General features: G+C 42.7%; 79 protein-coding genes, 4 pseudogenes and 1 riboswitch (2 of these 84 running past the window's edge). Of the genes and pseudogenes, 42 read left to right on the top strand and 41 right to left on the bottom strand.

The window, feature by feature from the left end; all coding sequences use genetic code 11:
• Nucleotides 1-1,491, top strand: the 3' portion of a protein-coding gene (locus P3L47_RS08740) for a RagB/SusD family nutrient uptake outer membrane protein (protein ID WP_277783355.1). Its footprint begins 162 nt before the window's first position; 1,491 of the gene's 1,653 nt are visible here — the last part of the coding sequence; its start codon lies beyond the left edge, outside the window; the stop codon is at nucleotides 1,489-1,491.
• 58 nt (nucleotides 1,492-1,549) lie between these two features.
• Here P3L47_RS08740 and P3L47_RS08735 read toward each other — a convergent pair whose 3' ends face one another.
• The 3 genes from P3L47_RS08735 to P3L47_RS08725 are packed head-to-tail and all read right to left on the bottom strand — an operon-like array spanning nucleotide 1,550 to nucleotide 4,661.
• Nucleotides 1,550-2,815 (bottom strand): LVIVD repeat-containing protein, encoded by a 1,266-nt coding sequence (locus P3L47_RS08735; protein ID WP_277783354.1) that lies wholly within the window; start codon nucleotides 2,813-2,815, stop codon nucleotides 1,550-1,552.
• A 39-nt stretch (nucleotides 2,816-2,854) separates the two neighbouring features.
• The gene (locus P3L47_RS08730) at nucleotides 2,855-4,129 is read right to left on the bottom strand and encodes an outer membrane beta-barrel protein (protein WP_277783353.1); all 1,275 of its coding nucleotides are present in this window, start codon (nucleotides 4,127-4,129) and stop codon (nucleotides 2,855-2,857) included.
• Nucleotides 4,113-4,661, bottom strand: a complete 549-nt coding sequence (locus P3L47_RS08725) for an RNA polymerase sigma factor (protein ID WP_122363191.1) — start codon at nucleotides 4,659-4,661, stop codon at nucleotides 4,113-4,115. Before P3L47_RS08725 ends, P3L47_RS08730 begins: the two co-directional genes overlap by 17 nt.
• A 192-nt stretch (nucleotides 4,662-4,853) precedes the next feature.
• Here P3L47_RS08725 and P3L47_RS08720 point away from each other — a divergent pair, with 192 nt between their 5' ends.
• Entirely contained in the window at nucleotides 4,854-5,678 is an 825-nt protein-coding gene (locus tag P3L47_RS08720) for a hypothetical protein (RefSeq protein ID WP_277783352.1), read from the top strand.
• A gap of 1 nt (nucleotide 5,679) precedes the next feature.
• Here P3L47_RS08720 and P3L47_RS08715 read toward each other — a convergent pair whose 3' ends face one another.
• Nucleotides 5,680-6,423, bottom strand: a complete 744-nt coding sequence (locus tag P3L47_RS08715) for an SDR family NAD(P)-dependent oxidoreductase (protein WP_122363189.1) — start codon at nucleotides 6,421-6,423, stop codon at nucleotides 5,680-5,682.
• A gap of 115 nt (nucleotides 6,424-6,538) precedes the next feature.
• Between P3L47_RS08715 and P3L47_RS08710 the strand changes: the two genes are divergently transcribed.
• From P3L47_RS08710 to P3L47_RS08680, 7 genes are all read left to right on the top strand, one after another.
• Nucleotides 6,539-7,426: an AraC family transcriptional regulator gene (locus P3L47_RS08710; protein ID WP_122363188.1), complete on the top strand. Its 888-nt coding sequence runs from the start codon at nucleotides 6,539-6,541 to the stop codon at nucleotides 7,424-7,426.
• 63 nt (nucleotides 7,427-7,489) lie between these two features.
• Nucleotides 7,490-8,524, top strand: coding sequence for an endonuclease/exonuclease/phosphatase family protein (locus P3L47_RS08705; RefSeq protein WP_122363187.1), 1,035 nt, complete (start codon nucleotides 7,490-7,492; stop codon nucleotides 8,522-8,524).
• Nucleotides 8,525-9,051: 527 nt separating this feature from the next.
• The gene (locus tag P3L47_RS08700; protein WP_122363186.1) at nucleotides 9,052-12,117 is read left to right on the top strand and encodes a SusC/RagA family TonB-linked outer membrane protein; all 3,066 of its coding nucleotides are present in this window, start codon (nucleotides 9,052-9,054) and stop codon (nucleotides 12,115-12,117) included.
• A gap of 22 nt (nucleotides 12,118-12,139) precedes the next feature.
• Nucleotides 12,140-13,795, top strand: a complete 1,656-nt coding sequence (locus tag P3L47_RS08695; RefSeq protein ID WP_158585913.1) for a RagB/SusD family nutrient uptake outer membrane protein — start codon at nucleotides 12,140-12,142, stop codon at nucleotides 13,793-13,795.
• A 65-nt stretch (nucleotides 13,796-13,860) separates the two neighbouring features.
• Nucleotides 13,861-15,651, top strand: a complete 1,791-nt coding sequence (locus tag P3L47_RS08690) for an aryl-sulfate sulfotransferase (RefSeq protein ID WP_277783351.1) — start codon at nucleotides 13,861-13,863, stop codon at nucleotides 15,649-15,651.
• 24 nt (nucleotides 15,652-15,675) lie between these two features.
• Complete coding sequence (locus tag P3L47_RS08685; protein ID WP_122363183.1) at nucleotides 15,676-16,854, top strand: glycoside hydrolase family 130 protein; 1,179 nt, start codon at nucleotides 15,676-15,678, stop codon at nucleotides 16,852-16,854.
• A gap of 42 nt (nucleotides 16,855-16,896) precedes the next feature.
• Nucleotides 16,897-17,796 carry an endonuclease/exonuclease/phosphatase family protein gene (locus P3L47_RS08680; RefSeq protein ID WP_277783350.1) on the top strand — a complete coding sequence of 300 codons (900 nt, stop codon included), beginning with the start codon at nucleotides 16,897-16,899 and terminating at the stop codon, nucleotides 17,794-17,796.
• On the opposite strand, the gene P3L47_RS08675 is transcribed toward P3L47_RS08680, so the two are convergent.
• Together P3L47_RS08675 and P3L47_RS08670 are read right to left on the bottom strand one after the other, a co-directional pair.
• Nucleotides 17,768-18,787 carry a DUF4249 domain-containing protein gene (locus P3L47_RS08675; RefSeq protein WP_277783349.1) on the bottom strand — a complete coding sequence of 340 codons (1,020 nt, stop codon included), beginning with the start codon at nucleotides 18,785-18,787 and terminating at the stop codon, nucleotides 17,768-17,770. The two genes, P3L47_RS08680 and P3L47_RS08675, sit on opposite strands and share 29 nt — an antisense overlap.
• Before the next feature lie 4 nt (nucleotides 18,788-18,791).
• On the bottom strand, nucleotides 18,792-21,539 hold the full coding sequence (locus P3L47_RS08670; RefSeq protein WP_427910551.1) for a TonB-dependent receptor domain-containing protein: 2,748 nt from the start codon (nucleotides 21,537-21,539) through the stop codon (nucleotides 18,792-18,794).
• Nucleotides 21,540-21,737: 198 nt separating this feature from the next.
• On the opposite strand from P3L47_RS08670, the gene P3L47_RS08665 reads away from it, so the two are divergent.
• Complete coding sequence (locus tag P3L47_RS08665; protein WP_122363179.1) at nucleotides 21,738-22,181, top strand: cold-shock protein; 444 nt, start codon at nucleotides 21,738-21,740, stop codon at nucleotides 22,179-22,181.
• Between the two features lie 8 nt (nucleotides 22,182-22,189).
• Here the strand turns inward: P3L47_RS08665 and P3L47_RS08660 are convergent, their stop codons facing one another.
• The 6 genes from P3L47_RS08660 to P3L47_RS08635 all read right to left on the bottom strand — a co-directional run bounded on the left by P3L47_RS08660 (nucleotide 22,190) and on the right by P3L47_RS08635 (nucleotide 29,000).
• Nucleotides 22,190-23,236 (bottom strand): DUF4249 domain-containing protein, encoded by a 1,047-nt coding sequence (locus tag P3L47_RS08660; RefSeq protein ID WP_277783348.1) that lies wholly within the window; start codon nucleotides 23,234-23,236, stop codon nucleotides 22,190-22,192.
• A 5-nt stretch (nucleotides 23,237-23,241) separates the two neighbouring features.
• Nucleotides 23,242-25,938 carry a TonB-dependent receptor gene (locus tag P3L47_RS08655; protein WP_277783347.1) on the bottom strand — a complete coding sequence of 899 codons (2,697 nt, stop codon included), beginning with the start codon at nucleotides 25,936-25,938 and terminating at the stop codon, nucleotides 23,242-23,244.
• 7 nt (nucleotides 25,939-25,945) lie between these two features.
• Entirely contained in the window at nucleotides 25,946-26,791 is an 846-nt protein-coding gene (locus tag P3L47_RS08650; protein ID WP_277783346.1) for a FecR family protein, read from the bottom strand.
• A gap of 5 nt (nucleotides 26,792-26,796) precedes the next feature.
• Complete coding sequence (locus tag P3L47_RS08645) at nucleotides 26,797-27,525, bottom strand: porin family protein (protein ID WP_277783345.1); 729 nt, start codon at nucleotides 27,523-27,525, stop codon at nucleotides 26,797-26,799.
• A 68-nt stretch (nucleotides 27,526-27,593) separates the two neighbouring features.
• Entirely contained in the window at nucleotides 27,594-28,376 is a 783-nt protein-coding gene (locus P3L47_RS08640; RefSeq protein WP_277783344.1) for a porin family protein, read from the bottom strand.
• Nucleotides 28,377-28,481: 105 nt separating this feature from the next.
• Complete coding sequence (locus P3L47_RS08635; protein ID WP_277783686.1) at nucleotides 28,482-29,000, bottom strand: RNA polymerase sigma-70 factor; 519 nt, start codon at nucleotides 28,998-29,000, stop codon at nucleotides 28,482-28,484.
• A 186-nt stretch (nucleotides 29,001-29,186) separates the two neighbouring features.
• On the opposite strand from P3L47_RS08635, the gene P3L47_RS08630 reads away from it, so the two are divergent.
• Both P3L47_RS08630 and P3L47_RS08625 read left to right on the top strand, forming a co-directional pair.
• Entirely contained in the window at nucleotides 29,187-29,495 is a 309-nt protein-coding gene (locus tag P3L47_RS08630; RefSeq protein WP_277783343.1) for a nucleotidyltransferase family protein, read from the top strand.
• A complete protein-coding gene (locus P3L47_RS08625) occupies nucleotides 29,485-29,832 on the top strand; it encodes a HepT-like ribonuclease domain-containing protein (protein WP_277783342.1) in 348 nt (115 codons plus the stop codon). Before P3L47_RS08630 ends, P3L47_RS08625 begins: the two co-directional genes overlap by 11 nt.
• A gap of 61 nt (nucleotides 29,833-29,893) precedes the next feature.
• On the opposite strand, the gene trpS is transcribed toward P3L47_RS08625, so the two are convergent.
• The 14 genes from trpS to P3L47_RS08555 form a co-directional block, all read right to left on the bottom strand.
• Entirely contained in the window at nucleotides 29,894-30,949 is a 1,056-nt protein-coding gene (trpS, locus tag P3L47_RS08620; RefSeq protein WP_122363172.1) for a tryptophan--tRNA ligase, read from the bottom strand.
• A gap of 45 nt (nucleotides 30,950-30,994) precedes the next feature.
• Nucleotides 30,995-32,440, bottom strand: a complete 1,446-nt coding sequence (locus P3L47_RS08615) for a sulfatase family protein (RefSeq protein WP_277783341.1) — start codon at nucleotides 32,438-32,440, stop codon at nucleotides 30,995-30,997.
• 235 nt (nucleotides 32,441-32,675) lie between these two features.
• Nucleotides 32,676-35,225 carry a glycoside hydrolase family 95 protein gene (locus P3L47_RS08610; RefSeq protein WP_427910550.1) on the bottom strand — a complete coding sequence of 850 codons (2,550 nt, stop codon included), beginning with the start codon at nucleotides 35,223-35,225 and terminating at the stop codon, nucleotides 32,676-32,678.
• 92 nt (nucleotides 35,226-35,317) lie between these two features.
• A complete protein-coding gene (locus P3L47_RS08605; RefSeq protein ID WP_277783339.1) occupies nucleotides 35,318-37,546 on the bottom strand; it encodes an alpha-L-fucosidase in 2,229 nt (742 codons plus the stop codon).
• 198 nt (nucleotides 37,547-37,744) lie between these two features.
• Complete coding sequence (locus P3L47_RS08600) at nucleotides 37,745-39,280, bottom strand: sulfatase family protein (protein WP_277783338.1); 1,536 nt, start codon at nucleotides 39,278-39,280, stop codon at nucleotides 37,745-37,747.
• Between the two features lie 15 nt (nucleotides 39,281-39,295).
• Nucleotides 39,296-40,999 carry a RagB/SusD family nutrient uptake outer membrane protein gene (locus tag P3L47_RS08595; RefSeq protein WP_122363272.1) on the bottom strand — a complete coding sequence of 568 codons (1,704 nt, stop codon included), beginning with the start codon at nucleotides 40,997-40,999 and terminating at the stop codon, nucleotides 39,296-39,298.
• A 10-nt stretch (nucleotides 41,000-41,009) separates the two neighbouring features.
• Nucleotides 41,010-44,264, bottom strand: a complete 3,255-nt coding sequence (locus P3L47_RS08590; protein ID WP_233577243.1) for a SusC/RagA family TonB-linked outer membrane protein — start codon at nucleotides 44,262-44,264, stop codon at nucleotides 41,010-41,012.
• Nucleotides 44,265-44,534: 270 nt separating this feature from the next.
• Complete coding sequence (locus P3L47_RS08585) at nucleotides 44,535-45,521, bottom strand: FecR family protein (RefSeq protein WP_122363168.1); 987 nt, start codon at nucleotides 45,519-45,521, stop codon at nucleotides 44,535-44,537.
• Nucleotides 45,522-45,586: 65 nt separating this feature from the next.
• Nucleotides 45,587-46,156 (bottom strand): RNA polymerase sigma-70 factor, encoded by a 570-nt coding sequence (locus P3L47_RS08580; protein WP_122363167.1) that lies wholly within the window; start codon nucleotides 46,154-46,156, stop codon nucleotides 45,587-45,589.
• A 79-nt stretch (nucleotides 46,157-46,235) separates the two neighbouring features.
• A complete protein-coding gene (locus P3L47_RS08575) occupies nucleotides 46,236-47,774 on the bottom strand; it encodes a sulfatase family protein (RefSeq protein ID WP_277783337.1) in 1,539 nt (512 codons plus the stop codon).
• A 9-nt stretch (nucleotides 47,775-47,783) separates the two neighbouring features.
• The gene (locus P3L47_RS08570; RefSeq protein ID WP_277783336.1) at nucleotides 47,784-49,325 is read right to left on the bottom strand and encodes a RagB/SusD family nutrient uptake outer membrane protein; all 1,542 of its coding nucleotides are present in this window, start codon (nucleotides 49,323-49,325) and stop codon (nucleotides 47,784-47,786) included.
• A gap of 12 nt (nucleotides 49,326-49,337) precedes the next feature.
• On the bottom strand, nucleotides 49,338-52,691 hold the full coding sequence (locus tag P3L47_RS08565) for a TonB-dependent receptor (RefSeq protein ID WP_277783335.1): 3,354 nt from the start codon (nucleotides 52,689-52,691) through the stop codon (nucleotides 49,338-49,340).
• A 156-nt stretch (nucleotides 52,692-52,847) separates the two neighbouring features.
• Nucleotides 52,848-53,840 carry a FecR family protein gene (locus P3L47_RS08560; protein ID WP_277783334.1) on the bottom strand — a complete coding sequence of 331 codons (993 nt, stop codon included), beginning with the start codon at nucleotides 53,838-53,840 and terminating at the stop codon, nucleotides 52,848-52,850.
• Between the two features lie 66 nt (nucleotides 53,841-53,906).
• On the bottom strand, nucleotides 53,907-54,464 hold the full coding sequence (locus P3L47_RS08555; RefSeq protein ID WP_277783333.1) for an RNA polymerase sigma-70 factor: 558 nt from the start codon (nucleotides 54,462-54,464) through the stop codon (nucleotides 53,907-53,909).
• A 171-nt stretch (nucleotides 54,465-54,635) separates the two neighbouring features.
• On the opposite strand from P3L47_RS08555, the gene P3L47_RS08550 reads away from it, so the two are divergent.
• Nucleotides 54,636-54,764, top strand: coding sequence for a hypothetical protein (locus P3L47_RS08550; protein ID WP_255419295.1), 129 nt, complete (start codon nucleotides 54,636-54,638; stop codon nucleotides 54,762-54,764).
• Nucleotides 54,765-54,770: 6 nt separating this feature from the next.
• On the opposite strand, the gene P3L47_RS08545 is transcribed toward P3L47_RS08550, so the two are convergent.
• The 4 genes from P3L47_RS08545 to P3L47_RS08530 all read right to left on the bottom strand — a co-directional run bounded on the left by P3L47_RS08545 (nucleotide 54,771) and on the right by P3L47_RS08530 (nucleotide 61,202).
• Complete coding sequence (locus P3L47_RS08545; protein ID WP_277783332.1) at nucleotides 54,771-54,977, bottom strand: hypothetical protein; 207 nt, start codon at nucleotides 54,975-54,977, stop codon at nucleotides 54,771-54,773.
• Between the two features lie 98 nt (nucleotides 54,978-55,075).
• Nucleotides 55,076-57,448: a GH92 family glycosyl hydrolase gene (locus tag P3L47_RS08540; protein WP_427910548.1), complete on the bottom strand. Its 2,373-nt coding sequence runs from the start codon at nucleotides 57,446-57,448 to the stop codon at nucleotides 55,076-55,078.
• A 13-nt stretch (nucleotides 57,449-57,461) separates the two neighbouring features.
• Nucleotides 57,462-60,140, bottom strand: coding sequence for a glycoside hydrolase family 38 N-terminal domain-containing protein (locus tag P3L47_RS08535; protein WP_277783331.1), 2,679 nt, complete (start codon nucleotides 60,138-60,140; stop codon nucleotides 57,462-57,464).
• Between the two features lie 189 nt (nucleotides 60,141-60,329).
• Nucleotides 60,330-61,202: an ion transporter gene (locus P3L47_RS08530; RefSeq protein ID WP_277783330.1), complete on the bottom strand. Its 873-nt coding sequence runs from the start codon at nucleotides 61,200-61,202 to the stop codon at nucleotides 60,330-60,332.
• 152 nt (nucleotides 61,203-61,354) lie between these two features.
• Between P3L47_RS08530 and P3L47_RS08525 the strand changes: the two genes are divergently transcribed.
• The 3 genes and pseudogenes from P3L47_RS08525 to P3L47_RS08515 all read left to right on the top strand — a co-directional run.
• Nucleotides 61,355-62,356, top strand: coding sequence for a 6-bladed beta-propeller (locus tag P3L47_RS08525; RefSeq protein ID WP_277783329.1), 1,002 nt, complete (start codon nucleotides 61,355-61,357; stop codon nucleotides 62,354-62,356).
• Between the two features lie 100 nt (nucleotides 62,357-62,456).
• Nucleotides 62,457-62,606: a MerR family transcriptional regulator gene (locus tag P3L47_RS08520; protein WP_277783738.1), complete on the top strand. Its 150-nt coding sequence runs from the start codon at nucleotides 62,457-62,459 to the stop codon at nucleotides 62,604-62,606.
• Nucleotides 62,585-62,803 (top strand): annotated as a pseudogene (locus P3L47_RS08515) (cell filamentation protein Fic); the annotation flags it as partial. The gene P3L47_RS08520 and the pseudogene P3L47_RS08515, both read left to right, overlap by 22 nt.
• Nucleotides 62,804-62,882: 79 nt before the next feature.
• Here the strand turns inward: P3L47_RS08515 and P3L47_RS08510 are convergent.
• The 5 genes from P3L47_RS08510 to P3L47_RS08490 all read right to left on the bottom strand — a co-directional run bounded on the left by P3L47_RS08510 (nucleotide 62,883) and on the right by P3L47_RS08490 (nucleotide 70,997).
• Nucleotides 62,883-64,373, bottom strand: a complete 1,491-nt coding sequence (locus P3L47_RS08510) for an alpha-L-fucosidase (protein ID WP_122363156.1) — start codon at nucleotides 64,371-64,373, stop codon at nucleotides 62,883-62,885.
• Nucleotides 64,374-64,392: 19 nt separating this feature from the next.
• Nucleotides 64,393-65,922 (bottom strand): RagB/SusD family nutrient uptake outer membrane protein, encoded by a 1,530-nt coding sequence (locus P3L47_RS08505; protein ID WP_277783328.1) that lies wholly within the window; start codon nucleotides 65,920-65,922, stop codon nucleotides 64,393-64,395.
• Between the two features lie 17 nt (nucleotides 65,923-65,939).
• On the bottom strand, nucleotides 65,940-68,921 hold the full coding sequence (locus P3L47_RS08500) for a SusC/RagA family TonB-linked outer membrane protein (RefSeq protein WP_277783684.1): 2,982 nt from the start codon (nucleotides 68,919-68,921) through the stop codon (nucleotides 65,940-65,942).
• Between the two features lie 323 nt (nucleotides 68,922-69,244).
• Nucleotides 69,245-70,249: a FecR family protein gene (locus tag P3L47_RS08495; RefSeq protein ID WP_277783327.1), complete on the bottom strand. Its 1,005-nt coding sequence runs from the start codon at nucleotides 70,247-70,249 to the stop codon at nucleotides 69,245-69,247.
• 136 nt (nucleotides 70,250-70,385) lie between these two features.
• Nucleotides 70,386-70,997, bottom strand: a complete 612-nt coding sequence (locus P3L47_RS08490) for an RNA polymerase sigma-70 factor (RefSeq protein WP_122363153.1) — start codon at nucleotides 70,995-70,997, stop codon at nucleotides 70,386-70,388.
• A gap of 250 nt (nucleotides 70,998-71,247) precedes the next feature.
• On the opposite strand from P3L47_RS08490, the pseudogene P3L47_RS08485 reads away from it, so the two are divergent.
• From P3L47_RS08485 to P3L47_RS08440, 9 genes and pseudogenes are all read left to right on the top strand, one after another.
• Nucleotides 71,248-71,862 (top strand): annotated as a pseudogene (locus P3L47_RS08485) (DUF4143 domain-containing protein); the annotation flags it as partial.
• 849 nt (nucleotides 71,863-72,711) lie between these two features.
• Nucleotides 72,712-73,740, top strand: a complete 1,029-nt coding sequence (locus P3L47_RS08475) for a BF3164 family lipoprotein (RefSeq protein ID WP_277783326.1) — start codon at nucleotides 72,712-72,714, stop codon at nucleotides 73,738-73,740.
• Nucleotides 73,741-73,885: 145 nt separating this feature from the next.
• Nucleotides 73,886-74,131, top strand: coding sequence for an NVEALA domain-containing protein (locus P3L47_RS08470; protein WP_277783325.1), 246 nt, complete (start codon nucleotides 73,886-73,888; stop codon nucleotides 74,129-74,131).
• Nucleotides 74,132-74,213: 82 nt separating this feature from the next.
• Nucleotides 74,214-74,855, top strand: a complete 642-nt coding sequence (locus P3L47_RS08465) for a hypothetical protein (protein WP_277783324.1) — start codon at nucleotides 74,214-74,216, stop codon at nucleotides 74,853-74,855.
• A gap of 6 nt (nucleotides 74,856-74,861) precedes the next feature.
• Nucleotides 74,862-75,923 (top strand): BF3164 family lipoprotein, encoded by a 1,062-nt coding sequence (locus P3L47_RS08460; protein WP_277783323.1) that lies wholly within the window; start codon nucleotides 74,862-74,864, stop codon nucleotides 75,921-75,923.
• A 26-nt stretch (nucleotides 75,924-75,949) separates the two neighbouring features.
• Nucleotides 75,950-76,282, top strand: a pseudogene (locus P3L47_RS08455) (DUF1573 domain-containing protein); the annotation flags it as partial.
• A 191-nt stretch (nucleotides 76,283-76,473) separates the two neighbouring features.
• Nucleotides 76,474-76,743 (top strand): NVEALA domain-containing protein, encoded by a 270-nt coding sequence (locus P3L47_RS08450; RefSeq protein WP_277783322.1) that lies wholly within the window; start codon nucleotides 76,474-76,476, stop codon nucleotides 76,741-76,743.
• A 74-nt stretch (nucleotides 76,744-76,817) separates the two neighbouring features.
• On the top strand, nucleotides 76,818-77,990 hold the full coding sequence (locus P3L47_RS08445) for a 6-bladed beta-propeller (RefSeq protein ID WP_277783321.1): 1,173 nt from the start codon (nucleotides 76,818-76,820) through the stop codon (nucleotides 77,988-77,990).
• Nucleotides 77,991-78,076: 86 nt separating this feature from the next.
• Nucleotides 78,077-79,156, top strand: a complete 1,080-nt coding sequence (locus tag P3L47_RS08440) for a hypothetical protein (RefSeq protein ID WP_277783320.1) — start codon at nucleotides 78,077-78,079, stop codon at nucleotides 79,154-79,156.
• Nucleotides 79,157-79,266: 110 nt separating this feature from the next.
• Here the strand turns inward: P3L47_RS08440 and P3L47_RS08435 are convergent, their stop codons facing one another.
• On the bottom strand, nucleotides 79,267-80,313 hold the full coding sequence (locus P3L47_RS08435) for a winged helix-turn-helix domain-containing protein (RefSeq protein WP_277783319.1): 1,047 nt from the start codon (nucleotides 80,311-80,313) through the stop codon (nucleotides 79,267-79,269).
• Between the two features lie 130 nt (nucleotides 80,314-80,443).
• On the opposite strand from P3L47_RS08435, the gene P3L47_RS08430 reads away from it, so the two are divergent.
• The 16 genes from P3L47_RS08430 (at nucleotide 80,444) to P3L47_RS08350 (ending at nucleotide 107,844) form a co-directional block, all read left to right on the top strand.
• The gene (locus tag P3L47_RS08430; RefSeq protein WP_277783318.1) at nucleotides 80,444-80,665 is read left to right on the top strand and encodes an NVEALA domain-containing protein; all 222 of its coding nucleotides are present in this window, start codon (nucleotides 80,444-80,446) and stop codon (nucleotides 80,663-80,665) included.
• Nucleotides 80,666-80,668: 3 nt separating this feature from the next.
• On the top strand, nucleotides 80,669-81,724 hold the full coding sequence (locus P3L47_RS08425; RefSeq protein WP_277783317.1) for a BF3164 family lipoprotein: 1,056 nt from the start codon (nucleotides 80,669-80,671) through the stop codon (nucleotides 81,722-81,724).
• A 4-nt stretch (nucleotides 81,725-81,728) separates the two neighbouring features.
• Nucleotides 81,729-82,607, top strand: a complete 879-nt coding sequence (locus P3L47_RS08420) for a DUF1573 domain-containing protein (protein ID WP_277783316.1) — start codon at nucleotides 81,729-81,731, stop codon at nucleotides 82,605-82,607.
• A gap of 194 nt (nucleotides 82,608-82,801) precedes the next feature.
• Nucleotides 82,802-83,062 carry an NVEALA domain-containing protein gene (locus tag P3L47_RS08415; RefSeq protein ID WP_277783315.1) on the top strand — a complete coding sequence of 87 codons (261 nt, stop codon included), beginning with the start codon at nucleotides 82,802-82,804 and terminating at the stop codon, nucleotides 83,060-83,062.
• 314 nt (nucleotides 83,063-83,376) lie between these two features.
• Nucleotides 83,377-84,396 carry a hypothetical protein gene (locus P3L47_RS08410; protein WP_277783314.1) on the top strand — a complete coding sequence of 340 codons (1,020 nt, stop codon included), beginning with the start codon at nucleotides 83,377-83,379 and terminating at the stop codon, nucleotides 84,394-84,396.
• Between the two features lie 353 nt (nucleotides 84,397-84,749).
• Nucleotides 84,750-86,765, top strand: a complete 2,016-nt coding sequence (locus tag P3L47_RS08400) for a hypothetical protein (RefSeq protein ID WP_277783313.1) — start codon at nucleotides 84,750-84,752, stop codon at nucleotides 86,763-86,765.
• 47 nt (nucleotides 86,766-86,812) lie between these two features.
• Nucleotides 86,813-87,658, top strand: a complete 846-nt coding sequence (gene lepB, locus P3L47_RS08395; protein ID WP_277783312.1) for a signal peptidase I — start codon at nucleotides 86,813-86,815, stop codon at nucleotides 87,656-87,658.
• Between the two features lie 14 nt (nucleotides 87,659-87,672).
• The gene (locus P3L47_RS08390; protein WP_277783311.1) at nucleotides 87,673-89,520 is read left to right on the top strand and encodes an O-antigen ligase family protein; all 1,848 of its coding nucleotides are present in this window, start codon (nucleotides 87,673-87,675) and stop codon (nucleotides 89,518-89,520) included.
• 85 nt (nucleotides 89,521-89,605) lie between these two features.
• Nucleotides 89,606-90,679, top strand: coding sequence for an efflux RND transporter periplasmic adaptor subunit (locus P3L47_RS08385; RefSeq protein ID WP_277783310.1), 1,074 nt, complete (start codon nucleotides 89,606-89,608; stop codon nucleotides 90,677-90,679).
• 27 nt (nucleotides 90,680-90,706) lie between these two features.
• A complete protein-coding gene (locus tag P3L47_RS08380; protein WP_277783309.1) occupies nucleotides 90,707-93,862 on the top strand; it encodes an efflux RND transporter permease subunit in 3,156 nt (1,051 codons plus the stop codon).
• Between the two features lie 21 nt (nucleotides 93,863-93,883).
• The gene (locus P3L47_RS08375; RefSeq protein ID WP_277783308.1) at nucleotides 93,884-95,362 is read left to right on the top strand and encodes a TolC family protein; all 1,479 of its coding nucleotides are present in this window, start codon (nucleotides 93,884-93,886) and stop codon (nucleotides 95,360-95,362) included.
• A 12-nt stretch (nucleotides 95,363-95,374) separates the two neighbouring features.
• Nucleotides 95,375-98,608, top strand: coding sequence for an efflux RND transporter permease subunit (locus tag P3L47_RS08370; RefSeq protein ID WP_277783307.1), 3,234 nt, complete (start codon nucleotides 95,375-95,377; stop codon nucleotides 98,606-98,608).
• A gap of 167 nt (nucleotides 98,609-98,775) precedes the next feature.
• The gene (locus P3L47_RS08365) at nucleotides 98,776-100,596 is read left to right on the top strand and encodes an O-antigen ligase family protein (protein ID WP_277783306.1); all 1,821 of its coding nucleotides are present in this window, start codon (nucleotides 98,776-98,778) and stop codon (nucleotides 100,594-100,596) included.
• A gap of 292 nt (nucleotides 100,597-100,888) precedes the next feature.
• Nucleotides 100,889-104,107 carry a carbamoyl-phosphate synthase (glutamine-hydrolyzing) large subunit gene (carB, locus tag P3L47_RS08360; protein WP_122363113.1) on the top strand — a complete coding sequence of 1,073 codons (3,219 nt, stop codon included), beginning with the start codon at nucleotides 100,889-100,891 and terminating at the stop codon, nucleotides 104,105-104,107.
• Nucleotides 104,108-104,194: 87 nt separating this feature from the next.
• Nucleotides 104,195-106,264 (top strand): ligand-binding sensor domain-containing protein, encoded by a 2,070-nt coding sequence (locus P3L47_RS08355; RefSeq protein WP_277783305.1) that lies wholly within the window; start codon nucleotides 104,195-104,197, stop codon nucleotides 106,262-106,264.
• Nucleotides 106,265-106,467: 203 nt separating this feature from the next.
• The gene (locus P3L47_RS08350; protein WP_122363111.1) at nucleotides 106,468-107,844 is read left to right on the top strand and encodes an NAD(P)/FAD-dependent oxidoreductase; all 1,377 of its coding nucleotides are present in this window, start codon (nucleotides 106,468-106,470) and stop codon (nucleotides 107,842-107,844) included.
• A 123-nt stretch (nucleotides 107,845-107,967) separates the two neighbouring features.
• Here the strand turns inward: P3L47_RS08350 and P3L47_RS08345 are convergent, their stop codons facing one another.
• The 4 genes from P3L47_RS08345 to P3L47_RS08330 all read right to left on the bottom strand — a co-directional run bounded on the left by P3L47_RS08345 (nucleotide 107,968) and on the right by P3L47_RS08330 (nucleotide 113,861).
• Complete coding sequence (locus tag P3L47_RS08345; protein ID WP_277783304.1) at nucleotides 107,968-108,882, bottom strand: Rpn family recombination-promoting nuclease/putative transposase; 915 nt, start codon at nucleotides 108,880-108,882, stop codon at nucleotides 107,968-107,970.
• Between the two features lie 717 nt (nucleotides 108,883-109,599).
• Nucleotides 109,600-110,724 (bottom strand): ABC transporter substrate-binding protein, encoded by a 1,125-nt coding sequence (locus tag P3L47_RS08340; protein WP_277783303.1) that lies wholly within the window; start codon nucleotides 110,722-110,724, stop codon nucleotides 109,600-109,602.
• Between the two features lie 14 nt (nucleotides 110,725-110,738).
• Nucleotides 110,739-111,824, bottom strand: a complete 1,086-nt coding sequence (locus P3L47_RS08335; protein ID WP_122363697.1) for a DUF5074 domain-containing protein — start codon at nucleotides 111,822-111,824, stop codon at nucleotides 110,739-110,741.
• Between the two features lie 39 nt (nucleotides 111,825-111,863).
• Nucleotides 111,864-113,861 carry a TonB-dependent receptor plug domain-containing protein gene (locus P3L47_RS08330; protein ID WP_277783302.1) on the bottom strand — a complete coding sequence of 666 codons (1,998 nt, stop codon included), beginning with the start codon at nucleotides 113,859-113,861 and terminating at the stop codon, nucleotides 111,864-111,866.
• 34 nt (nucleotides 113,862-113,895) lie between these two features.
• Nucleotides 113,896-114,095, bottom strand: a riboswitch (cobalamin riboswitch).
• 153 nt (nucleotides 114,096-114,248) lie between these two features.
• Between P3L47_RS08330 and rhuM the strand changes: the two are divergent.
• Nucleotides 114,249-114,380 (top strand): annotated as a pseudogene (gene rhuM, locus P3L47_RS08325) (RhuM family protein); the annotation flags it as partial.
• A gap of 191 nt (nucleotides 114,381-114,571) precedes the next feature.
• Here the strand turns inward: rhuM and P3L47_RS08320 are convergent.
• Nucleotides 114,572-115,343 carry the 3' end of an alpha-N-acetylglucosaminidase gene (locus P3L47_RS08320; protein ID WP_277783301.1) on the bottom strand. It continues 1,574 nt past the right edge of the window, so the window shows 772 of its 2,346 coding nt (coding positions 1,575-2,346); its start codon lies beyond the right edge, outside the window; the stop codon is at nucleotides 114,572-114,574.

Genomic DNA, 115,343 nt, shown 5'->3' with positions numbered 1-115,343 from the left:
GCATGGCCGAACGGATCTTACTTTACGAGTAATACTGTCACCAATGTCGCATGGATTCATATGGAAGGTATGACGGATAATCAATATTTCCGGTCTAATTTTCAAACGGAAGTAGTCAATCTCGCCAATGGTTCCGCAACCCCAACAACCGGAGGATATATAAGTAAACTATGGGACAAATATTACGAATATATTCGTCGCTGCAACCGTTTTCTTGAGCATGTCGGTGATGCTTATTTCACACTGGAATATGAACGTGAAAGAATGATTGCGGATGTTCGTGTATGGCGTGCCTGGTATCATATGCAATTACTTTTATGGTACGGTCGCCATGACGGTATACCTATCCTTGAGAAGTCGTTAACTCCAAACGAAAATTTTATAGCCCGTAATAGTGTACAGGAATGTCTCGACTTTTTGAACAAAGAATTCGACGCAGTGATTAGTATTACCGATGACAATGTATGCCCTTTTATTTGGGATGAAGGACGCCGCGCCCGCATGTCCCGATCATCGGCTCTTGCTTTGAAAATGGATCTGAATTTACAATTCAAACAATACGATATTGCAAAGGCTGCCGCTAAACAACTGATCGACTCAGGTGTATTTGAATTATATTATACAGAATCTACAGATAATGCTCCGGAGAAAAACTATCGTGATTTATTCAACTATGTAGGAAAACAGAATAAAGAGCGTATCATTTTCACCTCAAACGGTCTGAATCAATATTGGTTCCGTTGTATCAGCATGTCTTTAGGGGGGCAGGGAACCTGCGGTGTTTTAAAATCATTCGTTGACGAATTTGAGACAATAGACGGAAAAACAATCCAGTCATTGCCGGCCAACGAACGTACTGAATACGAAAAAAATCCGCTCTTCAAGCAACGTGATCCCCGCTTACATGCTACAGTGATGATGCCCGGAGATAGCACATCTTTTGCCAATTACACCTACACTCCGTTCGATGTGAACAGTAGTGATTACTACACAAAAACAGGAGCCCCGGCTTCCGGTTATATGTTGAAAAAGTTTGCCAGCGAACAAGACCGTGCCAGTGGACGCGGTAGTCTGGACTTCATGTTATACCGTTATGCAGAAGTATTATTGACGTATGTCGAATGTCTGGTTGAAAGTGGAGATTGGCAAAATCCGGAGGTAGAAAAATACATCAATATGATCCGTAACCGTGCCGGAATGCCCAACATGGACAAAACGATTTATAATACGCAAGAAAAAGTTCGTGAGTTATATCGCCGTGAACGTCGTATAGAGTTAGGTTTCGAAGGCAAACGTTACGATGACATCCGCCGTTGGGATATCGGAGCTAAAACAATGTCCGGCCCTATCCAAGGTGCATGGAATCCAAATAGTAATGCATTCGTTACTATCGAGGAACGCAACTGTACATTCCCCAAAAATGATTCCTGGCCTCTCCCTCAGGCAGAAGTTACTTCCAATCCGAACATCAGCCAACCGACAGGCTGGTAAAAATAAAAGCGGAAATCCTGTTAGGGGTTTCCGCTTTCTTTTTTCATTTCTACTCTTTTCACTTCTTCACCGCCAGCTTACTCAGCAACCTGATCTCTTTCAAATTGGAATAATCATACTGGTAAATACCGTCTTCAGCCATCATCATCAAGACATTGTCGTGTGGGATCACATCGTAGCCCTCCATGCCCGAGTAATGGGCCAGGCGGTTAGCCATCAGGGTTTGCGGATCGGCTGCATCATAAATCTTCAGACCATCGTCACACAGGAAAAGTGTACCGTTGTCGATCCCCAACCCTTTGGGTTTTGTCATTGTATACGCAACGATCGGCTGCGGACTTTTTACATTGCTGACATCCAAAATAATCAGTTCATTGGAGTTTTGTCCGCAATTATTGCCGGAATGAACCGTCACATAAGCAATGTCATCTTCCACTACTACCGGATCACAACCATATATATGAGCCATAGCAGACTGGTATTCAGGCTTTACCGGATCTTCAACAGAATAGATCAGCATTCCGGTAGGCGTTCCCATGAACATATAGTCCTTATAACTGAAAATAGTCTCGACATTCCAGCCGACCGGAACAGTTTCTGCAGCAACCACCGGTTCCGCGCCGGAAAGATCGAAGATATCCATCTGATTATTCAATACGACATACAGATAATCCTTATAAAGTCCGAAACGGGACATCGAACCGTTCACACCTGTAGAAGAACTGCCACTACTATTTCCGGGGCTTGTCGCCATATCATTACAATAGAGTTCATCTTTATAATATTCATAGGTTTTCGTCACCTCTTCCTGCGTCCAGCCAACAACAATCCCCTTAGCCCTTCCGGCCTCAGAAAAAACTTCAGAATCGATTATGCCTTCTTCAATCGGCGGATAACTCTGAGGAAACACATTTTCCAGCCGGCTCTTCAACGCCGGTACTGCCGGATTACTGATATCAAACCATACCAGGTCGACATACGAATCGGCATACAACAAATCATTACGGATAGCCAGGTCGGCATTTCCCAACAATTCAATAAAACCGACCACAGCCGGTGACGAAGGATTCCGGTTATCGATAATATGGATTCCCTTTCCAGGCTCCGACATATACAGATAACCGTCATAGAAACAGATCTTTCCCTGCTGCGTAATTTCTTCCGGTTGCGTAGTTACTTTCACAGAGGAACGAAAGATATCGGACGACATGTATACAGGCTTATTCACGGTATAAGTAACTGTCTCCCTTACTTTCATATCATCGTTACATCCGCAAAGCAGACAGATCAACAACACACAAAACCAACTCACTCGTTTTTTCATATTCAATAAATTTAGAGGATTAATATGCTAATTTTTTATTTAAAAATCAAAACGGACACCGGCACCGAGTCCGACAATCACAGAATGTTCCGTGCGGATACTCACCGGCTGATCATTATCAAAGTAATGGGAAATACGTGGTTCGAAATAAAAATTCCAATCCTTGTAAAAACGATAGGAAACACCGGCAGAAACATTCAACGACCACTGCAAACCGCTTATGCCTCTTTTGTCTACCAGGTTATTCATCTCCATCTGCCAAAAACGTGACTCCGTCTGTTTCGCCCTCAACCCTTTTTCCATCATGACACCACCTGTCAGATAGATTTTCCAGCGTGAATTTTGCCAAAGAGATACCACCAGATTGACCGGGATACCCAGATAATGAAGTTCCAGATGCGACTTATACTGAACCTCATCCCATTTGGACAGATTAGAAGCCAGATAAGTATATACCAGTCCGGTTTCCAAACCAATATACCGGTTAAAATCCCGGCGAATCGTCAGTCCGAAAGATAAAGGAAGCGCCACATCCACATTACTATATTCTGAAGGAGATAATACCCCTGAAGCATTAAGTGCAGCAGGCCGGGCTGGTGAAGAGTAAATTATACCTCCGTCAGAGACATTATTACTAGGATCCTGCACCATATCATAATCAGTCCCCAAGCCTAACGAGACATGCCCTCCGGTTCCGAATCCGGCATTTACAGACCATTTTCCTGCCACTTTCTTATTCTTACCGGCAGAAGAATATGCGTGTTTTTCCGACTTATAGCTGTACAAATCCGGGGAAGCCGCTTTCTTTCTGTCTTCAGCCGGCTGAACTGTTTTTTCCGGTTCTTCTATATTCACAACATCTGTTGCATTCACCATATCCTCAGTACCTTCAGATACTTCCGGTATCTCTTTTTCCTGCATCTGAGGGGACTTCTCCGGAATAACGGCAGCAATCAATTTCTTTGCCGGAACAGGTCGCTCCACTGGTAAAACTGTTTTTTCCGTATCATCTTGCGGAGTTGCCGGATGTACCTCCTCTTCATCATAAGTGACAGCCACCGGTAATTCCGGACCTCCATCGGGAGCTTCTCCTGCCCGAAAAGGCGAAAACAAAAACAAGATTGCAATAACAGCGGCAGCCACAGAACTTCCCGCCCACCACAGCCATGTCTGTCTGCGGGGCTTCATACGAGGCTCGATTTCTTCCCAGCAAAAGTCATCCACAGGTAACCGGTGGTCTTCCAGTTTCCGCTTCATGAATTCGCTGAAATCATCCAATTGTTCCCTATGATCCGTATCACTGCGCATTTTCATGCTTGATTAATGATTGAACACTTTTCTGTAACACTTTCCGCGCCCGAATAAACTGCGTCCGCGAGGTTACTTCACTTATATGCAGCATTTCTGCTATTTCACTATGAGAATATCCTTCTATAGCATAGAGGTTGAATACCGTCCGATAACCATTTGGCAAACGGGCAATACAAGCGTGCAGGTCATCGGCTGACAAACGTTCTAACGCCGACACATCCACCTCATCCGCCAGCTCCCCGCAGTCATCGAAATTAACACTTAACCGGATCGCATCATTTTTTCTCAGATATTCAAGAGCTGTCGTGACGAACACCCTGCGAACCCAACCGGGAAACGCACCGCTTCCCGCATAGCTCCCTATTTTTGTGAATATCTTGATAAAACCATCCTGCAACAAGTCGCGGGCTGTTTCCCTGTTATTGACATATCGCATGCACACACTCATCATGGCAGGAGCATACAGCTCGTATAACTCCTTACGAGCCCATGACTCCCCGCGTTTGCATCCGGCAATTAACAGTTGTTCGTCCATAGGTAATATTACTCTCTATCTCTATGATGAAAATGGTCCTTCCAATGTTGCAAGCAGACAGAGAATTTTGAAAATATTTTTTACAAGACTTAAATATAAGCCATTTTCCACTATTTTAAGTAAAATCAAGAAGAATAAATAGCTTATTTTAAGCAAATAATCTATCTTAGCGACAATAAAATGATGTTGTGTATGAAGCGGGGATATTTTATAATAATAGCACTATTGGCGTGTGTATCGTACGGGCATGCGCAGTCAGTATTTGACTTTGTTTTGAATCGTGAAGGGAAAATTACAGCCGTCCCTAAGTTTAGAACGCTCGATTTCAATATTCCGGAGTATTCCTACAAAACTTATACTCCTTCCAGACTCACCGAGTTGGAAAAGAAGCTCAGGGAATTTACCCCCGACTTTCCTCCCCAGGTAGACGAGCGTCCGATGGATATGCAAGTGTTGTCTCTTGCTTACCGTCCTTTCTTTAATGTATTTGCTCCGATGATACGGCGTGTATCGCCGATGGCATTCGATTTCCAGGAGTTTTCATTCACTCCAATCAGCGAGACCACCGGTGTGCTGACAGTCGGTGAACAATATACCTGGCCCGGTGCAGGAGGTCTGACCCAGATCAGTTCATCGTTGGTATGGCAGCAGGATCGCTGGACATTGACGGGAGGAGCCTTTGCCGGACGCTATTTCACACCATTCAATCCCAGCCCCGACTTTATGGGGGGATTCAATGCGACTGCCAGTTATGAGGCAACCGATTGGCTGACTCTCAGAAGTTGGGCACAATATACCTTTTACGAGAAAAAAGAACGGAGCAATCCGCAAATGCTGTTGAATCCGTTTTATAATCATACGAGCGTAGGTGGTGCTTTCGAATTCAAAGTGAAAGAGGATATCGGCATCGGTATAGGTGTAAACTTCGAATACAATCCGTGGAACAAACGGATGGATCCCCAGTTCCTCATCTACCCTGCATTAAAAAACAAAAATATAAGAATCGGGTTCAATTGATTTATTCTTCGTAGATCATCTTTTTTGTCATTCCCCCGTCGATAACGATGTTCTGCCCGTTGATGAAATCATTTTCAGGGGCAGCCAGGAAAAGACAGGCGCTTGCAATGTCGGAAGGACGGCCTACACGGCCGGAAGGATGTTGTTTGTGGTCGGTCGGTTTCAACAAACGGTAGTCTTCGTTTTGTATCCAACCGGGACTGATACAGTTTACTGTAATATTATAATCACTGAACGAAAGCGCCAAGGCATGCGTCAGGGAAACAATTCCACCTTTGGAAGCGGCATATCCCTCCGAGCCCGGTTCACTCTGCAGATAACGGGAAGAAGCAATATTGATGATCCGTCCGTAACGTTTCTTTCCTTCCTCATTGTTCCGGTGAATAGCCAGTGCACGTGAAGTTATAAACACCGGCCGCAGGTTTGTTGATAGTATCCTGTCGAACTGTTCAATACTTGTATCGACCAATGGGGAAAACTCACTGATCCCCACATTGTTAACAATCACATCCACATCTCCCCACATGTTGATAAGTCTGTTGATAACTTCTTGAAGAGCTACCGAATCACTGGCATCGGTTTGAAAATACTGAACAAAAGTAGGCAATAAATCACAAAGACGCAAGGCTGCCTTCTCATCCGTATCACAAAAAGCGACCCGCGCTCCCACATTACAAAATGCAGTAACAATAGCAGCACCAATACCCTTAGCACCACCCGTGACAAATACTCTCTTACCGTCCATACTCTGTTTTGTGTCTGATTATCTGCCGCAAAGATAACAAAAGACTCTTGTAAAACTGTTGTAACAGGAATAAATAAAAACTTTGATTATATTTGCAAACAGAAATATAAAAAGTATGATTGGAACCGAATTATTTAAAGAAGTATCTCCGTTATCTTCGAAAGACTGTTTCATCGTAATAGAGCGCCTTAAATCAACATTCAATTTTCCCATTCATGTACATCCTGAATATGAATTGAATTTTATTGAACATGCGAAAGGAGCCCAACGTATTGTAGGAGACTCCGTTGAAACGATCAGTGACGACGAACTAGTATTAGTAACTAACCCGACATTGGAACATGCCTGGGTCAATCACGAATGCAAATCACAAGCTATCCATGAAATAACCATCCAGTTCCACCGCTCGTCCCTTCCGGAAGAGCTGTTGGAAAGGAACCAGTTTCAAAGTATAAAAACCCTCTTCGAACGTGCTCAGAAAGGGGTTGCTTTCGGCACACAGGCTATAGACAAAGTACGTCCGTTACTGAAAACCATCACCTGCGAGACAGATGGTTTCTACTCAGTCATGAAACTGCTTATGATTTTGCATGAATTGTCTTTATCGGAAGATATCCGGGAACTGGCCAGTCATTCTTTCATTCGTCAGGAAAGAGCTCATGATGAAGATTTACGTATTCGAAAAGTAATCGACTACCTGAATAAAAACTATGACAAACAAGTACGCCTGTCTGATGTAGCTGAACTGATCAATATGAGTGAACCTTCTTTCTGCCGGTATATCAAACAACGTACTTCCAAAAGCTTTGTCGATTTCCTGACAGATATACGCCTGGGATTTGCCATCCGGGCTCTTATCGATTCACCGCAATCGGTCGCAGAGATCGGATACGCATGCGGCTTCAATAACCTGTCAAATTTTAATCGTATATTCAAAAAGAAAAAAGGAATGCCGCCGACAGAGTTCAGAGAGAACTATAGAAAAAAGAAGGTGATTGTTTAGTTCCGCTTAAAAAATTGGCTAATTTCGCAGGACTAAAAAAATCTCATAAAAAACACAGCTATCATGAAAAATGGGTTATTTACAACACTATTGTTGTTAATTATCATCAGTTGTTCTGCTTGTCAGAAAACTGAAACATTCAAAGTCCTCCAATTTAATATCTGGCAGGAAGGGACCGTAGTAGAAAATGGGTTTGATGCAGTAGCCGATGAAATTGTCCGCAGCGACGCAGACTTTGTGACGTTGAGCGAAGTCAGAAACTATCACAATACCCGCTTTTGTGACAGAATCGTTGAAGCCCTGAAGAAACGCGGACAAACTTATTATTCTTTCTATACGGAAGATTCCGGTTTATTAAGCCGCTATCCGATTAGCGACAGTAGTACGGTTTACCCTTTAAATGATGACAGAGGCAGCATCTACCGTTTAGTCACAAAGAAAGGTAATCAGGAATTTGCCGTTTACACAGCACACCTTGATTATCGTAACTGTGCTTATTATGATGCCCGCGGATACGACGGTAATAACTGGGATAAAATAGAACCGGTCAGCAACCTGGATTCTTTATTGATCCTGAATCGTGCATCCGTCAGAGATGACGCTATTGCCCGCTTTGTAAATGAAGCAGAAAAAGACAAAGCTGCCGGACGTATTGTTATTCTTGGAGGCGATTTTAATGAGCCTTCACACCTGGACTGGACAGAAGCGACCAAAGATATGCGTGACCATTACGGTCTTGTCGTTCCCTGGGATGTATCCGTTATGCTCGAAAAAGCCGGCTTCAAAGATTCTTATCGCGAAAAATATCCCGATCCGGTTACCCATCCGGGATTTACCTGTCCGGCAGACTGTCCGGATATCGCATTGAAAAAACTGGTCTGGTCACCTGAAGCGGACGATCGGGATCGTATCGACTTCATTATGTATACACCTCACAACGGGTTGAGTCTGACAGATGTAACGATTATCGGACCTAAGGGGGATATCCTTCGCGGAGAACGTGTTACAGAAGAAACAGCCGATCCGATCATTCTTCCGGCAGGAATCTGGCCAACCGACCATAAAGCAGTTTTAGCAACATTCCAATTAGTCAAATAACAGAATTATTAATCTGTTAACAGAATTCAGCCTCCTCATCTGATATGCATATATCAAATGGGGAGATTTCATTTTTGACAAAGTTTCATCAGTCAAACAATATTTCTATCCATTTGATACGTTAAAAAACATTACCCGCAGAGGTAATTCTATTTACACGGTATACTAATTCCAATTTCATGCTACACTAATATCATTTTGACAATTCTATTTTTGTAAATGGGAATGATAATCAATGAGAAAGTCTTCCATCACAAAGTGCCCAAAATTAACACATGTTATAAAACACAATACAAATTTATCACAAACTAATAAGATTTTGACATTCCACTCACTTCAATCGCCCCCTCTGATGAAATATTATCATACTATTTTCGACGAAAAAGACTCTCTATAGAGCTTGTATACCTCTCAATAATTGATCAAGATTCATTATATGTCGCAAAAATTCTACTTGATTTCCCCTCCTCCGACACCTTACCTTTGCATCAGATGAAAATACACAAATTAATCTTTAAACAAACATTATGAACAGAAAACTAGCTTTCTCATTATTGCTAGGTGCTTTCACACTCTCAAGTTGGGCACAACAAGCAATGACCGTAAAAGGTACGGTAAAAGACTCGGAGAACAATCCGGTCATCGGAGCAACAGTTGTTATTAAAGGAACCACACAAGGTACAACAACCGATATTGATGGTAACTACTCTATCAGTGTGTCCCCTGGGCAAGTTCTTGAATTCTCTTTTGTCGGTATGCAAGCTTCTACTGTAGCTGTTAACAACCAGAATGTCATTAATGTTACAATGGCAGAAGGCGAACAACTGGATGAAGTTGTAGTTATCGGTTACGGTACAGTAAAGAAAAAAGATTTAACAGGTGCTGTAGCCTCTGTTTCAGGAAAAGAGTTACAGGCAGGTTTGGCACGTAATGCCTCTTCCGCATTACAGGGACGTATTGCAGGTGTAACAGTTTCCGCCGCGAATGGTCAACCGGGTGAAGGAATGAACATCAATATCCGCGGTGTCAATTCTTTGAGCAAATCTTCTCCATTATATGTAATTGACGGTGTATATGGTGATATCAATATGGTAGAACCATCCGACATCCAGTCAATCGATGTATTGAAAGACGCATCTGCAGCTGCTATTTACGGTTCACGTGCTGCAAACGGTGTTGTATTGATCACGACAAAAGGCGGACACAAGGAAATGCCGACCCGCGTAGATGTAAATGCTTATACCGGTGTACAGAAAATGATGCGCAAAATAGATGTACTCGACGGAAATCAATTCCGCGATTACTGCAAATTGAATAACATAGCACAAGACCAGCCGTTACTTACCGGTTGGAACGGAAAAGGAACTGACTGGCAGGATGAATTATATCGCACGGCTGCTGTAAACAAAGTATCAATGAATATCTCAGGCGGTAACAAAACATCTACGTTCAATGTTTCTGCCAGTTACTTGAATCAGGAAGGTATCGTAAAGACTACCGGTTATGAAGCCTGGAACTTACGTGCTAAAAATGACTTCTCATTCTTCAACAACCACCTTCGTGTAGGTAGCACGATCATGATGAAAATATGGGATCAGGATTATGACGATATCAGCTTTAACTCTGCATTACGTGCGGTTCCGGTTATGTCGGTATATGATGACGGCACCAACGAAAGCAATCAGGATTATAGAGGGCATTGGGGTACTGTTCCAGCTTGGGCACGCCAGATTGACAACCCAGTCGGTTATGTAGAAGCTTACGATCGTCAAAAACATGGTATAGACCTGTTGGTCAATGCTTTCGCTGAAGTCGACTTAGGATTGAAAGGCCTGAAATATAAATTTAATGTCGGTATAGACAAAACAACACGAAGAAGCTATGACTTCATTGAACCATATTATTTCAGTTCTTCCAGCAAAAACATGGATAACAGTTTAGCAGAAGGTACTACATGGGGTGACAGATGGCTACTTGAAAATACATTGCATTACGATAATACATTCGGAAAACATACTGTCTCCGGATTGTTAGGTTACTCTGCTCAAAAAGATAACTCCCGTGGTTTCAATGCAAAACGTACCGGTATGCCTGACGGAATCAGAGTGATTGGAGCCGGTTTGGCAAGTTCCAGTACAGCCGGTGGTAGTCAAACAACCAGTACATTGGTTTCTTTATTCGCCCGTGCAATGTATAGCTACGATTCACGTTACATAATTTCAGCCTCTATTCGCCGGGATGGTTCTTCCCGTTTTGTCGACGGTCACCGTTACGGTACTTTCCCATCGGCATCAGTAGGCTGGAATATCATGAACGAACCGTTCTTCGAGTCAGCAAAGAATACTGTAAACGAATTAAAGCTACGTGCCAGCTACGGTGTTTTAGGTAACATAAACGGTATCGACGAATATCAGACACAAAGTACTATTAAAGACGGCTTCAACTATGTACAAGGAGGAAACTGGTGGGTAGGCCAAATCACTAATTCAGAATGGGTAACTCCGCCGGAAACAACCTGGGAAAAAACAAAGACAACCAATATCGGTGTGGATGCATCATTCCTGAACAGCCGTTTTAGTGTAACTGCCGATTACTTTATTCAGAAAACAGATGGCCTGTTGATGAGTGTTAATCAAGCACCCAGCGGTGGTATGAGCAGCGCACCCGTTATGAACGCAGCTTTACTTGAAAATAAAGGTTTTGAACTTTCATTAAACCACCGTAACACAGTAGGCGAATTCTATTATTCAGTAGGTCTGAACCTTTCTCACATCAAAAATAACCTGAAAGAGATCCAAACTGTTACAAAACAGGAAATTTCAGGTTTCAACCCAAATGGCGGAGGTACAATTACCTGGGCTAAGGAAGGTAAGCCTATCGGGTCATTCTACCTGATCAAAACAGACGGAATTTTCCAGAGTGAAGAAGAAATCCGCAACTATACCAATGCGGAAGGTACAATTATCCAGCCGAAGGCTAAACCGGGCGATATTAAATTTATCGATTATAACGGTGACGGACAGATCAACGCCAGCGACCAGCAGTATTGTGGAAATCCGTTCCCAAAATTGAATATGGGTTTAAGCCTTACCGGAGCTTATAAAGGCATTGACCTTAGCTTGTTCTTTGATGGAACTTTTGGTAACAAAGTATTTAACTCCATGCGTTACGGAACTTCTTATATGCAAAACGGTACAACCAACGTTTCTACAGATGTATTAAACGAGTGGCGTGAAGATAACCGTAATACTGATATGCCACGTTACACTGCAGACGATGAAAACAAGAACAACCAGGCTATCTCCGATCGTTGGTTGGAAAACGGCTCTTTCTTCCGTCTGAAAACATTGGAACTGGGCTATACACTGCCGAAAATGTGGACAGAAAAGATCAAATTGCAGAATGTACGTATTTACACAGCAATGGAAAACCTCTTTATGGCAACGAAGTACAAAGGCTATAATCCTGACCTGGGCTCAAATGGCGGAGCAGGTACAGACAGTGAAGATACCAGTGTTATGAGCCGTGGTTGTGACCATGGTCGTTATCCGACCCCCCGTACGTTCACTTTTGGTTTGCAAGTTAATTTCTAACGATTAAAAAGAGATGTATTTTATGAAAACAACTAAGATAAAAAATTATTTATTGGCATTGGCTGCAAGTTCTGTTCTATGCTCATGCAACGAATCCAACTTTTTGAATGAAGTCAATCCTAACCGTCCCACAGACGCTACATACTGGCAGAGTGCTGATGACCTGGATGCCGCTATAGCAACTGTTTATAACCGAGTTCGCGCCAGTGTCTATGGCTATTACGGAGCATACAACTGTTTTCAGGCCCCTAACAATAGTTTAGCTGACGATATCTATACAACTGTCGGTGAAGAAAAGTTCACATGGGATTATGTTATATTCAATAACTCACCGGAAACAGACGGTAACCCTTGGGATTATTTATACACTGCAATACAACGCTCCAATGTACTCTTGAAAAATACAGGAGAAGACTGCCCCGTAAAAGATGAAATAAAGAATCCTATCCGTGGTGAAGCTTACTTCTTCAGAGGATTTAATTACTATCTGTTAGCGATTAACTATGGCAAGGCTATCATCCGTACGGAACCGGTCATTTCCACATTGGATATAGCAAAAGAAATGTCTTCTGCAGAAGAAGTTTGGGCACAGGCTGAAAACGATCTGAAAAAAGCGATCGAATTATTACCCGAAAGCCGTCCCGCTACTGAAAACGGACGTGTAACCAAAGGGGCTGCTATTGCTTTCCTTGGAAAGAGTTATCTGTTCCAGAAGAAATATGCAGATGCAAAAACAGAATTAGGAAAACTGATGCAGGCTCCTTATTCATACGATTTGATGGAAGATTATGCTGACAACTTCCGCGATGATACTGAATTTAATAAAGAATCTATCTTTGAATTGAACTACGACCAGTTCGGTGACGAATCCGGACGTTGGAACAGCGGTGAAGGTACAGATGCCAACATGGGTAATGTATTGGCCAACTTCTTTGGTCCGGACCTGCCTGCCAGTGGTGGTTGGTACAAAATGCAGCCTTCTGCAGCATTAGTAGATGAGTTCATAGCAGAAGAACGTCCTGCAGGATCTGATTCACGTTGGGACAAACGTATGTATACTACAATGTATTTCAAATATTCTGATTATAATGATACAAAAGCTGATGAAACATGGTACAATGATGTTGATTTCGACCCTATGTGGCAAGTTGCTTTAGGTAAAAAATTACTTGGAGGCAAACCTGATTATCCTACTATCGACGGAAAAGAAGGCCGTTTCCTTTTGAAAAAATACAGTGCATGGTGGAGTAAAAGTGGTTGCAGTTTCTATGGAGGTGAAACCACCTGGAGTTCCCGTAAAATGAACTATCGTGTTATGCGTTTTGCTGAAGTATTGCTAATGTATGCAGAAGCATGTGCTCAAACAAATGATATCGCAGGTGCTAATGCTGCACTGAAGCGGGTTCGTGACCGTGCCGGTCTAGCAGAAAAGACATTTGGAAGCCAGGCTGACTTGATGAAAGAAATTCAGCACCAGAATATGCTAGAATTAGTAGAAGAAAGTACACGTTGGTATTATCTGAAACATTGGTTCAATAACGATGAACTGAAAGCGTTCCTGGTTGACCAAAAAACACAGGGAGGCGCCAGCTTCACTGCTAAATACCGTTGGCTGCCTGTTCCTTTCCAGGAAATGAACAACAACAGTCTTTGTACTCAGACTGAAGGTTGGGAATAAATAATTAATAATACAAAAAAGGGAGAGAGTAAACCCTCTCCCTTTTTTCTTAAATCACCACTCCTATGAAACTCACTAAATACTTATTTACAGCTATAGTAATGCTCACTTGTCTTTCAGGATGTGACGAGGAAGAAACGATTATCAATACTAGTGGAGAGACTTCAAAAATACAAACATTTATTGAAGAGGGCAGTTTGTTAAAAGACATTGCCCACAATGATAACAATTACACGCTTACTTTTGAAACCGGGAGTATAGATATCCCAACCGACATCGTAGAGTCGGTCAACGAAAACTACGAGAAATGGAACACCGTTCTGACATTTAACAACAAGCAAGAAATTTCGATTCCTACTTTAGGGAAAAATATAAATAATGCGATTCAGACAGTCAAACTGAACCCATCCGGATATAATCCTTTGGCGGCTAATATATTTGCTGCCTTTCCGGTAAAAGGCCGTGCCAAAATTATCGTTCACGGTAAAGAAGGCAGCCACGGTACCATTGAATATCTTTTCAGTAATTATGGAGAAAACCAGAATCTGACCATTTTGGGATTATATCCGGATTATGAAAATACGATTAGCATTGTTATGACAGATAAAAACGGGAATGAACGCGCCCGCACACAGACGACAATAAAAACAAGCCCGTTGAATATCACAGCACTTCCAAGTTATATTAAAGTTAAGAAGGCTTTAATCGATAAAATGGAGCCGGGAATGGTCTTACTGAATGACCCGGGAGCAAGTGAAGCCGATACTTCATGCCCTTACATGCTGGATGCTGACGGAGAGATTCGTTGGGTATTGGACTGGCGCACCTCTCCGGATCTGTTACACATCGGAGCCCAATGCGGATTACACCGGTTGGAGAATGGTAATTATCTAGTTGGAGATGCAAACAATTACCAGGTAGCCGAAGTCAATATTCTGGGTGAAGTGGTCAGAAAATGGGATTTAAAAGCATTAGGATATAACTTTCATCATGAAGCGGTCATAGGAGAAAACGGCAAATTGTTAGTAGCCGTTACAAAAATGGATGCCACCTTAAATACAGGCCAGTCACGTATCTATGACCACGTTATTGAGATAAGCCCGAATGAAGGTACAATTACTCAGGCATGGGATCTGGCACAAATACTGGATTCAGCTCGTTATGCAGCAACAGATCCATCTTTGCCGGGAGCATCTTTCGGACAGACACAAGGTAACTGGGCGCATCACAATGCTGTACAATATTGGGGCGATGATATATTCGCATCTGCCCGCTTTCAGGGTGTTTTTAAATACCATAGAAATGGTGAATTAGCATGGATCATCAGTCCGCATAAAAACTGGCGTCCAGAATATAACAAGTATTTATTAAAGCCTTTAGATAAAAACGGTAATGAAATAACAGATCCACAAGTCATAAGCGGAGAAAAAAGCAGTCCGGATTTTGACTGGCCCTGGGGACAACATACACCTGTCATTATGCCGAATGGCCATATACTTGTTTTCGACAATGGTTACGCCCGCAATTATATATCAAAAGTATTCACCGAGCCTGGCCAATACAGTCGTATTGTCGAATATGAAGTTGACGAAACGAACAAGACAGTCAGACAGGTTTGGTCGTACGGAAGTGAACGGGAGGATTGTTATGCCGCTGCCATGTCGTCCGTACAATATTTACCGGAAACAAAACATGTTCTTTTCTGCCCGGGTATGGGAAACAAATTAAGCAATGGTACATATGGAGGACATATTATAGAAATTGATCCGCAAACAAATGAAATAGTTTTCGAGATGGAAATATGTACTAATTTCCATCGGGGTACTCGCCTTAGCCTTTACCCGGAAGGTATGTAACAGTCGAATGAAATTATATAAGCCATGAAAATTAGTTTTCAAAATAGAATTGAAGTTCTGCGTAATAAGCAGAAAGCTCTGTTGGAAAGGGAAAATCTGCTCGTAGTTGAAGATAATGGAATAATAACCCGCTATGCTTACCCAGTTGTAACAGCGAATCATATCCCATTAGAATGGAGATATGACCTAAATCCGGATACCAACCTATACTGTCTAGAGCGTATCGGGGTAAATGCCTGTATGAACTCCGGGGCGATAAAGTGGAAGGATAAGTATCTATTGATGGTCCGTGTAGAGGGTTGGGACCGTAAATCATTCTTTGCCATTGCCGAGAGTCCGAATGGGGTGGACAACTTCCGGTTCTGGGAACGGCCGGTCAACCTGCCGGACATAGACCCGGAGGAGACAAACGTATATGACATGCGCCTGACCGCCCACGAAGACGGTTGGATATACGGTATCTTTTGCAGCGAGCGCCATGATCCGGCTGCCGCTCCGGGTGACTTGTCATCGGCCGTAGCAAAAGCCGGAATTGTCCGCACAAAAGACTTGATCGACTGGGAAAGGCTACCGGACCTGAAATCAAAAAGCCAGCAGCGCAATGTAGTCCTTCATCCGGAATTTGTCGACGGGAAATATGCCCTCTACACTCGCCCGCAAGACGGCTTTATCGATGCCGGAAGCGGAGGTGGCATAGGCTGGAGCCTGATCGATGATATAACGAATGCATCTATTCTCTCTGAACAAATTATAGATAAACGCCACTATCATACTATCAAAGAGGTCAAGAATGGGGAAGGACCGCATCCTATCAAGACTCCGGCGGGCTGGTTGCATCTGGCCCACGGAGTCAGGGGATGTGCTGCCGGCTTGCGTTATGTGCTTTATCTGTACATGACGTCACTGGAAGATCCGACCAAAGTTATTGCACAGCCCGGAGGCTATTTCATGGCACCTGTCGGCGAAGAACGTACGGGGGATGTCTCCAACGTATTATTCTCCAACGGCTGGATTGCCGATGAAGACGGCAAGGTATTCATCTATTATGCATCTAGTGACACGCGGATGCATGTGGCAGTTTCAAATATACAGGTATTAGTCGATTATTGTTTGAATACCCCGCCCGACGGCCTCCGGTCTGCTGCTTCTGTAGCGCGGATCAATGAGTTGATTGACAAAAACAAACAATATAAGAGGGAATAAAACGTTCATACTTTATAAAGAAAGAATAAAACATACATTACCATGAAAATTTTCAAAGCGTTCAGCCTGTTTTTCTTACTATTCACATTCTCTTTCAAGGGAATCGCCCAGGATACGAATCAGCAAACACTCAAAGTCATTTCTTACAATATCTGGAATGGATTTGAAAAGGATGCTGCTCGGAGAGCGCGTTTCGTCGATTGGATGAATGAGCAGAAACCGCAGATTGTCGCTTTGGAAGAACTCGTGGGATTTACAGAAAAAGACTTGTCGGAACTGGCAGCCTCTTACGGCCATCCGTATGTAGCCATCATAAAGGAGGAAGGATATCCGGTAGGACTTACTTCCCTTCAACCGATCCGGGTGATCAAAAAGCAGGTCGAAGGCTTCTGGCATGGTATGTTGCATGCACAGACCTACGGGCTGGATATCATCGTCACCCACCTCAGCCCGTTCGAATGGAGCTACCGGCTGAAAGAAGCGACTGCCATCACACAATATATTCGGGAAAACGAACTCAACGAGTGCCTGGTGATGGGTGATTTTAATGCTTATTCTCCTTTCGATGCCGACGAGGTTGAAACGCATACCGAGCTCAGAAAGAATATGCTGGGATGGGATAAGAAACACCCGGAATATGGAAATATGCGTGGTGAACAGTTCGATTACTCCGTCTTATCCCAATTCCTCTCCATCGGTTTTGCCGATCCTGTCAAGATGTTCGCCCCTGCCAACAAACGAATGTCATATCCCGCTGCCACTCTCTACGAATGGCAATGGGGCGATCCGCGTCTGAAAATGCTCGGTGAGCGCCTGGATTATATTCTGGTTTCTCCTTCCCTGGCTCCTCGATGCGTCCATGCATCCGTCCATAATGGAAAAGACCTGGAAGGGATTTCGGATCATTATCCGGTCAGTTTAATTTTTGAATGGCAACCGTAAGACTGTCCACACACACAGCTCCCAATATCCCGATGCCACCCTTGATATTATTGAACGCCCGGACCGGTTCAGCCAGTCCGACATCAGCCAGGTCATTATTCAAGGAACCATCATACAAAGATATCAAAGCGGATAAATATCGATAATAAGGTTCAGATATGGCATACAGATACACTCTTGCGGAATCCGGCAGATCACTAGAGTCCCCATAATAATATCCATATGAACTTTCCTCCAAAGTCATTGTGTATTCTTTTCCATTTATCTGCTCATCCGAGAAAGGACGACCATTAGAACCCGATAACCAATCATTCCCCATCACCTTATCCAAAATAGAGATTTTATTTCCGAATAATGGCTCGGAAGCATAATCGATATAAGCACGATCCCACCTGTATTCTCCACTATAAACAGGAGGCTTAGTCCAATCTTCGTCATCATATTCCGGTATAGGTCTGGCTACCTGAAAATTGATCATATAACAATTGACAGCATCAGGATCATCCTTGAATGTCACCTTAAAACGATTTTTTATATCTCTGGAAGCATAGGGGTCATGCGACTTAATTTTTTCTGCGGCAAAACTGATCAGTGGCGGCCGGTCCGGAACGATCTCCTCGGCGGCGACATCTTTAAAACCGTCTTTCGATGCTTCGATTCGGATCTTATCGCCTGAAACCGGATGATAAGAAGAAACATAATTACCTATAGAATAATATTCCGTTTCTTCTACATCCCAACTCATTGTTTCTACCAGTCGGTCATTTACATATAAATCCACCCGGGCATCTTTAATAACGACATTCGGATTTTCATCCGTATAGAACCAGGTACGCGACAAAGAGGCTTTCAACTGTTCTCCCTGAGAGGCCACACTATTCAATACCAGTTTTGAATCCGGACGCAAATACTCCAAATCAACCTCTTTTGTGCAGGAAGATACCAACAGAACAAAATTCAATAAGAAAATACACTTTATACTCATTTTCATAACATCAGAATTTATATGTATAAGAAATAGATGGTATAATAGGCATTATACCAACAGTTTTAAATACCGGGACATATTTATATCCGTATGCGCTATTCGAATCTTTTACTTCTTTATCGCTCTTATAGATCATGAACGGATTCATCCGTGAGTAGACATTGTAAATACTGATTGTCCAAATTCCCATACGCCCTTTCTTCTTCGGGCGATAGATTTTCAATCCCAGGTCGAGACGGTGATAAGCCGGCAGCTGGTAATTATTGCGCCCTTCATAATAATCTATAGAATTGTACAATGGATCATTTCCATATCCTCCCGTATAATCAAAGCGCCCTCCTGTTTCCTGTTCCTCATAATTCTCAAGCGATAATGTGACATGATTTCCCGAAGCATACGACCAGGCAGCAGATATTTCCACTTTCGGAGATATTTTATGCATGACTACAATATTCAGTTTATGCCGGTTGTCGAAACGTGCCGGATAACGTTCTCCCAAATTCAATTCATCAAACTTACGGTCGGCCCAGGAAAGACCATAACCGATCCATCCTGTCGTGCGCCCGGTTTCCTTACGCACCATAAATTCAGCACCATAAGCACGTCCGTCACCAGCTGTCAACTTATCTTCCCAATTCAGATAAGAAGGGGTAAAAGTATGTCCGTCACGATATTCCAGCAAATTTTCCATTGTCTTATAATATCCTTCAACAGAAAAGCTGTAGGTTTTATTGAGATCATAATAAAAACCGGCAGAGACCTGATCGCTAAGCAAGGGTTTCAGTTTCCGTGTTACCGGCATCCATGCATCGGTAGGCAGACTGATGAAACTGTTGCTGATCAGGTGCACATACTGGTTCATACGTGAATAGGAAGCCTTGAAACTTAAATTATCAGCCAGTAGCCAACGAAGAGACACACGCGGCTCAACTCCGGTATATGTTTTTCCCTGCACATTAAACAGACTGAAACGTACCCCGGCATTTATACGGACAGACGGTAACAAAGTCCAGTCATCTTCAGCAAACACACCGGCCTCATGTCCCCATAACAGGTCATTGGCGTACTCTTTATTAATATTGGAAATGAAATCCTGGCTTTTGTCAAAGGAAGACGAACGATTGTATTCCGGGCGAAAACGATGTACCAGATAATCTCCTCCAAAACGGATATGATGTGAATGAACCGGCAAATAATCAAAAGAAGTACGTACTCCCAAATCCATAATGCCGGTATTGGTAGTGTTTTCACTAAACCTTTCATAATAGTCGCTATCACCTTCTTTTCCTTCAATATCATGATCGGTACTTCTCAATTTGGAATGATAGCGGGTAAAAACACCGGAAAGCTTTCCAAATAAACGATTATTGAACACATAGGTCCAACCGGTTGTTGCCATTATATTTCCCCAGCGTAAGGAAACATCCGTATCATAATTATAACTGTCTTCCGTATTAGAACTTGAAGGAAAATCAGAGCTTCCCCCCTTCAGCACGTCATTCCCGTTATACAAGCTGAAGTACATACGGCTACGATCGTTAAATATATGATTCACTTTCAGGTTCAGATCATGAAAGGCATAACGTGCACGGGTACGGATGCCATTTTTCTTCGTAATCTTGTTAGCTATGGCAAGAGCCGGAGCCGACAATACATCGAGCCAGGTACGGCGCAGAGATATATTAAAAGAGGTACGGTCTTTCACGATAGGTCCCTCGAAATTCAAATTGCCGGAGATCAGACCCAACGTGGCGCTCCCATGATATTCCTTCATATTCCCCTCTTTCATATGCACGTCGACCACTGAAGAAAGCCTTCCGCCATAACGCGAAGGAAATCCCGATTTGAAGAAGTCCATGCCGCTGATCGCTTCCGGATTGAAAGCCGAGAAAATACCACCGATATGATTGATCTGATACACCGGATTACCGTCGATCAGAAACAGGTTCTCATCCACATTTCCGCCACGTACATACATACCGGCTGTTCCCTCCGTCCCTGACGATACACCGGGAGTCAACTGCAATGTCTTGATAATATCCGCCTCACCGAACATCACAGGTGTAGAGCGGATCGTCTGCTGGTTAATTTCCAACGCTCCCATCTGGGTACTTAATACAGACTGTTTACTGGTACTTTGTCCGGTCACAACCACCTCCTGCAAAGATGCTGAAGGTTCCAGTTCAATAGTCAGCACAGTGTCGCGTTCGAGATCAGTCAGATTATACAACCGACCGGTATAACCGATATAAGAGGCACGGATCGTAATATCCCCACCCGGCAGGGTCAGGCTAAAAAAACCGAAATTATTGGATGCCGTTCCTACACGGCTTCCGGATTCATAAACCGAGGCCCCGATCAGAGATTCGGCGGACCGTTTGTCTCGCACAAAACCACTGACCGTTACCTGCTTGGGTTTACGCTTCAGAACAACTATCCTTCCTGTCATCTTATACACCACCGGTAAATTGGCAAACAAACGTGTCAGACAATTCTCCAGTGCCTCATCATCCGCACGGAACGTAGTTTTCGGAAGCCCACTCAACAAAGACGATTCATAGGAAAAAGTTACTCCAGCCTGCTTCTGGATCTCATCCAGGATCTCCCGGACAGAAGCCTTCTGCATGTTCAACGTAACCTTCCGTGTTTCATCCACACCGTTTGTCTGGGCCTGAAGACCTGACAGAACGAAAATCATCATCATTACTACCAAGGTAACACGGGCAAACTGTTTTGCAGGGTATACTCTATTCATCTTGTTATTTGTTGATATCTACTAAATAGACAGTTTTTTTGTAAATACCCCTACTCATCCCCTCTTTTTTTCGTATCTTTGTGGAAGAGTTAGAGATAAATCATTATAGCACAGTTCTCCTTATTTATTTTAAGCAGGTCTCTCCTTTAATTATACTCCCGCTCCATTTTAGTATTCATCTTATAAAACAAAAGTTATATGGCTAGATCAATGACAGTTGATAAACGTGAAAATGAAAAAAAAAGACTCGCTAAACGAGCAGAAAAACAGAAAAAGAAAGAAGAAAAGAAATTAGCTCCCAAGGCTACCAGCTTTGAAGACATGATCGCCTATGTCGATGAAAACGGTGTGATCACCTCGACACCACCGGAAGAAAACACAAAAAAAGAGGAAATTAACCAGGAAGAGATTATGATATCGGTACCTAAAAAGGAAAAAGAAGAACCTGTCGTTCTCAAAGGGAAAGTAGACTTTTTCAATACTTCGAAAGGTTTTGGCTTTATCAAAGAACAGATAAGAGGTGACAGATACTTCTTCCATGTGAACAGCTTGCTTTCAAAAGTAGAGGAAGGCGATACCGTTACCTTCGACCTGGAACGTGGCCTGAAAGGCATGAATGCCATCAACATCACTTTGGAATAACTCTACTGCTACCACCACTCGTACGAAAGATCACCGAAAGGCATCGTTATGCGGCGAGTGGCAATCCGGTAGCCCGTTACAATACCAAATCCGCCGGCTACGTTCGAATACGTTTCAGTCGGTTCCAGCAAACCGTCCACATACGCATCTCCCAGTGAAATAGAGAAGTTACGGATCACTTTCAAATAATTGTGATAGGATTCCGAAACAGACATCAGATGGATATCATAATGTACTATCGCAGTTACCGTGTCCGTTTGCAGCGAACTCACAGGATAAAACGAGCTTGTCACCGTATATTCTTCTCCATCAAACATATCATCAGAGAATACACCCCGGCAATAAATGCCGTCGTTGATCTCTAAAGATGGGATTCCCGGCTGAAAGACAGGGTCGTCATATATCAGTGTGAAAGGGAAAGGAGACGGAGCATCGAATTGATCACCGGAATCCTGCAGCGGTCTTCCGAAATTGTCGCAAAACGAACTTTTCCACATAATCTGATCTCCTTTATGATATTCGATCAGACGTTCTACTATCAACCGGTAATAATTTCGTTCGGAAGGCTTATCTTTAAATGTCACGTATAAGCGGAAATCGTATGATCCGGACGTTATAAAACGCCCTGTATCGATGGAAGCTATTTCCGTCTCCGCAGGAATAAGCGTTTCTCCCCTCACCGGATCGAATCCCGGTGCCTCCGCTTCAAGTCTCACCTTATCACCGGTCTGCACATAACATCCCGGCAATTTGAACTGTCCCTTATATTCAAGGCTATCAGCCGGATTATCCGAGCGCGACATGGCTCCGCGAAACTGATCGTTCACGTATACATTGATCTTTACTCCTGTTTCCGGCAAATCATATTCGGGGACACTATCCATCAGAAACCAACTCTTCGACAGAAAAGCTGCAACTTCCTGATCAGGTGTTATGGAAGCGTTGAGCACCAGCACCGGAGAGACCGTATCGATCTTCAGTTCCACATCACGCGTACAAGCCATGCAGAACAGGAGCGACAACAGCGGCAGCAGGGTAAACAATTCCTTTTTCATAACACTTAGAATTTATATGTATAGGAAACAGACGGTAAAAATAAGAAAAGAATGGATTGTTCCAAAAAGACTTCCTTCTTTCCTGTGTCATAATCCGTACGGTATTTTGTCCGGACTGAAAAGGGATTCGGATGACCATACGCATTACAAAGGCTCAAGTTCCAGACCCCCAATCGTCCTTTCTTTTTGTAACGATAGAAATTCAGTCCCAGATCAAGACGATGATAAGGGGATAGCTGGTAGTTATTACGTGAACTGGCGGCATAACCGATGTTATCATCCCCGATGATGAGAGACCCATTCTGCATATATCCATTATTCGTCTGTCCCCCACCTCCGTGGTAGAGTTGATCCTGGATCGTGATATGATTGCCGGAAGCAAACATCCAGGCAGCGGTCAACTCCACTTTACGCGACAGTTTATAAGTTGCCACCAGATCGATCTTATGACGGTTGTCGTACTTGGATGGGAAACGGCGCCCTTTATTCACACTCTCGTCCGGAAAACGGCGATCGGACCACGACAGCGTATAACCGATCCAACCGGAAAGGCGGCCGGCTTTCTTCTGCGCCATAAACTCCACACCATACGCACGGCCATATCCAACGCCTACCCGCTCTTCCCAACGGGAATAATCCGTACCGACAGGAATGCGGCCTTTATAGTCGATCAGATGATTCATCCGCTTATAATATCCTTCTATGGAAAAATTATATTGCCTGTTCAATGTATAATAAAGGCCGGCTGTATATTGATGGGCATTCATCGGACGGATACTACGGGTAACAGGCACCCAGATATCCGTTGGCTGGCTGATATACGAGTTGGAAAGCAAATGGATATACTGGTTCATCTTGGTATAGGATAATTTGGCAGACAAACGACGGGCCAGCAGATAACGGGCAGACAAGCGGGGCTGCATGGAAAAATAGGTCTCCCCCTGCACATGGAAAACGGTTGCCCGCAGGCCGACACTGGCTGTCAAACGTTCCATCACATGCATTTCCTCTTCTGCAAACAAAGACACTTCATGCCCGTGGATCAGCGAATTGGCATAGACAGTATTGGTTTCCTGCGATTTGACGGAATCTTTATACCAGCTCTTCATCGTATTCTGTTCCGGACGAAAGTTATGGAACAAATAATCTCCTCCGAACTTCAGACGGTGTTTTTCATGCAACCGGTAATCGAAAGAGGCACGCAGGCTGAGATCTTCCATCGCCGAACGGTAATGGCTTTCCTGACGAAATAACTCCCGGTTCGTTCGGTTGGCAGAAAGCGTATAGCCTTCCTTATCCTGCCGTATGTGCGAACGATAACGCGTATAGCCTGCCGTAAACGTAGCAAAGAGCTTGTTACTGAAGACATGGCTGATCCCTGCCGAACCGATCAGATTGCCCCAACGCCACTGGAAGTCTTGCCCCACACGTTCTTCTACATCTTTTTCCTCCCCGTTCAGGTAGCTGTCGCTCCCCATATAGAAACTCATATAACCGCGCGTCCGGTCACTAAAGGAATGGTTCACTTTCGCATTCATATCAAAGAAATGGTAGCCGCCCTTGATCTTTTTCTCCTCCCCGTCATTGACCGCTTTCAACAACGGCCAGGTAATCAGTTCCATCCAGGTACGCCTCACAGACACATTGAAAGAGGATTTCCCTTTTATAATAGGGCCTTCCAAATTGCCACGCAACGCCAGCAGACCGACCGACAAATTACCATGATATTCATACCGGTCTCCGTCATTGGTCCGTACGTCTACTACAGACGAAAGCCTTCCCCCATATTCGGCAGGAAAGCTTCCTTTATAAAATGTGGCATTTTTAACGGCATCGGGATTGAAGGCGGAGAAGAAACCGAGCAGGTGGTTGGTGTGATACACCGGATTGCCATCCAGTAAAAAGAGGTTTCCGTCTGCATCACCTCCCCGGACATAGAGTCCGGTCATCCCTTCGGTCCCTACTGCAACGCCGGGAAGTCGTTGCAAGGTTTTCACCACATCTGTTTCTCCCAGCAGGGCAGGCATCGATTTGATGCGTTGCGCCGGGACATCCACGACCCCGGTCCGCGTGCTCAATACTTCCGATCGGGGATTCAGCCCCTCCACGACCACCTCGCCCAATGCCTTTGTCGAGTGTAAAGGTATATCGATCAACGTATCACAAGTCAGATCGAAGATTATCTCCTTCACTTCGAATCCGACAAAAGAGGCGCGCAGGATAACTTTTCCGGGAGGGAGCGTGATACTGTAAAAACCGTAATTATTGGTGGTCGTCCCACTCTTGGTCACACGCTCAATAACCGTGGCATTGATCAGACTCTCATACGAAACCGAATCGCGGACAAAGCCGCTGATCGTATACAACCGGGGCTTCCGCTTCAGGATCACGATCTGCCCTGTCAACCGGTAGGTAACGGGCAAGGCGAAGAACAAGCGTTTCAGACAATAAGAAAGCGATTCGTCATGCGCCTTAAAAGACATTTTGGGAAATTCGTCCAGCAAAGAAGATTCGTAAGAGAAAAAAACACCGGTCTGCTTTTCCAACTCCTGCAGGATCTCCAGTAAAGGGACCTGGCGCTTATCCATCGTAACCGCGGGTGTCGGTTCAACCGGCAGATTAACGACAGAAGTCCTTTCTCCGGCTTTTACCTGAGAAAAAAGCATAAGAATCCCTGTCAGCAATATCCATATACGTCCCATAGGTTACTTATTTTTGGGATTCAGGGGCCAGGCGGGTATCGAGCGTCTGGTTGATAACCAATAAAACATCTTCCAGCGGAAGATCATTGAAAGTGGCCGTCAGCTTCAGATTCGGGTTTTCTGCTTTATTAATTACTTTCACCTGATAATATTCATTCAGATCGCCGATCACCTTTTCCAACGGGGTGTCATTGAATCGTAACTGTCGGGTTTTCCACGACAGGGTGTTGAGATCTTCTTCCTCAACTACCGTGATACCTTTACTTTCCATGGAGTATGATGCCGACATACCGGCGGTTAATATCACTTTATCCGTTTCATTGCCGGTAGTACCGAAACTTACTTTACCGGTCATCACATTCACGTCAGTCCCTTCCGGTTGCTCATTTATCTGAAAACTGGTGCCCAGTACGGTGACTTCCGTCCGTTCAGTATAGACAGAAAAGGGGCGTGCTTCATTCCTCGTCACCTGGAAAAAGGCTTTTCCTTTCATCTCCACCACACGCCGCTCCTTTCCGTAAGATCTCGCATCATATCGAATGGAGGAATTTCCAGCCATCGAAATCAGAGTACTGTCAGGTAGGTAAACATCTTTTAGCTGTCCCGAGGTAGTCGTTACCGCTACCCATTCGGGGGAATTACGATCTGTTATATAATAAGTACTGAAACCAATGAGCAGTAATAAGACTGAAGCTGCAGCCATCCAGTAGCGGCGGAAAGAGACCGTACGGCGTACCTGATACCTGGAGGCAAATTGCAGCCAGGCCTTATCCGTATCCAAATGTCCTTCCTCGTAGTGTTTCGCTACGAAACGGATGCGTTCTTCCAGTTTATGTTCCTGCTCGTTGTTCATATATATTATTTTCCTAATTTAAATTTATAACCGACTGAGAGCGACAGGGTGTTGTAGTTGGAACCTATGCTTCGAACGGTATAGGAACTACCTAAAGAGCCATAGCTTTGTTTATAATTAGGACCTTCATCTCCTAATGAAAGTTCATATCCAACATTGACTACCCAATTCTGCACTTCGATACCAAACGAAGTTGTCAATCCCCAATCAAACGAATTCATATCTCTAAAAGGGTTGTTATCATGATTATACCCATGTTCTATATCACCATAACTATTTGCCCCTGCATAACTCATTTTTGTTTCCGGAGTTGGAATTGTGTATCCCCATGCTCCCCAACTCCAACTTTGAGAAATGGCAAGACCCGCATACATACCAACCCCCAAGTGCATGCGAACATTCTTCACTTTCCACGAAAAATCGGCCATTACCGGTAATTGCAAAAAATGTTGCTTGAGACTTCCATTTTCAACCCTCAACTCAACCGCCTCCTCCGACGACCATTGGTTATACAAGCCATCTATATCATATCCTCGATTAGTATAAAACAAACCCGTTTTCAACCCAATCCATTCCGGTTTAAATTGATAGCCTATGCTCGCTCCTACTTTCAGACCCGGTTTCCACGTTCCGTAGCCAACACGTTGAACGGCCGTCATACCTGCTTCCGGTGTCAAACTCCAACGGGATTGTGCACTCGCCATTCCGCCAATCATCCACACACTCAACATCATCAAAATAAGCTTTCTCATCTTCTTTATTCTTTAAATATAAACTTTAGCTATCTGCTTGCTTTTATTCTCTAGAATCTATACCCTACTGTAAAACTTACGGTATGATATTTTAAAGCGACATTTTCATATTCGTACTGCTTGCCCAATCCCATGTCGTAAGCGACATTAAAGGAAAAGCGTTTCACATCAACTCCGGCATTCAGCGCCAAGCCCCAATCAAAACGTCGGAGACTGCTATTCTTGAACGGACTACAAGAGTCATCGACATGCCATGTACCTTTTTCGGATACTTCCAAAAACTTTGACTTGTTCTTTCCTCCAATGCCATAAGCCAGGTAAGGGCCAGCTGCTATATGCATTTTTACATCATCTCCAACCTTCCAGTTAAAACGAACAAGTACCGGCAATTGCATATAATCTCGACGAGAACGTCCTTCATTCACATAAATACGCTCTATTCGCATATCAGCCGGAAGGCTTAAACTTCCTCCTTGCCCATAAAAACCGTAGTAGCCATCCATTTGCCATACAATATCCGAATTCCTTGAGGCGAAGCTTAAATAACACTCCTCCCAATTTCCATCTTTATCCATTACTTTGCCTACGGCTCCTCCGTATGAAACTGTCCCCGCTCCACGTTGTACGTAATACAGGCCGGATTGAAGTGAAAACAATCCCGAACCAAAAGTATAACTAACGGCTGCACCGGCTTTAAAACCAATAGCGGCAGGCGAATTTTTATACTTCGTCACATTCATTCCGGCCTCAGGAGTTACAGACCATTGTGCACTAACATTCGTCACACACATCAACATCATCATCAACAACACACAAGAAATAATCTTCTTCATCATCATTACTCTCTTTCTTAGTGAAACAAAATATGTAATACCTTTTGTCTCTAAGACAGAGCTGCCGGGAAAAACCCCTACTCCAGTTCAATATTTTTTATTCGGTCACGCCAGACCGAACAGAAAGTTATAGATACGTACAGCCGTTTCACGCAAAGCTTTCAGAGCTTTACCCATCTGATTCTCAACTGTTTTTATTGAAATATTCAGTTCTTCGGCGATCTCCTGGTATTTCAGTCCGTCGCGTTTGGAAAGTAAAAAGATTTTTTTGCGTTCGGGTGGTAAGCCGTCGATAGCCGTCCACAAGCGGGCATCTCTTTCGGCATTGTACATCTGCTCTTCTTCGGAAGAGTCTTCCAAATCCGGGAACTCATCGGTTGTCTGCTGATCGACCGGCTGTGTCACCAGCGACAGCGAACGATTGCGCACCGCCTGATACATATAGGATTTTAGATTTTCAATCAATGCACCATTGATATTCTTATCCCATACATCGGCAAAGGCTTGCTGTACAATATCCTCCGCATCATCTACCCGTTCTGTAAAACGGAGCGCAAACAGACACAGGGGCTTATACAACTCCCTGAAATATGTCTCAAACTCTCCGCTGGAAATGGCTGCCATACGTTTGTTATCTGTAACTATTCCCCGCAAAGTAAAGCAGTTTTCCCGACAATCAGATAAAAATTCAACTTCTTTATCACATATTTAAGAAATAATGAGCTAAAGGATAGTTAATATACTATCAAACTTGACTGGATTGTACAAGATTACTATCTTTGTTGTAAGAACTAAAAGAGAGGAGGCAATATGAACCACATTTTACATAATAAACTGGAAGCATTAAAGGAGCTTTGCCGACGTTATAAGGTAAAAAGCCTCTACGCTTTTGGCTCAGTAAATACTCCGAGGTTCACAGAAAACAGCGATATAGATCTTCTGATCGAGTTCGAACCTGATATTTCCATTGAAGAATATACAGATAATTATTTCCTTCTACATAATAAACTGACAGAGTTATTCCGAAGAAAAATTGATTTAGTCACTCACCGCTCACTTTCAAACCCATTCTTTATTGCTGATGTAGAACAGACTAAACAGCTTCTTTATGGCGCGTAGTATTCAGAAATATTTATACGATATTCAACTATCAATCTCATCCATTGAAGAATATTTGGGAGAGAAAAGAGATTTCTTTGCCTATGAACAGAATAAGTTATTGCGCCGGGCAGTAGAACGAGAACTGGAGATTATAGGCGAAGCTGCAAAGCACATATTAGACCTGGAACCTGATATCCAAATTGATGATGCCAGAAAGATTGTTGACCTACGTAACTTTGTTATTCATGGTTATGACAAAGTCGATAATGTTATTATTTGGGGCGTAGTCAACAAACATCTGCCAAAACTGAAAGAACAAGTCGAAGATTTGTTAGGAGGATTTACCATATTATAAATATAAAAGGCACGCAAAACCTACTATCTTGCGTGCCTTCTTTTTTTATTCATATACAATATCAATACGGACGGAAACCGATAATCTCACGCACTTCTGCCAAAGTTTTGGCTGCGCTGGCGCTGGCTTTTTCAGCTCCCATACGGGCTACCTTCTCCATGTACTCTTCGTTGGCACGAATATCCAGGATACGTTCACGGATCGGGGCGCAGAAATTGTTGATGTCTTCGGCTAACTGCTTTTTCATATCGCCGTAACGGATTTCACAAGTATTGTACTTTTCGTTGAAGTAATCGTATGTATCTTTTGTCGATACGATATCCATCATGGCGAACAGGTTGGCGATCGGTTCCGGCTTCACGCTGTTCGGTTCCGTAGGACCGGCATCGGTTACCGCTTTCATTACCTTTTTCTTGATCGCTTTCTCATCGTCGATCAGGTAGATCGCATTCCCTTCACTCTTACCCATCTTACCGGAACCATCCAGACCCGGCACTTTTACAGCCTTCTCTGTCAGGTGGAAAGAAGCAGGTTCCGGAAAGAAATCCACTTCATAGGTCGAATTGAAGCGACGGGCGAAACGACGCGCCATCTCCATATTCTGTTCCTGGTCTTTTCCTACCGGCACTTTCAGAGCCTTGTGGATAATGATATCGGCAGCCATCAACGTCGGATAGGTCAGCAAACCGGCGTTCACGCTATGTTTGTTTCCTTCGTTAAAAATTTCCCGTTCGACGTCACCTTCTTCGGTATTCACACGGTCGATATGCAGTTGCTGACGCGCTTTATCCTTGAATGAAGTCGTACGCATCAATTCACCGATACCGGCATTCATATTGAGGTAGAGATACAGTTCGGCCACTTCGCGAACGTCACTCTGTATATAGATGGTAGCCTTCTCCGGATCGATACCGCAAGCCAGATACTCAGCCAGAATCGTCTTTGCACTTTCGCGGATGTTTGCCGGACGCGGATGCGTAGTCAAGGAGTGCCAGTCTGCAATAAAGAAAAAGCAATTATACTCATTCTGCATTTGCAGAAAACTCTTTACTGCTCCGAAGTAATTCCCCAGATGCAAATTACCTGTTGGCCTGATGCCACTTACTACTGTTTCCATTTCTAAATTCTTTATTTTATTCAAACAGCCGCAAAGATAGTAATTTTAGAATACAAATCCGTTCCAGAAAGCCGAATTGTCTTTCGTTTCTACTTGCTCCAAAGACATTTGCTTACGCAGTTTTTGGATGATCTTGCCGTATTTTTTCTCTCCTGCCAGATTATTCATCTCCCAGGGATCGTTCTTCAGGTTGAACAACTGGGTCGTACGTACACCTTTTACATTATATTCGCACAACTTCCATTCATCGTCGGATACGGCACGCTGGTTGTCCATATAACTGTAATACAGGTAATCCCGCACCGGCTTATCCTCATTTATCGCAGGAACAAGGCTCACACCGTCCACCGAAGAAGGAATATCCGTACCGACCATCTCGCACACGGTCGGGAAAACATCGATCAGATAACAAAGCTTATCGCTGATCTTTCCCTGGGTATTACTTCCCGCACTCTTGATCATCAAAGGGATACGCACGCTATGTTCGTACACGTTTTGTTTTCCCATCAGACCGTGTTGTCCGACAGCCAACCCGTTATCGCCGGCAAAGACAATGATCGTATTTTCGTATTCGCCGGTTTCTTTCAAAGCCTTGATGATATCGCCTACACGACGGTCTACATGCGTAATCATCGCATAGTATTCCGTGATATGCTTTTTAATTTCGTCCGGCACACGCGGAATGGCAGCCAACACCTCGTCGCGGATCACCAGCTCGCCGTTGTCGAACGGATGCTTATCCATATAGTTCGGAGGCAACTGGATATTATCCCGGTCGTACTGACGCATATATTCGTCGGGCATCGTACGCGGATCGTGCGGTGACATATAGGCTACGGAAAGGAAGAACGGCTTGCCGGCATCTTTTTGCTTTTCAATATATTCGACGGCATCTTCCGTAAAAATATCCACCGAATGCTTACCGGAATACATATATTCTCCTACTTCATAAGTAACCTCATTGCTCTTTCCCCAATTCTTAACGACCGGACGTTTCTTGCCATAATTACCATCCGCATTGTAATCGTAGAGAGGGACATTCCAGTGGTCATACATTCCACCGAAATAAATGCCTTTTGCATCGTTGAAACAACGATTCATCGCCGCATATCCGTTATGCCATTTACCGGTATGGAAAGCGTTATATCCCGCCTGTTGCAAAGCCTCGCCAATCAATGTATGATCATCGGGCACAGTCGCACCCTGCTTTTCCAGCGTATAGAGATATTTACCCGTCATCAGCATGGCACGGCTCGGCATACTGACAGCGCCGGAAGTTCCGCCCATAATATGAGCATTGGAAAAGACGGTACTTTCAGCAGCCAGCTTATCCAGATTCGGTGTATGTACCTCTTCCACACCCAGGAAATTCATGGCAGAACCACGCATATCGTCAGCCAATATAAGGATAACGTTCGGATTTTTGTCTGCAGCCAGCAAACTCGTTACCGACAGCATGGCAGTACTTAATAAGGTTAATTTCTTATTCATAAAAGCTTTGTTTATTATTATGTCCTTTGTAACTCTTATTTACCCGGAGGTAAGTCCTTGTCAAACAGGAGATAGCCTCAATTGCCTGCCGATGTAAACTGTTGCCGAGGGCGTCGGCAATATAAACGACGCCCTCGGCAATATTGCTGACATCCTCGACAATATAACCGACGTCCTCGGCAACAAGTTATGCAGGCAGGCAAATAGAAGTATCTTCCTGGTTTTACAGACTGTCTCAGGGAGTAACCGGATTCACCCGGTAACTATTTCCGGCAACCGTAGCAAAGGTTGTTTCGAAGTATTCTTTCCCGTTGGAAGTAACCGGAGAAGAAGTTGCAACCTCTTTACCGCCCTCTTTGACCGTGACAGGAACCGAAGTTCTCAACCGGCACTCGTTACCGCTTCCGGAAAGGATCGTCGCTTCCGACAAACGACCTTGTTTCCAGTTCATGGCTACTTCAAAATTACCACGTGCTTTCAGACCTGATACGGTCCCTTCGCTCCATACATCCGGGAGGGCAGGCAATAGCTGTACGAAACCGGCATGGCTTTGCAGCAGCATTTCGACAACACCTGCCGCATAGCCGAAGTTTCCGTCAATCTGGAAAGGAGGACAGGCATCCAGCATATTGCTATATAAACCACCGCCATTTCTTTTCTTCGGTCCGAACTGAACCGGATTAAATAAATTCTTAATAATCGTATACGCATGATTACCGTCCAGCAAACGTGCCCAGCAATTGATCTTCCATCCCATCGACCAGCCGGTAGCAGCATCACCTCGCAAATTCAAGGTCTGTTCTACTGCTTTAAACAACTCTGGAGTTCCGTCGGGAGTGATTTGATCGCCGGGATAGAATCCGTACAAATGAGACAGATGACGGTGTTGCGGATCTTGTTCCTTAAAATCATACATCCATTCCTGCAATTGTCCCCGGCTACCGATCTGATAAGGAAGCAATCGGGCTAATTTACCTTCAAGTTCAGCCCTCAATTCCGTATCCACCCCAAACATTTCAGACATTTTGATCGTACGCTCAAATGTTTCACGTATGATCGCCATATCCATCGTCGGCCCCATGCTCAAAGCGGTTGTTTCTCCTCCGGGCGTTACAAACCAATTCTCCGGAGAAACACCGACAGGAGTAACCAGATGCCCTTCACCATCGTCAATCAGCCAGTCGGCATAAAATTCGGCAGCCCCTTTAGTAAGAGGATAAGCCGTATTCTTCAAAAACTCTTTGTCACCCGAATAAAGGTAATGCTCCCATAAATGACTGCAAAGCCATCCCTGTACCATCGGCCAAAAAGAAGCGGAAGGGACATTATCGTTCGGAACTGATTCACGCCAGAGAGAAGTGTTATGATGAGCTACCCAGCCCCGTCTACCGTACATATTACGAGCAGTTTCAGCGCCGGTTTCAGATAATTCCTTTATCATTTTGAAAAGAGGCTCCTGGCATTCCGGTAAGTTTGCGGTCTCTGCCATCCAGTAGTTCATTTCGAGATTGATATTCTGCGTATAGCCACAGTTCCAAGGTGGAACGATCTCTTTATTCCAGATTCCCTGTAAATTTAACGGCTGACCGCCCGGACGTGAGCCGCTGATCATCAGATAACGTCCGTACTGGAACAATAGGGCAGCCAAAGCCGGATCCGCTTTCTCATCAAAACGGATTATCCGTTCGTCGGTAGGCAAAGCCAGTTGCTCCGGATCTGATTTCAGATCGAGTTTTACACGATCGAACAGATTACGGTAATCAGTAAGATGTCTCTTCTTTAGTTCTTTATAAGTATATGCAGTTGCCTTATCGAGGATAGCAGCGGCTTTTGCAGCCGGATCTACACCTTCCAGGCTGGGACTTTTATCATATCCGTTATAGCTCGTAGCCAGACTCATGACAAAATACACTTCGTCTGTTTGACTGATATGTATGCCTGAATCGGTGATTTCGCAGGTTCCCCCTGAAGGCAATATTGGTTTGAGCTGTGCTTCAAACAACATTCCTTTATTATCTATCTCATCTCCGTATAATACACGTTTATCGAATTTCCGGTTACCTTTTTCATCATACAATTCAGGATGCTTGTGCTGGTCGCCCCAATTTTCCATCTGTTCAAAAGTACGGCGTTCCACATAGCCGGGAGCTTTTCCCTGCACAATCAGACGATCGTCTTTACTTTTCTGCACGGCAGTAGGATGCTCCGATGTAAAATCAAGCGTAATATCGATTCCTTCCGGATTATCGCTTTTCAGGCAAACGACAATCACATTTTCCGGGTTCGAAGCAAAAACCTCACGTTCATAACGAATGCCGTTCTGAACATATTTCGTGCTTGCTATTGCATCCGATATATTCAAATCACGTTTGTATTCACTGACTTCCCCGGTTTTGTTATTCTGAATATGAAGATCAGCAAATGGTTGATAATACTGATGCAAACGTCCCAACCAGTTTTTACATACCAGATCGGTTGCTTCTTTGTATCTTTCTTTCCGCATCAGTCCGACCACTTTGTCAAACATCTCCGGAGTAACTTTTATATCTTTGAAAATCACTGAAGGTTCACCGCTATAAAGGGTATTTTCATTCAATTGCAATTGTTCCGAATCGACTCCTCCAAACACCATTGCACCCGCATGGCCGTTACCGATAGGGAGCGCTTCGTTCCAGTTTCCTGCCGGTTTGTCATACCATAAAGTTAATGGTTTCTCCTTTGGTGTTTTCGCACACGCAAGGAGTAGAAACAAACACATAAAATAAGATAATACTCGCATAATCATGGATTTAGAATTAGATTATAAAAAAACAATGTCTCCGAAAGACAAAAGTAATTGTTTTCCGGAGACATCAAAAGTTTTTTTATCTTTTTCAATCAGAGCAGGTCAAATTCTGCAATGGCTACCACCTTACCGCCTGCTGCTATTTCCGTTGCTTCCACACGGACATAACGGGCAGATACCGGTTTCTTGAAATAATGATAGCGTTTGCTCGGGTCATTGATCAGGTTGCCGAACTCGAAGCGTTCCACCTCTTTCCAGGTTTTTCCGTCGTCGCTGACCTTAATAACGCCTTTCGCCATCATACCATCCGAGTTTCGGGTTTGAGGTGTGTAGGCAAAGCCATTCAGTGTCTGTGGGGAACCGAGATCAATAGCGAGATAAAGGGGCAATGCTCCTTCTTCCGATTGCCAGTACGTTTCCGCTTTAGCATCGAAAGCAGCTGTTGCCGGGCGACGTTTAGTTTCACTGCTTGCTCCGACCAGCTTCCAGTCTTTCTTGGCAAGTCCGAGACGTTCACTGTGTACAGCTCCTTTTTCACCTTTCAGGATAGCGACCGCTTTCAACTCACCACGATTCACTTGGATCGGTTCTTTATATTCAGTGGAAGTTGCACCCGGCTCCGTACCGTCAGTCGTATAATAAATAGTATATCCGACATTCAGGTTTCCTGCCGCATTCTGTCCATGAGGATTCCAGCCAAAGTCCTGTAATTTAGGTTCTATCGTTACCAGTCCGTTCACATCCTGTTTAAAACTCAACTGAGGTGGACGGGATGTATAATAATGGGCGGAAACATGGCTGAGGGCTGGTGTCAGACGAGATTCCAACAAACGGAAACGAAGTTTACCGGTCGTCACTTCCGGAAAGCGGAGGATACGTTTGTAACCGATATTGGTAGAAACCGTTATTTCTTTCCATGCTCCGTCGATCCAGGCATCTACAGCAAATTTCTCTACCCGCTCACTATAGGTCGCAACTGCTTCCTGCAACATGATACGGTTTATTGTAACGGGTGAAGGGGTTGTAATAACAAACTCCTTGTTTGCATCGTCCAGTAATAAATAAGTATCTTCCTTGCCGTCGAGCAGTTGTTTCGGTCCCTGTGCGCCGTTCAGCAGATCAGTTCCGTAAGTTTCCCGAATACGTTTCCCTGTCTCTACCAACGCTTTGACATCCGCCGGCGAGAATTTACCGTCGCGGTTGGGAGGAATATTCAACAGGAAAGTGGAGTTGCCTCCGACGGCACGTTCATAAATATCGAATACGTCATCGGCACTTCTGACTTTCTGGTGCGTATCATCGCGGTAGAACCAGCCTTCACGGATGGACGTATTGGTTTCTGCCTGCTGGTAATGCAGGAATTTTCCCTCATATAACTTTTCACGGGCACCGAGCACCGGATCTGTCATATCGGCAAAATGACTCATCGTATCCGGATTTGCCTGATAAGGAATGACATTCCATTCTGTCGGGCGGGTTCCTCCGGCTTCGTTTCCACACCAGCGAACGCCTTCGCGACCAAAAATAACGGCTTTCGGAGCGAGTGTATGGATCAGTTCTTTCCAGGCATGGTAATTGTAGGTCTGACCGCCTTTCCGTTTCGGGTGGGCACCGTCAAACCAAACTTCGTGTATGGGTCCGTATTCGGTCAGCACTTCAAACAGTTGGTTCAGGAAATACTCGTTGTAGTCGTCCACCACAAATTCAAACTTTGTCTTATTGGCAAATGGTCTGCCGGGCACTTCCCGAGGGATTGTCCGCTTGGTGTATTTACTCAGATTTCCGTATAATCCGTCCGGACTTTCAATCTGGAACAGGTCGGCGGGAGAGAGATAAACTCCCAGTTTCAGCCCATATTTCTGACAGGAAGCAGACAGTTCTTTTAGGATATCTCCCTTGCCTCCTTCAAAGCCGGACGACATAATACCGTGTTTCGTATAACGGCTCTGCCATAAGACAAACCCGTCATGGTGCTTCACTGTTATGATCACCATCTTCATCCCGGCAGCTTTCATTGCTTCACACCACTGATCGGTATCCAACTCCTTCAAATCGAACACCTTCGGATCTTCCATGCCGTTCCCCCACTCCATCCGGGTAAACGTATTCGGCCCAAAATGGATAAAAGCAATAAATTCATTCCGCAAAGCATCCAACTGATTCGGAGTCGGCACGACATGCGCTGCCTTCTCAATAATCACTTCATGGCTATCGCCGGGTTCGATCTTGATCGTGTTTTGGAAAGCTATTCCTTTATCCTGCCCGTGTATCGAAACGGAAAGGAGCGCTGCCCCCAATAAAATAAAAACAGACTTTTTCATGGCTTATTATGATTTGAAATTAATAAGTGTTCTTTATTTATTTCGTTTAAATGTTCAAAAATACAGTATTAACGGCTGCAAGAAAAAGATTTAAGGGAAAATCTACGCAAACGTTTGCGGAAAGTCCAAAGGGATATAAAAAATCCCGGATAACAAAAACGTTACCCGGGATACATACTTATCGCTGATTATTATAACTTATTCCATCCAACTCAACTGCTTCCAGACTTCCGGTCCGTCGTTCTTCTGCGGAGCACCCGGAGTACTGCGACCCTCCTTCACATATTTGATCATCAGGTCTTTCAATTCTTTTACTACTTCAAGGTGTTCGGCATATACATTATTTTTTTCTGCCGGATCGGTCTTCATGTTGTAAAGCTGAACTGAAGGTAATGTTTTGATCATCTCATCATCTTTTTTCGGTTTCGGGAAACTCCAACCACCGGAACTCGGTGATAATAACAGTTTCCATTTGCCTTTGCGAATCGTAAAATCACCGTTTATCGAATGATGGACAGTGGCTTCACGAATAACTGTCCCTTCTTTCTCTTCAATAAGCAAAGGTAAAATATTATAACTATCTTCTCCTTCCGAATCTTTCAGTTGATAATCGGCAACTGAAGCAAAAGTAGCGAAGAAATCAGTCAGACAAATCGTCTGATTTATTACATGATGCTTTACCTTTGCCGGCCATCTAACAACACAAGGGATACGATGTCCACCATCAAACAAGTCTGCCTTATGTCCTCGATAAATATAACTTGGATAATGCCCCTTCGCCTGAAGTTCGTCAAATTTAGCTTCCGGGCTACAGCCATTATCCGTACTGAATACCAAAATCGTATTTTCTGAAATACCCGCATCCTTCAACGCTTTCATTACTTTTCCTACCATATCATCTACCATCAGAACAAAATCACCATATGGATTCAAGCCCGATTTACCTTGATATTCTTTGATAGGAAGAATCGGCGTATGTGGTGCAGGTAATGGTAAATACAAAAAGAAAGGCCGGTCACTCTTAGCCTTTTTATGGATATAACGGACCGCCCTGTTTACAAAGTTAGGCATCGTCTGTTCATGATCGAAATCAGAGGCTGTCGGACCTTTTCGCCAAAATTTCATTCCTGTATTTTCAGTTACTCTATCAGGTAAAGCTGTAGGCATATTATTCTCTACATAAACATACGGAGCCATATCCAATGAACCGGAAATTCCATAAAAATAATCAAAACCTAGTGTCGTAGGGCCATTTGTTATCGGCTTACTGAAATCAATACTATCCACTCCGGCATCAATATTATCCCAATTCCACCCCAAATGCCATTTACCGATACAAGCCGTTTCATATCCCTGATCTTTCAAAACAGAAGCTACAGTCCGACGTCCTTGTGGAATTAACGCTTTACTATACCCTCCTAATACCCCGGACTTTTCCGTTGAACGCCAATTATAGCGTCCGGTCAAAAGACTATAACGAGAAGGGGTACTAACCGATGAACTTGAATGTGCATCTATAAAGACAACTCCTTCATTTGCAATCTTATCTATATTATTTGTCTGTATCCGAGAGTTTTCATTCAATGCCGAAACATCCCCGTATCCCATATCATCTGCAAAGATGAAAATAATATTAGGCTTATCTGTAGCCTGTTCTGCCAGGGTTGTACAGCCTAGGGTAGCCAGCCCCCCAAAAGAGAGGAGCAGGCTACTGGCTTTTATCTGTTTAATCATATCTAATTATATTTATTAATATCCTGGATTTTGCTTGATTTCAGCAAAGATATTCCGTTCAATTTCAGAGAAAGGTATAGGCCATAGATTATGATAATCAGAAATGGAGGGACCACTCTTTGGATTATATTTCCTATTCCTGTCCACTAATTTACCCATACGACATAAAGTAACCATACGCATTTCTTCCACGTACAATTCTCTCATACGTTCATCCAACAAATAATCAATATCCATTTCAGAAGCTTTTGCCGGTTCTGCTTTTGCTCTGGCACGTACTACATTAACATCAGCGGCAGCTTTTTCTTTATCACCTTTTCCAATATATGCTTCAGCACGTAATAGATATGTTTCTGCCAAACGATACATATATTCATCTTTATAAGAACTATTCGCATTATTTATCAACAAATGTTCTCCAAACTCGGTTACAATCGGTTCTCCATTTGAATCCTTCTGATATAAATCTTCCGGGAAATTATTCATTCTAGAGACTTTGGTCAAGAATGGGAACCACTGACGAATCGAATCAACCTGAGTCGAATAGCCATCTTTCACTAACCATTTACCGAATGCAGGAGATGCCGGATTATCTATCCTTACATCGCGCATTATATTATAAGAGGAATTACGCATATCATTCTCCGAACCATTTTTCCATAGATCATTGAAGAAATACTTCGTCGGTTGCATCCAACCAACTCCACGACCACCTTTACCGTCTGTCACCCCTAAAAAGGCATTCGTTTTTATTTCATTTCCAGAAGCATCTTTCTCTGAAATCTGTATATTCTGGTAAAATGGTAAAACAACCCATGGCATATTATATTCAGTGGAAGAAGCGGGGTTCTGATAATCGTACTGAAGAACCCACAAACTTTCTGTATTTCCGCTACTACGATTCTGATTATTCAACCGAAACAAGTCCCAATAAACGTCCCCTTCTTCATCTTTACGCGATCCGAAACGGGAAGTCATCAACGCCATAGCCGGATAATCGATTACACGAGTCGCCGCACTGATAGCCTGATCGTATTGTTCCAGACTGATATAAATCTCAGATAACAAATGTTCAACCATTTGCTTACTTATTTTCCCGTCTTTTACTTTATCGATATCATCTAATAACGTCTCCGCCTCTTCCAGATCTTTTCTGATCTGATCATAGACTTCTTCACGAGTGGCCCTGACATAATCACGGCGAGGTGTCTCAACCTCTTCCAAAGCCAACGGTACGCCCCCATAAAGATTAGCCAGAATTTTATAAGCATAAGACCTAAAAAATAGAGCTTCTCCACGGAATGTGTCCTTATCACTATCCGTAATCGCTTCCGTTAATGTCAATCGGTTCAGTATTACATTTGCATTCGATATAATCGTATAACAAGTTTTCCAGATTTCCAAAGGAACCGAATAAGTAGGAACCATCACATTCGTATAATCATTCAACTTAGCCGCTTTATAATAATCGGTAGCATTAAATGCGAAATCGGTAGCATAACGCAAAGCAAACCGGGCTTCCGTATTAGTTCCCCATTGTAAATGCCTAACCCTGTTATACAAATAATTAACGGATGACTGAAAATGGGCAGACGTCTCCATCGAGTTTTCCGGAGAATAAAAATCCAAAGGTTTTTCTTCCAGGAACTTACTTTCATCACACGACGCAAAAAGTGTACACGCTGCCAGAAATACAATACTATATTTTAATGATTTCATATTCATACTATTAAAATTCAAGATTAAGACCAACAGAATAACTTCTCATCACAGGATATTTGGAAGAATCCAAACCGGCACCGGTTTCCGGATCCCAGCCATCCCAATCTGTCAATGTCAGTAGATTCTTTCCCGATACATATACTTTCAAACGGTTTATGTTGAATTTATTCAACCAGGCAGACGGCACATTGTAAGAAACCGTAACATCCTGCAAACGGACAAAATTACGCTGTACATACGGAGAGAATGCATATCCTCCCAAAGCCTGCGAGAAATAACCTAACTGACGATAACGTGCATTCGGATTTTCCGGAGTCCAGTAATCGAAGTTGAATAGGTTTACCTGATAAATATTATCCGGATTAGGAACATCCTTAGCCGGCTGACCATAATAATATTTCTTACCACCCTGAACCGAATTGATAAAAAACTTCAGCTCCCAGTTTTTATATCTGAATGTATTCTGAATACTGAAGCGATAAGCCGGATCTTCATAACCAATGATCTTACGATCTGCATCCGCTGTATACTTTCCGTCGTTATTTACATCTTCCACTTTATACGTACCGTATTCGAAACCATCCGGAATCAAACCATTTTGTTTATCTGCTAATTGCCACATACCTATGATGTTATAATCATATTTTACTCCATAAGGCTTCCCCATGAATATTTTATTGGCGATCAGGTCATCTTCTTTTCCATCACCATCTGCATCAAGCCCCAGGATACTTACTACTTTATTTCTGTTACGTGAAAAATTAAAAGTCACATCCCAACTAAAATCTTTGGTTTGTACGGGCACACCTGTTACTGAAAATTCAACACCGTGATTTTTCAATTTACCGATATTGGTTGGGATAGTCGACAATCCATTCATATCGGGGATATTAATATTAAACAACAGATTATTCGTTTGCGACACATAATAATCAACATTACCGAAAATACGTCCGTTCAACATACTGAAATCCACTCCGGTATTAAATGTATTAGTTGTTTCCCACTTCAGATCGGCATTAGCTAATGACGTAATCCACTGCATCTGTTCCGCACTGGCACCATCACCAAACAAATAACCGGCATCATAAGAAGTATCACCAATTTTAATAGATCCTGCTCCTGAACCCAGCTGAGCCAATGTCTGATAGCGTCCAACAGTCCTGTTTCCGTTTGAACCATAAGACAAACGCAATTTCAGATTCTCCATCCAATTGACTTTCTCTTTGAAAAAATCTTCTTCGCTGATTCTCCAGGCAAAAGCACCTGAAGGGAATACTCCGAATTTATGATCTTTACCAAAGCCGGAAAAGCCGTCCCGACGCACTGTTCCCGTAAAGATATACCGATCGTTAAATGAATAAATAGCACGCAACATAGTATATAGGCTGGATTCCTGCCAAGCCCCTGACTCTGCCGTTTGTAAATCGGCTTGTCCAGCTTCGAGCTTGTCAAACCCTAAAATACCATTCTGGAAATTGGCTGCACCAGCTTTCGTATCTTCATATTGTCGCTTTTCAACACCATATACGAAAGTCGCATTGATAGAATGTTTCCCAAATGTACGTTTGTAAGAGACAATATTATCGACTGTCCAGTTGTATTGACTGGAATTCATCTTTGAAGCTTTCCCTGTAAAGTTTTGTCCCAGTGCATTATAATTATACTCTTTCCCTTCAATCAAATTCTGTGAGAAATTCATACGGTAGTTTAAACCTTTGATAAAAGGAATATCAACATCCGCATAAAAATTAGCGAATAAGTTATAACGCTTGTTTACATCATCCTGCTCTATCTGAAGCAACGGATTGGTCGTATTTTTATACGGTTCTTTAATATATTCCCCGCTTTCATCCGTCACTGCAACAATCGGAGGCAAATTGACAACTGTTGATAATGTCGGAGCCACTCCCGAATAATCACTGACTGTAAAAAAAGACTGTACCCCCACCTTCAACCAATTAGTGATTTTGGTATCCATATTAACCCTGACGTTATAACGTTTATAAGTATCATTGATAATAAGGTTCTGCTGATCCGTATATCCCATAGAGAAATAATAGCTGCTCAGTTCATTTTTTCCTCTCACGCTTAAATTATGATTTTGGATATACGGCATATCATTCGTCAGCAAGTCCCACCAGTCTGTTTCTGTTCCGGCATTATAACCAGCCAATGTATTTCCATCCATCAAATGTTTCGTTACATCCCAGTTCGGATTCATTGTCAGCATATCGTTACCGGTTCTGCTCTCTTCCAGAAAACGATCGCTAATCTTACGAAGGAAACCGTCTCTCCCTTCAGGAAACATATCCTTATTAGTCGGTTGCTGGTAAGAAAAAGAGCCGCTATATTCGATAGTCGGTTTACTCATCACCTTACCAGTCTTCGACGTAATAAGGATAACACCATTACTGGCTTCGGAACCGTAAATAGCCGCGGCACTGGCATCTTTCAATACATCTACTGATTCCACATCATTCATATTGATATCGACCATATTTCCACGGAATATAATACCATCCAGAACAATCAGCGGTGAATTTCCTCCGCTGATGGATGTACGTCCACGGATTGACATATCCGGTCCCTTACCAGCCTCTGTGACCGCACCCACATTCAGCCCCGGAACAGTTCCCTGTAAGGCGGAACCCAAACTGATACTGGGAGATTCCTGTAAAGTACCCAGATCCGCACGAACAACAGAGCCGGCTAAATCACTTTTCTTAGCAGTACCATAACCAACCACAACAACTTCATCCAATGCTTGCATATCTTCCTGAAGTTTTATGTTTACGACATTTTTTCCTTGTACTGCCACACTTTGGCTCAAATAACCTATAAAAGAAAATTGAATGGTTGCATTGTCATCAACCTCCAATGAATAATTTCCGTCTATATCGGTAATAATACCATTATTTGTCCCAACTTCCACAACATTTACACCGATAATAGGATCGCCTTTTACATCAGTAACAGTCCCCTCTACTTTTTTCTTTCCCTGTTCCGCTTCAGCTTGCTTTTTCGATAGAGTAATGTAATTACTTGCAAATACAAAATTAATATTTGCATTTTTGCACATTTCTTCTAAAAGATCAGCAACTTTGGCTGATGTCTTTTTAAAAGAAATCAACTTATCCACATCCACATCCTGATTTCTGAATACGACCAAATAGTCAGTCTGCGACTCGATCTCTTTTATCAACTGTTTAACAGAAATATTATTCTGTTTGATTTTAACAATTGTATTTTGTGCATCCATATCAGTTGCCATTAACTGACATACACAGACAAATAAAAGTAACAGTGATATTCTCATAATCCTAAAAAAATCTTTAATGCTGTTATTAAGCACAGCAAAGTGCTGTAACAAAGTTTTTCTTTTCATACATTTGTTCAATGTTAAAAGTGAATACTAAAATTTTACGACTTGTGTTTGCTTTACATCGGCGGCAGTTGTTGGTAGCTTCTGCCGCTTTTGTTTTTTACGATTGTTATTTCTTCATACGCATTCTGTTTTTAGTTTAACATGTTATTTACTCAAGGTCACAATATTTTTATCTTTATCTTTTTCTACTTTGAATTTTCGTATCTGCTGTAACACCCGGAATACATCATCAAGACTGTCACGCTGCCTGAATTTACCGGTATAAGTATCATTGAATAAAGAAGTATCCTTAACCATGATCTTTACATCATAATACAATTCCATTTTCTTTAGTATATTTATCAAAGGTTCATTCTCAAAAGCATAAATACCTTCACGCCATAAAAAATGATCATTCAAAGAAATCGGTTCTACAACCATTTTTCCTCCGGTGACTGTCACCTGCTGATCGGGCTTCAAAGTGATTCCCTCACTTTCTTTATCCTGAAAAAAGACACGAACGGAACCTTCCAGCAAGCTAGTCTGAATATAGCCGGCTTCCGGATAACAGTACACATTAAACTGTGTCCCCAAAACCTTCATATCCACATCTTGTGATGAAACGATAAATGGTTTTTCATAGTCCTTAGCCACATTAAAAAAAGCTTCCCCCTCCACTACTACCTTTCTTTCTTTACCTGTAAACTGTGAAGGATATATCAATTTGGATTTTGCATTCAACCAGACCTCCGTCCCATCCTGCAGAACCAATTGTGCCCGCTGCCCGGCAGGTGTATACAAAGTATTCATTGAATCGGGAGATAATTCCTGCTGCATCTTAATTTGCATATATTGGTATGTCAACAGACTCGAAGAAACCACCAACATAATAATAAGAGCAGCATAGTTACCCCAACGCAACCATCTTTTTTGCGAAACGCCATGCTGCTTACGCGAAATAAACTGATTATACTTTTGCTTACCGATTACCTTGTTTTCCAACTGATGTCCCAGATTCATCAATGCATGCATATTCTGTAACTCTGCAAAATCCTTTCGCAAAGCTTCATCAACCTCTACATCCCGCAACAAGGATAAACGTTCCTCCCGGGAAAGTTCCTCATAAAAATATTTATATATTCGTTCGTCCATATTTTCCGTATTGTATTTAATAAACGGATGAAGGAGAGAAAACCCCCAAAAGGGTATTTATTTTTTTAATTATTCAAAAAGAACAAAAGAAGAGGCAAATAATCTTTTAATTCAGCTTTTATCTTTTTATAAGCTATATTCATTTGGTTTTCAACAGTTTTAAGCGACAGATTCAATTCTGCAGCAATCTCTTTCTGTTTTTTCCCTTCCACTCTGCTTTTTATAAATATCTCACGACATTTATCCGGCAGTGAATCAATTATTTCAGTAACAATTCGCTCTATTTCCTGCTCCGAAAAAAGAGACTGATCAAACAATTCCAAAGAAGCAAGCTTAACCCGTAAAGTCATCAAGTATTCTTCCTGTATTTTATCAACAGCTTCCTGAACAACTGTACGGTGCCGCAAATGATCTATACATCTGTTTTTTATAGAGGTAAAAAGGAATGCGACTAAATTAATATTATAAGTAAGTAATTCTTTTCTTTCCCATAGTTCGGTAAAAACATCCTGTACAATATTCTCTGCATCCTCTTCAGATAATACATATTCTAAAGCAAAATACTTCATCCTGGAGAAATATGAAACATATATTTCCTCAAAACTATAAGGTACTATCCGTTTTTCTGTTAACATCTTCCTTTTCCAATAAATAAAAAAGTCCTGGAAACAAAAGTAAACGTTTTCCAGGACTTTTCAAGAGTTCGAATGGTTTTTATTCCTCCATCCAACTCAACTGCTTCCAGACTTCCGGTCCGTCGTTCTTCTGCGGAGTACCCGGAGTACTGCGACCCTCCTTCACATATTTGATCATCAGGTCTTTCAATTCTTTTACTACTTCAGGATGTTCGGCATATACATTATTTTTTTCTGCCGGATCGGTCTTCATGTTGTAAAGCTGGATCAATGGTAATGTTTTGATTACCTCGTCATCCGTACCAGGTTTCGGGAAACTCCAACCACCGGAACTCGGTGATAATAACAGTTTCCATTCGCCTTTGCGAATCGTAAAATCACCGTTTATCGAATGATGAACGGTGGCTTCACGAATGACATCACCTTCTTTTTCATTCAACAACAAAGGGAGAATGTTGTAACTGTCTTCTCCTTCGGAGTCCTTCAGCTGATAATCGGCTATCGTGGCGAATGTGGCGAAGAAGTCAGTCAGACAAACCGTTTGATTAACGGTATGCGGTTTAATCTTTGCCGGCCAACGAACTGCACACGGGATACGATGACCACCGTCAAAAAGATCAGCTTTATGTCCACGATAAATGTAGCTGGGATAATGTCCTTTTTCCTGAAGTTCGTCGAATTTAGCCTGAGGACTACATCCGTTATCCGTACTGAATACCAAGATCGTATTATCGTCCACACCAGCCTCTTTTAATGCATTCATGACTTTACCAACCATATCATCCACCATCAAGACAAAATCTCCATACGGATTCAGACCGGATTTACCCTGATACTCTTTAATAGGCAGGATAGGTGTATGAGGAGCCGGTAACGGAAGATACAGATAGAAAGGTTTATCATCCTTTGACTTATCATGAATGTAATCTACGGCCCGATTAATAAAATTGGGTAAAGTTTGTTCATGATCAAAATCCGATGCTGTCGGGCCTTTACGCCAATACTTCATACCATCATTTACAGTTTCCCTGTCCGGCAAAGCTGTCGGCATATCATTTTCTACATAAACGTACGGAGCCATATCCAGAGAAGCAATAATTCCATAGAAATAATCAAAGCCACGTGTTGTCGGTCCGTTTGTAATAGGTTTACTGAAATCCACACTATCCTTTCCTGCTTCTATGTTATTCCAATCCCAGCCCAAATGCCATTTTCCGATACAAGCAGTCTGATATCCCTGGTCTCTCAGGACAGAAGCGATTGTCCGGCGATCAGGAGCGATCAGTGCCTTATTATATCCCATCAAAACGCCGGATTTCAGATCTGAACGCCAGTTATACCGGCCCGTCAACAAACTATACCGGGAAGGCGTACTGACAGACGAACTGGAATGGGCATCCGTAAAAGCAACACCTTCATTCGCTATGCGGTCAATATTCGTTGTTTGTATCTTCGAATTTTCATTGAATGCCGAAACATCGCCATATCCCATATCATCCGCAAAGATGAATACAATATTCGGTTTTTTCTGTTCCTGCGGCTGTTGGGCACACCCGCTCAAAACAGCCATACTTCCCAATGACAGAAGTAATCCACGATTTCTGATTAACTTATCCATATCTTTCTTTTATTTGTAATTCGGGTTCTGAACCAATACGCCGTTATTCTTGTCGATTTCGCTTTGAGGTATCGGCCATAAGTAGAAACGATCCTCAAACACGGATTTATACAACGGCAATGTCGGTTCGTCAAAGTTATTCATTATTTCTCCAATAATACGCCAACGTTTCAAATCAAAATAACGATGACCTTCAAAAGCTAACTCAATACGCCGTTCATGACGAATCTTTTCACGCATCTGTGCCTGGCTCAAACCTGTAGGCAACGGAGGCATATCAACCCCTTTACGGGCACGTATACTGTTGATAGCATTATACACTTTCTGCGTAGGACCGTTCACTTCATTTTCCGCTTCGGCAATAGCCAGCAGTACCTCAGCATATCTGAAATGTACCCAGTCCTGATCACTACGTGTATTATATCCGATCGGATATTGAGTTTTGTCACGGGTCACAAACTTCTTCAAACCATATTTAGTTGGTAAATCCCCCGTAACAGGTTGTTCAACATCACCTATTTTCAATTGCAGGTAAAAAGCGGACATATCCAGTCGGGGATCACGGTTCTCTACCGGATTCTCCGGATTATACAGATCACTTTCTTTAGAGAAAGGTGTACCATCCTTAAATTCGAACTCCTCTACAAAATTGGTCAGAGGTGCACAACGTAGCCACGCGCCAAACCACAAATCACTTTTATGCCAGTTATTAGGTGCCAGATACTTAGTTGAGAAAATAATTTCCGGATTTGTTTCCTGGGCGGATCCCTGAAAAATACTTTCGAAATCATCACACAATCTATATCCTTTTATCTGTTCTGCAACGGATAAGGCATTCCTCATTTTTTCCACATCGGCTTTGCCATCCGTATTATAGGCATCATAAAGCATCATTCTGGTTTTCAGTGCAAGAGCAGCCCCTTTGGTTACTCTGCCAGGCAATTCCAGATAGGTATTATCTGGTAACAAGTTGATTGCATCATTCAAATCCGTATAAATCTGCTCCAGAATCTTTGCCGCTTCAACCTTCGGCTGATACTGTGTTTCCAAATCCAAAGGTTCCACGATCAACGGAATATCACCATAACATCTGTATAAAAAGGAATAATAGAATGCTCTCAAAAAAAGAACCTGTCCCTTACTGAAGTTCCTTTCCGATTCCGACAAATCCGTATTTTCATACTTATCCAATTGATAGAGGAACAAATTCATACGGGTTATTCCGACATAAGCTCCTTTGTAAACATCCTGAATAATACCGGCTGTCGACGGGTCTATATTTCCCTGGAAAACATCGAAAGTGATTCCTTCCTCCACACTACGACAGTTATCGACAAAGCTATCCCATTGAGGCATACCAAATGAAAAATAACCGTGATCAAACTTAGTCATTGTGCCATAACAGGCTGTCAAAGCCATATCCAAATCACTTTTCTGTTTCCAGAAAGTATTTTCTGAGGGTTTGGATGGCGGATTCTTTTCCAAAAAATCATCACATCCGCTCATTACAACTACCAATATCAGAAGCAAATAATATTTAGCTTTTTTCATAACCATATCGAATTAAAATTGGACGTTAATACCAAATGAACAAATCTTATTCTGAGGATAAGCGACGAAACGACCGTCATCTTCTCTTTCAGGGTCTAATTCCGGATAATTAGTGATCGTCGCCAGGTTATCACCGGAGAAAAATACACGTATCCGTTCTACCAATAATTTTCTCGTCAGCTCAGCAGGGATCGTATAACCGATCGTAACATTCTTCAAACGTAAATAAGAAGCATCTTTCAGGAAGTATGAATTTTTTCTCGTATTCTTACTGCCACCAAAGTTATCAAAATACATTCTGGGATATTTCGCATTATCAGGATTGTCTTCCGTCCAGCGGTATTTCACATAATCGATTGTCGGTGCACTTCCCTGACGGAACGGCTGTAATCCCCAATCTGTCACGTAATGTTTCTTACCTTCAACCCCCTGCATCAAAATAGAGACATCAAATCCTTTCCAGTTAGCCGATAAGTTTACTGCATATTCAAATTTCGGGAAGCGTCCGTCTATCACCATACGGTCATCATTATCGATCACACCGTCATTATTCACATCACGGTACTTCAAATCACCCGGCAATGTATTATCATTGAACTGTTTCGGAGAATTCTTCACATCTTCTTCGTCTTTGAAAATCCCTATACAATCCAGCATATAATAAGAGTTATAAGGTAACCCCTCTTTACGCAGATAATGTCCGGAAATTTCTTCAGAACCAAACTTAGTTACCTTATTCCTGTTGCGATCGAAATAGAAACCGGCATTATATGTCAATCCTTTGAAAAGACCACCTTTGATATTATTCACATACTGTACATTTACTTCAAACCCTTTATTTTCCATCTCACCATTATTAATAACAGGAGCCTCCAATCCTAAAGAACCTGTCACCTGGGCATTACGAAGAATATCTTTCGTGCTTTTTTTATACCAGTCAAATGTAACATTCAGTCCATTAAAAACCGTAGCTTCCAAACCTATATCTGTCACAGTCGTTGTCTCCCAGGTAATGTTTCGGTTCGCATATTTTGTTTGTGCATACCCTGTGGATAAAGACGAATTATCGAATGTATAATTTCCTTCATTTTCCATAACAGCCTGATAAGGATATACACCTATATTTTGATTACCTAACTGTCCCCACGAAGCTCTCACTTTCAGACTGTTCAACCACGACCAATGAAGATTTTGCATGAATTGTTCTTCTGTTAGTCTCCAACCGGCAGAGAAAGAAGGGAATATACCCCATCTGTCATCGGGATTGATACGGGATGAACCATCATAACGGAAATTAGCTTCAAACAGGTAACGCTCTTTGTAATTGTAATTAAAACGTCCGAAAACTCCCATCAATGACCATTGTTCCAGATTTCCTTCAGCTTCCTGCAGTTCCTTTGATCCGGCATCGATCTCTGTCAACGGGAACGGAAAATCTTTTCTATATCCCTTCAGCCAGTCATAATCATTCGTTTCCTGTGAATATCCTAACTGAAGACCAAAGTTATGATTCCGATCTTTTGTAGATACATCATATTTCAAATAAGAATACAAATAAGTATAGAATGTATGATAATCATTCGAGTTCAATCCCTTTGCACCGACATCCAACTCATTCATGTACTCGCCTGTATGATAATTGTAAAGATTTACCAGCGGACGCCATTCCTTTTCTCTTTCAGCAATCATACGGACTGCACCTTTGGTATGCCATGATAATCCTTTGGCAATATCAATTGTCAGCCATACCTGCGCATTCACATCATAACTCGTATTTTTACGTAAGGCATCATTTCCAACCAAAGCAATCACATTCTTATTGTTACTTTCCCATGGATAAGCTTTATAAACCCATGAACCGTCAGTACGCTGTGGACCATAAGTCGGAGCCTGTGCAAAAATAGAAGTAAAACTTCCGTCCACACCTCCCTCATAAGGACGTTTTCTATCTCCACGCATAAAACCAACATACGAACCGAATTTCATCCATTTGGTTATCTGGCTCTGTAAATCAGCCGTAAAATTATACTTCTTATATCCATGTCCATCCATTGTTCCATTCTCATCGGCATAATACATAGAGACATTATAGGACATCTTTTCAGAACCTCCTGAAACGGCCACGTTATGATTATGAGAGAATGCACTGTGAATATGTTCTCCCAACCAATCATAATTAGGATATTCCGGATCGCCCGGTCGCGCATTTTTATATTGATCAATGACATCCTGCGGATATAAGCCGGAAGATATTCCGGAATTTGCCTTCGCCTCATTCCACAAATTCATATAATCAACCGAATTAGTTACAACCTTCAACATTCGAGTCGGAGAATAAACGGCAAAATTTCCCGAGTAACTGATCGATGTCTTTTTATTTATACCAGTCTTGGTTGTCACCAGCACAACACCGTTCGCTGCACGTGCCCCATATACAGCTGCAGAAGCAGCATCCTTCAGCACAGATATACTTTCTATGGCATTAGGATCTAGTGCGGAAAGATCTCCCGGAACGCCATTTATCAATACTAACGGATCAGAGCCCGCATCAGAATATGTACCTTGACCACGTACACGCAAACTCACCTTATTATTTCCGGACTGTCCCGAACCGTTCACGACACGTAAACCAGGAATCTGCCCCTGCAGCATGGAAGTAGCATTGGTTACAGGACGCTTGGTCATTTCCTCCCCTTTCACTACTGAAACAGCACCGGTCAGATTCACTTTCTTCTGTACACCGTAACCGACAACGACTACTTCATCCAGATTCTGTGTGTCTTCTATCAAACGGACATTGACTACTTTCTGGTTATTCACCGCAATTTCTTTCGTGATATAACCTATATAGGATATCTGAAGAACAGAATTACTCTTAACATTCAAAGAGTAACCACCGTTTATATCAGAAATACAGCCATTGGTTGTACCTCTCTCCATCACATTCGCACCTATGATAGGATCTCCATGTTCGTCTGTTATGGTACCGGTTATCACCAATGTATTATCATTGTTCTTATCCTGTTCTTTCGCTTCTGCAGAAATAACTATATGATTATTTTTGATCACATAAGAACAACCTGTTCCCTGCAAAATCAGATTCAATGCCTCATCCAGCCCTCTGCTATCGGTAGATACATTTATTTTCTTGTGAATATTCAGAACTGACTCATCATAATCGACCGACATATCCGTTTGTTTCTCGATTTCTGTAAATGCTTTTTTAACGGTCAGACTAGTTCCGGAGAAAGTAACATTCTGTCCCCAAATTATGGAATACTGCAAGAAGAAGAAAAGAAAAGACATTATTGATACCCGGAACAAACTATTCCGTTTATTCCGTTGTGTTTTCAGGTATATTTCCATATCTTTGTAAAATTAGATTTTAAAGTTGAATACTATATTATTTATCACCTGTTTTAAGTGATTTATTAATGGGTGTTCACTACGATTTCAAATCCGGGGAGTTCTGATTGGCGTCGTCTTCCCGGGTTCTTTTTTTCATAAAAGTATCCTCCTTTTTTAGTTGATGTATATTATATTACCTTTCATCCTGTAATTCAATCCGTTCACCATCTCTTTCAAGATATCCAACACCTGGATCAATCCCTCATCCGGTCTGAATTTCATGGTAAAACTACGTCCCGCAAACTTTCCCGTTTCATAATTGATCGTAACATCATACTTCCGTTCGATCGTTTTTACAATATAATCGAAAGAAGCCCCCTGAAACGTCAGGTAACCATGTTTCCACTGTAGAACCCTGCCGGCATCCACCACCGTTTTTGAAACCGTTTTCAGCTGGCTGTTGTACACCACCTGCTCATCCGGATGCAAAATAATAGGCTCACCTTTTGCCAGATCCGTATCGACCCGGACCTTCCCCTCCTCCAATGTCGCAATGGTCAGTTCGGAATCCGAATAAGCTTCCACATTAAAGACCGTACCCAAAGCCTCTATTTCCATATGACCGGTTTTTACAATAAACGGTTTCTCCGGATCCTTGGCCACTTTGAAACTCGCCTCCCCGTTCAGGTAAATCGAACGCCGGCTACCTTCAAACTTGGCAGAATAAACCAGTAACGAACCGGAATTCAACCAAACCTCAGAACCGTCAGACAGTGTGATCTGTTTCTTTTCACCATTCGGGACAAAACATTCCGCCCATTCGGGTTCGAGCACCTCCGGCTGATGCTGCATAACAAAATAAGCACTGGCAGCACCGATCAACGGCAACAGTAAAATAGCTGCGGCCCGTATAAGCAGCCGATGCAAAGTTCGTTTTGCCGCCGGATGTGAATTTTTTTGTATACGATCATGGATTTTATTCAATTCCTCCAGCGTCCGCTCATCCGCCTGTGCCGGCACCTCTTCCCAAAGCACCTGCATGGCCTCTTCTTTTTCCTGCTGATGCGCTCCTCCTATGAACCATTTACCGAAAGCATGCTGAACAGCTTCCGGAAGATCATTTCCGAAGAATTTCGAGATTAATGTATGTATTGTTCTATTTGCCATTTCATTCCCCGTTTATATAAAAGACGGGAGAGCGGGAGAGCACACACAGTCAAAAGACGTTTTTTTTCAAAAAAGCAATAAAGAAGTATTTTTCAGAATCTCACGCAAGTCGGCAAGAGCTTGTGTTATATGGTTTTCAACAGTCCGTTTGTTTATTTCCAATTTCAGGGAGATTTCTTCATTCGACAACCCGTCTTTCCGGCTCATCTTAAAAATACGCCGCCGCTGTTCCGGCATCTGTTCAATAGCGATATCGATCAGGAGAGACAACTCCTTGGCGTAAATATCTTCCTCGATCAGATCCGAATACCCGTTAGAAGACAATTGGATTTTCTGTTCATAATTTTCTTTCACCAGGCTGTGCTCAAAATAATCATATACCATATTCCGTGCCATCCGGTAAAGATAAGCTTTCAGGGAACTGACCCGGGAGATACTTTCGCGATTCGTCCAGACCTTAAAGAAAATATCTTGTGCCATATCGCAAGCTTCTTCCTCATCCTTGACAAACCCCAATAAGAAGTTCTTCACTCTCGGATGATATAATACGAACAGGGCATCAAACGATTTATGATCCCCCTGTCCCAGTTTTTCCATATATTCAGCTTCCCGATTGACCTCCATAGGAATGCAAATATATGGATTTTTTAACAACGGCTATTATTTTTAGCCTTTTTCGAGAAATAGAAATCAGACAAACATCGGCACTTTTCACCAGGAAATCTTTTTTTTGAAAATCTTATGCTTACCTTTAGCGGGTAATCTTAAAATCTACAAACTTTAATCACAGAAAAGATGGATCAATACATAAAAACAATCATCAGCGTAGGAGGCAGTGCAGTCATGCTTGTAATGATCGTTTGCGTCCTATGGTATGTTATAAAAGATACGTGGAAAGATATAAATAACAGTTCGAAAGACTGACCGGAATTAATGCTTCCGCCAGGAAATGATCCCTTTCTTCTTTTTACTGAAAACTGTTGAATATAGTAACCAGAGCGAAACCATCCAGGCAATACCCAGCACCACGACCGACACTGTGAAATTGACTTCTATACGATACAAAGTATACCCTCCGGCAACAAATACAAGTGTAATAACAAATGCCCCCAAGGTAGTAACAAGTAGTGTTTTCATAAATTCTTTCTTTATATACTTTCCAGATTCTTACACGCAAAGATATATAAATTCATGAAAAATTATAGTTAAAACCCCAGAGGCACCCATTTTTCTTTTTAATTCGTCTCTACAGGCAAAGCAGACATTTCCAGCTCCAAACGACCGCCGGAAGTAACCGTACTGAAAGGAATACGTAACCCGTCCAACGCTTCCCCGTTCAACAACCGTTTCCGTACATAGGTATTTGCCTTGCTGTTATTCTTTGCTTCGATGACAAATGAATCGCCTTTATAATATGTTTCATTCAGCTGTATGGTTATCTTATCGAACAACGGGCTCCCCACGGAAAAAGAGGGATCCGCAGCAGATAACCCGGTAATATCGAAAAGCCCAATCGAAGAGATCGTGAACCAGGCACCCAGCTGCCCCTGATCCTCATCCTGTCCGTAGCCATAACCATGTATCCCGTCTGTCCCGTAAAATTCATCTAAAATAGCTCTCACCCATTTCTGAGTCAAGTCCGGACGACCGGATTCGTTAAACAACCAGGAAATATGCAGACAAGGCTGGTTCCCCTGATTATACAAAGACTGCAGACCCGAAAATGCATCGATTTCCATTCCTCCGCTGAATATCTTTTTCTGAGAAACGAGGAAGATGCTATCCAACCGCTGGTTAAAGACATCCTCTCCCATCTTCCCGATCAATGTTTTAGCATCATGAGGCACATAGAAAGTATACTGCCAGGCATTCCCTTCCTGGAATCCGCGCCAGACCTGCATCGGGTCGAAATTTTCGATAAAACGCCCGTCCTCCGTTTTAGGGCGGATCAAGTTCAGTTCAGGGTCATAGATACGTTCCCAGCCTTTCGACAGATCCATCAACTTCTCATAATCGTCCGTCTTACCTAACTGTTTAGCCATCTGGGCAACGGCATAAGCACCAAAAGAATACTCCAGCGTATGTGAAGCAGAGAACATCCAGGCTTCATCAGCCCCGGTCCCTTTGTCCAGATGAGGCACGTATCCATACTTCACGAACTTATCCGTATCCAGCTTACCCGCCCCCATCGGACGGTTTTCACCATCCAATTCATTCTTACGGGCAGCAGCATACCCTGTCTCCACATCAAAGTCACGTATACCGCACTGATAAGCGGCAGCGATCACATTCCCCAGCTGATTCGTTCCTACCCCGGATACAAAACGGCTGCAAGCAATCCCGTCTCCCAACCAACCGGCATCTTTATATACCTGTAGATGAGTGCTCACATAATCAGACAGGTACTCCGGATAAGCCAGTGCCCAAACCTGTATCAGATTCCATTGCCCACCCCAGATACCATCGGTATTATAAAAAGAAAACGCAGGTTTACCCTCTTTCAAAGGTATTTGTCCGCAAGTTCCGTCATTGCGGGGATAAGCCCCGTTGACATCGCTGGCCAATCCGCGTCCCAATACGGCATGATACAACCCGGTATAAAATTTCACCTTATCTTCACGAACCGGCGTTTCCACCCGGATACGACCCAAATACTCCTCCCAGGTTTTATGGGAAGCTTCGCGGGCCTCATCGAATGAAAGTTTTCCGTGATCCGTCTCTGTCTCCCGGTTCAAACGGGCATTTGCCACAGAAGTATACGACAAACCGACCTGGGCAGTAATGGATTCTCCCTCAGTCGTTTTATAAGTCAGATAGGCTCCGGTTCCGACACCTTTGACGGCACGTGCCCCTTCCTGCACCTTTTCACCGATGAAAGTGCCGAACGAATCAGGCTTTTTATCCAACCGGGCAGAAAAATACATGGTGACCGTGGCTCCTGCCTGATACTTTTTACTGTATTCGGGCAATGTTGTCACCCAACCTTCTACCAAGCCATCGTCAGTAATGATAATCTCAGCATCCTGTACAGGTCCGCTATCCCCCTGCCGGTTACCTATATCGAACAATATACGGCTATTTTCACTTTCCGGAAATGAAAAACGCTGGTAAGCAACCCGTTTCGTTGCCGTCAGCTCCGCGGTTATATTATAATCTTTCAACAGAACGGAATAATAACCGGCTGTAGCGATCTCGTCCGCATGGTCGAAAGCCGAACGATAGCCTTCCCCGGAAGAACCGACCGCCCCGGGTACAGTCTTCAACGGGCCTTCCGTCGGCATCAGTACGATACCACCCACCTGAAATTCATGCAGACAAGGGAATCCTTCTATCGACGTATCCCTGTAATCATATCCGGTAGCCTCCCAGCCTGATTTATTCCCCACATGTGCATTGGTCGCCGGAGCCGGTTTAGCCAATCCGAAAGGCAATGCCCCCGGAGCAAAATGGAACCAGCGGCAATGTGCCGTTCCTATACGTGGTTCTACATATTGTACCAGAGATTCAGGTTCTCCGGACACCTCCTGTTTTGAAGAGGTACATCCCCCCAATAGTCCTATTCCCGCCAAAAGGAGCATTACCCCCGATTTCATTTGCTTCATTCTCATAGGTTCGTTTTATTCAAAGTATTATTTTATAAGTTTCAATCGCATATTTACCCAATACAATCCCGTCTACCGGAACATCCTCTTCCTCGATCAGGTTTGTACGGATTATCTGTTTCGGGGAGGCAGCCAGATCCAATATCACTTTCTCTTCTTTATCCGTACAGTTATACAGACGGATAATCAGGCTGTTATCATCCTCGCATTTCTTTACTGCCGTAATGATCACATTCGGATTATCGATCGACACAAACGAATACTGTTCCGGAATAGCTGCATTACTATAAGCTATCGGATTGTAAACAGCAACCAGCGGTTCATTGGCTGACAAACCGAACTTTTCCCTTGTCCGCCCTCCTGCCGGATGTGAAGTCAGTGAGAAATGATAGAAATGATCTCCGGGTTGAAAGAAATCATTCCCCAGTGGATGGCAACTCTTCCGGGAAGCCAGTAAGATCGGCTGAAGCACCGTATAATCGACCGGATTATCGGTCGGATCGACATAATCGGCAACGGCAACCGACGAGCTTAACGTCACAGCCCATTCCCCGTCCGTGGCACTTAACCAGTTTCCTATACCGCGCGGACGCTGTTTCTTGTTCTCCACATAATAACGTTCGCCTGCCGCTCCCGGCATCTCATCCTGCCCGACAGTCAAAGCACCGTAAGGAACCTCGTAAGAAACGACCGACTGTTTGAATGCCAGCGGCCACATCTGACGGTATTCGCGGAACATAACACCATCCCAATTCAGCAAAGCCACATCCATATCAATCTTTTTAGTCTGGTGATAGACACGGATCACCTGTTCGATCACGGCATTACGGATAGGAGTACGTAGCTTATAAGCAGAAAAGACCGGACCTTCCTCCACGATCGTCCAAGCCGACGGATGAGCGGACGTTTTGTCAAAACCTTCCATATCCGGCTGCTGCACCGCATCAAATTCTCCGGCACCATTACCATACGAATGCATGGTGATCACCTCGCCACCCAGAAACTTACCGGTATTCAGCAATTGCCTGCCACTCTCTTTATCCGTGATCTGTTTGATACCTCCATTCACCAGTTCCACCCGGTAATATTTATTTTCTATCACGCTGGCCGCCGGTCGGGAAATGTCGGCAAGAGCATCCGATGCATTCAGATAATAGGTTTTCAGTCCCATGGAAGGCACCTTTTCAGCTACAAAATGAACCCGGGCTTTCTCTATCGAGCCATCCGGATAATAGACAGCACCGGTCAGTTGGGAGGGGACAGCTGTTCCCTGATAATCCTTAACAGCCAATTGCCGTGCATATCCTTCTTCAAAACGAACATCTATACTCACCGGAGCTGTACGGACGAAAGACAGATTATTGAACAAAACGACCGCACGCCCTTTGGCAGACTCAGTTTTCACTCCCGAGGCCAAAGTTGAGGCCTGCGCATCGATCACCTTTTCGGCTACCCCCAGAGCAAATTCATATTTACGCTGAAATGTATTATCCGTCATGATTCCTCCGTTACCTCCCCAGCCATGGTCAGGATAAATCTTAGCTTCCCATGCTTCATTCAGTAAATCGGACGGATACCTGTCAAACGAGCCGCTTGCCAAGGCTAGAAAAGAGGACATTTTTTCCGCCGACGGAAGTAAACGGTCGCCTTTCCGGCTGGCAGTCAATGCCTGCTCATGGGAAGGTCCGTGAATATAGAGCCACACATTCGGACGCTCTCCCTTGACAACCGGTAAAGCCGATGTAGAATGGTCCAGGGTATGAAAAAATTCATCCGCCGTTGCATATTTGAATTGGGGAAGTTTCACTTTAGTCTTTTTTCCGGTCTGTTCATTCCGGATATACCGGATATTATTCCATTTTTCCATAAAGACAGGACAATTTTCCACCGGTTTCCGATCCCACGACAATTCATAGTTCAACATGGCAGGCATTACGGTACGGGCCTTTTTCACATCGTTGTATTTAGTATACCACAAAACCGATTCCTTAGCCATTTCTTTCATGGCAGCCGTATCCTCTTTTGCCAGCACATTGTAAAAATAGATATAATGCCCCGGCGTATAAGAACGTACCTTCGAACCGTCAGGAGCCTCCCAATAGAACAATCCGCGCTCATGCCGGCTGATCACCAGATTATCTATACCTGCCTTTTTCATGATCTGCGGCATCTGCAAAGTACGGCCAGGCACATCCACATTGAAATAAGACAATGAGTTATATCCGTCAAAATTCTTTTTCAGCCACCGGGTCCCCAAATAGAACTGACGCGCCAGCGATTCGCCCGAGTACATCTCTTCATAAGGTTGTATATAAGTCCCCCCGACACAGATCCTACCTTCATTCATATACTTACTGAAAAGCGGCTTTGTTTCCGGATGGCGGTGTATATATTCACGCAGAATGGAGGTTTGTTCGATATCCATACGAAAATCAGGTTCTTCCGCCAGACGTTTCAGGAAAGGAGTCAGCCACAAGGTATCACGGTCCGCTATACAGGCATCCAGGTTATTCAGCCACGCCAAATCCTGATGGGTTGTTGTAAAAACAAAAATATCCCCTCTGTTTAATTGTGAATCCGATAAATCTTTCAATAAACGATAAGATTCGTCATCACAAGTGTACACATCTCCTTCTATTTGGGCTACTGCCGAATAAGCAAGCAGCAGACTCAATACGGTTAGCAATTTCTTTCTCATGATCTGTTCATTTGTTATTTGAATTTTATATTTAACCGATTAAAATATCCGGCAAAAAATTTAGCTTTGATGCCAAAGCTATTAACAACACCGACTACCTATCAGTAAACCAACAGAATTTTTTCCGAGTAATAGGTTTGCCCATAGGCTATTTAATCGGTTAAACACTGCAAATATAGACCTTTTATTTTATTCTTCCAGTTTCCCTCCGCAATATTTACAATATTTTGCTTCCTCCTCATGGCCGGTCCGGAAACAATGCGGACATCTCAGTTCACTTCTCCGCCTGTGTTCCTTGATCATTGTGGCTGAGACAATTCCCGTCGGAACAGCAATGATCGTGTAACCGATCAGCATCACACAGGCAGAGATAAACCGGCCGACAGGTGTAACAGGCGTTATATCTCCATAACCGACAGTTGTCATGGTAACGATTGCCCAATAGATGCAATTGGGGATATTATTGAACTGGGTGTTCGGTTGTGTCCCCTCCACCATAAACATAATCGTTCCGATCGAGGTCACCAGGATCAAGACGAAAAAGAAGAAAACAAATATTTTACGGCTGCTCAGCCGCAGGGAGACCAGCAACAGATTTCCTTCTTCCAAAAAATTAAACAGCTTGAACACACGGAAAACACGAATCAGGCGAAAAGTACGAATGATCAGCAAATAACGCGCACTGGTAAATATAAACCCGAGGTATAACGGCAAGGTTGCCAGCAAATCGACAATACCGAAAAAACTGAAAATATACTTCTTGGGTTTCGGCGAGCAATAGATACGCACCAGATACTCAAAAGTAAAAAAGCCGGTAAACACATATTCCAGTATCTGAAGCGCCAGCCTGAAATGATCCGAAAAAGTCACCACACTCTCCAGTATCACGACCAGGACACTCATAATGATAAAACCGATCAGAAAGACATCGAACAGTTTCCCCTTTGGCGTATCCGATTCAAAAATGATCACATACAGTTTCTCTTTCAGCTCTTTATCATGAAGGAATGCATTTATCTTATTTTTTACCGTCTGTAGCAGACCCGTTTTTTGCTGTTCCATAAATTATTACGGTGTTTAATTACAAAAATAGAAATAATACCTTTGGAAACAAGTATTTCCTCTTAAAAAGGAAGATTTATAGCCTCAAATCTACGATTCATTCGTAATTATCTCTATATTTACGACATCAAAGACTATAAATCAATATTTGTATGAAAAATATACTAAGTTACCTGTTGCTGATCACACTATTCTGTGGTTGCACCCAAAAAACTGATACCGAAAAATACCAGAAAAGCCGAAATAACATCGTTAATGTCCGGGATAAGGTCAGGGAGATTGAGATCGAAGATGTTCTGATAGGTCGAACCTCCCTGCCCTATATCGCAGACAAATACCTGATCATAACCGACTATGAATCACCAAACCAGCAAATACACCTATTTGACAAAAATGATTTCCACTACCTTGCCAGTACCGCTTATAAAGGCCAGGGACCCGGTGAAATAACAATTGTAGGCCATGTGGAATATGACAAGGCACACAGCAGAATTTACGTAACGGACCATGGTAAACAAAAGATATTCAGTTATAATCCGGATAGTATTCTAGCCAATCCGAATTATATGCCGGATGTTAAAATGGAAATGAAAGCAAGTTTGTTTCCCGATACATATCAATATATCAGTGATACTCTATGCATAGGCCGGGTAATAAAACCTATAGGTACAAACAATTTTAAACCTTATATAGCCAAATGGAACATGGCCACAGGAGAAATAGAACTAATGAAATATGAACATCCCGATATAAAGAAAGTTCGATTTACCTCTACCGTATCTACAGAGCATAATATGTATTTGCAATGTTATAGCCGGCATGACCTGATGACAATCTGTAATCTCGACGGAGATCTGATATGCAACATTTACGGTCCCGATTGGACAGCCGACAGTTCAGATATCAGCCATTACTGGAATGTAAACGTTTGCGGTGACAAAATCATTGCTTCCTATTCCGGAGGAGACCATCGCACAGAAGCCTACTACCCGACCAAATTTCTTGTATTCAACCTGAACGGAGATTATCTAAAAACATTGGAAACAGGTTACAGAATAGTCCGCTTCTGTTATGACGAAGACAACAACCGAATCATTATGTGCATGGATGACGATATACAATTCGGTTATCTGGACTTGAATGAAGTTATCTGACACACGATTTTTTGAGGTAATTTTGCCGTTATCGGCAAGAAAGTGATATATTTGCATATAAAATACACACACTTCTTGCCGATAACGGCAATTTACGCTTATGAAATATTACTCGGTCAGCGAATTTGCGAAAAAACAGAATCTTCCTGAAAGGACTGTACGCAATTATTGTGCCACAGGAAAAATAACCGGTGCTTTCCTAACCGGAAAAACCTGGAATATTCCGGAAGGGATGGAAACGGCCGCGTAGGACGCCTGATCATGTTTAAAGAATGCCTGAGTAATAACATTGTACCTTTCATCATAGACGAAGATTTAAAATGGTTCTATTACCGTGGTCTGCAGGAATGGGATAAAGCACATGAATATCTTGTCGATACCTGCCTGACCGCACAGGATAAATTTAAAACAATGCTTCAATACTTCAAAATAGGTTATAACGAATAAACGGATAAACAGAAGTGCCCCCCTTTGGTTTTAACTTTAGGGGGGTACTTGTTTATCTATACCCAGGGAACTTCCTGTTTTATTCTTTGTATATCACATTAAATTCATATACGGAAGGAGGAGCCGACGCCTTGGTTACATTCAGACGTATCTGTGAAGTCTGGTAAGGATAAGGGAAACGGATGACTTTACAATCGCCCATCGGTTCGTCGGAGACATATACAGCCTCCCACTGCCCATTCTTTTCAATCTCGATCCGGTATGATTGTATCCGGTTAGTCCGATAATTGGAAAATCCGTCTTCACCATTCTGAGTATCACAATATTCAAAAATGACAATCTTATTGAAAGGCTTGTCCTTGTCCAGTGGAATAGTCAATAGAGCAGTCGTATCTGCAGCAGCCCAACGAGTCTGCATACCTCCGTCAGTAGCCAATGCCGCCCCATACAACAACTCGTTATTCTCATAGACGGAACTGGCAAAAGCCGGCGATTGTAAAGACAGAAAAGAGCCGTTCCGGGGAAGTGGTTCCCCTTTTTTAATACCCAACCGTTTACCCAAAGCAATCACCGCGTTAGCCTCATGCTCCCTGATACGACCGGTCTGGTCCGGCGGAACATTTACCACCAATGTATTATCATTATCCGTACACCAGTAAAACAACTCTTCCAGTTCATCCAGGTCACGAACGGGAGAAAGTGCTTTTTTCTGGAACCAGTTCCATGCCTTACTGATACAAAGCGTATGCTCAAAAGGCAGATAATAAGACCGACCATCATGTAAATACTGCTTTTTATCCTGTTTATGAGCAATCTTCGGATCCCAAAGCCGGAAGTCGCCGGGGAAATATTGAAAGGTGTATTTGTTATCGACGATCATAGAGTCGGGCAACGCAAACTCCCGTTCCCCTTCCTTCAGGACAATCGTGTGATTCACCCCGACAGCACAATGGGGTTGAAGCCTTTTGACCAGTGAATAGATTTCAGGCAATCGCCACTCTTCCGGCTTCTTATCCCATCCGCCGTCAAACCAGACTTCACAAACCGGACCGTAGTTAGTCAGCAGTTCCGTCAACTGATTCGACATATAATCGATATACTCTCCAAAATCAGCATTCTGATAAACCGGTTCATGACGATCCCAAAGAGAATAATAAATGGCAAATTGCAAGCCATATTTCTTACAGGCATCAGAGACTGCCTTCACCACATCTGTTTTTACCGGTGAAGAAGCAACATCATACGTTGTATAACGGCTATCCCACAGACAGAAACCATCATGATGCTTGGTAACCAAAAGGACATACCGAAAGCCTGCATCCCGTGCCACACGTACCCATTGGTCACAGTCCAATGAATCCGGTCGGTACTTATCCACAGGGATCGTCCCATCCGACCATTCTTTTTCATCAAACGTATTGACTCCAAAATGAATGAACATCCCATACCCCCGCTTCTGCATCTCCAATTGCGTCTGATTGGGACAATCGGCCGGAACAATCTCCTGAGCCCGAAGCATTCGGGCCGGAGACACAATAAACAACAGTATAATGATAAACCGATAATTCATATGCTTTCAATTCTTTATTTTACCATCCCGGATTCTGAACCAGAGAACCTTTGGACAGGTCGATTTCATTCAACGGAATAGCCCACAGATAATCCCGTTCAGGGTCAAATTTACGTGTTTCCACCCATACATATTCACCATCTACTTTCTTACCGTAGACAGGCTTCGTCACAGCCGCTTCCGTCGTCTTCCAGTGACGTGTATCATAGAGATAAACCCCTTCGAAGGCAAATTCCACACGTTTCTCTTTACGGATTGCTTCACGCATTTGTTCCTTAGTCAGGTTGTCCGATAAAGGAGGAAGATCCACGCGGGCACGCACATCGTTCACCGCCTCGTATACACTGGCATCCGGTCCCGAAACTTCATTCTGAGCTTCGGCATAAATCAACAGGATTTCAGCATAACGAATATAGATAAAATTCGTCCATCCCGGATAGTTCATTCCATCATTTTTCGGATTCACATATTTCCGGATAGAATACCCCGTACGGGTCGAGTTACCTAAAGCAGCACCGGAACTATATGTTTTACCGGCAATCTCGCTGCCGTCGTACAGGATCGTATAATCCAGGCGGGGATCGCGGTTGGCAAACGGATTATTCTCATCGTAAAGCGCCGACTCCCCGATCGATTTACCATCCCTACATTCATACAAGTCGATCAGATCTTTGGCGGGAGACATCGCTTCCCATCCACCCATCATCTGGGGTGCGAAATACTGGTCGATCCAGCTGCCCAGGTCAAAATCTTTGGCATTTTCCATATACTGGTGGTCAAAGATCACCTCCTGGTTATTTTCATGATCCGGAGAAAACAGATCGCCATAGTTGGGATACAGAGAATAGACATTCATATCCATCACCGCCTTAGCATACCTGGCGGCATCCTCATATTTATTCATGAAATTACTGATGACCGCCTTTTCAGCCAGAGCCGCCCCTTTCGTCGCACGACCTACCTCAGCCTGTTTTTCCGGAAGCAAAGAGGCCGCTTTATCCAGATCTGCAATCACAAAATTATAGACCTCCTCCTCTGTGTTACGGGCCGGAATTGCCTCATTCAGTTCCAACGGTTTTTCGAGCAATGGAACCCCGCCATACAAACGGAGCAATGTCGCATAGAAATATCCGCGCATGAAATAAACTTCCCCTTTATAAACATTCTTGTCTGCTTCATCCATTTCAACCTGGTCTATATTCTGCAGGCACACATTACAGCGGCGGATACCCTGATAAGTCGTTTGCCAGACCTGTTGAAAATGAGAGTTGGAAGAAGTTGCCGTACCGGCGGAAATCTCTCCCTGGGCATTATACACATGAACCGGAACGGCATTATCCGTATAGCCGTCCAGCATGATCACGAAATTCCCCGGTTCCAGGGTATATCTGTATAAAGAAGTCGTGAATTTTTCCACATCATCCTGACTCTTCCAGAATGAAGCGTCAGATAATTCATCCCGGGGAATTTCTTCCAGGAAATTATTATTACATCCGGTCAGCATGCCTGTCAACAAAACAGAGGCCAATAATATATGTTTGATTTTCATAATAAGCTTACTTTCTATTAAAATGATACATTAACGCCAAAGGAGTAGTTTCTGGTCAGAGGATAATAGGTCTTAGTCGTGATCATTTCCGGATCCAGACCGTCGAAACCTGTGATTGTAAATAAGTTATCAATGCTGCAATACAGTCTTAGTTTAGATAGTCCCGTATTGGTCAGAATATTCTGCGGCAAGGTATAACCGATTTGCAGATTCCTCAGCTTCAGATAAGAAGCATTCTGTGCCCAGAAAGAAGATGTCATATAATTTCTGCTGGAACTGCTGATCGTCAGACGAGGATAAGTGGCATCCGGATTTTCCGGAGTCCAGCGATCCAGCCAACTGTCTGTCACTTTTCCTCCGTTATAGAAAGCCTTGCCGATTTCATCTTTTACAATGCCTTTTACCATACCTGCTCCCTGCAATAAAGCTGTCAGGTCAAAGTTCTTATACTCGAAATTCAAACGCAGACCGAAATTGATCTTCGGGAATGTAGAGCCCAAAGACTGACGGTCATTCTGGTCAACCGTCTTGTTGCCGTCCAGATCCCGATATTTCAAATCTCCCGGTTGTGCTCCCCAAATCTGCTTCGGCGAGTTGTCGATCTCTTCCTGTGACTTAAAAATACCATCACAAACATAACCATAAATATTATCTACAGGGTCTCCTACGGAACGTCCGGGTGTATCTCCCCCGCTAAGGTCCGTAATCTCGTTATGGATATAGCTGAAATTAAAAGAGGTAGAATATTTAAAATCGTTCACCTGGTTGCGATGGGTAAATGCCAGTTCGACACCCGTATTACGAACCTTACCGGCATTTTGCATCGGAGCATCCACACCGACTATATCAGGAATCGGTAATTTCAGCAAAATAGCATTCGTATTCTTAATAAAGAAGTCACCGGTAAAAGAAAGTTTTCCACCCCAGAAATCGGCATCGATACCAATATCCGTCTGATTGGTCTTTTCCCAGGTGATAGCCGTGTTAGCCATTACATCATTGATAGAAATACCGGAGTAAAGAGCGTTTCCGAAACTATAGTCATAGCCGAAAGCATATGTGTTATAGAATGAATAATCATCTATCTCCTGGTTACCCAACTGCCCCCACGAAGCTCTGACTTTCAGATTATCTACCCAGTCGGCATTGAAGAAACTCTCTTCCGACAGACGCCAGCCTACAGAGAAGGATGGGAATACACCAAAACGATTATTTTTAGGAAAGCGGGAAGAACCGTCGTAACGTACGTTCGCTTCAAACAAATAGCGGCTGTCAAAATCATAATTCACACGGCCGAAAACCGAGCGCAGAGCATAAGCGACACTGGTACCTTCAGTCTCCTGCGTCGTCACATCACCGGCATTGATCTCACCGATCATATTATTTGTCGGCAGGTCTTTACGCAGAGCACTCAATAATCTATATTCGTTATGTATCTGTGAATATCCCAGCAAAGCCTTTACCCCATGTTTGCCAAAAGTCTTATCATAATCCAGATAAGCCTGCAAATTCAGTTCCAACGACTTCTTGTCTATATTCTTCACCTGGCTACGGCTCGACTTAATCGGATCTTCAGAATCAGCCGTATAGAAATTCATCTTTTTCTGAAAAACATGCGTATCCTTCAAGTAATAAGTGGCAGCGGCATTACCTCGCAAATTCAAACCGTCCATAATCTTATAGACAAAAGAGGCATTTCCCTGGAAGTTATTGTTGTAAACATGAGAAACTCCACTGTTACGAGCTTCCGCCACCGAGTTATGTTCATTCAGGAACAAACCGTAATTTCCATTACTGAACTGAATAGGAGTAACAGGAGTTTCACGGAATGCATGATACATGATATAATACATGTCTGTATCCGGATCATTCACAGTCGATGTAGCCGGTGCCATGCGGTCATCGCGTGAAGCCGATATATTCAGAGCCACATCCAGCCGGTTGTTGATCTTGGCATCTACATTGGAACGGATATTAAAACGGTTATAAGAGACATTCGGGATCAAACCGTCCTTCTTATGGAAACCGGCAGTCAAAGAATAGCGGATGCCTTCATTCCCTCCGATCACACTCAGATGATGGTTATGGAACAAACCGCTCTCACTCAATAAGGCATTCACCTGGTTGCTGTTGGCGAAATGATCCGGATCGTTTCCCAGGCGTATCTTTTCCAGGTCCGTATCCTGGAACGGAGCATTCGAACCATCGTTTCGGTATGCTTCGTTGAGCAATGTGGCATAATTGTAAGAATCCAGGTAGTTCGGAAGACGGCATGCAGCCTGCCAGCCGATATAGCCATTATAGGAGACAACAGGTTTACCGACAGCCCCTCTTTTGGTTGTAATCAAAATAACACCGTTGGCTGCACGTACCCCATAAATAGAAGATGCAGCAGCATCCTTCAGCACAGAGATACTCTCGATGTCATTCGGATCGACATTCGCCATAGAAGACTCGACACCGTCTATGACTACCATCGCTTCGGCATTTCCCAGCGTTCCGATACCTCTGACACGCAGATTTCCGGCATCGGCACCCGGTTGCCCTGTATTTTGTACGATCGTAACACCGGCAATTTGTCCCGTCAGCATATTAACAGGGTTGGAAGTCGTGCGGTTTTCCAGCATTTCCGACTTTACAGTGCTGACAGCCCCCGTCAGGTTGACTTTTTTTTGTGTTCCGTAACCTACGACTACGACCTCACTCAGGTTTTGTGAATCATCGACCATGATCACATTAAAAGAGCTCTTGCCGCTCACGGAAAGTTCTTGTGTCAGATAACCGATATAAGACACCTGCAAAACGCCTTTATCCTGTACGTCCAGAGTGAATTTTCCATCCATATCGGTTACAGTTCCGTTTGTCGTCCCCTTTTCGACCACATTGGCACCGATGATCGGTTCACCTGCCGCATCTTTGATAACGCCTGATATCCTTTTCTGTTTCTGCTGTTGTACCTTCGTATTCTGACCGGTTTCTTTTTTAGAGATAACGATCATTTTCCCCTGAATAGACCAGGTCAGATCTTCCCCTAGAATAGAAGCCAACACTTCCTCGACAGAAGCATCCTCAAAATTCTTCGTGATCAACTTATCTTCATTAACCACATCTTTCTTATAAATAATAGAATACTGCAGTTGTTTTTCCACTTCCTTTAAAGCTGTCTTTAAAGAAGTCTCCTTAAATTGATAAGTTACTTTTTGTGCATCCATGGTCAATGAGCCGGACAGTAATAACGCCATGATCAATGACCTTCCAACATGTTTCTTGTAAGTCATACAAATTCAATTTACGATTAGATTTAACAATATTAACAATTGCGCTATTGTTTTCGAATGTAAATATCCCTTCCTGAGCGTTCATACCGTATCGGTATGATCCTGGAGAGGGCTTGCAGGATATCGCCTATCGTCTCTTCATTCCTCAGGGAGACACGGAAAGCGACATCCTTATTCAGACTGTCATCCAGCGTAATGGAAACATCATATTTCCTTGACAAGCGGACAGCCAGTTCACTCAATGTGATTTTATCATATTCTACACGTCCTTCAATCCATGAAGTGTATTGGGCCGTCTGCCCTTTTTCCCTGGATAGTTCCCCGTTCTGCTTATTCAGCCTCACTAATTCCCCCGGGACAACCGGGAAGTGTTTGCCCTTGTACAATATATCGATGGAACCTTCTAAAAGAGCGGTTGTAGATAACTCATCTTCATTATAAGAGGAAACATTGAATTTGGTCCCTTTTACGACAATATTATACTGATCGGTCTTTACAGTAAAAGGGATATTTCCCGGCTGCTGCGTCACTTCAAAATAGGCTTCTCCCAATAAGGTTACCTCCCTGTTTTTTGTATTAAAATTTCCGGAATATTGCAAAGACGAACCGGCATTCAGATAAACGGTTGTCCCGTCGGCAAGCACCAGGCGGCTTTTCTCTCCCATTCCGGTCTTCAATGCAAAAATATTTTCGGACATTCTTGTATAGACATATTGTTGTACGCCATATATTCCGCTACCCAGCAATAATACGGCAATAACAGCTGCTGCAACATACCAGGATAAATGTCTGCGTCCGGAAACAGAGACCTGCCGGTCATCCGAAGTATAACGGACAGACATTCTGCCCTGCAGCTTTCTCCATTCATTATCGACTTCGGGTATCAACCTGGTTGAAACAGTCCACTCCTGTTCCCACTGACGGAACAGTTTCTCATTTTCAGATGCAGCTTTGACAAACTGAAAAAGGAGTTCTTCCTCTGCCAGTGAAATACAACCGTTGAAATAACGGATTGCCAATTCCCGATAATAAATGTCTGACTTGTCCATAAAATAGTTTCTAAAGGATATAACAACTCATTTTATTTTTACCCAACCTCAAGGAGTAAACTTTCTACAAAAAAAATCTTGTCCCCGTAAGTACTGTATAATACTTTGGGAGCAAGATCTATACCGAATATCATTTTTATTTTAAAATCCAGGCAAGGATCGCAATATATATGTCGAGCGAATATCTATCTTTGAAATAATCGGCAAATTGCTTCAAAGCCTTCGAAATATGTTTTTCCACTGCAGTTGTGGATATTTGTAAAGCTTCGGCTATTTCACGGTTTTTCATCCTTTTGAAACGACTCATGACAAACACTTCACGACAGCGTTCCGGTAAGTTGTTAATAACAGTGTCGACTTCCTGCTGGAGTTCTTTATAGAGCAGGGCATGTTCCGGGTCCAGTCCAAAGTCCCAGCAATAAAGTTCTTCTCTGCCCGGCATTTCCTGCAAATAATCCAAAGGCTGCTGTTCGACCAGTTGTATATGTTTCAGGTAATTCATGCACGCATTGCGCACCATAGCAAACAAGAGGGACGATAAAGAAATAGCTTCGATCAAATGCCGTCTCTCCCAGAATTTCAGAAAACTCTCCTGTATAATATCACGTACGGCTTCCTCGTCATGCAAAAATCGTGAGGCATATCCTCTCAACCGGGGATAATAGCTTTTGAACAGGAACTCGAAAGCTTGATTGTCCCCGTTCTTAATAGCCTGCAACAATAATTTTTCGTCTGTAAATATCCCCATTATACCAAACTCTCCTCGCAACAAAGAAAAGTAAATTTAAATGACTTTACAAATAAATCCCGTTTTTTGTGATAGTATTCCCTGTCTGGAAATGGTAGCTGATGGAATAACCCCCATGGGGCTATCTTAAATATTTGCAGAAATACATAAAGAATCATGGACAAGTTACAAACAAGTTTCGATGCAATGTTACGTTCCATACCTACTACATTCCATCGATATCTCTAATAAATTTCGTCCTTATGCCTATTTCCAATCCTATCTGAAAGAGGGATATTATCCATTTTCCCAGGAAGACCAGTTTTATATACGTTTGCAACAGGTAATAAATAAAACGTTGGAAGTTGATATTCCACAATATTCCGAAATGAGTGTGTCGACAGCACGAAAATTAAAGCAATTGCTCACCATCATAGCCCGTAGTGTGCCGTTCAAGCCTAATATGAGCAGCATTGCAACTATGCTGGGAGTGAGTCGAAACAGTCTGTCCGATTACTTTCTTTATTTAGAAGAGGCCGGATTAATCGCACAATTACGTGATGATACCGGTGGCATCAGGGGACTTGGAAAAGTCGACAAAGTCTATTTGGACAATTCTATTCTCATGTACTGCCTGGGGCAGGAAACAGCAGACATCGGAAACATCCGGGAAACATTTTTCCTCAATCAAATGCGTGTGGAACAAGATGTTATTACCTCCACTATTTCCGACTTTCAAATAGCGGACTACACCTTCGAAGTAGGTGGAAAAAACAAAAAGCAAAAACAGCTGCAAGGTATAAAAAATGGTTTTGTCGTAAAAGATGATATAGAACAAGGCTATATGAATATAATCCCCTTATGGCAATTCGGACTTAATTATTAATAGAACAAAGACTCTGAAGTGTTTAAGCCACCCTGGACTAATAATCTCTATACGATCATCAAAAATAAGTAGCCGCACCGGAGCATTTTTACTTTCACCTTTGCGTTTGACAAATATCAAACGAATAAAACACATATATGCTTTATTCTTTTGATATATGTGTTCTTTTCGTTCGATGGCATCAAATGAAAGACTCTACGTATTAAAAGTTATACAATTCCCTATTCTTCTTGAGAGGTATATGAGGAGAAATAGACAAAAAGAAAGAATAACAAGCTATTCCCATAAAAGATATAAATATTTTACATACATTTGTACTATATGCCTTACTGCTATTAAAGCAGCATTCTATTACTAATTTAAACTATAATGAAACAAATTCTATTTATATTAATTCTAAATCAAGATGAATGAAGAGCTTAATTCAACTATCTGAACTGAAAAATAGTAAGTAAAGATAGGAAATTTACTGATTTATAACAGAACAAAATACTAAGATCATGAAGAAAAATATCTTTGGGGTAGCTCTTATCTCAGCTATGGCAGTTACAGCCGGCTAGAATTTCAACCAGAGCAAAAATGAAACACAACTTTCGGATTTGGCTATGGCTAACGTGGAAGCATTGGCTAGAAGTGAAGCTACTGCTGAATGCGGAAACATGACTCCTGTTATATGTAAAGCAACCTGTTCGCGCTGTGGAAAAGTTTATGAAACTAAAGAAGCCCCAGGCCCTGCTTCAAATGTGAAAGGAAACTGTTCTTGCGGAGGTACACTAAAAGGTAATAATTAATCCAATAAAAAAAGGGTGGGGGATACCAAATTGATACCCCTTCTAAAAAATAAATATCATGAAAATTAATCTATTTCTTATTTTACTATTTATTCAATATTCCTGTGTTACCAAACAAGAAAAAGAGTTGATATTTACGCCTATAAAGAAAGAGATAGTTAGTAATATCTCATCTCAGGTCATTAATTCTTCATTGATGATGATTATGGCTAGAGACATCGATATATACGGAGACTATTTGATCGTTAGAACATTTACAGACAATAAATATTTGCACATTTTAAATAAAAACACTGGAGAAGTTATTACAAATTTAGCAATCAAAGGTAACGGTCCCAATGAAATAACCGATATGGCCGACCAAATTCATATAGATAAAGGAGGTAATCTATATTGGTTTGATTATAATAAGAAAAAACTTTTTGGCACTAGTATCAATTCTATTGCTAATTCTTCTTTTTCCATTAAAACAACAAACTTTGAATCACATTTCACAAATATAGACCTTGCTCTTCCTTTACATAGAGGATATTTATTGTCTTTGGGTGATAAACACTCTGATCAAAACGAGACACAACGTTATGCTGTAGCTGACTCTTTAAATATAAAGTCTATTTATTCAGGATTTCCTGTCATAAAAAATGAGACAAGGCGTCCGGAAGATGTTTATTTAAATTACAGGACTTCACAGCATATCACGCTTTCGCCTGATTTAAGTCGCTTTGTCACAAGCGAAATATATGGAGGCATCCTGGAAATTTTCCATTTGTCCGACTCCATCAAACGTAATTCCATTCATCCTCTTTATGAAGCCAAACCTAATGAATTGCATGGTTTTGTTGATGTATATGCAACGGATTACTTTATTTATGCAATCAAAATAGATAGTAACATGAATGGTAGTAACCCCGAAAACAGATACAATAAAATAATGGTTTTCAATTGGAACGGTGAATATATTAGAACATATCAGACAGACTATAATTTACTTACTCTGTGTGTCGATGAAGAATCAAGACATATATATGCGATAGGACAAGATATTTCATTAAATTCCGAATTACAAGTTTTATCTTTAAAAATATAAAGCAGGAAATAACAATATTTGTTCAGAATAAAGAGAGATACATATTTATGAGACAATTAAATCTGTACATATTATTACTGACAACAATTTTCTTTTCCTGCCACAGCGAACAGAAAAACATATAAACAATTAAAATAATACAAGTATGAAAAAGTTTTTGGGTATTATAGCTATCGCAGCCGTAGTAACTACAGCTGGCTGGAATTTTAGCCAAAGTCAAAATGAAGTGGATTTGTCAGATCTAGCATTAGCTAATGTAGAAGCTTTAGCACTAGGTGAAGGAGCATTTGATTGTATTCCGCATTGTACCGCTAGTTCTATTTCTGACTGCCTTGTATACACCAATGGATCTCTTAGTAAAATATGTTTTTATTTTAGAGCTCGTATATAAAACATTAACATTGTAGGGCAAAATATGTGTCTCAGTAATATTATTTTTTGATACATTTTGTCCTACATTATAATTTATAAAAATGAAAGATACATTAATTATTATAACCATATTGATTACTTCATTTTCACAATCAATCTTGTCACAGAATTATGTAGACTCGATAAGCTTTTTCAAAAAAAGTGGCAATAAGGTTTTTACATCTAAAACTGTTTCAAAAAGCGAGACAGCCTCCTATTTACCTTCACCTCAACTCAAAATAAATAAAATAAAAAGTAACAAATTTACTTCTGAAACAACAGTTTCAATATATATGGAAGAATACATAGACAATGAAAAAATTGAAAATGACGACAATTTACTAGAAAGATCTACTTATTCAAGTAATGACTATTTTTCTGCAGAAATAATAGCAGACACAGCTAATTGTGAGAAATTAACAATCTATACAATGCTACCAAGTTTAGTTCGTTTCAGGTATAGAAATGTGAATAAAGATCACAAATTTAAAAGCATACCTTTCAATCATAAAATACTCAACAATAGCAAAAACACTCCAATAATATTTTTATACGAGGATGATATTAATAACAATATGGAAAAGATAATGCGTAAATACACAAAAAATGATTCGTTATTTATTCAATTCGATCATTCAAAAAAACCTTTTTCTGAAATAAAAAGATACATCACTATTATTTATACTACAACATCAAAAAAATAGAAAAAGATGAACAAATATATATTTATACAATACATCATTATTATAACAAGTGTATTTTCTGCATGCAATTCAAGTAAAGAATATGAACACTCACAATCTTTCACCCTCCAAAGTTTTAAACAAACAAAGACATTGGAAGGGAGACCTGTTGTATTTGAAGAACCTGTAAAGAGACCTGTACATATATATACGATAGATTCATTTTTAGTATTAATCAATATGCGAACTAATTTATTTATAGACAGATATAACTTAAATACTCTTGAAAAAACCGGAGAATATATTTCTTTTGGAAATGGGCCAGATGAAATGATTGCTCCTAAACATGTAATTGTTCAAGACTCTGATGTCTGTATTTTAGATAGAGGAAAACAAAAGCTTGCTATATATAACAAATTTGATTTTTGCCACAATCAATCACCTGTATTAAAAAAAACAATTAATTTCAAGGATTTCGTCAGTAACATACAACTCTTAAAAAACGGTACAATAGTTACAACTATACATTCCCCAGAACACCAAAGATTGTCATTCTTTAATCTAAATGGAGAATTCATTGAAACTAAAGGGGAATACCCCATTATTAAAAATCACGAGTTAAACACCATTCAAAAAATGGCAGGATATGAATGTAGTATAGTAGCAAATGAAGAGAAGGATAAAATATTCGTTGCATATAATTATACCGATTTAATAGAAATTTATGATATGAAAGGAAATCTTATTACCCGTAAACAAGGTCCTGAAGGATTCTTTCCTTCAATCATAATTCACAACAATGGCAATGAACAAACTATAGGCTTTGAGAAGGGGAAGTCTAAAGACGGTTACTTTTCTCCAATTGCATATAAAAATGAAATCTATGTTTTATATTCAGGAAAAATATACGATCCTGACAATTATGACTTTAACAATGATTTTCTATTTGTTTTTGATTGGGATGGAAATCCAATCCGCATTTACAATTTAGATACTCCCATTTTTTCATTTACCATTGATCCTAAAACTGATAGACTATATGGTATAACTAATGAGCCTGAATATCATATTGTAATGATGCAACTATAGTCAGTCGTTCTTAAACATCTTGTCTAGACAACCCAAACAAAAATATACCCAAAACAACTGCCGAAGCCACAAAGACGGATATCAACTTCGGAACTTTTGATAAGTCAGAAACAAAAGAAACAAGCATCGAAATTAAAAACAGTGGAGATAACCCTCTCGTGATAGTAGACGTAAGTACAACCTGTGGATGTACAGCTGCAGCGTATGATAAACGCCCTGCGAAACCTGGAGAAAGCCTCCGAGTAGGGATTAAGATGACACCGAAAGATACAGGTTTCTTCGATGAAGTCATAACGATCAAATATAACAGTATGAACAATCAACCTGTCAAAGTAAAGATAAAGGGGAATGTTCGGTGATCGGACGAAAGGGAGTTTGCTGCATCCCGACAAGAATGTACAAGCAAACTCCCGGAGACCCCGAAAAGGAGGTGTATGATGGTAATATAACCGACAAACAGAATGGGTAACTCCATTCGACTACCTAATCTGAATAGAGTAGGCAAAGATAGAAAATAAATAGAATTTAAACTTAATAAGATACTAAGATCATGAATAAAAAGATCTTTGGGGCAGCTCTTATCGCTGCTATGGCTCTTACAGCCGGCTGGAATTTCAACCAGAGCAAAAATAAAGTGGATTTGTCAGATTTAGCATTAGCGAATGCGGAAGCTCTTGCTAGAGGAGAATCCGACGAATGGTATAGTGGATACGAAAAAGGGGAAAAAACAATTAATGGTATAACAATAGATTGTTGTGTACCATCCTCTTCTTCCAATGCATGTAATTATGGGATAATAGGCTACATTCAGATTAAATAAGATTCACTTCCAAGACAAAAATCTCTTTGTTTTATATAAACAAAGAGATTTTTCATGATAAAAAACAATTAAATATGAAGACAAATATTCTTTTTATTTTGGGTATGCTACTTTTATTTTCAGGATGTAAAAATGAAAATAACACTTCAAATTCTGTCCAAAATACACCTATTATAATTCCTATTGAAAAACAGAATGCACAACCCATATCTCTTACTGACTATGTAGATTCTGTTAAGTATATACCATTAGACACTAAGGATGAGAATTTAATAAACCATTTAACAAAAGTTTTTTTCGTAGATGATAAGATTCTGGTTGTTGATGGTGAAGAGATGCGAATTTTATTCTTCGACAAAAGCGGAGAATACTTGTATAAAATAGATAAGCAAGGAAAGGGACCGGAAGAGTATACAGTGTTACATACCGTAATGGTAGATGAAGAAAAAAGGATTATTGTATATGACTCTATGGGACATAAACTTGTTTACTATTCTATTGATGGGAAATTTCTGAAAGCTACTACAGAAATTTCAAATAATGCTTTAATTAGAAATATCATCAATCTCCCCAATGGTAATTTCTTATGCTATACTTACAATTTAACTTCTGAACAAGTAGGAGAGCAAGCTTCCGGCTTGTGGGAAATTGACTCAAATGGTGTATTCGTCCGTAGTTATTTTGCTTATGAAACATTATATCCAATTGTACATAATTATGACAATTCAAATCTTCAGGCAAATGCGAAAGAATCTATAAGCATATTGGATATAGTTAATCAGAAGATATTTCATTTGCATGAAGGAAAACTCACTGAGTATTTATCCTTCAAAATAGATAATGATAGACGTAAAGAGTATGCAGGTAAGACATACACCGAGAAAAAAGATTACAATATATGCATTAATTTTCAAGAAAAAGGGAATCGTATTTTTACCGGATGGAAAAATACAGAAGAGGGTTTTCATACTATTTTTTCTAAACAGAATAATGAATCTATATTAATTTCAAAAAAAACATTTTGGGATGGTAAAGGTAAAATTCCTTTTGGCCGAAAATTGTTTATTGATAATAATTCCTCAGACATATTACTTACATCTTTTTCAGGGACTGATATTTTGGAGATTCTTGAAAAAGAAAACTTGCAGCAACAATATAGGAAGCAAATAGAAAAAATAATTGCAGGAAAAAATGAAACAGAAATCTTGGAAATGAATCCGGTCTTATTGTTGCTATACATAAAATAAGTAAAAAGGAGAAACAAACAGGAAGGACACGTTCAAAGCACAAAAGAAGCCTGCCTATTCTCTTAAAGTCAAAGATATTATTAATCATGCGAAAAATATTCATATCAAGAATCACCCTGCTATTAGCCACTTTCCTAATAGCCTGCGCCTCTCCGGACAAACAATGTCTGGAGCAAGCCTTGACATTTGCAGGAGAAAACCGAGAGGAGCTAGAAAAAGTACTCTCACATTATACCGATGATTCATTAAAACTAGCAGCCGCCCGATTCCTGATTATGAATATGCCGGGACATGCAGGATACAGCCCTGCCATTATCCCAATCCTACAGCCGGTATACGACAAACATATGGCCATATCCGAGAAATATAACTGGAAGCGGCCGGATGGATGGAGAAGTGAGATCAAAAATCTATGGAATGAGGAAAGTCTGAAAATCAACTTTAATAAATATCCAGACAAGCCAGATATACAAACTATCAAGGCCGACTGGCTGATCAAAGAAATTGATTTGGCTTTCAAGGCATGGAAAGAGAATGCTTATTCTAAAGATGCTCCGTTTGAGGTGTTCTGCAAGCATATATTGCCCTATCGCTTCAGCGACAAGTTTTGTCCGGACAATAACCGCGAAATTTTTTACAATCGCCATCATGGGATATTCAGTCATGCAGGAAAAGATTTCAGGGTGATTACGGATTCCCTACATTTTACATATGATTCAATCATGAACAGCGTCGGTTATGCCGCCTCCATGCCTATATGCAACATAGCCAGCTATGAACGGATAAAAAGGGCTACTTGCGACATACAGACACAATTCAACGCACACATGATGTCCGCACTCGGAATGCCCGTCACGATTGATTTTGTCCCCATGTGGGGAAACCCTGGTTTATCTGGAAATCGGTCTATCCGCATACCGGTAAAATCCGGTGGGCATAGCTCCTCATTCCAGGTATGGCAAAATAAATGCAAGAGAAGTTTTTTATGGTATACAATATATTTATTGCAAATTTTACAGAAACAGGCAAAAAAAGCAAACAGAAGTCTGAATAATTTCGTGGAAAGCACTTTGATGGACGCGATGTATACCGAGCCGAATGTGGAAGCGATTGCAGCTATAAAAGAAGCACGCACGGCAAGAATAAAGAAACGTTTGACAGCGTAGAAAGCTTAATGGAGGAGCTGAGTAAGTGAAAAAAATCCCCCTAAGGAGTATAGGCCGCATTTATTGAAGGGTGAATATAAAGACTGCATGGAGTACCATGTTCGGTGGTGTCAGGGGACAATTAAAACGATTTTCAGATCATTTTCTGCTGTAATCTGATAACCGCTCCCCCGTACGGTATCAATGTTCAGACAAGAAATATCTTTCAAGTCTTTTCGCAAACGATTCACAAGTTGTTCCAGATTCTTTTTATCTGTATTCTCTTCTTCTACCCAAAGTTTTTTTAGTAAAAACTCATATGATTGAAAATAACCTTTACCCTGTGACAACTGATAAAACAAGCCGAATACTTTCGGAGTGAGTTGGATTTCCTTATCATCAAACACCACAACATTTTTCTTCTCATCTAAAGTAATAACATGACCAATTGATTGTTCATTGAGTGTTGAGGTTGGTTGCGTATCCTTATCTATCGATTTCACATCCTTCTGTTCAATTAGTTTATCTGGCACATTTTTTTTTCTTCTTTTCCATAGAACTAAAGACAATACTCCTCCCAATACCACAAACAGCAAAGAAAGAACAATGTAATAAACACTTCCCCACAACCAATTTTCCAACCAACTTCCCTTCACATACCCAACCAAGAAAAGAGTTCCTTGAAAATTAATTTTACATGGCAGCCGTAAATACGAATGTAGAGATTCTTCATTTGCCCGACTATACAAACTATTTTGCCCCGTCGTTTCATTGCGAAACAACACGGCTGTTTCAAAAAGAAAGCCGTTCTCTTCCAAACGCATTCGGAAAAGGCTGTCTAACTTCTCTATTATTACAGGATTTTTTATCGACAAGTAACTTTGATCGGCAATAAAATTCTTTTCTTCGGTATTCAAAGATTCAGACCCCTTCTTTCTTATCTGCAAAGTCTGCCTTTCTGTCTTTATTTTAACATCAGAAAGGGTATCGGAAGAAAATTTATGTATCTTAATTGCATTGACTTCTCTCATTCTATTCTCACAATCTTCCTGCAAAGCTTGTTTCCAAATTTCAGCCATCTTACTTTGAGAAATACAAGAATATCCATACCCTCCAACTATGACTATAAGTAAAATCGCCCAAATCCCAATTAACCAATACAACAAACGATTTTTCATTTTCGTGATTTTTTTCTGTCAAAAATAAGAAAAATGCCTTATATAAGGAAAATATAAGAAGAATATAAGAGAAATATAGGAGTTTATCCTAAAAAGCCTCCCTATATTTGCCGCAACAAAAAAAACGAATATGAAAAACAGATTAAAATTAGTAGGATTTTTTCTTTGCCTGGTTGCTGGCATTTATTTTTGGAACAATCAAAAGAACGAATTGTCTTCTTTAGCTTTAGAAAATATCGAAGCATTAGCTGCCGGTGAAGGTGGGAATGGAGTCATTTGTTATGGTTATGGTTCTGTTGACTGTTACGGAGATTGGGTAGAAATGAAAATCGAAGGCTTAAAACTTGAGTAATTCATGAAATATCTCCTTTACATATTAATAGGTATTAGCAGCCTGGTTGCCTGTACGAGTTCCCCGGATTCGCACTTTCCAAGATACTCGGACTTTCCCAAAACCAAGGCACTCAGTGCACAGGTTATTAACCTGGATACTATCCTGTTCCGTTATCCGCTCCGGGTAACGGTCAGGGATAGTATCGCAGTAGTCATGGATCTGCATAATGCGGATCACTATTTGCATGCCTTTACCTATCCGGAGTGGAAGCACATTGCCTCATTCGGCAAACGTGGCCAAGCTCCGGGGGAGATACTTTTAGTAGCAAACATCCAATTCAACTCTTCGGACTCTTTGTGGGCGCTCGACGCTAACAAAATGGAGATTTCGCGTTGGAGAATATCTCCTTCTACCCATTCAGCGGAACGGGTAGAGGAGATTAAATTAGACAAGAAACTGGTCCGTTCGCTGGACTTTCGTGCGATGAAATCGGGCTTTTTTATTCCCGACTACCTCGGGGAGTATCGTTTTTGGGAAGTAGACAACAGTGGCAAACCCACCCAAAGCACCGGAGAAATACCCTGCGAAACTATTAACGAAGAAACTTCACGCCCTGCCTTAGCACAGGCTTGGCGAAGTTTCATAGACTACAACCCCAACAACGGGATTCTGGCATTAGCTACCCAATTGGGAGAAGTTCTCGAAATCTATAATTTAAAAGACAATACGCATAAAGTATTGTACGGTCCCGGTGGAGAACCGGTATTTCAAACAGCCCAGGATGGTTCAGGCGTTCCAACCGGCATTATGGGATTCAGCGATGTAAAAATAACAGACCGATACATTTACGCCGTATTTCAAGGCATCCGATTCAAAGACAAACTTGCCGCCTACCAGCGCGGCGAAAAACCGGAAGATGGCGGACGTTTTATTTACGTCTTCGACCTGGAGGGAAATCCGGTACAAAAATATACCCTCGACCATGCCATTTACGGTATCGATATTAATGAAGAGACAAAAACAATCGTCGCTACAGAGGTGAAGAGCGATGATCCGATTATAGAATTTAAAATGTAAATAAATGAAAACGATTTTACTATACATAGTATTAATAGCTGCATTCTTTTCTTGCAATAGTGAGCAGAAAGAGAAAGAACAGCAGATTGCCCAATTGGTGAACGAATGGCAAGGGAAACAAATTGTCTTTCCAGAGAACGCCATCTTTACCCGTTACCTGACTGATACGACCGACTTCCAAATTCCACAATCGGACTACAAGATAATAATTTATGTTGATTCTACCGGGTGTACAAGTTGCAAACTGAAACCAGCCAAGTGGAAAGAATTAATTCAACACTTCGATTCAGTTACACAAGAGGAAATTCCTTTCTTGTTCTTTTTTCATCCAAAAGACATAGAAAAGCTGCATAATACGCTAATAATCGAAAATTTTGATTATCCGGTTTGTATCGACTTGAATGACCAATTAAACAAATTAAACCTCTTTCCGACAGATATAGCATTTCATACATTCTTGCTGGATAAAAACAATAAGGTAATTGTTTTAGGAAATCCGATTGCTAACCCTGCAATAAAAGACTTATATCTAAAACAAATCACAGGAAAAGAAAACCCGAATAAAGACATACCGAAAACTAGAGCCGAAGCCAGTCAAACGGATATTGATTTCGGCACATTCAACAAATCTGAAGTTAAAGAAATAACCATAGAGGTTAAAAACACAGGAAACAATCCCCTCGTGATTGTGGACATAAATACCACTTGCGGCTGCACAGCAGCCACGTATGACAAACGGCCTGCAAAACCCGGAGAATCCCTCCAAGTGGGAATCAAGATGACACCAAAGGATACAGGTTTCTTCGATGAAGTCGTAACAATCAAGTACAATAGTACGAACAATCAACCTGTTAAAATGAAAATCAAAGGGAATGCGAAATAAAGAAGAGAGTCTGCCTGACAGCCTGAGAAACTTAACGGCAAACTCCCTGACCATTCCCTCTTAATAAAGAAAGGAGGTATATCAAAATCAAGTAAGATTAAATTAGGACTAGGGAACAGGCACCCTGTTCGACCCAATTAAAGTTGGTAAAGATAGATTATTGCCTATATGAAAACAATAAAGACGTAAGAAAAATGAATAAAAAAATTTGGGGAGCAGCTCTTATCGCTACTATGGCTATTGCAGCCGGCTGGAATTACCAGCAGAACAAACAATGTGTCGAACTCTCTGACTTGGCGTCGGCTAATGTGGAAGCATTGGCTAGCGGAGAAGGAACTAATCCCGGTGACCCTTGTTACACTGGATCTTATAATAGTTCTTTACCTGAAGCCACAAAATGTGATCAGCCTTGCAAAAAACAAAGATGTGGTGGAGATACTGATAAATGTTACTAATTAATTTGTAACAAACACAAAAACTGAATAAATATTTTTTGTGTTTGTCACAATAAATATCAAAGTAACTATTCAGCGAATAATTGTATCTAAGGGGAAGTTTTTTTGTAAAACGACTCCCCCCAAAAGTATGTCACGCGAAGAATAAGTATACAAATAGATAGTATAGCCATTTGTTTTTCACAGTTCTTTCTATTTTCAATTACACAAATATTTGATTTATAGGCGTGTCTATTCGCTGAGTAGTTACATATCAAATGTAAAAAAATATTTTTTTACATTTATTTTAAATCTTATAAAGATATTCGTAAACTATGAAATATGCATATTACATATTCTTATTACTGATATTTATATCATGTAATAAAAAAGATAGGTTTTCTTATCTTGACTTATCTGAATCACTGACTCTTGATTCAGCTGAAGTAATTTACACATTTGAAGATAAATATCCAGTCAGTTTAAAAGCTAAGGATTCTTTAATATTTGTTATACAAGTTCAATCAGATACATGTGTTTCTATTATCAACATAAATACAAAAAATATAGTAACATCTATAGGTCAAGTAGGGTACGGTTCAGAAGACCTTTTATCCCCAAACTTCATTTTATCTACTGACAATCATGAAATTTTACTTGAAGATGGTAACTTAAAAAAAATAGCACACATAAACATTAAGCGCGATAGTATAAGATTATCTAAATATATAGAATATCCAGAGGATATTTTTATTAGTAGCGAGCTCAATATATCAAATAATTTTATAGTTGGAAGAAAAGTAGATGCCATCGAAGGTAAAATGTTTTTTATTTACAATAGAAACGAAAAAACAATTATTGAAAAAAATTGTTTTCCTGAATTATCAACACCTGTTTCAGACTATAATTATACCTTTGCACCAGTACTAGCTCTTAACGAAAAACAAAACAGAGTAATTGCCGGAATGTATTTTTTTGATATGTTTCATGTATATGATTTAGAAGGAAATCGTATTAACACTTTTTGTTTTTCAAAGAATAACATACCAAATGTAAATCCAAACACACGAAGTCTTGATCTTAGAAACGGATATTCAGGGATTATTCGCACATATCCAACAAAAAATTATTGTTATCTCCTAAGATATGAACAAAATCCTAATCCTTTAAAAAATCGAAAACATTTAATAAAAATCAATTGGAATGGAGATTTAATAAAATCTTACTATTTTACAGATGATGTCTCAGGACAATTTTATATAGACGAAAAATCAAATAAAATCTATATTATACGAAATCATATGAATCCTAAAGGTGAAGATTTTTTTGATATTGTTTCTTATTCAATCAAATGAGCAATCTTATATTCAAATTCATGCCTGGTGACAATGGCATGAACTCGCAGGATTCGCGCTATTAGGGAATGCCGCGAAAAAATATATCGTAGGGAAACCTTGGATTATCTGGAAATCAGTTGCCCCGTATACTAGCAGATTTCAGTGGAAACGATTTTTGAAAGGGATACATAAATTGGTGAAATACTTGTGTTTCTATGATTTTAGATCCGGACAATGGGCTAACTTCTAGCACGTGGGGGAAGAAGAGGAAACAGCCCGGGAAAATTTATGTATGCTTTACCCTGGAGTCAGATTTGATATTGGTAAATATTTGTGATTCACATATAACAATGAAATTTTACACTTCTCTTATGAGACAATTATTGCTCTTAAATACAATACTTTTTCTACTTTTTTTCCCAGTAGCTTGCTCCTCTCCAGACGACACACGCCTGGAACAGGCCTTGCTACTTGCCAAAGAAAACCAAAAAGAACTAGAGAAAGTATTGACACACTATCAAAATGATTCATTAAAACTGGCAGCCGCCCGATTTCTGATTATGAATATGCCGGGACATATAGGATACAACCCTGAGATTATCCCAATCCTACAGCCGATATACGACAAACATATAGCCATATCCGAGAAATATGACTGGAAGCGGCCGGATGGATGGAGAAGTGAGATCAAAAATTTATGGAATGAAGAAAGTGTGAAAATCAACCTAAATAAATATCCAGACAAGCCAGATATACAAACTATCAAGGCAGACTGGCTGATCAAAGAAATTGATTTGGCTTTCAAGGCATGGAAAGAGAATGCTTATTCTAAAGATGCTCCGTTTGAGGTGTTCTGCAAGCATATATTGCCCTATCGCTTCAGCGACAAGTTTTGTCAGGACAATAACCGTGAAATTTTTTACAATCGCCATCATGGGATATTCAGTCATGCAGAAAAAGATTTCAGGGTGATTACGGATTCCCTGCATTTTACATATGATTCAATCATGAACAGCGTAGGTTATGCCGCCTCCATGCCTATATGCAACATAGCCAGCTATGAACGGATCAAAAGGGCAACTTGCGACATACAGACACAATTCAACGCACACATGATGTCCGCACTCGGAATGCCCGTCACGATTGATTTTGTTCCCATGTGGGGAAACCGGACCGAAGGACACAGCTGGAACACCTTGATTGTCGACGGGAAGACATATCCTTTCGAACCGTTTTGCGACAAGGATAGATGGAAATATGATATATTGTACAACAATCATTCGTTCGACCTGAATGCAGGAAAATTCAGACTGCCGAAAGTATTTCGGAAATCATTCGAATACCATTTGAACGGACCAATAGCTGACAAAAATGAAAGGAGGAACAATATTCCGAATTTGTTTAAAAACCTTTGGATGAAGGATGTCTCTTCTCAATATTTCCAAACGACAGATGTCACGATTGATATTACGGAAAAGATTCCCGAAAATACTGGTTATTGCTATTTATGCGTCTATAACGCACAGAATATGACATGGAACCCTGTACAGTGGGGAAAAATAAACAGGAAAAAGGTTACATTCAAAGGAATGGGACGCGACATTGCCTACTTACCGGCTTTCTTTCAGGACGGAACCGTCATGCCCGCTGCGCCGGTATTTATTCTTGACGAGGAAGGTAATTGCAAACAATTGAAGCACAATCCGCACGAAAAAGAAACAATCATAGTCAACACGACAACTCCTATAAGCACGCATTTTATCCCGATGCTCGCCGGAGCTCATTGGACAGGATGCAACAATGGCGGCAGTGAAGAGCGGAGGGATACTTTATATACTCTGACCGATTCAATAGATACCAGCTATAACTATATAGAGCTTCAAACATCTAAAAAATATCGACAGATCCATTTGACTTTGCCACAAAAATATATCGCATTAAACGAAATTACCTTTTATAAAAAACAAGACGGCAAGTTAAAACCGGTTACTGATGTCAAAGTTACTGCAAACATAAGCAATGATTCAATCAAAGAGCTTTATAGGATTACAGACGGATTATCAGGAACAGGCTTTCTGGGATCTTTCAACAGTAAAAATTCAAAAGATTGGGATATATTGTTCGATTTAGGAAAAGAAACGGATATTCATTCCATATCAATCGTTCCAAAGTCCGGAATACAAGTGAATAATAATCAAGATTTCACTTTATATTACTGGGACAATGACTGGATTCAGGATAAAACGGTGAAAGGCAATCAGGAAAGTCTTATTTTTGAAAACATTCCCTCTGATGCTCTATATTTGATAAAGTCGTCTAAAATGGAAAGTTCTTATTATGCAGAAAGAATATTCACTTATAAAAACGGGAGGGTATATTGGTGGTAATTAAAAAATTACATAAGAAAGAGGTCAAACAGGCTTTACAAAACGGGATGAACAGAACGGTCAACATAGTCTTCTGGCTATGTATGGCAGCCGCTTTGTGGTTCGTCACGCAGGTATTCCTTTGGGCTTCTTTCAAAATTCCTACCGACTCGATGGAACCGGAGTTAACCACCGGCGACAATCTACTGGTATGGAAGCCGACCATCGGACCACGCCTGTTCGACCTGTCTGCCACCATGCAGTTGGAACAGACGGAAATTTACCGGCTGCCCGGCTTCAAAAAGATCCAGCGGAACGATATCCTGGTATTCAACTTCCCGCATCCAAACACGTGGGACAAGATTGAAATGCACATCCTAAAATATTACATCAAACGATGCGTCGGGCTACCGGGCGATACGCTTTCCATACGGAACGGTTTTTTCCATGTAAACGGGGTCAGCACACCGTTAGGGAACAGGGAGGCGCAAGAACGGATTGCTGAAACGGAGAAGTTTCAAGACGGCATATTCCATAGTTTCCCCTACGATAGTATTATCGGATGGAACATCAAAGAGTTCGGACCGCTGCATATTCCAGCCAAAGGGGATTCGATCCGGATGAACCGGACAAACTTTGTTTTATATAAAAAGTTGATTGAATGGGAACAACAGGGGACTCTAGAATACAAGGATTCTACATCTTTTCTCAATGAAAAGCCTATCGATGGCTATCGTTTCCTGAAAAACTACTATTTCATGGCAGGTGACAACGGCATGAACTCGCAGGATTCGCGTTATTGGGGAATGCTGCCGGAAGAATATATTGTAGGGAAACCCTGGTTTATCTGGAAATCGGTCGATCCGTATACCGGTAAATTCCGGTGGGAACGGTTTTTGAAAGTGATACATTGATAATAAATAAAATAATGTATAAAAAGTATATAAGTTACTCATTGTTAGTCACCAGCGGCATTTTTCTGCTGTGCACCGTGTTTGCCACAGACAACAGCCTGGCAAACGGATTGGTCACAGGGAAAGTCCATTGGTTCCATCTTGCCATGTTGTTCCTGGCGGTATGCAGCCTGGTGGCAGCCGTGCTGACAAGACCGGCAAAGCGGTTTGCTTTTTCGGTGACAGACGGAATGGTTTTGGCTTTGGCTGCTATCGTTGCACTTACTTATAACTGGGGGCTCGATCCGGAACCGGAGAAAATGTTGTTCGGCGGACAACTGGTCCTATTGTGGTTCCTGCTGCGGTTCCTGTTTGCCGGATGGTCGCAACTACGATTGGTTTTCCTGACAGGGATCGTTGTTACCGGACTGGTAGAAGCGGTTTCGGGCATGCGACAGTTACACGGTTTGGAAGGATCTAACCATTCCCTGTTCAGGCTGACCGGCGATTTCTATAATCCGGGACCCTATTCGGGGTATCTGGCTATGGTCTTACCTGTATGCCTGTGGATAATCCTGCAGTTTGCCGACTGTAAAAAAGAGGGAGGACGGCCAATAAAGAGTTGCCTGTACTATCTGGCATGGATCACTTTATTGGCAATCGTCGTTGTGCTACCCGCCGGGATGAGCCGGGCTGCGTGGATAGCGGCTGTCGTTTCGTGTGTCTGGGTATACTGGATACAACGGATCGGATGGGAAAAGGCCAAACAATATATAAACAAACACCGTACCTTATCTATATTATCTTCCGTTTTGATACTGATTTCCATAGCCGGTGCATTGGCGGGCGTTTACCTGCTGAAAAAGGATTCCGCCAATGGCCGGCTACTTTTATGGAAAGTGACGGGACAGGCTATCATGGAACAGCCCTGGACAGGAACCGGACTGGGTGGATTTCCAGCGGCTTATGCAGAAGCACAGGCTGCGTATTTTAGCTCGGGGAACGCTTCGGAAACTGAGAGGATGGTGGCGGGATGCCCGGAATATGGGTTTAATGAATTCTTACAAATTGGTTTGGAACAAGGGTTCGTGGGTTTAATGGTTTTTGTATTGTTGTTAGGTTATTCCTTGTTCCGGGGGGTGAAAAACAAGCAGGCCGGGGCGGCAGGAGGGATATTGGCGCTGATGGTGTTCAGCCTGGCGTCTTATCCGTTGCAGTTGCCGGAGTTTTGGGTGGTGTTGGTGGTCTTGATGGGGGTTATCGAGAGTTCCTCTGTTGCCATTGACACACCCCCTACCCTCTCTCCGGCGGGGAGGAAGATACTTTCAGTCACCGTAATCGGGGGGATGGCGATATGTTGCGGATGGCTTTTTGGGCAGCAGAAAAGCTATTACCAGGGGTATAAGAAATGGAATACATTGAAGGTGTTATATAATAGCAAAGCTTATGAAGCGGCGGCGGACGGGTATGAAGAATTGGTACCGCTGATGGGACATAAGCCGGAATTATTGTTCGAGGCGGCACAATGTCTGAGTAAGACGGGACAGTTTGCTGATGCGAACCGGTTGCTGGAACGGGCAATGTTATTGAGCGGTGACCCGATGATACATTATATGGCTGCGAAAAATGAGCAATCGCAGGGAAATTATCAGAAAGCGGAGAATTTATTGCTGCATGCGATAGAAATTCTGCCGGAACGGATCTATCCGTATTATTTGTTGACAAAGCTTTATGCGGAAGAAGCTTTCTTTCAGGAAGATAAGTTTATCAAAGCGGCTGATGCAGTACTGAAAAAAGAGCCGAAAGTGGAAAGCACTGCCATCCGCGAAATGAGAACGGAAGTTAAAAACATGCTCAAAAACATACGTAACAATCGTAATTAATTTATTTATACACCAGTTACGAGACAATCGTAATAATTAATTTGTATATTTGGAAATTGAAAATCGAATCATAGCTTATATGAATATGAAATACTACAATATGTTGGCAATACTTTTCCTTTTCGGAATGATTGCCTGTTCCGGTGAAAAAAAAGACGAAAGCGCAGGAGAAGAATCCGTCGAAACGGTTTTACCGGACGAAACCAACGAGGTTACGGTGATGACACTGAAGGCTAGTGACTTCAACCACGAGCTGATCAGCAACGGCAAATTGTCGGCACGCCGTCATGTAGACCTGCGATTCGAATCGGCTGAACCGATCGCTGCGATCCATGTAAAGAACGGCGACCGGGTCACCAAAGGGCAGAAGCTTGCGGAATTATCTACTTTCCGACTGAAGAACAAAACAGCTACGGCTAAAGATGCTTTGGAACGCGCCAAACTGGAACTGCAGGATGTGTTGATCGGACAGGGATATGCACTGGCTGATTCAGCCAAGGTTCCCCCTGCTACCATGCAGCTCGTCCGGGTAAAGAGCGGTTACGATCAGGCACTGATCCAATACCGGCTAGCCGAATATGAAGAGCGGAACGCCGTGCTGACGGCTCCTTTCGACGGTATCGTAGCCAACCTGTTTGCCAAACAATATAATACGGCTTCCACTTCCGATATTTTCTGCACGATCATCGATCCGGGCAGTCTGGAAGCGGCATTCACCGTTCTGGAAAATGAACTGCCGCTGATAAAGAACGGCGACCGGGTGGAGGTAACTCCTTTTGCCCTGAACGATACCAAAGCGGAAGGACGTATCACCGAAATTAATCCGCTGGTGGATGAAAACGGCATGGTGCAGGTGAAAGCAGCCGTGACAGACAGAGGCAAGCTGTTTGAAGGCATGAACGTACGTGTCAGCATTCACCGTTCACTGGGTAAACAGCTGGTCGTTCCGAAAGAAGCAGTGGTATTGCGTTCAGGAAAGCAGGTGGTTTTCGTGTTGGACAGTACAAAGACAAAGGCATACTGGACTTATGTGCATACCAGCCTGGAAAACGCAGACAGCTATACGATTGCAGATGGTTTGAAAGAGGATGATATCGTTATTACCAGCGGTAATATCAATCTGGCACATGAGGCTCCGGTAACGATTATTGAGAATTGAGAATTGAGAATTGAAAATTGAAAATTCATGGTTAAATTCTTATTACAACGTCCTATCGCGGTATTGATGGCTTTCACGGCCTGTTTTATCGTGGGGTTGGTGACTTACTTTACCATCCCGGTATCGTTGTTGCCGGATATTGCGATACCGGAAATCACCATACAGGTATCGGGACAAAATACATCGGCCCGCGAACTGGAGAACACGGTTGTCAAACCGATCCGGCAGCAGCTGATGCAGGTAGCTGCCTTGCGCGATATACACAGCGAAACACGCGACGGAGCGGGTATCATCCGCCTGAGCTTCGACTTCGGGACAAATACAGACCTGGCATTTATTGAAGTGAACGAGAAGATCGACGCTGCTATGAACTATCTGCCACGCGAAATAGAGCGCCCGCGGGTGATCAAGGCAAGTGCCACCGATATTCCTGTCTTCTGCCTGAACCTAACTTTAAAAACAGTTGACAGTGGACAGAGGACAGTTGACAGTTCGAAAACAGATCCTCACCTGTCAACTGTCAACCGTCAACTGTCAACTGAAAGCGAAGCTGCTTTCCTCGATCTTTGCCAGTTTGCCGAAACGGTGATTAAACGGCGTATCGAACAGCTGCCGGAAGTGGCGATGGTGGATATTACGGGTATGCTGAAACGACAGCTGCAGATCGTACCGGATATCAAGATGCTCGAAATGGCGGGAATCACGCTGAACGACCTGGAGACGGCACTCAACTCGAACAATATCGAACCCGGAAGCATGACCGTGCGGGACGGGTATTATGAATACAACATCAAATTCTCGACTTTGCTGCGTACCCCCGAAGATGTGGAGAACATCTATATCCGCAAAAACGACCGTATCTTCCAGTTGAAGGAACTGGCTAAAGTGGCGGTAGTGCCGGAAAAGGAAACGGGTGCCTCCCTCTCAAACGGGAAACGGGCGGTTACACTGGCCGTTATCAAGCAGGCGGACGAGAATATGGATAATATGAAAGAAGCGCTGCAGGAAGTAACGGACTATTTTGCAACGGTTTATCCGGATATCGATTTCAGTATCAGCCGCAACCAGACGGAGTTGCTGGATTATACCATTTCCAACCTGAAACAGAACCTGTCGCTCGGTTTCATTTTTATCTGTATCGTGGCGATCCTCTTCCTGGGAGATATCAAAAGCCCGGCAGTGATCGGCCTGAGTATGATAGTCAGCCTGATCATCAGTTTCCTGTTCTTCTATATGTTCAAGATGTCGCTGAATATCATTTCCCTTTCCGGACTGATCCTGGCACTGGGTATGATGATCGACAGTTCGATCATTGTGACGGAGAATATCATGCAATACAGGTCGAAAGGATATACGCTGGAAGAAGCTTGTTCCAAAGGGACTTCCGAAGTGATCACGCCGATGCTGAGTTCCACCCTGACGACAATCGCCGTATTTGTGCCGCTGGTATTTATGAGCGGTATCGCCGGGGCGATCTTCTATGACCAGGCGTTTGCTGTTACGGTGGGGCTGATGGTTTCTTATTTTACGGGTATCATGCTGCTGCCGGTACTTTACAAGTTAGTATATAGTATCCCCGATATCAAACATACAGGATTCAACCTGCGGATCAATAATCTGATCAAGGAACATACGCTGGATCGATTTTATGATGCGGGAGTGGATTGGGTATTCCGTCATAAAAAATCGAACATTGTATTTGTCATGATCACTCTCCCGCTATGCGTACTGCTATTTTACGAAGTACCCAAAAGCAGGATGCCGGAGATCGACCAGAATGAGTTGATCGCCCATATCGAATGGAACGAAAATATACATATCGACGAGAACCGGGCACGAGTGGACAAACTGTTCGGACAGGTCACCGATGATGTGCAGGAATATACTTCATACGTCGGACAGCAACAGTTCCTGCTGAACCGTGACAGGGAACTGTCGGCATCGGAAGCCGAATTGTATTTCAAGACGGAAAATACGTCCGCCATAGCTCCTTTGCAGGAAAAGATTACTCAATGGCTGGATAAGAACTATCCGGAAGCGGTATTTTCTTTTTCACCGCCGATAACGGTGTTCGAGAAGCTGTTTGTGACAGGCGAAGCCGATATCGTTGCCGAATTTTATGCACGCAACAAGGCGGAGGCTCCGGAAGCACAGTCCCTGCACAAACTGGAGTCGCAGATGAAGGCTTCTACCGGTATTGCTCCGGTCGGGGTGGCTTTCGACAATCAGTTGAACCTGTCCATCGACAGGCAAAAATTATTGCTTTATAATGTGGACTACAACGAGGTCTACCGTTTACTGAAAACGGCTTTCAAAGAAAACGAGGTAGCGACCCTCCGCTCCTATCAGCAATACCTGCCGATCGCTCTTGCCGGTGACGGGAAGACGGTGAACGACGTTCTGCAACAGACACTGGTACGGACGCTGGAGGATAAAAACGGAAAGAGCCAGTATATCCCGCTGCAATCGCTGGTACGGGTAACACAGGGGGAAGACCTGAAGACAATCACTGCCGGAAAGAACGGTGAATATATCCCGTTCAGTTTCTATGAAGTGAAAAAAGCAGAGCCGTTGATGGAGGAAGTGAAAAAGATGGGCGGACAGAAATGGGAGATAGACTTCTCCGGCAGTTTCTTCTCCAACAAGCAGATGTTGAGCGAGTTGGTGGTGATCCTGCTGATCTCTATCCTGTTGATGTATTTTATCCTGGCAGCACAGTTCGAGAGTTTCCTGCAACCGTTGATCGTACTGATCGAAATTCCGATCGACGTAGCGGCTTCTTTGCTGGTACTCTGGATTTGCGGACATACGATGAACCTGATGAGTGCCATCGGTATCGTTGTGACCTGCGGTATCATTATCAACGACTCCATCCTGAAGCTGGATGCGATCAATGAGTTACGCAAGGAGGGCGTACCGCTGATGGAAGCAATCCATGAAGCCGGCCGCCGCCGTCTGCGCCCCATCATCATGACCTCGCTGACGACCATATTCGGTATGGTGCCGTTGTTGTTCTCGTTCGACATGGGTAGCGAACTGCAAAAGCCTCTTTCCATCGCCATGATCTCCGCCATGCTGATCGGTACAGCCGTCAGCCTGTTCATCATCCCGTTGGTTTACTGGTTCATTTACCGCAAGCACGACCTGAACGCAGTGCTCCCCGAAAAACAAACAGAAGTTTAACGAATTATATATAATGCCGTTATGAAGATATATAAGTTATTATTGTTGTTTCTATTACTCAACTCCGGAAGCTTGTTCGCCCAGCCTCTCACGCTGTCGCTGGAACGGACGATTTCGCTGGCGGCGGACAGTTCGCTGGAGGCATTCAGGACAAAGAATATGTTTCTGGCAGGATATTGGCAATACAGGACATTCAAAGCCGGGAGATTGCCTAGCCTGACACTGAACCTGACACCGGCACAGTATTATCGGGATATTACACGACGATATGATTCCGAGAAGGATGTCGATGTTTACAGAAAACAACAGTCTTATTATGCGGAGGGCGGCCTCTCCATCAAACAAAATTTTGACTTGTTGGGAGGTACTTTCTATCTGGATTCGGATTTGGGATATATGCGTAATTTCGGAGATAATGCCTATAACCAATTCACGACTGTGCCGATCCGGATTGGTTACAACCAAAGCCTGTTGGGATATAACCCTTTCCGATGGGAGCGAAAAATCGAGCCGCTAAAATATGAGAAGGCGAAAAAAGAATTACTGTACAATATTGAAAATATCAGCGAGCAAGCTACCAGCTACTTTTTTGCCCTGGCCATGGCACAGGCGGAATATGATCTGGCCAAAGAAAATGTAGCGTCAACCGATACCTTATACCGGACAGGACAGGAGCGTCATAAGATTGCGTCGATCAACAAAGCAGAACTGCTGACATTGAAACTGGATGCCGTCAACGCACGTAACACATTACAAAACGCGGAGATATCTCTGAAAAGAGCGATGTTCAGCCTCGCTTCTTTCCTCAACTTCGACAAGAACACGGAAATACGGCTGAATCTGCCGGGGCGCCCGAAAGATATGCAGATTTCTGTTGACGAAGCTTTGACACTTGCCCGGGAAAACAACCCGAAATTTCTCGACACCAAACAGCAGGTGCTTGAAGCCGAACAACAAGTAGACAAGACAAAAAAAGAGGCCATGTTCAATGCCTCTATCAATGCCAGCATAGGATTCAACCAGGTTGCGACTAAACTGAGTAACGCATACCGCGACCCGCTGCAACAAGACATGGTCTCCGTCTCTGTATCTATCCCTCTCGTCGACTGGGGTGTACGAAAAGGGAAACATAATATCGCCAGGAACAACCTCAACGTAACGCAGATATCCGCCCGCCAGGAAGAACTGACGGTAGAGGAAGATGTGATCATGACAGTCGGCGATTTCAATATCCAGCAAAACCTGATCACCAGTGCGGAAGAAGCGCTGGACCTGGCCCTCATGGCTTATGCCGAGACCAAGCAGCGGTTTATGATCGGAAAGGCGGATATCAGCAGCCTGACCTTATCGCTGAACCGCCAGCAGGAAGCGCAGCGCAACTATATCTCCGCCCTGCAGAATTACTGGCTGAGTTATTTCAAAATACGGAAACTGACGTTACATGATTTCGAAACAGGCATATCGCTTGCCCGGGAATTTGATTTCACACACGGACTATAAGCAACAGATTCAATGAGTGCATCTCCTAAGATATCATCCTTTACGATCATCGTCACCTTTCTTTGCGTGGCGCTGACAGGGCTGGCTTTCATTCCCCTCCTGCCGATCAAGCTGTCTCCCTCACGCACATTGCCCCGGCTGACTATCAGCTACAGCATGCCCGGTAACTCGGCACGCGTGATCGAGATGGAAGTGACCTCGCGGCTGGAATCGATGCTGGCACGCATCAAAGGGATCAAGGAGATCAACTCCACCTCTGCCAACGGCTCGGGATATATAACACTGGAGCTGGACAAACATACGAATATCGATGCAGCCCGTTTCGAAGCATCCACGATCGTCCGCCAGACCTGGCCCAGCCTGCCCGACGGATTAAGCTATCCGATACTGGAGATGAGCCGTCCGGATGATAAAGAATCGGGACCATTCATGACCTATACGCTGAATGCGGCGGCAACTCCGATCTTTATCCAGCGGTTTGCCGAGGATCAGATCAAGCCGCGGCTTGCCGGTATCCCGGGTATCTACCGGATCGACGTGCGTGGAGCGACACCTATGGAGTGGCGGCTGGAATACGATAGCCGGCAACTCGTCTCGCTCGGTATCACCACCAGGGACATTCAGACGGCCATCAACCAATACTATCAGAAGGAGTTCCTGGGGACGGGAAACATGAATATGAATGAGCAGGAAGAATGGATACGCCTTGCCCTGATACCGGAGGATGTGCAGAATGGCTTCAACGCTTCCCGTATCACCGTGACCGGAAAAGAAGGAAAACTGATCCGCCTGGACCAGTTGCTGAAAGTGACCCGACAGGAAGAAGCTCCTCAAAGTTATTACCGCATCAACGGGCTGAACTCCATCTATCTGTCTATCCGGGCGGAAGAGACCGCGAACCAGCTGGAACTTGCCAAGCAGGTGAAACAGGAGATGGAGCATATCCGCCAGTTATTACCGCAAGGATATGAGATACACACCAGTTATGATGCGACGGAGTTTATCCGGGAGGAGCTGAACAAGATATATATACGTACCGGACTTACCATCCTGATCCTGTTGCTGTTTGTTTTACTGATCACCCGGAATGTACGTTATCTGTTTCTGATCGTTGTCAGCCTGAGTGTGAATCTGTGTATCGCCGTTATCTTCTTCTATCTCGCCGGACTGGAGATGCAGCTTTATTCGCTGGCGGGTGTCACGATCTCGCTGAGCCTGGTGATCGACAATACGATCGTGATGACCGACCATATACGTAACCGCCACAACCGGAAAGCGTTCCTTTCCATCCTGACCGCCACATTAACGACTATCGGAGCACTGGTCATCATCTTCTTCCTCGATGAAAAGATACGTTTGAACCTGCAGGATTTCGCTGCCGTAGTGATCATCAATCTGGCGGTATCACTGGCCATCGCCTTGTTCTTTGTGCCGGCCCTGATCGAGAAACTAGGGTTGGGAAAGAAGAAAAGTGCAAAGCCAAAAGCCGCTTTGCCGGCTGAAGCCCGGACAATTCGCTTTGCCCGATTCCGGAAATGGGGCAACAGAGCGATCAGACGGTTCCCGGTTTATTTCAACCGGTACTATAAGGCACAGATCAGTTTCCTCTGCCGATGGAAAAAGACGGCATGCGTCGTGTTGGTGCTGGCTTTCGGACTGCCGGTCTTCCTGTTGCCGGAAAAGATCGAGATGGATGATAAAGAGAAAGTATATACAGCCACAGACTCTTTACTCGTAGAAAAATATAACAAGTTCGTTTCCGGTGATACTTATAAAGAAAAAGTAAAACCGGTCATCGACAAGGCATTAGGAGGGACATTGCGCCTGTTTGTACAAAAAGTGTACAATGGCAGCTATTTTACCCGAAACGACGAGACGGTCCTTTCAGTCACCGCCTCCATGCCGAACGGGACAACATTGGAGCAGATGAATCAACTAATGGGACGCATGGAAGCCTATCTGAGCACTTTTAAGGATATCCGTCAGTTCCAGACAAGTATATACAGTGCGCGCCAGGCCGGTATACGCATCTATTTCACCAAAGCGGCGGAACGAAGCGGCTTCCCCTATACGCTGAAAAGCAAGATCATCAGTAAAGCGTTGGAACTGGGAGGCGGCAGCTGGGGAGTATACGGCCTTCAGGACCAGGGATTCAGTAATGACGTAAGGGAAGGTGCCGGTTCATTCCGTATTGAAATGTACGGATACAACTATGACGAATTGTACGAATGGGCGGAACGTCTGAAAGGACGGCTCCTCACCTACCGGCGCATCAAGGAAGTACTTATCAATTCCGAATTTTCGTGGTGGAAAGACGATTATCAGGAGTTTTACTTCAATCTGAACAAAGCACGGATGGCACAGGAAAACATCCTGCCGATCGAATTGTTCGCTTCTATCAATCCGGTATTCGGAAAAGATATCTACAGTGGTACGATCGTTGTCGACAATGAAACGGAGAAATTGAAACTCAGTTCGCGGCAAGCCACAGACTATGATGTCTGGAGCATGCAGTATGTACCCCAAACCGTTAAAGGCAAACCTTATAAACTGTCAGAACTGGCTACCGTCGAGAAAGGCCAGATGCCTCAGAAAGTAGCCAAAGTGAACCAACAATACCGCCTGTGTCTCCAATATGAATATATCGGAGCGTCCAACCAGGGGAACAAAATCCGGGACCGTGAACTGAAAGAGTTCAATGCCCAGCTCCCCATGGGATATACAGCCAAAGCGGACAGTTACTACTGGAGCTGGAACACGAAAGACAATAAACAATACCTGTTGTTACTACTGATTATCGTGATCATTTTCTTTACCACCAGTATCCTGTTCAACTCGTTGAAACAGCCATTGGCGGTTATCTTCGTGATCCCGATCTCCTATATCGGCGTGTTCCTGACATTCTACTGGTTCAAACTCAATTTCGACCAGGGAGGCTTTGCCTCGTTCGTCCTGTTATGCGGTATCACGGTCAATGCCAGTATCTACATCTTAAACGAATTCAACCAGTTGCGCGAAGCCAAACCTAAAATGCCGGCATGGAGAATTTACCTGAAAGCATGGAATGCAAAAATAACACCCATTTTCCTTACTGTAATTTCCACTATACTGGGATTCATCCCGTTTATGCTAGGTCCCGATAAAGAAGCGTTCTGGTTTCCACTGGCAGCCGGCACTATCGGAGGGCTGACTATGTCCATCCTGGGTATCTTCATATACCTGCCAATCTTCACCTTAAAGAAATGACCATCTTGTAAAGAATTAACCGTCAATAACTGTTTTTCTTTCCTAATTTTGTGATAATCCTGGACGATTTGTTAATTATCCAAACCCTTCTTATCTCTTAAATGTTTTATGCAGGAGCTGAAAAGTCCACGATGAAGAGTCCGATATCACCCTAAAATAAATTAAAGATGAAAGTTTTATTTAAGTATCTACGACTATTATCCCTCTCTACGAGTGGGGCGTTACTATTATGCATCGTGTTTGCTGCCAATCCGGAAATTGCAGAAGGAACCATTACCGGAAAGATTTTTTGGTTTCATTTCTCTATTTTATTACTAGCATTCAGTGTCCTGTTTATGGAAACCACCGTAAAAAAAAGTAATTTTACTTTTTCATTACCCGACGGCCTTTTATTGCTTTTTATCGGACTAACTTTGTTCAATTATGACCGCGAACTGAATCCTCAACCGGAAAGACTCCTCTTTGCCGGACAATTGGGCACTTTATGGTTCATGCTGCGTGCCATTCTGCAGAACCATTCCGAACTCAGGCTTTTTTTTATGTCTATACTTATATGTACGGGCATATTTGAAGCCATGTGGGGAATGGGGCATTTATACGGGTCGGACTCCACAGCCCACCCGCTTCTCAAGGCGGACGGACTTATTTTCAATCCGACACCTTTCTCCGGATATCTGGCGATCATCCTTCCTGTCTGCCTCAACCTGGCGTTGCGATTCCGTGACTGCGACAAGATAGCCTGGTGGGAATTTAGAACCATGGTGTTCTATCTGGCAGTCTTTGCCATAGGAGTTATTCTGATCGCACTCCCCGGAGGTGCCAGCCGACCGGCATGGCTGGCTGCCGGAGCTTCCTGTTGCTGGGTTTTCTTCCTTCGGAAATCCGGATGGGCCTTATTGAAAAAGAGAGTGATCAGACACAACAAGACCGTAATTCTCGGAGGTGTCATCCTGTTTCTGGTTATTTCTTTCCTCCCTACACTGGGCGGTATCTTCCATCCGGACCAATCCGCCAACCGGATGCTGATGTGGAACGTAACGACCAAGGCCATTCTGAACCAACCTCTTACAGGTACGGGGCTGGGAGGCTTTCCTGCATTATTCGCTCAGACACAAGCCGAATATTTCACATCGGGAAAAGCATCCGAAACAGAACTGACGGTTGCCGGTTGCCCTAAATTCGCCTATAATGACTATTTACAACTGGGACTTGAACTGGGAGTGATCGGGTTACTCCTTTTCGCTCTTTGGATAGGCTTCTGCCTGTATTACGGATTAAAGAACAAACAGGTAGGCTCTACCGGAGGAATGCTGGCGCTGCTGCTCTTCTCCATGTATTCGTATCCGCTGCAACTACCGTCATTCTGGGTATTGCTCATTTTCTTTTCAGCCATGTGTGTCACGCGCCCTGAACAGGCAGAAAAGTCTTCACCCAAAAACTGCCCGCATATCGGGACGCTTGCTGCATTAGTTGCCTGCATCCTGTTCTTCGGACAGCGGGGCTATTACGAACCATACAAAGAATGGAAAATAGTACGGGCACTGGGACAAAAAGATGAGCAAAAGATAGCGGCACAAGGATACCTATGCCTGTACCCCCGTCTCTCCCATCAGGTTGCCTTCCTGCAGGAAGGATCCAGGTGCTTTATGCGATGCGGACAATATTCCGACGCTATCGTCTGGAGCCGCCGGGCGATCCGGCTAAGTGCCGATCCTGAATTTTATTATATCCTGGCAGAAAGCCACCAGCAACTCGGACTTTACAAACAGGCGGAGAAATATCTGTTGAAATGCCTGCATATCTTACCGGAACAAATCGAAACATATTATCGGCTGACCAAACTGTATGCAGAAACAGACTACTACCATCCGGAGAAATTACGGCTGGCAGCTCATTCCGTACTGACAAAGAAACCGGCAGTGAACAGTGATACAATCAAGCGAATGAAAGAAGAGGCCTATCAGCTTCTTCAAATGCAGTCATTTTAAAGCCATGATTCCTTCATTTTTATTGCACAATTAAATTATATCCCCTATCTTTGCCGAAATTTTGCAAGGAAGAGTTTCATGACGAATAAGATACATAAGTGTAATCCGATGTTTATTTCCGGTTTAACGCCGGACATTGAAGCTCATTTCTTTAATTTACGGGATTATCATTTGGTAATATAAGATGCGTTGGTTATTTTTACTAACGCATTTTTTTTGTGTCCCGCAGCGGCGATCAGTTAAGGTATAACATTCTATAAAATCAATTAATAAACAAAACAACCCAATTACTATGTCGAAAATTGGAATCAAAAAGGTGATTGTTCTGGGCTCGGGTGCCCTGAAGATCGGACAGGCCGGAGAGTTTGACTACTCTGGTTCACAAGCATTAAAGGCACTGAAAGAAGAAGGTATCAGTACCGTATTGCTGAATCCGAACATTGCAACTATTCAAACATCCGAAGGGGTAGCAGACAAGGTGTACTTCCTGCCTATCACTCCGTATTTTGTTGAAGAAGTAATCAAAAAAGAACAACCGGACGGAATCCTGCTGGCTTTTGGTGGCCAGACTGCCCTGAACTGCGGAACTCAGCTATACACCAGCGGCACACTCGCCAAATATGGTGTAAAGGTACTGGGTACTTCTGTTGAAGCTATCATGTATACAGAGGACCGCGACCTGTTTGTAAAGAAACTGAATGAAATCGACGTAAAAACTCCGATAAGCCAGGCTGTTGAAACGATGGAAGATGCAGTGAAAGCTGCCTACAAGATCGGTTTCCCGGTAATGATCCGTTCTGCTTATGCCCTGGGAGGTATGGGTAGCGGTATCTGCAAAGACGAAGCAGAGCTGCGCACGCTGGCTGAAAGCGCTTTCGCTTATTCTTCACAGATCCTGGTAGAAGAATCATTGAAAGGCTGGAAAGAAATTGAATTCGAAGTAATCCGCGATAAGAACGACCATTGCTTCACGGTGGTAAGCATGGAAAATGTAGACCCGCTGGGCGTACATACCGGTGAAAGTATCGTAGTGGCTCCTACCTGCTCTCTGACAGACAAGGAACTGGATCTGCTGAAAGAACTGTCGACCAAGACAATCCGCCACCTGGGTATCGTGGGCGAATGTAACATCCAATATGCATTCAATTCCGACACTTGCGACTACCGTGTGATCGAAGTAAACGCCCGCCTGAGCCGTTCTTCCGCACTGGCTTCCAAAGCAAGCGGTTATCCCCTGGCATTCGTTGCTGCCAAGCTGGCATTAGGCTATAGCCTCGATGAAATCGGCGAAATGGGTACTCCGAACTCTGCTTATAAAGCTCCGGAAGTAGACTATATGATCGTGAAGATCCCGCGTTGGGACTTGACCAAGTTCGTTGGTGTAAGCCGCCTGATCGGTTCAAGCATGAAGTCTGTCGGCGAGATCATGTCGATCGGTAAGAGCTTCGAAGAGATTATGCAGAAAGGTCTGCGTATGATCGGACAGGGTATGCACGGTTTCGTTGGAAACAACGACCTGGAATTCGACAACCTGGACGATGCACTGGCCAACCCGACCGACCTGCGTATCTTCGCCGTTGCAAAAGCATTGGAAGAAGGTTACACAGTTGAACGTATCCACGAACTGTCAAAGATCACTCCGTGGTTCCTGAACGGTTTGAAAAACATCGTAGATTATACGAAAGTATTATCTCAATACAACAAAATCGAAGATCTGCCCGAAGATGTTCTGAAAGAAGCTAAACGACTGGGCTTCTCCGACTTCCAGATTGCACGTTATGTAGAAAATCCGGAAGGCAACATGGAAAAAGAAAACATCCGTGTACGTAACCTGCGTAAGAAACTGGGTGTCCTGCCGAGCGTAAAACGTATCAACACGATCGCTTCGGAACATCCGGAACTGACTAACTACCTGTATATGACATACGACGGTAGCGAACATGATATCCCTTATTACAAGAACGACAAGAGCGTGGTGATCCTGGGTTCAGGTGCTTACCGCATCGGTTCATCCGTAGAGTTCGACTGGTGTTCGGTGAACGCTGCACAGACTGCACGTAAGCTGGGTTACAAGTCGATCATGATCAACTACAACCCGGAAACGGTTTCTACCGACTACGATATGTGCGACCGTCTGTACTTCGACGAACTTTCTTTCGAACGTGTACTCGACGTAATGGACCTGGAAATGCCGAAGGGTGTGATCGTATCCGTAGGCGGACAGATCCCGAACAACCTGGCAATGAAGCTGTATCGTCAGAATGTGCCGGTACTGGGTACTTCTCCGCTGTCTATCGACCGCGCTGAAAACCGCCATAAATTCTCAGCCATGTTGGATACACTGGGTATCGACCAGCCGGCATGGGCAGAGCTGACCAGTATGGAAGAGATCGACGGCTTCATCGAAAAGGTAGGCTTCCCGATCCTGATCCGTCCTTCTTATGTACTTTCAGGTGCTGCCATGAACGTTTGCCACAACAAGGAACAGATGATCGAATTCCTGGATCTGGCTGCTAAGGTATCTAAAGAATATCCGGTGGTTGTATCCGAGTTCCTGCAGGGAGCCAAAGAAGTAGAGTTCGACGCAGTGGCGATGAACGGCGAAGTGGTTGAATACGCTATCTCCGAACATATCGAGTTTGCCGGTGTTCACTCCGGTGACGCTACACTGGTATTCCCGGCTCAGAAGATTTACTTCGAAACAGCACGCCGCATCAAGAAGGTTAGCAAGATGATCGCCAAGGAGTTGAACATCAGCGGACCGTTCAATATCCAGTTCCTGGCTAAGAACAACGACGTGAAGGTAATCGAATGTAACCTGCGTGCATCACGTAGTTTCCCGTTCGTTTCAAAAGTACTGAAACGCAACTTCATCGAAACTGCCACCCGCATCATGCTGGACGCTCCTTATACAAAACCGGACAAGAGCGCTTTCGATATCGATTGGATCGGTGTAAAGGCTTCTCAGTTCTCATTCGCCCGTCTGCATAAGGCAGACCCTGTACTGGGTGTGGATATGAGTTCTACCGGTGAAGTAGGTTGTATCGGCGACGACTTCAACGAAGCATTGCTGTCTGCCATGATCGCCGTAGGTAACAACATTCCTAAAAAGAATGTCCTGGTTTCTTCAGGTGCAGCCAAGAGTAAAGTAGACCTGCTGGAACCTTGCCGCATGCTGAGCTCTAAGGGATACAAGATTTTCGGTACTGCAGGTACTGCTAAATTCCTGAACGACAACGGTATCGAAGCGACAGCCGTATGCTGGCCGGATGAGCAGGGAGACTTGAATATCATGGATATGTTCAGCAACCACACATTCGAACTGGTTGTAAATATCCCGAAAGACCATAGCAAACGCGAGCTGACCAACGGTTACAAGATCCGCCGTGCTGCTATCGACCATAATATTCCATTGATTACCAACGCACGTCTGGCAAGCGCATTTATCGAAGCATTCTGCACGATGGATGTGAAAGATATCCAAATCAAAGATTGGCAGGATTACAAATAAGCAAATATTTTTAGTATATTTGTGGTCATAATACTGTAGAGACAGGGATTTACCCTGTCTCTACATGTTTAATTTTAATTCGTGCCTATGTACAGACTACCGATATTGTTCCTGACATTCATGCTGACATTCTTCGTTGTGCATGCCTCGGTAGCCGTCCCTAATTTATTCATTAAAAACTTTACGGTAGACGATTATAAAGCCAGTTGTCAGAACTGGGGATTATCCGTCGCATCCGACGGTGTACTCTACGTAGCCAACAATTCCGGGCTGCTTACATTCGACGGGAATACCTGGAAGCATTACGAAACTCCCGACAAATCCATTATAAACGGCGTTACATTCCTCAATGATACGATCTACACGATCAGCGAAAGCTCTTTCGGCGGATGGACCCGCGATCACCTCGGGGTGATGCGTTACCAGAAACTTTCCAAAATACCGGCAGAAGTCAAATTCAAAGAACCTCCTGTCTCTATCCCGTTCATTCTCCCTGACGAGATATTGCATGCCCAGCCTTCCGTCTTTACCACGATAAACGACCTGTACTTCATCGGTACGACCAATAACGGGTTATATATTACCAGTCCCGACGGAACCATTTTACGACATCTGTCAACCCACGACCAGTCATTGCCCGACAACATCGTGCGCGCCATCTGTATCCAGGATGCGCAACAGATATGGATCGCTTTCGATAACGGCATCTCTCAAATAACATTCGAACCTCCTGTCGTTATGCTGGGCAAACGCAGCCAGATAGGGAAACTGAAAAACGCCACATTATTCAATGACACATTATATATCCAGACCAATGTAGGATATTTCAAAAGGACATTAAGCGGCGGCGATAATTTTGAGCCGGTCGACATCAAGAAAGAAACGTTCCATCTCTTACCGCAGAACAGCGTATTCGACTCGCTCCGCGTAGGGAACGTGTTCAATGACCCTGAATCGTTAGGAGAGTTTGCCGATGCGGAACAAATCTATCCGATCGGCGAAAATATGTACTGGCTCTGTTTCAAAAACGAAGCCGGCCTTTTCCATAACGACGCGGGAAAAGGGACATTGAAATGCCGTCTGCTGCTCAACAATTACAACATGAACATGGTGAGCAGGGACCGGAAGATATATCCTTTGAATGATTCACTTCATCTGATATCAGCCATGCAGGGCATCCTGCTGGTCAATATACGTGAGCTGATAGAAGGCAGCCTGGGACCCGGTACGCCTCTGCAGATCTCTGAAATAAAATACATCGACAAACACGGCGTACACCACCTGCCTGTCAATACGGAGAAGATATCCCTTCCTTACAATTTCCAGGAATTTTCCATCTATGTCGGAAGTACGATCTTCACTCCGAACCATCAGATCAGTTACATGATAGAAGGTGTTTCATCCACCTGGTCACCCTGGCAAAAAGGCGGGGAGATATCTTTCCTGCAATTGCCGGAGGGAAAATACATTCTCAAAATCCGCAAATATGTGGTAAAAGGGCCGTATCTGGAGATATCCGTCCCGATCACTGTCCGTCCTCCCTGGTATAATACGATATGGGCATGGCTTCTTTATATCATATCCATCGCTTTGATCGGTAAATATACACTCAGTTATCATCTGAAAAACCTGCAACGGGAAGAGAAGAGCAAGCAGGAAGCCAAACGGCAGGCGGAAGAACAGAAGATCCAGCAGATGAAAAGCAGGATGCTGGAAGCTGAACTGCAAAACAAGAATAACGAACTCACCTTACAGACCTCCGCGCTGGTAAAAAGAAACCAGGCCGTACAGAAACTGCTGAACGAACTGGAACAGCAGAAAGAAACACTCGGTGACCGTTATCCGAACAAACTCTACAACCGTATGAAAAACCTGATGGAAGAATCGCTGAACGACCAGGCAGACTGGGTACTGTTCGAAACACATTTCAACAGCGCACATCAGAATTTCATCGACCGGCTGCGCCAGCAATATTCCGATATAACGAGCGGAGACTTACGTATATGTTGCCTGCTCCGTATGAATCTCTCCACAAAAGAAATCGCATCCCTGTTAAACGTATCAGTACGTGCGATAGAATTACGACGGTACCGTTTAAGAAAGCGCCTGTCCCTTGACAGCGATACAAATCTGATCGATTTCCTCATGAATTACTAAAAAGTATTTTCTAGAATTGATATTTTCACAAGAACGTATATATCAAATACTTAACCTCTATTGTAATAGTCATGAGAAAGTCCTGATGTACTCTTTTTCTCCACACACATCATTTGTGCAAGTAGTGTAGTAGTCTTTTTTAGCTGATCTATTTCCAAATGTACTTCCTTTGCCGGTGCAATTGAATCTTAATTTCTATAGGCATGATGAAACACGATCTGGAAGAACAACTGGAAGAATTGGAAAGGCAGGGAATCAGTCGCCGCCATTTCCTCAAAATATTAACAGCAGCGGGAATTACAACCGCTGTGGGTACACAAAAAGCTCACGCATTCTCAAGTAATGCAAAAGGAAAGATCGTAGTTATCGGTGGAGGGGCAGCCGGGCTCAGTATGGCTGCACGTTTGATGCACTGGCTGGATAAGCCGGATATCACACTGATAGATCCAAGCGATCGACAGTTCTACCAGCCTGGTTTTACTTTGATAGCTTCCGGTGTTTATCAACCGGACGACGTTTGGAAAAAACAAGAGAACTGTATTCCTGACGGAGTAAAATGGATTAAAGATTCGGTTGCAGCAGTCGACCCGGTGATGAACCTGGTAACAACAAACAACAACGGAAAGGTCGCTTACGACTTTCTGGTCCTGACTCCGGGAGTGCAGACAAACTGGGAAAAGGTAGAAGGGATTACACACGATACTTTGGGAGTGGGAAACGCTCACAGTATATATGATTTCGAAGGTGCACAAAAAACCTGGAAAGCGCTCCAGGAATTCTCTAAAACAGGTGGCCGTGGTATCTACACCGATACATACACGAAACACAAATGCGGAGGGGCACCGAAAAAGATTTGCTTGCTGACAGACGATTACAGCCGCAAACAGGGTACACGGGATAAGCTTAAACTGGATTACTTCACAGCATCCAAAGAGCTGTATGATATTCCTTTCTATACTCCCCGTCTACTGGAGATTTATAAGGAACGCAATATTCCGATCAATCTCAATGTGCGTGTAAAAGGTGTCGATACAGCAGCCAAACAAGTACATTTTGAAAAGGTAGAAACAGTCGGAGAAGAAAAAGTAATCACTCCTTTCATAGAAGATTACGATTTCTTCCACTTCGCACCTCCTATGTCGGCTCCTGATTTCGTTCGCGAAGCCGGACTGGGATGGACGGAAGGCAAGCTGGCTGCCGAAGCCTGGGTGATGGTCGATAAAACGACACTGGTACATAAAACGTATCCGAACATTGTCTCTTTGGGAGATGTTGCCGGCATACCGACCAGTAAGACATCTGCCGCCGTACGCATGCAAGTGCCGATCGCTGCAAAGAACCTGATCTCGTTGATGGAAGGCAAAGAACCTGTTGAGAAATACAACGGATATGCAGCCTGCCCGATCGTTACAGACTATGGACACGTGCTTTTGTGCGAGTTCGATTATGATAAAAAACCGGCAACTTCATTCCCGTTCACGATGTTGGACACATCAAAAGAACAATGGGCAGCCTGGTTACTGAAAGTTTACATATTAAAGCCGATGTATTTCTACGGAATGCTGAACGGCTACGCATAACGGACCAAAAATAACAACTCCCTATAATTCAAATGCCAAACTACAGAAAATCCCCGGCTCAGTTCCTTGAGACCGGGGATTTTGTTATTTTGATAGTTTATGTTCGGATAGGCTCAATTATTTCTATAACTTCTCGATTTCCTCTACCGACAACCCTGTGCAGGTTACAATGTCGGCTGTCGGCATTCCCATACGTTTCATATTAACTGCCGTCTGACGCAAAGCATCGGCTTTTCCTTCGGCAAGACCTTCAAGACGGCCTTCCCATTTGGCAGTATCGAGTACGTCGTTTTGGATCATGATCGCATTCAGGTGCTCGTCATACGCATGGCGCTCACTCGAAGACATGGAGTAGTATTTCAGTTTCTCGCGGGCTTCACGAAGACCGGGCGCCGTCGTGTCGGGACGGATCGTACCGTCTTTCAAATAGGTGATCCATTCATCCAATGGCGTGGTGGCCACTTTGTCGAACTCGTTTACGCGGATAAGAATGTACTCCGGAAAGATCTCCGCAGGCAGACGAGTAATGACTGCATCGCGATCACGTGTGTTAATACGCAGACGGTCGCCGGTATGTACGCCGGTGAAATGGTTCTGACCATGATAGATATAGTCTGTTCCCACACCCAGATCAAAATAAAGGATACTGATGGAGTAGACTTTCTTTACATTCTGATAGCCTTCGCCCAGCGAGATATGCTCGGTGATGGCTTTGGCCACTCCGTAGAGGATGCGTTCGAGATAATGTACCTCACGGGTGTTTTGGATCTCGACGATGATAATTTCGCCTTTGCTGTTCCTGGCCTTGATGTCGACACGGTTGAATTTATCGTCGGCACTTTCCTGGTTGCTTTCACTTTCAAGGATTTCGAGAATATTAACCTCCTCACGCAACATCACGGTCAGGAAACCGTTGAGCACACCGAAGTTGGCCTTCTGGCGCAACAAGCGCTTGATTGCCCAGTCGAAGCGGACATACCGGTCCTGTAACTCTTGTCTTTCATTCTCTGCCATGGCTTTCTGATCTAATTCTTTCATAATTAAGTGTTTTATGTTAGTAACTGCACAAATATACATAATTAATAGATGAATAGGCATAGTTTGTTCAATATTTGCCAAATTTGAATCTATTTGTCGCAATAAAAGAACCTAATCCGCGTCATCCGCGTACCTGGTTCTTATTAATCTTGAAGGCTGTAAGCCTGACCCCAAATTAGCCCGGGGTTTTAACCCTGGATTATGATAATCACACTCCCACCCTCTCTAGCAGCTTTTATATATTAAGACAGGAAGAACTAAATGTTAAGATTTGAGCTGTTATTTCTACCCTGTACACCCTGGCAAATTACCCTGCACACCGTACAAAACCAGCCTGTACACTCTACCAGGTTACCCTGTACAGGGTAATTTTAACAGGTCGGGACTCTTGTATTAGCATCTCCCTTCTTAACAGGCAGTTATATGGCTATTAATACATAGTCTTATGCAGGTAACGATACAGGTGACAGATGACAGATGAAGTTGCAGATAAAAAGAAACGTCTGCAACGCTTTATCGTTTGATAACATGAATGTTACACCGACAGGTGACAGATGGCAGATACTTTTTGAAAACTTTGTGTATATATGACAAATGACAAACGCCATTGCAAATAAAAGAGGCATTTGCAATGGCGTTATATTCTAATAAACAGGATATTATAAGTTATTATTGCAAATAACAAATAAATCCGAAAAACTTTTAGGTAGAATTACGTTATTCCATCTTCCGGTAATAACGCGGTGTATAACCGGGCAGTAATTCAGGATGAAATACCCACACCAGGTCTTTCAACAGATAATCCGGATGGATCGGAAACTCCTCATAATAAGGAACAACGCCCGTATTACAGGTATAGATCCGACGATTCTTGAAGGCATCAAAGTTCTCGTAGGGAGTATACTCGGTACGCAGATCTTTGTATGTCATATCATTTGCCTGATTATATTTGATCAGCCATATATCGGCATGGATGGCTTTATCGAGCACGGTTTCAAAAGCCAGAGGTGTGCTGCCTGCTCCGGGAAGATCCTTAAAGATATAATCGGCACCGGCATCGGCATACAAATGGGCGATGTAGCTATCACCGGCAGGCATATACCAGGAAGAGCCGAATTTCTTTTCGGAGATGACGGTCGGACGGTTGGTCACGGTCTTTGCCAGCTCTTTCAGTTCCAGGTAGCTTTGTTCCGTTTCGCGGAAGATGGAGTCTGCCATCGCACTCTTTCCAAACAACAGGCCATAGAAACGTATCCATTCGGTCCGTCCCAGAGGCAACGACTCCATATAGTCGGCTGCCTCAATAATGGGAATACCCAGTTTCTCAGCCGGGCCATATCCCGCATTCTGAAAGGGGGAAGCGATGATGATCTCCGCCCCTATACCGATGATCTTTTCTATATTCGGCGAAGTTGCTTCACCCAGATCGGCAATCCGTCCAGCACGCAGACCCTCCTGAATGGCAGGAGTATCCATATATCGGGGTTCGCATACACCGATCACCTTATCAGCTTCATTCAGCTGATCGATAATAGCAGCATGTACGGAGGTATAGACAACTATATTACGAATAGGAGTCCGTACCACTGTTCCTTTCGGCAGATTACCCGGTACCGACTGCTCACGGTCTACCAAAAGGTACCGTTGCAGGATACGGGTACTGTCCCAGGGATCACGGACTTCGACGGAGGTATAGTCGTCGAAATATTGAACTGTAAATCCTTGGGCGTAACGGATGGTGTCGGAACTTAATAAATCACTTCCGGTAGTGTTCTGAACTTTGGACTGAGTACACGAAACAGCCCAAAGCACAAATATTATGAAAAAACAAATTTGTTTCAAATCACAAAGTGTTTTTACTTATTAGTCATAAATACAAATTCTGACGGATAAGGAAGCGTTTCAAACTGAGACTTCAACTTTCCTTCAGAAGAGAAGATATAAACATCTCCATTGTTCTTCTTATTGCTTTTCCCTACATAGATATCACCTGTAACGGGATCAACACCGATACCATTAGGAGAGCTGACTACAGTTCCATCTGTGATAAAATTATCACTCAACAGCTTCTCGTTTTTCAGGTCGTATTTATAAAACTTCACTTCATTTGCATAATAATCATTGAACATGATATATGCGATATCATCCGCAACAGTCATTTTATAAGCCTTAATACCTTCTACAGTCTTTACTTCGTCTGTTTTAGCATCAATACGTTGCACAATATACGATTTATCATCTGAATAGTCGCTCATACAAATAACATATACATCACCATCTGAATCTGAATAGATATAATTCGGGTTCAATGACACTGTAATTGTTTTTTCGAATTTAAAGCTATTAATATCGATAACAGAAACACTGGTACTTTGACTCGGCCAGTTCATTCCATCTGTATCTGCCGTATAGATACGACCATTGGCAACCGTTATGCCGTCAGGATTAGGACCTACTTTCACATAGCCTTCAACAGCCATCGATGCAGTATCTATTTTAGCTACATAACCGTCAAAAGTAGTCAGATACACTTTGTCTTTATAGGCAGCAAACATACGTGGAGCACGTGTTGCACCCTGATCGTCAGTCAAAGTCAACTGCTTCAAGCTTGTAGCATCGGCAGCATCCAATATTTCAACAGTCTTGGAACCATACACCGATACATATAGTTTAGAACCATATTTAATCATGTGTTGTCCCATATCTCCCAAAGCACGGTTATTCTGTTTCTTAAAAATATCTTCTGTTACCTTTCCTTCTGAGTCCAAATAAGAAATTCCGGTATTATTATCACCAAAACTACCACCGTCCAGAATATAAACACCTGTTACTTCTTCCGGGATCTCTACATCCGGTCCATTCTTATCGTCATCATCACTACAAGAAGAAAAAGCCAGCACTGCACAAGCAAGACAGGCAAACCAATAAAAATTCTTTTTCATTTCTAATTACATTAATTGTTTGTTAACCAAAATCTATTCTTAATACACAAAAACAAGCCCTCCCCGGAAAGAACGTCCGGGCATGGGGTAGTACTTTATCACATCATAATTTATATTACCGACATTTATAATATCAAACTGCAACCGCAAAGAACAGGAAGCAAAAGTAAACGATCGATTCAGCGAAATCGTTTGTTCCGCATAACGATCTATCAGATTCCTTCCTATATTTTGGGGACTTGCATAGCGGTCTCCTACCACGGTCAATAAATAAGACACATTGACCCAGGGCATTTGGAATGCCACAGATACATTTCCTGAATGCCGTGGAGTATAAGGTATTTGATCCCGATAATTCTTCTCAGTCCCGTCTGTTATATCTATCGCATGTTGCCAGGAATAAGAAGCTTGTCCGGATAAAGAAATATTTTTCCATAAAGGAACCTCTGCCGACAAGTTGACATCAATTCCCCCGATTGAAACTTCCCCCATATTCATCATTTTCCAGATGAACATAGTCGGTATGGCAACGATCTTATCACTCACACGATTATAATAACCATCCACAAATGCATTCAGATAATTAATAAAAGGTAACGAACCACTCCAGGTCATTCCCAGGTTATATTGAGTTGCACGCTCCGGTTTCAAATTGGTATTTCCCATCCGCAGATAATACAGGTCATTAAAAGTCGGAACACGGAATATATCTTTATAAGAAGCTCGTAAACGGAAATTATATTCAGGCATAACCCTCCATGATAAACTGACTGCCGGTGATAATCGTTTACGGTCAGACGGCTTGTCGCCTCTTTCTACTTTCTCGGTTATATAAGTTCCCAATAAACTGGCTGTAGCAGTCAATCTTGTATCTTTATATTGGGCGGCCAAAGCCGTTAAAGAAGTATATCTTTTTGGGAAAGGACATTCCGGAATGGTATTATCCAATGTATTGATGAAATAATCTTCAGCCAAAGAAAACGAAAGATGATCTGTCAGCGAATATAAACCGGATACGGAAAGATAATATTCCTTTTGTGTATACCGGTCATCCTGTCTTCCCGACTCATACTTATTATCAACATCCAAATGGCGCATCCAGGAGTAATTATATTTGGCCTGTGCCTGCAAAGCGAACTTTTCAGTTATACGATTCTCATAACGAGCTTGTGCAAAGGCATTCCGATCCCACAAGCGTTCACCTGAATAATCATTGTAGAGAATTACAGACCCTGGCAGTCCTCTGTGGGAATCAAAATAATATCCTTTCATCGACAGCGTACCGGCTTTTCCCAAATCACCTGCAAAATTAAGTTCTGTACGCCAGGATTCGATATCACTGTTATTTCTTTTCTTCTTTTCTACCAAGTCACCGTTCACTAAGGTAAACGGATAATTACCATCAGCCCGCAAATAATCGCCATGCCAGGAGGCATACCATTTTTTACCGAACTTCTGCTCATAACGTAAATAAGGATTCACGAGACCGAATGACCCCGCTTTCAATTGAGCTTTCAAATGGAAAGGAGAAGATGTAAAGTCCGGAGAACTAGTCTTCACACTCAACGCCCCCGCCGATGCATACATCCGGGCTGTCTGGAAAATATCGTCGGTCTGTCCGATCGAAAGTGAAACCATTTCTACATTATCCAGTGAGAAGCGGCTGATATCGACCTGTCCGCTCTGGGCATCCGTTATCGTCACGCCATCATAGCTGACGGCTGTATGTTGTGCACCCAGGCTGCGCACAGAAACAGTCTTCAGTCCTCCTATCCCACCGTAATCCTTTACGGTAGCACCGGAGAAACGTTTTACCGCTTCCGACAAGTCCTGTATCCCCAACCGTTCGATGCCGGCACGATCCATCACCTGCAAAGGAGCCGCTTCGCGGGTAGTGGACGGACGCGCCTTCTCCACCACTTCGACACCTTTCAGCTGGTGATAAGCAGTCGTATCAATTGTCTGTGCATACACAGCAGGCACACACAGAAGTATACCAAACAGGCATACAATCATTTTAACATATAATGTTCGCATATCTTCAGGTCTATCAATACCTTACCCGAGGTATCGCATCAACAGAATGATGGCAGGTTTTCTGGCTCGTTCTCCCATGATCGGCCGCCTTCCCAACTTTGCAGTCAGTGGCAACAAGATTTGCCGGGGTTACAGAACTTACAGCTACGGGTACAGTTCCGGATTCGCACCGGATTCCCTTTTACTAACGGATAGTGGAAACTAAGCCGTTACACCATAATTCGATGGCAAAAGTACTAAATATATCGGAAATCCCTATTATCCGACCTGCCACTTTTCTATAATTGTGGGTCTGGGCACTAATCAATATCCGCCTTCTTTTCTGACTGATTATCGAAATGTTTATCGTACTTTTACATTAAACATCTGATTTACCTGTAAATAATAAAAATTCGAGTAGTTCGTCAGGAAGGTAATAGAAAGGTTAATCGATACATTGATTTTTACTACCTTGCCATGATCATTTCGGTCGGTTACAGGGTTTCTTGCAAAAGAGGTGTACAGTTCAGGCAATGGGCAATAAAATAATAATAGAGATTAAACAAATATATGTAATTATTCTTTACGGAAGATATTTAATCTGGATTATTTTTTTACATGACACGCTACGCTTCAACTATGGTCACCCACCCTCCCTACCCTCTGTCTACTGTTAACTGCTCTGTCAGTAGCAACAATATTTACCGAATCTATAGAACTGCATTGATTTTTTACTCTGTAAGCAGCGCTGGAACTCCATCCATCATCTTGAATTTCGGGATATTCAAAGGGACTTCAAATTCACCAGCATATTTTTCGTAAAGAGATTTTGCAACAACAACCGGGTCTTCAGCACTTATATGAGCAGGAAAAACAGTTGTCTCCCTCGTCCAATCTTCTTGTAACCGTAAGAGATCATCCGTATAATGACGACTATCCCATTTCGTACCGTCAGCTAATGATTTGTCTATCGAGTTATAAAAATGTCTCCATCTACGCCCGTAATAATCACGCATCATTCCTGACCATTGTTTAGCTGCATAATCATTAAGTTCACCATCAAATGCCCAAACTGAAATAATTTTACGGGCATTCCATTCATATTGTTTTTTCTCATCTTGTGTGTGTCCCCAGCGTTTTGCTCTTTCAAGCCATGCCCCCAACAAAAACTCTGAATTAGTAGCCAATTGCCGATCGATATCGTTTATTAATTCATCCATCTTTTCATAAGCAGCTTTCAAAGCATCTCGATCTTTATTTAGATAGGCTGTAATAAGTTTTCCATAATAAAGAGGCGCTAATAAACCTAATGCATGCCGTGTCACGTTCACAATATCGAATTGATAAGTTTTCTCTTTACCTACTTCATCTGAGATATCTAAAAAAGATTTCCAAATCAATGCGAAAGTCTTATCAGGTTTTGCAGCCTTATAAGTAAATGACGGTTGGGCCTGTAGGATATTTCCATGATTCTGATTCTGCTGATAAACTGTTTGATGTAAT

The organism is Parabacteroides chongii, from assembly GCF_029581355.1.
Taxonomy (GTDB): Bacteria; Bacteroidota; Bacteroidia; order Bacteroidales; family Tannerellaceae; genus Parabacteroides; species Parabacteroides chongii.
Note: the sequence above shows the minus strand (reverse complement) of the source record. Positions and strands in the feature narration are given on the sequence as shown.

Coding starts and splice junctions, on each gene's coding strand:
- P3L47_RS08735 (WP_277783354.1), bottom strand. CDS start 2,815: ATGAAAAAACGAGTGAGTTGGTTTTGTGTGTTGTTGATCTGTCTGCTT.
- P3L47_RS08730 (WP_277783353.1), bottom strand. CDS start 4,129: ATGAAAATGCGCAGTGATACGGATCATAGGGAACAATTGGATGATTTC.
- P3L47_RS08725 (WP_122363191.1), bottom strand. CDS start 4,661: ATGGACGAACAACTGTTAATTGCCGGATGCAAACGCGGGGAGTCATGG.
- P3L47_RS08720 (WP_277783352.1), top strand. CDS start 4,854: ATGAAGCGGGGATATTTTATAATAATAGCACTATTGGCGTGTGTATCG.
- P3L47_RS08715 (WP_122363189.1), bottom strand. CDS start 6,423: ATGGACGGTAAGAGAGTATTTGTCACGGGTGGTGCTAAGGGTATTGGT.
- P3L47_RS08710 (WP_122363188.1), top strand. CDS start 6,539: ATGATTGGAACCGAATTATTTAAAGAAGTATCTCCGTTATCTTCGAAA.
- P3L47_RS08705 (WP_122363187.1), top strand. CDS start 7,490: ATGAAAAATGGGTTATTTACAACACTATTGTTGTTAATTATCATCAGT.
- P3L47_RS08700 (WP_122363186.1), top strand. CDS start 9,052: ATGAACAGAAAACTAGCTTTCTCATTATTGCTAGGTGCTTTCACACTC.
- P3L47_RS08695 (WP_158585913.1), top strand. CDS start 12,140: ATGAAAACAACTAAGATAAAAAATTATTTATTGGCATTGGCTGCAAGT.
- P3L47_RS08690 (WP_277783351.1), top strand. CDS start 13,861: ATGAAACTCACTAAATACTTATTTACAGCTATAGTAATGCTCACTTGT.
- P3L47_RS08685 (WP_122363183.1), top strand. CDS start 15,676: ATGAAAATTAGTTTTCAAAATAGAATTGAAGTTCTGCGTAATAAGCAG.
- P3L47_RS08680 (WP_277783350.1), top strand. CDS start 16,897: ATGAAAATTTTCAAAGCGTTCAGCCTGTTTTTCTTACTATTCACATTC.
- P3L47_RS08675 (WP_277783349.1), bottom strand. CDS start 18,787: ATGAAAATGAGTATAAAGTGTATTTTCTTATTGAATTTTGTTCTGTTG.
- P3L47_RS08670 (WP_427910551.1), bottom strand. CDS start 21,539: ATGAATAGAGTATACCCTGCAAAACAGTTTGCCCGTGTTACCTTGGTA.
- P3L47_RS08665 (WP_122363179.1), top strand. CDS start 21,738: ATGGCTAGATCAATGACAGTTGATAAACGTGAAAATGAAAAAAAAAGA.
- P3L47_RS08660 (WP_277783348.1), bottom strand. CDS start 23,236: ATGAAAAAGGAATTGTTTACCCTGCTGCCGCTGTTGTCGCTCCTGTTC.
- P3L47_RS08655 (WP_277783347.1), bottom strand. CDS start 25,938: ATGGGACGTATATGGATATTGCTGACAGGGATTCTTATGCTTTTTTCT.
- P3L47_RS08650 (WP_277783346.1), bottom strand. CDS start 26,791: ATGAACAACGAGCAGGAACATAAACTGGAAGAACGCATCCGTTTCGTA.
- P3L47_RS08645 (WP_277783345.1), bottom strand. CDS start 27,525: ATGATGTTGAGTGTGTGGATGATTGGCGGAATGGCGAGTGCACAATCC.
- P3L47_RS08640 (WP_277783344.1), bottom strand. CDS start 28,376: ATGAAGAAGATTATTTCTTGTGTGTTGTTGATGATGATGTTGATGTGT.
- P3L47_RS08635 (WP_277783686.1), bottom strand. CDS start 29,000: ATGGCAGCCATTTCCAGCGGAGAGTTTGAGACATATTTCAGGGAGTTG.
- P3L47_RS08630 (WP_277783343.1), top strand. CDS start 29,187: ATGAACCACATTTTACATAATAAACTGGAAGCATTAAAGGAGCTTTGC.
- P3L47_RS08625 (WP_277783342.1), top strand. CDS start 29,485: ATGGCGCGTAGTATTCAGAAATATTTATACGATATTCAACTATCAATC.
- trpS (WP_122363172.1), bottom strand. CDS start 30,949: ATGGAAACAGTAGTAAGTGGCATCAGGCCAACAGGTAATTTGCATCTG.
- P3L47_RS08615 (WP_277783341.1), bottom strand. CDS start 32,440: ATGAATAAGAAATTAACCTTATTAAGTACTGCCATGCTGTCGGTAACG.
- P3L47_RS08610 (WP_427910550.1), bottom strand. CDS start 35,225: ATGATTATGCGAGTATTATCTTATTTTATGTGTTTGTTTCTACTCCTT.
- P3L47_RS08605 (WP_277783339.1), bottom strand. CDS start 37,546: ATGAAAAAGTCTGTTTTTATTTTATTGGGGGCAGCGCTCCTTTCCGTT.
- P3L47_RS08600 (WP_277783338.1), bottom strand. CDS start 39,280: ATGATTAAACAGATAAAAGCCAGTAGCCTGCTCCTCTCTTTTGGGGGG.
- P3L47_RS08595 (WP_122363272.1), bottom strand. CDS start 40,999: ATGAAATCATTAAAATATAGTATTGTATTTCTGGCAGCGTGTACACTT.
- P3L47_RS08590 (WP_233577243.1), bottom strand. CDS start 44,264: ATGGATGCACAAAATACAATTGTTAAAATCAAACAGAATAATATTTCT.
- P3L47_RS08585 (WP_122363168.1), bottom strand. CDS start 45,521: ATGGACGAACGAATATATAAATATTTTTATGAGGAACTTTCCCGGGAG.
- P3L47_RS08580 (WP_122363167.1), bottom strand. CDS start 46,156: ATGTTAACAGAAAAACGGATAGTACCTTATAGTTTTGAGGAAATATAT.
- P3L47_RS08575 (WP_277783337.1), bottom strand. CDS start 47,774: ATGGATAAGTTAATCAGAAATCGTGGATTACTTCTGTCATTGGGAAGT.
- P3L47_RS08570 (WP_277783336.1), bottom strand. CDS start 49,325: ATGAAAAAAGCTAAATATTATTTGCTTCTGATATTGGTAGTTGTAATG.
- P3L47_RS08565 (WP_277783335.1), bottom strand. CDS start 52,691: ATGGAAATATACCTGAAAACACAACGGAATAAACGGAATAGTTTGTTC.
- P3L47_RS08560 (WP_277783334.1), bottom strand. CDS start 53,840: ATGGCAAATAGAACAATACATACATTAATCTCGAAATTCTTCGGAAAT.
- P3L47_RS08555 (WP_277783333.1), bottom strand. CDS start 54,464: ATGGAGGTCAATCGGGAAGCTGAATATATGGAAAAACTGGGACAGGGG.
- P3L47_RS08550 (WP_255419295.1), top strand. CDS start 54,636: ATGGATCAATACATAAAAACAATCATCAGCGTAGGAGGCAGTGCAGTC.
- P3L47_RS08545 (WP_277783332.1), bottom strand. CDS start 54,977: ATGAAAACACTACTTGTTACTACCTTGGGGGCATTTGTTATTACACTT.
- P3L47_RS08540 (WP_427910548.1), bottom strand. CDS start 57,448: ATGAGAATGAAGCAAATGAAATCGGGGGTAATGCTCCTTTTGGCGGGA.
- P3L47_RS08535 (WP_277783331.1), bottom strand. CDS start 60,140: ATGAGAAAGAAATTGCTAACCGTATTGAGTCTGCTGCTTGCTTATTCG.
- P3L47_RS08530 (WP_277783330.1), bottom strand. CDS start 61,202: ATGGAACAGCAAAAAACGGGTCTGCTACAGACGGTAAAAAATAAGATA.
- P3L47_RS08525 (WP_277783329.1), top strand. CDS start 61,355: ATGAAAAATATACTAAGTTACCTGTTGCTGATCACACTATTCTGTGGT.
- P3L47_RS08520 (WP_277783738.1), top strand. CDS start 62,457: ATGAAATATTACTCGGTCAGCGAATTTGCGAAAAAACAGAATCTTCCT.
- P3L47_RS08510 (WP_122363156.1), bottom strand. CDS start 64,373: ATGAATTATCGGTTTATCATTATACTGTTGTTTATTGTGTCTCCGGCC.
- P3L47_RS08505 (WP_277783328.1), bottom strand. CDS start 65,922: ATGAAAATCAAACATATATTATTGGCCTCTGTTTTGTTGACAGGCATG.
- P3L47_RS08500 (WP_277783684.1), bottom strand. CDS start 68,921: ATGATCGTTATCTCTAAAAAAGAAACCGGTCAGAATACGAAGGTACAA.
- P3L47_RS08495 (WP_277783327.1), bottom strand. CDS start 70,249: ATGGACAAGTCAGACATTTATTATCGGGAATTGGCAATCCGTTATTTC.
- P3L47_RS08490 (WP_122363153.1), bottom strand. CDS start 70,997: ATGGGGATATTTACAGACGAAAAATTATTGTTGCAGGCTATTAAGAAC.
- P3L47_RS08475 (WP_277783326.1), top strand. CDS start 72,712: ATGAAAATTAATCTATTTCTTATTTTACTATTTATTCAATATTCCTGT.
- P3L47_RS08470 (WP_277783325.1), top strand. CDS start 73,886: ATGAAAAAGTTTTTGGGTATTATAGCTATCGCAGCCGTAGTAACTACA.
- P3L47_RS08465 (WP_277783324.1), top strand. CDS start 74,214: ATGAAAGATACATTAATTATTATAACCATATTGATTACTTCATTTTCA.
- P3L47_RS08460 (WP_277783323.1), top strand. CDS start 74,862: ATGAACAAATATATATTTATACAATACATCATTATTATAACAAGTGTA.
- P3L47_RS08450 (WP_277783322.1), top strand. CDS start 76,474: ATGAATAAAAAGATCTTTGGGGCAGCTCTTATCGCTGCTATGGCTCTT.
- P3L47_RS08445 (WP_277783321.1), top strand. CDS start 76,818: ATGAAGACAAATATTCTTTTTATTTTGGGTATGCTACTTTTATTTTCA.
- P3L47_RS08440 (WP_277783320.1), top strand. CDS start 78,077: ATGCGAAAAATATTCATATCAAGAATCACCCTGCTATTAGCCACTTTC.
- P3L47_RS08435 (WP_277783319.1), bottom strand. CDS start 80,313: ATGAAAAATCGTTTGTTGTATTGGTTAATTGGGATTTGGGCGATTTTA.
- P3L47_RS08430 (WP_277783318.1), top strand. CDS start 80,444: ATGAAAAACAGATTAAAATTAGTAGGATTTTTTCTTTGCCTGGTTGCT.
- P3L47_RS08425 (WP_277783317.1), top strand. CDS start 80,669: ATGAAATATCTCCTTTACATATTAATAGGTATTAGCAGCCTGGTTGCC.
- P3L47_RS08420 (WP_277783316.1), top strand. CDS start 81,729: ATGAAAACGATTTTACTATACATAGTATTAATAGCTGCATTCTTTTCT.
- P3L47_RS08415 (WP_277783315.1), top strand. CDS start 82,802: ATGAATAAAAAAATTTGGGGAGCAGCTCTTATCGCTACTATGGCTATT.
- P3L47_RS08410 (WP_277783314.1), top strand. CDS start 83,377: ATGAAATATGCATATTACATATTCTTATTACTGATATTTATATCATGT.
- P3L47_RS08400 (WP_277783313.1), top strand. CDS start 84,750: ATGAGACAATTATTGCTCTTAAATACAATACTTTTTCTACTTTTTTTC.
- lepB (WP_277783312.1), top strand. CDS start 86,813: ATGAACAGAACGGTCAACATAGTCTTCTGGCTATGTATGGCAGCCGCT.
- P3L47_RS08390 (WP_277783311.1), top strand. CDS start 87,673: ATGTATAAAAAGTATATAAGTTACTCATTGTTAGTCACCAGCGGCATT.
- P3L47_RS08385 (WP_277783310.1), top strand. CDS start 89,606: ATGAAATACTACAATATGTTGGCAATACTTTTCCTTTTCGGAATGATT.
- P3L47_RS08380 (WP_277783309.1), top strand. CDS start 90,707: ATGGTTAAATTCTTATTACAACGTCCTATCGCGGTATTGATGGCTTTC.
- P3L47_RS08375 (WP_277783308.1), top strand. CDS start 93,884: ATGAAGATATATAAGTTATTATTGTTGTTTCTATTACTCAACTCCGGA.
- P3L47_RS08370 (WP_277783307.1), top strand. CDS start 95,375: ATGAGTGCATCTCCTAAGATATCATCCTTTACGATCATCGTCACCTTT.
- P3L47_RS08365 (WP_277783306.1), top strand. CDS start 98,776: ATGAAAGTTTTATTTAAGTATCTACGACTATTATCCCTCTCTACGAGT.
- carB (WP_122363113.1), top strand. CDS start 100,889: ATGTCGAAAATTGGAATCAAAAAGGTGATTGTTCTGGGCTCGGGTGCC.
- P3L47_RS08355 (WP_277783305.1), top strand. CDS start 104,195: ATGTACAGACTACCGATATTGTTCCTGACATTCATGCTGACATTCTTC.
- P3L47_RS08350 (WP_122363111.1), top strand. CDS start 106,468: ATGATGAAACACGATCTGGAAGAACAACTGGAAGAATTGGAAAGGCAG.
- P3L47_RS08345 (WP_277783304.1), bottom strand. CDS start 108,882: ATGAAAGAATTAGATCAGAAAGCCATGGCAGAGAATGAAAGACAAGAG.
- P3L47_RS08335 (WP_122363697.1), bottom strand. CDS start 111,824: ATGAAAAAGAATTTTTATTGGTTTGCCTGTCTTGCTTGTGCAGTGCTG.
- P3L47_RS08330 (WP_277783302.1), bottom strand. CDS start 113,861: ATGCGAACATTATATGTTAAAATGATTGTATGCCTGTTTGGTATACTT.